The sequence below is a fragment of the Paraburkholderia sediminicola genome (genome assembly GCF_902859805.1).
GTDB classification, from domain to species: Bacteria; Pseudomonadota; Gammaproteobacteria; order Burkholderiales; family Burkholderiaceae; genus Paraburkholderia; species Paraburkholderia sediminicola.
The window spans coordinates 1-114606 of sequence record NZ_CADIKC010000008.1 but is presented as its reverse complement, the minus strand read 5'-3'; the positions used below and the strand labels follow the sequence as shown (position 1 = coordinate 114606).

The 114606-nt window shown below is 62.4% G+C and carries 105 protein-coding genes and 2 pseudogenes (1 of these 107 only partly in view); 60 read left to right on the top strand and 47 right to left on the bottom strand.

Annotated features, from left to right (window positions below; genetic code table 11):
- The 3 genes from R8871_RS25750 to R8871_RS25740 all read right to left on the bottom strand — a co-directional run.
- On the bottom strand, positions 1-434 hold the 5' end (the start) of the coding sequence (locus R8871_RS25750) for a tetratricopeptide repeat protein (protein WP_175052988.1). It extends 757 nt beyond the left edge of the window; only the first 434 of its 1191 coding nucleotides appear in the window; the start codon lies at positions 432-434; the stop codon falls past the left edge of the window.
- Between the two features lie 85 nt (positions 435-519).
- Complete coding sequence (locus tag R8871_RS25745) at positions 520-1200, bottom strand: PspA/IM30 family protein (RefSeq protein WP_097392886.1); 681 nt, start codon at positions 1198-1200, stop codon at positions 520-522.
- A gap of 480 nt (positions 1201-1680) precedes the next feature.
- A complete protein-coding gene (locus tag R8871_RS25740) occupies positions 1681-2295 on the bottom strand; it encodes a hypothetical protein (RefSeq protein WP_175052987.1) in 615 nt (204 codons plus the stop codon).
- Between the two features lie 445 nt (positions 2296-2740).
- Between R8871_RS25740 and R8871_RS25735 the strand changes: the two genes are divergently transcribed.
- On the top strand, positions 2741-5242 hold the full coding sequence (locus R8871_RS25735) for a penicillin-binding protein 1A (RefSeq protein ID WP_175052986.1): 2502 nt from the start codon (positions 2741-2743) through the stop codon (positions 5240-5242).
- Between the two features lie 415 nt (positions 5243-5657).
- Complete coding sequence (locus R8871_RS25730) at positions 5658-6536, top strand: lipid A biosynthesis lauroyl acyltransferase (protein WP_175052985.1); 879 nt, start codon at positions 5658-5660, stop codon at positions 6534-6536.
- Between the two features lie 761 nt (positions 6537-7297).
- Here R8871_RS25730 and R8871_RS25725 read toward each other — a convergent pair.
- Genes R8871_RS25725 through R8871_RS25715 form a run of 3 tightly spaced genes read right to left on the bottom strand, consistent with a single transcriptional unit; the run spans position 7298 to position 13153 of the window.
- Positions 7298-8821 carry an efflux transporter outer membrane subunit gene (locus R8871_RS25725; RefSeq protein ID WP_175052984.1) on the bottom strand — a complete coding sequence of 508 codons (1524 nt, stop codon included), beginning with the start codon at positions 8819-8821 and terminating at the stop codon, positions 7298-7300.
- A 4-nt stretch (positions 8822-8825) separates the two neighbouring features.
- Entirely contained in the window at positions 8826-11948 is a 3123-nt protein-coding gene (locus R8871_RS25720; RefSeq protein ID WP_175052983.1) for an efflux RND transporter permease subunit, read from the bottom strand.
- A complete protein-coding gene (locus tag R8871_RS25715) occupies positions 11945-13153 on the bottom strand; it encodes an efflux RND transporter periplasmic adaptor subunit (RefSeq protein WP_175052982.1) in 1209 nt (402 codons plus the stop codon). Before R8871_RS25715 ends, R8871_RS25720 begins: the two co-directional genes overlap by 4 nt.
- 219 nt (positions 13154-13372) lie before the next feature.
- Between R8871_RS25715 and R8871_RS25710 the strand changes: the two genes are divergently transcribed.
- Positions 13373-13990, top strand: coding sequence for a TetR/AcrR family transcriptional regulator (locus tag R8871_RS25710; RefSeq protein WP_175052981.1), 618 nt, complete (start codon positions 13373-13375; stop codon positions 13988-13990).
- 53 nt (positions 13991-14043) lie between these two features.
- Here the strand turns inward: R8871_RS25710 and R8871_RS25705 are convergent, their stop codons facing one another.
- Positions 14044-14256, bottom strand: a complete 213-nt coding sequence (locus R8871_RS25705; RefSeq protein WP_175052980.1) for a hypothetical protein — start codon at positions 14254-14256, stop codon at positions 14044-14046.
- A 256-nt stretch (positions 14257-14512) separates the two neighbouring features.
- Between R8871_RS25705 and R8871_RS25700 the strand changes: the two genes are divergently transcribed.
- The gene (locus R8871_RS25700) at positions 14513-15562 is read left to right on the top strand and encodes a LysR family transcriptional regulator (RefSeq protein WP_175052979.1); all 1050 of its coding nucleotides are present in this window, start codon (positions 14513-14515) and stop codon (positions 15560-15562) included.
- Between the two features lie 16 nt (positions 15563-15578).
- Here the strand turns inward: R8871_RS25700 and R8871_RS25695 are convergent, their stop codons facing one another.
- The 8 genes from R8871_RS25695 to R8871_RS25660 all read right to left on the bottom strand — a co-directional run bounded on the left by R8871_RS25695 (position 15579) and on the right by R8871_RS25660 (position 23109).
- Entirely contained in the window at positions 15579-15968 is a 390-nt protein-coding gene (locus tag R8871_RS25695; protein ID WP_175052978.1) for a cupin domain-containing protein, read from the bottom strand.
- 125 nt (positions 15969-16093) lie between these two features.
- Positions 16094-16975, bottom strand: coding sequence for an AraC family transcriptional regulator (locus R8871_RS25690; protein WP_175052977.1), 882 nt, complete (start codon positions 16973-16975; stop codon positions 16094-16096).
- Complete coding sequence (locus R8871_RS25685; RefSeq protein WP_175052976.1) at positions 16972-17202, bottom strand: DUF2795 domain-containing protein; 231 nt, start codon at positions 17200-17202, stop codon at positions 16972-16974. The genes R8871_RS25690 and R8871_RS25685 overlap by 4 nt, the downstream gene beginning before the upstream one ends.
- 22 nt (positions 17203-17224) lie before the next feature.
- Positions 17225-17479, bottom strand: coding sequence for a hypothetical protein (locus tag R8871_RS25680; RefSeq protein WP_054039558.1), 255 nt, complete (start codon positions 17477-17479; stop codon positions 17225-17227).
- A 339-nt stretch (positions 17480-17818) separates the two neighbouring features.
- Positions 17819-19156, bottom strand: coding sequence for a C45 family autoproteolytic acyltransferase/hydolase (locus tag R8871_RS25675; RefSeq protein ID WP_175052975.1), 1338 nt, complete (start codon positions 19154-19156; stop codon positions 17819-17821).
- A gap of 132 nt (positions 19157-19288) precedes the next feature.
- The gene (locus R8871_RS25670) at positions 19289-21022 is read right to left on the bottom strand and encodes a ClcB-like voltage-gated chloride channel protein (protein ID WP_175053222.1); all 1734 of its coding nucleotides are present in this window, start codon (positions 21020-21022) and stop codon (positions 19289-19291) included.
- Between the two features lie 112 nt (positions 21023-21134).
- The gene (locus tag R8871_RS25665) at positions 21135-21872 is read right to left on the bottom strand and encodes a glutathione S-transferase (RefSeq protein WP_175052974.1); all 738 of its coding nucleotides are present in this window, start codon (positions 21870-21872) and stop codon (positions 21135-21137) included.
- Between the two features lie 145 nt (positions 21873-22017).
- Entirely contained in the window at positions 22018-23109 is a 1092-nt protein-coding gene (locus R8871_RS25660; RefSeq protein ID WP_175052973.1) for a YeiH family protein, read from the bottom strand.
- A 120-nt stretch (positions 23110-23229) separates the two neighbouring features.
- On the opposite strand from R8871_RS25660, the gene R8871_RS25655 reads away from it, so the two are divergent.
- The 8 genes from R8871_RS25655 (at position 23230) to R8871_RS25620 (ending at position 31327) form a co-directional block, all read left to right on the top strand.
- Positions 23230-24234 (top strand): LysR family transcriptional regulator, encoded by a 1005-nt coding sequence (locus R8871_RS25655; RefSeq protein ID WP_175052972.1) that lies wholly within the window; start codon positions 23230-23232, stop codon positions 24232-24234.
- A gap of 149 nt (positions 24235-24383) precedes the next feature.
- On the top strand, positions 24384-25157 hold the full coding sequence (locus R8871_RS25650) for a sugar phosphate isomerase/epimerase family protein (RefSeq protein ID WP_175052971.1): 774 nt from the start codon (positions 24384-24386) through the stop codon (positions 25155-25157).
- Between the two features lie 196 nt (positions 25158-25353).
- On the top strand, positions 25354-26337 hold the full coding sequence (locus R8871_RS25645; RefSeq protein ID WP_175052970.1) for a sugar kinase: 984 nt from the start codon (positions 25354-25356) through the stop codon (positions 26335-26337).
- 244 nt (positions 26338-26581) lie between these two features.
- Entirely contained in the window at positions 26582-27877 is a 1296-nt protein-coding gene (locus tag R8871_RS25640) for an MFS transporter (RefSeq protein WP_175052969.1), read from the top strand.
- A 4-nt stretch (positions 27878-27881) separates the two neighbouring features.
- Positions 27882-28847 carry a 2-hydroxyacid dehydrogenase gene (locus R8871_RS25635; RefSeq protein WP_175052968.1) on the top strand — a complete coding sequence of 322 codons (966 nt, stop codon included), beginning with the start codon at positions 27882-27884 and terminating at the stop codon, positions 28845-28847.
- On the top strand, positions 28844-29977 hold the full coding sequence (locus tag R8871_RS25630; RefSeq protein WP_175052967.1) for a LacI family DNA-binding transcriptional regulator: 1134 nt from the start codon (positions 28844-28846) through the stop codon (positions 29975-29977). Before R8871_RS25635 ends, R8871_RS25630 begins: the two co-directional genes overlap by 4 nt.
- A 71-nt stretch (positions 29978-30048) precedes the next feature.
- Positions 30049-30858 carry a YhfC family intramembrane metalloprotease gene (locus R8871_RS25625; protein ID WP_175052966.1) on the top strand — a complete coding sequence of 270 codons (810 nt, stop codon included), beginning with the start codon at positions 30049-30051 and terminating at the stop codon, positions 30856-30858.
- A gap of 100 nt (positions 30859-30958) precedes the next feature.
- On the top strand, positions 30959-31327 hold the full coding sequence (locus R8871_RS25620; protein WP_097392865.1) for a DUF3022 domain-containing protein: 369 nt from the start codon (positions 30959-30961) through the stop codon (positions 31325-31327).
- Between the two features lie 136 nt (positions 31328-31463).
- Here R8871_RS25620 and R8871_RS25615 read toward each other — a convergent pair whose 3' ends face one another.
- Both R8871_RS25615 and R8871_RS25610 read right to left on the bottom strand, forming a co-directional pair.
- Complete coding sequence (locus tag R8871_RS25615; protein ID WP_175052965.1) at positions 31464-31901, bottom strand: PGDYG domain-containing protein; 438 nt, start codon at positions 31899-31901, stop codon at positions 31464-31466.
- Positions 31902-32098: 197 nt separating this feature from the next.
- A pseudogene (locus R8871_RS25610) lies at positions 32099-32615 on the bottom strand (Spy/CpxP family protein refolding chaperone).
- Between the two features lie 187 nt (positions 32616-32802).
- Between R8871_RS25610 and R8871_RS25605 the strand changes: the two are divergent.
- The 3 genes from R8871_RS25605 to R8871_RS25595 all read left to right on the top strand — a co-directional run bounded on the left by R8871_RS25605 (position 32803) and on the right by R8871_RS25595 (position 35636).
- Positions 32803-33687: a LysR substrate-binding domain-containing protein gene (locus tag R8871_RS25605; protein WP_175052964.1), complete on the top strand. Its 885-nt coding sequence runs from the start codon at positions 32803-32805 to the stop codon at positions 33685-33687.
- A gap of 150 nt (positions 33688-33837) precedes the next feature.
- Positions 33838-34296 carry an Lrp/AsnC family transcriptional regulator gene (locus R8871_RS25600; protein WP_054039581.1) on the top strand — a complete coding sequence of 153 codons (459 nt, stop codon included), beginning with the start codon at positions 33838-33840 and terminating at the stop codon, positions 34294-34296.
- 242 nt (positions 34297-34538) lie between these two features.
- Entirely contained in the window at positions 34539-35636 is a 1098-nt protein-coding gene (locus tag R8871_RS25595) for a saccharopine dehydrogenase family protein (RefSeq protein WP_175052963.1), read from the top strand.
- 156 nt (positions 35637-35792) lie between these two features.
- Here R8871_RS25595 and R8871_RS25590 read toward each other — a convergent pair whose 3' ends face one another.
- A complete protein-coding gene (locus R8871_RS25590; protein WP_175052962.1) occupies positions 35793-36413 on the bottom strand; it encodes an AAA family ATPase in 621 nt (206 codons plus the stop codon).
- A complete protein-coding gene (gene cydX, locus R8871_RS25585) occupies positions 36410-36559 on the bottom strand; it encodes a cytochrome bd-I oxidase subunit CydX (RefSeq protein WP_175052961.1) in 150 nt (49 codons plus the stop codon). The genes R8871_RS25590 and cydX overlap by 4 nt, the downstream gene beginning before the upstream one ends.
- Before the next feature lie 287 nt (positions 36560-36846).
- On the opposite strand from cydX, the gene R8871_RS25580 reads away from it, so the two are divergent.
- From R8871_RS25580 to R8871_RS25535, 10 genes are all read left to right on the top strand, one after another.
- Positions 36847-37287, top strand: a complete 441-nt coding sequence (locus R8871_RS25580) for a hypothetical protein (RefSeq protein WP_175052960.1) — start codon at positions 36847-36849, stop codon at positions 37285-37287.
- A gap of 205 nt (positions 37288-37492) precedes the next feature.
- The gene (gene corA / locus R8871_RS25575; protein ID WP_175052959.1) at positions 37493-38470 is read left to right on the top strand and encodes a magnesium/cobalt transporter CorA; all 978 of its coding nucleotides are present in this window, start codon (positions 37493-37495) and stop codon (positions 38468-38470) included.
- 346 nt (positions 38471-38816) lie between these two features.
- On the top strand, positions 38817-39779 hold the full coding sequence (locus tag R8871_RS25570) for a sugar ABC transporter substrate-binding protein (RefSeq protein WP_175052958.1): 963 nt from the start codon (positions 38817-38819) through the stop codon (positions 39777-39779).
- 443 nt (positions 39780-40222) lie between these two features.
- On the top strand, positions 40223-41263 hold the full coding sequence (locus R8871_RS25565) for a LacI family DNA-binding transcriptional regulator (RefSeq protein WP_175052957.1): 1041 nt from the start codon (positions 40223-40225) through the stop codon (positions 41261-41263).
- A 497-nt stretch (positions 41264-41760) separates the two neighbouring features.
- The gene (locus R8871_RS25560; RefSeq protein WP_175052956.1) at positions 41761-43533 is read left to right on the top strand and encodes a methyl-accepting chemotaxis protein; all 1773 of its coding nucleotides are present in this window, start codon (positions 41761-41763) and stop codon (positions 43531-43533) included.
- 328 nt (positions 43534-43861) lie between these two features.
- Positions 43862-44623, top strand: coding sequence for a hydratase (locus R8871_RS25555; RefSeq protein ID WP_175052955.1), 762 nt, complete (start codon positions 43862-43864; stop codon positions 44621-44623).
- Between the two features lie 844 nt (positions 44624-45467).
- A complete protein-coding gene (locus tag R8871_RS25550; RefSeq protein ID WP_054039598.1) occupies positions 45468-47390 on the top strand; it encodes a PrkA family serine protein kinase in 1923 nt (640 codons plus the stop codon).
- Positions 47391-47527: 137 nt separating this feature from the next.
- The gene (locus R8871_RS25545; protein ID WP_054039600.1) at positions 47528-48799 is read left to right on the top strand and encodes a YeaH/YhbH family protein; all 1272 of its coding nucleotides are present in this window, start codon (positions 47528-47530) and stop codon (positions 48797-48799) included.
- Positions 48796-50514: a SpoVR family protein gene (locus R8871_RS25540; RefSeq protein WP_175052954.1), complete on the top strand. Its 1719-nt coding sequence runs from the start codon at positions 48796-48798 to the stop codon at positions 50512-50514. Before R8871_RS25545 ends, R8871_RS25540 begins: the two co-directional genes overlap by 4 nt.
- 316 nt (positions 50515-50830) lie before the next feature.
- The gene (locus tag R8871_RS25535; RefSeq protein ID WP_175052953.1) at positions 50831-52144 is read left to right on the top strand and encodes an MFS family transporter; all 1314 of its coding nucleotides are present in this window, start codon (positions 50831-50833) and stop codon (positions 52142-52144) included.
- Between the two features lie 136 nt (positions 52145-52280).
- Here R8871_RS25535 and R8871_RS25530 read toward each other — a convergent pair whose 3' ends face one another.
- Positions 52281-52502, bottom strand: a complete 222-nt coding sequence (locus R8871_RS25530) for a hypothetical protein (RefSeq protein WP_054039606.1) — start codon at positions 52500-52502, stop codon at positions 52281-52283.
- Positions 52503-52803: 301 nt separating this feature from the next.
- Here R8871_RS25530 and R8871_RS25525 point away from each other — a divergent pair, with 301 nt between their 5' ends.
- The 3 genes from R8871_RS25525 to R8871_RS25515 all read left to right on the top strand — a co-directional run bounded on the left by R8871_RS25525 (position 52804) and on the right by R8871_RS25515 (position 55189).
- Positions 52804-53625: an ABC transporter substrate-binding protein gene (locus R8871_RS25525; protein ID WP_175052952.1), complete on the top strand. Its 822-nt coding sequence runs from the start codon at positions 52804-52806 to the stop codon at positions 53623-53625.
- A gap of 110 nt (positions 53626-53735) precedes the next feature.
- Complete coding sequence (locus R8871_RS25520) at positions 53736-54461, top strand: amino acid ABC transporter permease (protein ID WP_175053221.1); 726 nt, start codon at positions 53736-53738, stop codon at positions 54459-54461.
- Between the two features lie 2 nt (positions 54462-54463).
- On the top strand, positions 54464-55189 hold the full coding sequence (locus R8871_RS25515) for an amino acid ABC transporter permease (RefSeq protein WP_175052951.1): 726 nt from the start codon (positions 54464-54466) through the stop codon (positions 55187-55189).
- 37 nt (positions 55190-55226) lie between these two features.
- Here R8871_RS25515 and R8871_RS25510 read toward each other — a convergent pair whose 3' ends face one another.
- Both R8871_RS25510 and R8871_RS25505 read right to left on the bottom strand, forming a co-directional pair.
- A complete protein-coding gene (locus R8871_RS25510) occupies positions 55227-56315 on the bottom strand; it encodes a glycosyltransferase family 2 protein (RefSeq protein ID WP_175052950.1) in 1089 nt (362 codons plus the stop codon).
- A 223-nt stretch (positions 56316-56538) separates the two neighbouring features.
- Positions 56539-56718 (bottom strand): hypothetical protein, encoded by a 180-nt coding sequence (locus tag R8871_RS25505; RefSeq protein WP_093644937.1) that lies wholly within the window; start codon positions 56716-56718, stop codon positions 56539-56541.
- A 148-nt stretch (positions 56719-56866) separates the two neighbouring features.
- Here R8871_RS25505 and R8871_RS25500 point away from each other — a divergent pair, with 148 nt between their 5' ends.
- Positions 56867-57118 carry a DUF1488 family protein gene (locus tag R8871_RS25500; RefSeq protein WP_175052949.1) on the top strand — a complete coding sequence of 84 codons (252 nt, stop codon included), beginning with the start codon at positions 56867-56869 and terminating at the stop codon, positions 57116-57118.
- Positions 57119-57235: 117 nt separating this feature from the next.
- Positions 57236-57478, top strand: coding sequence for a hypothetical protein (locus tag R8871_RS25495; RefSeq protein WP_175052948.1), 243 nt, complete (start codon positions 57236-57238; stop codon positions 57476-57478).
- Between the two features lie 90 nt (positions 57479-57568).
- Here the strand turns inward: R8871_RS25495 and R8871_RS25490 are convergent, their stop codons facing one another.
- Entirely contained in the window at positions 57569-58498 is a 930-nt protein-coding gene (locus tag R8871_RS25490) for a LysR family transcriptional regulator (protein ID WP_175052947.1), read from the bottom strand.
- A gap of 251 nt (positions 58499-58749) precedes the next feature.
- Here R8871_RS25490 and R8871_RS25485 point away from each other — a divergent pair, with 251 nt between their 5' ends.
- Positions 58750-59523 carry an SDR family NAD(P)-dependent oxidoreductase gene (locus R8871_RS25485; protein WP_175052946.1) on the top strand — a complete coding sequence of 258 codons (774 nt, stop codon included), beginning with the start codon at positions 58750-58752 and terminating at the stop codon, positions 59521-59523.
- Between the two features lie 99 nt (positions 59524-59622).
- Here the strand turns inward: R8871_RS25485 and R8871_RS25480 are convergent, their stop codons facing one another.
- Positions 59623-61077: a DHA2 family efflux MFS transporter permease subunit gene (locus tag R8871_RS25480; RefSeq protein ID WP_407673210.1), complete on the bottom strand. Its 1455-nt coding sequence runs from the start codon at positions 61075-61077 to the stop codon at positions 59623-59625.
- Between the two features lie 93 nt (positions 61078-61170).
- Here R8871_RS25480 and R8871_RS25475 point away from each other — a divergent pair, with 93 nt between their 5' ends.
- Complete coding sequence (locus tag R8871_RS25475; RefSeq protein ID WP_175052944.1) at positions 61171-62031, top strand: LysR family transcriptional regulator; 861 nt, start codon at positions 61171-61173, stop codon at positions 62029-62031.
- A 44-nt stretch (positions 62032-62075) separates the two neighbouring features.
- Here R8871_RS25475 and R8871_RS25470 read toward each other — a convergent pair whose 3' ends face one another.
- Positions 62076-63173 (bottom strand): adenosine deaminase family protein, encoded by a 1098-nt coding sequence (locus tag R8871_RS25470; RefSeq protein WP_175052943.1) that lies wholly within the window; start codon positions 63171-63173, stop codon positions 62076-62078.
- A 111-nt stretch (positions 63174-63284) separates the two neighbouring features.
- Positions 63285-64631 carry an NCS2 family permease gene (locus R8871_RS25465; RefSeq protein WP_175052942.1) on the bottom strand — a complete coding sequence of 449 codons (1347 nt, stop codon included), beginning with the start codon at positions 64629-64631 and terminating at the stop codon, positions 63285-63287.
- Positions 64632-64714: 83 nt separating this feature from the next.
- Between R8871_RS25465 and R8871_RS25460 the strand changes: the two genes are divergently transcribed.
- Complete coding sequence (locus R8871_RS25460) at positions 64715-65641, top strand: LysR family transcriptional regulator (protein ID WP_175052941.1); 927 nt, start codon at positions 64715-64717, stop codon at positions 65639-65641.
- A 62-nt stretch (positions 65642-65703) separates the two neighbouring features.
- On the opposite strand, the gene R8871_RS25455 is transcribed toward R8871_RS25460, so the two are convergent.
- Positions 65704-66822 carry a nucleoside hydrolase gene (locus tag R8871_RS25455; protein ID WP_246287713.1) on the bottom strand — a complete coding sequence of 373 codons (1119 nt, stop codon included), beginning with the start codon at positions 66820-66822 and terminating at the stop codon, positions 65704-65706.
- A 2-nt stretch (positions 66823-66824) separates the two neighbouring features.
- Complete coding sequence (locus R8871_RS25450; RefSeq protein WP_175052940.1) at positions 66825-67934, bottom strand: porin; 1110 nt, start codon at positions 67932-67934, stop codon at positions 66825-66827.
- A 260-nt stretch (positions 67935-68194) separates the two neighbouring features.
- Here R8871_RS25450 and R8871_RS25445 point away from each other — a divergent pair, with 260 nt between their 5' ends.
- The 9 genes from R8871_RS25445 (at position 68195) to R8871_RS25405 (ending at position 79201) form a co-directional block, all read left to right on the top strand.
- Positions 68195-69244, top strand: a complete 1050-nt coding sequence (locus tag R8871_RS25445; protein ID WP_175052939.1) for an NAD(P)/FAD-dependent oxidoreductase — start codon at positions 68195-68197, stop codon at positions 69242-69244.
- A gap of 194 nt (positions 69245-69438) precedes the next feature.
- Positions 69439-69876: a MarR family winged helix-turn-helix transcriptional regulator gene (locus R8871_RS25440; protein ID WP_175052938.1), complete on the top strand. Its 438-nt coding sequence runs from the start codon at positions 69439-69441 to the stop codon at positions 69874-69876.
- Between the two features lie 72 nt (positions 69877-69948).
- Positions 69949-71490, top strand: coding sequence for an efflux transporter outer membrane subunit (locus tag R8871_RS25435; RefSeq protein ID WP_175052937.1), 1542 nt, complete (start codon positions 69949-69951; stop codon positions 71488-71490).
- Between the two features lie 42 nt (positions 71491-71532).
- A complete protein-coding gene (locus R8871_RS25430; RefSeq protein ID WP_175052936.1) occupies positions 71533-72774 on the top strand; it encodes an HlyD family efflux transporter periplasmic adaptor subunit in 1242 nt (413 codons plus the stop codon).
- A 79-nt stretch (positions 72775-72853) separates the two neighbouring features.
- Positions 72854-74416, top strand: coding sequence for a DHA2 family efflux MFS transporter permease subunit (locus R8871_RS25425; protein WP_175052935.1), 1563 nt, complete (start codon positions 72854-72856; stop codon positions 74414-74416).
- A gap of 179 nt (positions 74417-74595) precedes the next feature.
- Positions 74596-76569: a PAS domain-containing hybrid sensor histidine kinase/response regulator gene (locus R8871_RS25420; protein ID WP_175052934.1), complete on the top strand. Its 1974-nt coding sequence runs from the start codon at positions 74596-74598 to the stop codon at positions 76567-76569.
- 170 nt (positions 76570-76739) lie between these two features.
- Positions 76740-77915, top strand: a complete 1176-nt coding sequence (locus R8871_RS25415; protein WP_175052933.1) for an acyl-CoA dehydrogenase — start codon at positions 76740-76742, stop codon at positions 77913-77915.
- Between the two features lie 24 nt (positions 77916-77939).
- Positions 77940-78545 carry a class I SAM-dependent methyltransferase gene (locus tag R8871_RS25410; RefSeq protein WP_175052932.1) on the top strand — a complete coding sequence of 202 codons (606 nt, stop codon included), beginning with the start codon at positions 77940-77942 and terminating at the stop codon, positions 78543-78545.
- Positions 78542-79201 (top strand): glycosyltransferase, encoded by a 660-nt coding sequence (locus tag R8871_RS25405; RefSeq protein WP_175052931.1) that lies wholly within the window; start codon positions 78542-78544, stop codon positions 79199-79201. The genes R8871_RS25410 and R8871_RS25405 overlap by 4 nt, the downstream gene beginning before the upstream one ends.
- 9 nt (positions 79202-79210) lie before the next feature.
- Here the strand turns inward: R8871_RS25405 and R8871_RS25400 are convergent, their stop codons facing one another.
- Positions 79211-80608 carry an MFS transporter gene (locus R8871_RS25400; protein ID WP_175052930.1) on the bottom strand — a complete coding sequence of 466 codons (1398 nt, stop codon included), beginning with the start codon at positions 80606-80608 and terminating at the stop codon, positions 79211-79213.
- 234 nt (positions 80609-80842) lie between these two features.
- Between R8871_RS25400 and R8871_RS25395 the strand changes: the two genes are divergently transcribed.
- Positions 80843-80989, top strand: coding sequence for a hypothetical protein (locus R8871_RS25395; protein ID WP_175052929.1), 147 nt, complete (start codon positions 80843-80845; stop codon positions 80987-80989).
- A 96-nt stretch (positions 80990-81085) separates the two neighbouring features.
- Here R8871_RS25395 and R8871_RS25390 read toward each other — a convergent pair whose 3' ends face one another.
- From R8871_RS25390 to R8871_RS25385, 3 genes are all read right to left on the bottom strand, one after another.
- Positions 81086-81571, bottom strand: a complete 486-nt coding sequence (locus R8871_RS25390) for a PaaI family thioesterase (protein WP_175053219.1) — start codon at positions 81569-81571, stop codon at positions 81086-81088.
- A 224-nt stretch (positions 81572-81795) separates the two neighbouring features.
- Positions 81796-81930: a hypothetical protein gene (locus tag R8871_RS38760; protein WP_267915510.1), complete on the bottom strand. Its 135-nt coding sequence runs from the start codon at positions 81928-81930 to the stop codon at positions 81796-81798.
- Between the two features lie 123 nt (positions 81931-82053).
- Positions 82054-82206 carry a hypothetical protein gene (locus R8871_RS25385; RefSeq protein WP_175052928.1) on the bottom strand — a complete coding sequence of 51 codons (153 nt, stop codon included), beginning with the start codon at positions 82204-82206 and terminating at the stop codon, positions 82054-82056.
- 250 nt (positions 82207-82456) lie between these two features.
- Here R8871_RS25385 and mprF point away from each other — a divergent pair, with 250 nt between their 5' ends.
- From mprF to ilvA, 3 genes are all read left to right on the top strand, one after another.
- A complete protein-coding gene (mprF, locus tag R8871_RS25380) occupies positions 82457-85009 on the top strand; it encodes a bifunctional lysylphosphatidylglycerol flippase/synthetase MprF (RefSeq protein WP_246287751.1) in 2553 nt (850 codons plus the stop codon).
- The gene (locus R8871_RS25375) at positions 85006-86271 is read left to right on the top strand and encodes a virulence factor family protein (RefSeq protein WP_175052926.1); all 1266 of its coding nucleotides are present in this window, start codon (positions 85006-85008) and stop codon (positions 86269-86271) included. Before mprF ends, R8871_RS25375 begins: the two co-directional genes overlap by 4 nt.
- Positions 86272-86567: 296 nt before the next feature.
- Positions 86568-88139 carry a threonine ammonia-lyase, biosynthetic gene (ilvA, locus tag R8871_RS25370; RefSeq protein ID WP_175052925.1) on the top strand — a complete coding sequence of 524 codons (1572 nt, stop codon included), beginning with the start codon at positions 86568-86570 and terminating at the stop codon, positions 88137-88139.
- 65 nt (positions 88140-88204) lie between these two features.
- Here ilvA and R8871_RS25365 read toward each other — a convergent pair whose 3' ends face one another.
- The gene (locus R8871_RS25365) at positions 88205-88519 is read right to left on the bottom strand and encodes a hypothetical protein (protein WP_175052924.1); all 315 of its coding nucleotides are present in this window, start codon (positions 88517-88519) and stop codon (positions 88205-88207) included.
- A 342-nt stretch (positions 88520-88861) separates the two neighbouring features.
- Here R8871_RS25365 and R8871_RS25360 point away from each other — a divergent pair, with 342 nt between their 5' ends.
- From R8871_RS25360 to R8871_RS25350, 3 genes are all read left to right on the top strand, one after another.
- A complete protein-coding gene (locus R8871_RS25360; RefSeq protein ID WP_246287708.1) occupies positions 88862-89422 on the top strand; it encodes a TetR/AcrR family transcriptional regulator in 561 nt (186 codons plus the stop codon).
- Between the two features lie 175 nt (positions 89423-89597).
- A complete protein-coding gene (locus tag R8871_RS25355; protein WP_175052922.1) occupies positions 89598-90770 on the top strand; it encodes a 4-hydroxybenzoate 3-monooxygenase in 1173 nt (390 codons plus the stop codon).
- A 267-nt stretch (positions 90771-91037) separates the two neighbouring features.
- Positions 91038-91286, top strand: a complete 249-nt coding sequence (locus R8871_RS25350) for a hypothetical protein (protein WP_175052921.1) — start codon at positions 91038-91040, stop codon at positions 91284-91286.
- A 175-nt stretch (positions 91287-91461) separates the two neighbouring features.
- Here the strand turns inward: R8871_RS25350 and R8871_RS25345 are convergent, their stop codons facing one another.
- From R8871_RS25345 to R8871_RS38755, 3 genes are all read right to left on the bottom strand, one after another.
- A complete protein-coding gene (locus tag R8871_RS25345) occupies positions 91462-91710 on the bottom strand; it encodes a hypothetical protein (protein ID WP_175053218.1) in 249 nt (82 codons plus the stop codon).
- A gap of 75 nt (positions 91711-91785) precedes the next feature.
- A complete protein-coding gene (locus R8871_RS25340; RefSeq protein WP_175052920.1) occupies positions 91786-92178 on the bottom strand; it encodes a hypothetical protein in 393 nt (130 codons plus the stop codon).
- 60 nt (positions 92179-92238) lie between these two features.
- On the bottom strand, positions 92239-92364 hold the full coding sequence (locus tag R8871_RS38755; RefSeq protein ID WP_281370252.1) for a hypothetical protein: 126 nt from the start codon (positions 92362-92364) through the stop codon (positions 92239-92241).
- A gap of 541 nt (positions 92365-92905) precedes the next feature.
- Between R8871_RS38755 and R8871_RS25335 the strand changes: the two genes are divergently transcribed.
- From R8871_RS25335 to R8871_RS25325, 3 genes are all read left to right on the top strand, one after another.
- On the top strand, positions 92906-93460 hold the full coding sequence (locus R8871_RS25335; RefSeq protein WP_246287706.1) for a cytochrome b: 555 nt from the start codon (positions 92906-92908) through the stop codon (positions 93458-93460).
- A 270-nt stretch (positions 93461-93730) separates the two neighbouring features.
- On the top strand, positions 93731-94585 hold the full coding sequence (locus tag R8871_RS25330) for a Crp/Fnr family transcriptional regulator (protein ID WP_175052919.1): 855 nt from the start codon (positions 93731-93733) through the stop codon (positions 94583-94585).
- Positions 94586-94756: 171 nt separating this feature from the next.
- Complete coding sequence (locus R8871_RS25325) at positions 94757-95689, top strand: TauD/TfdA dioxygenase family protein (protein ID WP_175052918.1); 933 nt, start codon at positions 94757-94759, stop codon at positions 95687-95689.
- 67 nt (positions 95690-95756) lie between these two features.
- On the opposite strand, the gene kdgR is transcribed toward R8871_RS25325, so the two are convergent.
- From kdgR to kduI, 3 genes are all read right to left on the bottom strand, one after another.
- Positions 95757-96638: a DNA-binding transcriptional regulator KdgR gene (kdgR, locus tag R8871_RS25320; protein ID WP_175052917.1), complete on the bottom strand. Its 882-nt coding sequence runs from the start codon at positions 96636-96638 to the stop codon at positions 95757-95759.
- 122 nt (positions 96639-96760) lie between these two features.
- The gene (gene kduD / locus R8871_RS25315; RefSeq protein ID WP_175052916.1) at positions 96761-97516 is read right to left on the bottom strand and encodes a 2-dehydro-3-deoxy-D-gluconate 5-dehydrogenase KduD; all 756 of its coding nucleotides are present in this window, start codon (positions 97514-97516) and stop codon (positions 96761-96763) included.
- Positions 97517-97577: 61 nt separating this feature from the next.
- Complete coding sequence (gene kduI / locus R8871_RS25310; RefSeq protein WP_175052915.1) at positions 97578-98414, bottom strand: 5-dehydro-4-deoxy-D-glucuronate isomerase; 837 nt, start codon at positions 98412-98414, stop codon at positions 97578-97580.
- Between the two features lie 303 nt (positions 98415-98717).
- Between kduI and kdgT the strand changes: the two genes are divergently transcribed.
- The gene (gene kdgT, locus R8871_RS25305) at positions 98718-99740 is read left to right on the top strand and encodes a 2-keto-3-deoxygluconate transporter (RefSeq protein WP_093642943.1); all 1023 of its coding nucleotides are present in this window, start codon (positions 98718-98720) and stop codon (positions 99738-99740) included.
- A gap of 76 nt (positions 99741-99816) precedes the next feature.
- On the opposite strand, the gene R8871_RS25300 is transcribed toward kdgT, so the two are convergent.
- Positions 99817-100392 carry a GNAT family N-acetyltransferase gene (locus R8871_RS25300; RefSeq protein ID WP_175052914.1) on the bottom strand — a complete coding sequence of 192 codons (576 nt, stop codon included), beginning with the start codon at positions 100390-100392 and terminating at the stop codon, positions 99817-99819.
- A gap of 162 nt (positions 100393-100554) precedes the next feature.
- Entirely contained in the window at positions 100555-102000 is a 1446-nt protein-coding gene (locus R8871_RS25295) for an NAD-dependent succinate-semialdehyde dehydrogenase (RefSeq protein WP_175052913.1), read from the bottom strand.
- Between the two features lie 344 nt (positions 102001-102344).
- Here R8871_RS25295 and R8871_RS25290 point away from each other — a divergent pair, with 344 nt between their 5' ends.
- Positions 102345-102548 carry a cold-shock protein gene (locus R8871_RS25290; RefSeq protein WP_007181784.1) on the top strand — a complete coding sequence of 68 codons (204 nt, stop codon included), beginning with the start codon at positions 102345-102347 and terminating at the stop codon, positions 102546-102548.
- A 100-nt stretch (positions 102549-102648) separates the two neighbouring features.
- Here R8871_RS25290 and R8871_RS25285 read toward each other — a convergent pair whose 3' ends face one another.
- The 3 genes from R8871_RS25285 to R8871_RS25275 are packed head-to-tail and all read right to left on the bottom strand — an operon-like array spanning position 102649 to position 105426.
- Positions 102649-103374: an ABC transporter ATP-binding protein gene (locus R8871_RS25285; protein WP_246287703.1), complete on the bottom strand. Its 726-nt coding sequence runs from the start codon at positions 103372-103374 to the stop codon at positions 102649-102651.
- A gap of 47 nt (positions 103375-103421) precedes the next feature.
- A complete protein-coding gene (locus tag R8871_RS25280) occupies positions 103422-104321 on the bottom strand; it encodes an ABC transporter permease (RefSeq protein ID WP_175052911.1) in 900 nt (299 codons plus the stop codon).
- A gap of 43 nt (positions 104322-104364) precedes the next feature.
- Entirely contained in the window at positions 104365-105426 is a 1062-nt protein-coding gene (locus R8871_RS25275) for an aliphatic sulfonate ABC transporter substrate-binding protein (protein ID WP_175052910.1), read from the bottom strand.
- A gap of 264 nt (positions 105427-105690) precedes the next feature.
- Between R8871_RS25275 and hpnJ the strand changes: the two genes are divergently transcribed.
- The 3 genes from hpnJ to R8871_RS25260 all read left to right on the top strand — a co-directional run bounded on the left by hpnJ (position 105691) and on the right by R8871_RS25260 (position 109396).
- The gene (gene hpnJ, locus R8871_RS25270) at positions 105691-107112 is read left to right on the top strand and encodes a hopanoid biosynthesis associated radical SAM protein HpnJ (RefSeq protein ID WP_054043552.1); all 1422 of its coding nucleotides are present in this window, start codon (positions 105691-105693) and stop codon (positions 107110-107112) included.
- Positions 107109-108293 (top strand): bacteriohopanetetrol glucosamine biosynthesis glycosyltransferase HpnI, encoded by a 1185-nt coding sequence (gene hpnI / locus R8871_RS25265; protein ID WP_175052909.1) that lies wholly within the window; start codon positions 107109-107111, stop codon positions 108291-108293. The genes hpnJ and hpnI (R8871_RS25265) overlap by 4 nt, the downstream gene beginning before the upstream one ends.
- 77 nt (positions 108294-108370) lie before the next feature.
- Positions 108371-109396, top strand: coding sequence for a flippase-like domain-containing protein (locus tag R8871_RS25260; RefSeq protein ID WP_175053216.1), 1026 nt, complete (start codon positions 108371-108373; stop codon positions 109394-109396).
- 10 nt (positions 109397-109406) lie between these two features.
- Here the strand turns inward: R8871_RS25260 and R8871_RS25255 are convergent, their stop codons facing one another.
- Together R8871_RS25255 and R8871_RS25250 are read right to left on the bottom strand one after the other, a co-directional pair.
- Positions 109407-110813: an ATP-binding protein gene (locus R8871_RS25255; RefSeq protein WP_175052908.1), complete on the bottom strand. Its 1407-nt coding sequence runs from the start codon at positions 110811-110813 to the stop codon at positions 109407-109409.
- Positions 110810-111469, bottom strand: coding sequence for a response regulator (locus R8871_RS25250; protein ID WP_175052907.1), 660 nt, complete (start codon positions 111467-111469; stop codon positions 110810-110812). Before R8871_RS25250 ends, R8871_RS25255 begins: the two co-directional genes overlap by 4 nt.
- 352 nt (positions 111470-111821) lie before the next feature.
- Between R8871_RS25250 and R8871_RS25245 the strand changes: the two genes are divergently transcribed.
- From R8871_RS25245 to hpnK, 3 genes are read left to right on the top strand one after another with little or no spacing between them, the layout of a single operon-like run.
- Entirely contained in the window at positions 111822-112163 is a 342-nt protein-coding gene (locus R8871_RS25245; protein WP_175052906.1) for a hypothetical protein, read from the top strand.
- Positions 112164-112175: 12 nt separating this feature from the next.
- Positions 112176-113453, top strand: a complete 1278-nt coding sequence (hpnI, locus tag R8871_RS25240; RefSeq protein WP_175052905.1) for a bacteriohopanetetrol glucosamine biosynthesis glycosyltransferase HpnI — start codon at positions 112176-112178, stop codon at positions 113451-113453.
- Positions 113443-114267: a hopanoid biosynthesis-associated protein HpnK gene (gene hpnK / locus R8871_RS25235; RefSeq protein ID WP_175052904.1), complete on the top strand. Its 825-nt coding sequence runs from the start codon at positions 113443-113445 to the stop codon at positions 114265-114267. The genes hpnI (R8871_RS25240) and hpnK overlap by 11 nt, the downstream gene beginning before the upstream one ends.
- 143 nt (positions 114268-114410) lie before the next feature.
- Here hpnK and R8871_RS25230 read toward each other — a convergent pair.
- A pseudogene (locus R8871_RS25230) lies at positions 114411-114606 on the bottom strand (IS30 family transposase); the annotation flags it as partial.

Sequence of the window (114606 nt, the reverse complement as noted above, 5' to 3'; positions counted from 1 at the left end):
TGCGGCGCTTGCGGCACGATTGCCGACTGCTGCTGCACGGCCGGCGAATTCTGCTGCACGAACGGGTTGGCTGCGCGGCTCGTGGTGTTGCCGCCGGCGCCACCGGCACGTTCAGCGTCCTTGCGGATGCGCGCTTCGGTTTGCGCGAAACGGGTCGGGTCGGTGAAGCGGATTTGCGGGTCGAGCGTCTTGGCCTGTTGCACCTGGGCGAGTGCGTCGGCATAACGGCCTTCGCGATCGAGCACCTGGCTGTACAGATAGCGCGCGCGCGCATTGTTCGGATGCGCCTGCAGCACTTCGCTCAAACCGGCATCGGCCTGCTGCCAGTTGCCTTGTGACATGGCGGATTCGATCTGCTGGACCGTCGGCACGGCGAACGCCGCGGCCGATACGAACAGCAGTGAGGCGAATGCGCTTGCGAGAAATTTTTTCATTTACGGACCGGGTGCGATGCACCCGTCTCCTTCAGTCGATTCCGGCTGCGCTATTGATGGCAGCCGGTATGCACTGCTGACGCAATTACTGAGCCGGCGTGTTGATCTGCTTCTTCAATGCTTCGAGACGATCTTCGACTGACGGGCCGCGGTTCAGATCCGCGAGCTTGTCATCGAGCGCCTTGCCGGTTTTCACGTCGGCCGAATTCAGGCGCGCGTCGGAACGAGCATTCGACAACGCGACCTTGTCTTCCAGTTTCTGGAAATCCTCGGACAGATTCTTGCCGCCGATACCACCCAACGCAGTAGCGGCAACGTCTTTGGCCTGAGCGATCTGCTGCTTGGCTTGCAGAATGTTCGAGCGCGCGTTCAGGTCGTTACGGCGGCCACGCATGTCGTCGATCTGACTTTTCAACTGGGCAACCGACGGCTCCAGCGTGGTCAGTTCTCTCGCCAGCGCATCGCGTTCAGCTTCGGCCGTGGCTTGTGCGCCGAGGGCTTCGCGTGCGAGCGCTTCGTCGCCCGATTGCAGCGCGCGCTTCGCGCCGTCTTCATACTTCTTCGCCTTGTCGGCGGCGACATCGCGCTTGCTTTGCTGCGTGGCGACTTGTGCCTGAATCTCGATCAGCGAGTTCTCGGCTTTAGCGATGCTCTCGTCGAGTTCTCGCACGATCTGGCGCGAATCGCGCGACGGGTCCTGCACGGAATCGGCTGCGTCGTTCAGGAGACCTTTAAGCGTGCGCGAAATGCTGTCAAAAAGCGACATGAAAACCTCCAAAGAATGAAATCGGCGCTGAATAATTCCCACGCGCTTTAACTGCTTTCAAATGCTACTTTACGCCGCTGCGCGAGAAGCTGCGCAACGTTCGGACCGGAGTTCGGGGCACACTCGCCAATTGCAATAGCGGCGCCGCAAATTTACGTTTTGAAAACAAATGGCCAACAGCCTCACTGGTTAAAACGCGCGTTGGCTTATTCAGCCGTTCGCGGATATTACACCACGCATTCTCTTAAAACCGCCTTAAAGGGCACGATGACATAATCGCCAACTTGTGCGCAGCGGACATCTGTGCGACAGGCATCCGCGCGGCGTGCATCGGCACCCGGAGTGTCCGCGCAGCGGGTGTCGCGGATGTGAACAGGCGTGATGCGCGGACGGCGTGCCTGCGCATCAACAGCGCATCGATGCGTGGCGGGTCGGGGCGCGTCAGGGCGTGTCGGGGCGCTCGACGGCGCCCCCTCCGATTCAGGCGAAGCGGCCGCCTTCCGTGCTCGGGTCGCTTTGCGGATCGTCTTCGTCGCGCTTGGGGTCGAGACGAGGGCGTTTGAGCACGTTGCGCAAAGGCGTGTCGACGTCGCCCGGTTTCTGCGCCGAGCCGGCAATGGACGCCGCTTCGGCCGCGGCGACGCGTGCCACGGCTTCGGCTGCCGCGGCGGCTTCCAGTTCCTCGGCAGTGGCGGTCAGGGCGGCCAATACGCCGGCCGGCAGCAACGGTGCCGGGCCCGCGCCTGCGGCTGTGCCCAACAATTCATCCGCGTTCGATGTCGCCGCGCTTTCCGCCGGCGCAGCGGATTCGTTGTCAGCGTGAGTCTGCAATGCCTCGGGGAGCGCTGCCCGTGCGTGGCGCGTGCCGCGCGCGACGCGCTGCAGCGCCGCGTCGAGCGCGTCCGGCGCGCGCGGCGCACGCAGCCGGTCGACGATGCTGGCCGCTTTCACCTGTTCGCTGGTCGCGCCGAAGCTCAACACCGCGCGCCGCATCAGTTCGCTGACGCTAATGCCCAGGTTCTCGGCGGTGGCGGCAATCGCGCGTTTCTGTGCGGTCGTGACGAATACGACGATGCGTTCGCTGGGCTTGTTCATGGTCGGCTCGCATACTTGTTGGCATTGGCGAATCAAGGCGTGAATCTGGCGTACGCCGTCGCGCGTATCGGTAACGACTCCCGCGCCGAGTCCATCATATGACGAGTTGCACCGATGCGGAACGGGCGCGACATGAAAATCCCGTGACATCAACGGGTTGTAGCGTTTGCGGCGAGCTTGTCCACAGGCCTTTCAACAATTTCTGTTGATAACCCTGGCAAGTGACGCGGGGGGCGCTTGCGCGACTCCCGTGATCTACCTGTATAACGAAGCACGAAGGGAATTCTTACAAAAAAACTGTCTTGGACGGCGCTTGATTTCTTTAAAATGCGCTGTTACGTTGCGCCGGACGATGTCACAGGCGTGCCGTGCGGTCGCCCGGGGGCATAGGGCCGCGCGGTGTTTTGCGCCTCACGCGTTCAGTTACGCGCCCACTATTTCAGTCATGCCAATCATCAAACGACCGCACTCTTCAAATTCTCCGGCTGGTGACGACCGCGACGCCTACCACCGCACTCCAGGACGCAACGCTGCTTCGCGCGACGCTGAGCCTGGCCGCCGTTCGATCGGCGCGAGCATCACCATCTGGTTTGTCAGCCTGCTGGCGACCATCGCCGTGGTGGGTGCGCTGATCGTCGGTTACGCGCTCGTGGTGATGGGGCCGCAACTGCCGTCGCTCGATGCACTGACCGACTATCGCCCGAAAGTGCCGCTGCGGGTGTACACCGCGGATCACGTGCTGATCGGCGAGTTCGGCGAAGAGCGGCGCAGCATCGTGCGCTTCCAGGACATTCCCGACCAGATGAAGAAGGCGGTGCTCGCGATCGAAGACTATCGCTTCTACGAGCACGGCGGCGTCGACTTCGTCGGCATTCTGCGTGCGGGCATTTCCGACATCACGCATGGCGGCGCCTCGCAGGGCGCGAGCACGATCACGATGCAGGTGGCGCGCAACTTCTTCCTCTCGAGCGAGAAGACCTACACGCGCAAGATTTACGAAATGATGCTGGCGTACAAGATCGAGCGCGCGCTGACCAAGGATCAGATCCTCGAGGTCTACATGAACCAGATTTATCTGGGCGAGCGCTCGTACGGATTTGCCGCGGCCGCGCGCGTGTACTTCGGCAAGGATCTGAAAGACATCACGCTGGCTGAAGCCGCGATGCTGGCCGGCTTGCCGAAGGCGCCTTCCGCGTATAACCCGGTGGTCAATCCGAAGCGCGCGAAGATTCGTCAGGAATACATCCTGAAGCGCATGCTCGAGCTGAAATACATCAGCCAGGATCAGTACGACCAGGCCGTCAAGGAAGAGATTCACACCAAGAACCCGGGCAACGAATACAGCGTGCATGCTGAGTACATTGCCGAAATGGTTCGCCAGATGATGTACGCGCAGTACAAGGACGAAACCTATACGCGCGGCCTGAACGTCACCACCACAATCGATTCCGCCGACCAGGACGCCGCCTATCGCGCGGTGCGCAAGGGCGTGATGGACTACGAACGGCGCCACGGCTATCGCGGACCGGAAGGCTTCGTGCAATTGCCCGCACCGGGCGACGACCGCGATCAGACGATTGACGACGCACTCACCGATCACCCCGACAACGGCGAAATCATCGCCGCCGTGGTGACGGATGCGAATCCGAAGCAGGTGAAGGCGCAACTGGTCGACGGCACCGAAGTGACGATCAGCGGCGACGGTCTGCGCTTCGCAGCCGGCGCGCTCTCCGCACGCGCGGCGGCCGCCACGAAGATCAAGCCGGGTTCGATCGTGCGCCTCGTCGCCGACGACAAGGGCAACTGGCAGATCACGCAGCTTCCGCAAGTGGAAGGCGCGCTGGTTTCGCTGACGCCGCAGGACGGCGCGATTCGCGCACTGGTGGGCGGTTTCGACTTCAACAAGAACAAGTTCAACCACGTCACGCAGGCGTGGCGTCAGCCGGGCTCGAGCTTCAAGCCGTTCATCTATTCGGCCGCGCTCGACAAGGGTCTCGGACCGGCCACGATCATTAACGACGCGCCGCTGTACTTCCCGCCGAGCACGCCGGGCGGTGACGCGTGGGAGCCGAAAGACGACGACCAGCCGGACGGTCCGATGCCGATGCGCCTCGCGCTGCAGAAATCGAAGAACCTGGTGTCGATCCGTATCCTGTCGTTCATCGGTACCAAGTACGCGCAAGATTTTGTCACGCAGCGTTTTGGTTTCGACGCAGACAAGACCCCGCCGTATCTGCCGATGGCGCTCGGTGCCGGCCTCGTCACGCCGTTGCAATCGGCGGGCGCTTACTCGGTGTTCGCGAACGGCGGCTACCGGATCAATCCGTATCTGATCAATGAGGTGACGGATGCACGCGGCGAGCCGCTCTCGAAGGCGCAGCCATTGACCGCCGGCCAGGATGCACCGCGTACGCTCGAGCCGCGTAATGCATACATCATGAACAGCCTGCTGCATTCGGTGGCCACGGCCGGCACGGGTGCGGGCACCAACGCGCTGCATCGTTCGGACCTGCAGGGCAAGACGGGTACGACCAACGACGCCAAGGACGGCTGGTTTGCCGGTTATCAGCAATCGCTGGTGGCGGTGGCATGGATGGGTTACGACCAGCCGAAGAGTCTCGGCAGCCGCGAGTTCGGTGCACAGCTCGCGTTGCCGATCTGGGTCGAGTACATGCAGCGTGCGCTGCGTGGTGTACCGCAAAGCGAGCCGGCGCAGCCGGACGGCGTGACCGCGGTCGACGGCGAACTGTTCTATACGGATATGACGCCGGGCAATGGTTTCGTCGCCAGCATTGGTCTGGATTCGGCGAATCCGACCGCCGGTGCCAGCGACGCGGTGGGTGGCGTGGGGCCGGCGGGTATGACACCGCCGGCAGTGCCGCCGCCGAGCGTCTCGTCGAATGAGAAGAAGCAGATCATGGATCTGTTCGAGACGAACAAGCCTTGATGTCCGTGAGTCCCCGAAGGGAATTTCTTCGGGGTTCGCTTAGAGGCTGGGTGAGTGTGTGCGGCCTGTCCGGGGCCGCACGCGCAAGTTTCTGAAAGGAAGGCGAAACCGCGCGCTGACGCGGATTTCTGTCGCGCTATGCAGGTCCCGCCGGGCAGATTTTGTGGCCGCCTTCTGCAGTGTGTTTTAATCACGCCTGCGGTGCTTTTTTATTGGGTCCCATACGGGCGCTCGATTCCTACGCGGTTTCGGCCTCCAACACTGCTGCGCCTCGCCGCGAGCGAGGTGCACGTCTTCGAAAGTCCCGCCGCGCAAGACCCGTTTGACGCGCGCGCATGCCACTTCGTCCGAGGGTAACCGTCAGGTTGCTACGGCCGGCGTGTTTGTTACACAGCATCCACCGGGTCGTTGCCTCGTGAAAAGTCGAATACTCATCTGTCTGATGACAGGTCTGCTGCGCGCATTTGCGTTCCTGCCATATGGCGTTGTGGCGCGCATCGGCACCGGCATCGGTGCATTGCTGTACCGGATTCCCAGCGCGCGCCGGCGCGTCGTGCATACCAATCTGAAACTGTGCTTTCCCGATATGAGCGACGACGCGCGCGAGCGTCTCGCGCGTGCGCATTTCTGTCATGTGATCCGCAGCTATGTCGAGCGCGGTCCCCAATGGTTCGGCAATGCGCAGGCGTTGGCGCGCCTTGTGGAGGTGGAGAGCGCGATCGATCTGACCGACATGGAGGGGCAGCCGACGATTTTTGTCGGCTTCCATTTTGTCGGTATCGAGGCGGGCTGCATGATGTATTCGACGCGGCATCCGGTTGCGTCTTTGTATACGCCGATGTCGAATTTGTTGCTTGACGCGATGGCCAAGCGGCAGCGTGGGCGCTTTGGTACGGAGATGATTCCGCGCAGCGATAGTGTGCGGCGGGCTTTGCGTGTGCTGCGGGATGGCAAGCCTGTCATGCTGGCTGCTGATATGGATTTTGGGTTGCGGGATTCGGTGTTTGTGCCGTTTTTTGGTGTGCCTGCTTGTACGCTCACTTCCGTTTCGCGGATGGCTAAGGCTGGGAATGCTCGGGTTGTGCCGTTTGTGACTGAGGTTTTGCCCGATTATCGCGGCTATAAGTTGACTATCTTCGAAGCGTTAAAGGATTTTCCTTCGGAAGATGTTGCTGTTGATGCTCGGCGGATTACGGAGTTTCTTGAGACGCAGGTGCGTCGGATTCCTGATCAGTATTATTGGGTGCATAAGAGGTTTAAGAATCGGCCTGTTGGGGAGGCTGGGGTTTATTGATTTTTTTTTGCCTTTGCGGCGCTTTTGGGCCGTGTTCTGGGTTTTGTGCCTTTCCTTGTTTTGTTAGTGGTCTATTAGTGTTGCCCCTGTGCGGGGCGGCACCTACTTTTCTTTGCTTGCCGCAAAGAAAAGTAGGCAAAAGAAAGCGGCTCAAACCGCTAATGCTAAGTGGGCACCGCGGTTTGCTGCGGGTAGTGGTGCGACTGGAATCTGGGTTCGTGCACCGGCATGCGCTTGTGACAAGGGCGTCATTCTTCCGGCGGCGCTGCGCGCGCCCAAGCGTGATTCTTAAAGCCGCTCGCTGTTTGGGTTGCGCTTCAAAGATCTACTTTTGATTTCGTTGCGCGTTCAAGCACTTACGACGGATGTCCAGGTGTTATCAACATGCCTTTCAACAAAATCTGTGGATAAGGCGTCTCTCCTCAATTCGGTCGCCGTCGCGCGGCGCGTAGTCGATCACCCTCTGCATCAGCCTGCACCCCTGGCAACAATCCGATCCGCATCAAGTACTTATGCGCGTAGCCCCGTAGTTATCAACAGCCCTGTCAACATAAACTGGGGATAACGTTGTGACATGATGAGGCATCCCAATGGCTGCGGCCAGAATCAGGAGGCACATTCAGCACCCCCTGGTTCATTGCGCACCGTGACCAAAAATCGCCGCGCGTTCAACGTGTTAGCCGGCTTGTCAGATAGTTTTCAACAGCCTCTTCAACATAAACTGGGGATAAGTCCGCAGCCATAACTACGGAATCCCAGGTTTAGTTCGATGCGCCCTGGTTTGCCGTGGAAGCCCCCGGCACCGCTGAGGCAGACGCAGACGTAGTCTGCCCCGGTTCCAATGGCGGATTGCCCATTGCCTGGAAGAGGGCCGCTGTGTCCGTTAGGCGTGCGCTCGTGTAGCGGATCTCGTCGAGCTGCGCGTTGCGGAACTGCTGCTCGCTCGAGCGTGTGGAGGCAATCGGCAATGCGCCGAGGCGGTAGCGGCCCGACGTTTCGTCGAAAATTCCCTGCGCCGAGCGCGCTGCGATGTTCGCGGCGTCGAGCGCTTGTGCGTCGTGCTGGAGTGCTGCAAGCGTGTCGGCGACGTTCTGGAAGGCGGTCAGCACGGTCTGCTTGTATTGCGAAACTGTGGCGTCATAGGTGTCGACGGCTGCGCGGCGCTGTGCGAACAGGGCGCCGCCGTGAAACAGCGGTTGTGACAAGGATGCGCCAATGCTCCAGATCGCCCCCGCGCCAGATAGCGCCACCGGCCAGCTAAAGCCGCCTTGTCCCATCGACGCACTCAGCGAGAGACTCGGGAACATCTGTGCCGTCGCCACGCCGACGTCGGCCGCCGCGGCTTTCAAGGCGGCGTCTGCGGCCTGGATGTCGGGGCGGGTGCGCAGCAGCTCGGATGGCACCACGACGGGGACCTGTTCAGGAACGTGCAGTTGCGCAAGATCGAGGTCGTCCGGGGCCGCGTCTGGCGTGCGGCCGAGCAGCACGGCCAAAGCGTGACGCGTCGTCAGCCATTGCTGTTTCAAGCCCGGCAAACTCGCCGACAGGCTCGCCGCGCTTTGTTGCGCGCTCAACTGATCGGCATGGGAGACCGCGCCCAGTACGTAGCGCCGTTGCGTGTCGCGCGCCTGATCGTTGGCAATCGTCACGAGACGCTCGGTCGTGTCGATCTGCGCACGCAAAGCCGCGCTCGTGATCGCCGCCGTCACGATGTTGGCGGCCAGCGCCCGGCGCGCGGCATCGAACTGATACGCCTGCACATTCACGCGAGCTGCAAGCGCGGCGTCGGCGAGACGCGAAGCGCCGAACAGGTCGAACGTGTAGTGCGCCTGCAATTGGCCTACGAAGATGTTGTACAGGAACGTATTCGGACCCGCCTCGGGAATCGCCAGCGCACGATTGCGGGTGGCCTGGCCGCCCAGGTCGATGGTCGGCAGCATCGAACTGCCGATCTGCGCGCGCAATTGCTCGCGCGCGGCGGCGAGACTCTTGTCCGTTGCGGCGAGCGTCGGACTGTTGCGCAAGCCTTCATCGACCAGCGCGTTCAACGGCGCCGATTGATACAGCTTCCACCATTCGGGCACGGGTTTCGCGCCGGCCACGAACTGCTGGGTAATGCCTTGTGCAGGCACGGTTTGCGCCGGTTGCGCTTCGGCGCCGTAGTGCGCCGGTTGCGGCATGGCGGGCGGCTCGCCGTTCGGGCCGAACGAACAGGCGGCCAGCGTCAGCGTAGCGCCAGCCAGAAGCGTGAGGCGCAGGTGTCGAGGGAATGCAAAGGTAGCCATGATCTCAGTTCCCCGAATGCGTCGTGCCGGACGGCGCGGGTGGCTCGCGCTCGTCGGTGCGTACTCTGAACGACATGGCGTACAGGGCCGGCAGATAAAACAGCGTGAGGATGGTCGCGCTCGTAATGCCGCCCATCAGCGCGGTCGCCATCGGGCCGAAGAAGTTCGAACGCAACAGCGGAATCAGCGCGAGAACGGCGGCGGCAGCGGTCAGCGTAATCGGCCGGAAGCGCCGCACCGTTGCGCCGACGATCGCGTCGAAGCGCTTGTGTCCTGCGGCAATGTCCTGTTCGATCTGATCGACCAGAATCACCGAGTTGCGCATGATGATGCCGAACATCGCGATCACACCGAGCATCGCGACAAAGCCGAACGGCTGGCCGAACAGCAGCAGCGTCAACACCACACCGATCAGGCCGAGCGGCGCGGTCAGCACCACCATCAACACGCGCGCGAAACTCTGCAACTGGACCATCAGGAGCACCAGTACGGCGATGATCATGATCGGCATCTGCGCGTTGATCGACGTCTGCCCCTTGCCGCTTTCCTCGACCGATCCGCCGATCTCGATCCGGTAGCCGACCGGCAGCGTGCTGCGAATCTGGCTGAGGGCTTTGTCGACGGCATGCGTGACGTCGATCCCTTGCGCGCCAGGCGCGACGTCGGACTGCACGGTGATGGTGGGTTGCCGGTCGCGCTCCCAGATCACACCGTATTCGAGGTCGTTGCGCAGATGCCCGAGCGTGCCGAGCGGCACCGGGCCGTTCGGCGTCGGCATTGCCAGCGTGACGAGCTTCGCGGGGTCGACGCGTTCCGCCTTGGGCGCGCGCAGATCGACGCTGATCAGTTTGTCTCGCTCGCGATACTGCGTAACGGTGTAGCCGGAGAGCGTCATCGCGAGGAAGCTCGAGATGTCTTCGGAGGTCACACCAAGTTCGCGCGCCTTCTTCTGATCGACTTCGAAGCGCACCGAGCGCTCGGCGGGCTCGTCCCAGTCGAACTGGACGTTGCGGGTGCCGCCGTCGGCGCGCATGGTCGCGGCGACGCGCTCCGCGATCGAGCGCACGGTGGCGATATCGTCGCCGCTCACGCGGAACTGCACGGGGTAGCCGACCGGCGGACCATTCTCGAGGCGCGACAGGCGGGTGCGGATCGCCGGAAAGTTGTTGCGCAATTCCGGTTCGAGCCACTGCGCAAGCTTCTCGCGATCTTTCACGGATTTCGCGGTGATCACGAACTGCGCGAAATTCGGTTGCGGCAATTGCTGATCGAGTGGCAGATAGAAACGCGGCGCGCCAGTGCCGACGAAATTCACCGTGTGATCGATTTCCGGACGGCCCACCAACGCTTTTTCGAGGCGCTCTGCTTGCCGCAACGTCGCGTCGAACGACGCGCCTTCGGGCAAGCGCACGTCCACCAGCAACTCGGGACGGTCGGAGCTCGGGAAGAACTGTTGCGGCACCAGCGTGAAGCCCGCCATGGCCAGAACGAACAGTACGACGGTGATCGCCAGCACGACGAAACGCCGCTCGATGCACCAGCTGATCCAGCCGCGCAGGCGCTTGTAAAACCGCGTGTCGTAGATGTCGTGTTCGTGATCTTCCGCTTCGTGTGCCTGGCGTTTGCGCTCCGGCAGCATGTGATAGCCGAGCAGTGGAATCAGCACCACCGCCGCGAGCCACGATGCAATTAGCGCGATGGCCGATACTTCGAAAATCGAACGCGTGTATTCACCGGTACTCGACTTGGCGAGAGCAATCGGCAGGAAGCCGGAGACGGTCACGAGCGTCCCGGTCAGCATCGGGAAAGCGGTGCTCGTATATGCATAGGCGGCCGCGCGGGTGCGGCTCCAGCCTTGCTCCAGCTTCACCGACATCATTTCGACGGCGATGATCGCATCGTCGACCAGTAGCCCCAAAGCGAGCACCAGCGTGCCCAGCGACACCTTGTGCAGGCCGATATCGAACAGATACATGCACAGCGCCGTGACGGCGAGCACGACAGGTATCGAGATCACGACCACCATGCCGGTGCGCACGCCCAGCGACAGCAGGCTGACCACCAGCACGATCGCAATGGCCTCGGCGACGGCTTCGAGAAAATCGTCGACCGAATGCGCCACCGCGTTCGGCATGCTCGACACTTCGACCAGATGCAAACCGGCGGGCAGGGAAGCCCGCAGTGTGACCATCTGCTGATCGAGCGCCTTGCCCAGACGAATCACATCGCCGCCCGGTTGCATCGTGACGCCGATGCCGAGCACTTCCTTGCCGCCGGCGCGCATCTGCGTGGCGACCGGATCGTCGTAGCCGCGCTTGATGGTGGCGATGTCGCCGAGACGGAACGAGCGATTATTGATGCGAATCAGCGTGTCCGCGAGCGCATTGACGTCCTTGAACTGGCCGGTGGGGCGCACGAACACGCGGTCGTCGGTGGTGGTCAGCGTGCCTGCCGGCGAGACGCTGTTCTGCGAATTGATCGCCTGGCCGAGCTGCTGTGGTGAGATGCCAAGGCGCGTGAGTTGCGTGTTGGCGATCTCGATGTAGATGTGCTGGTCTGGATCGCCGAAGTAATCGACCTTGCCGACGCCCGGCACACGCAGCAGCACCGTGCGCAGCTGGTCCGCGTAATCGTGCAGTTGTGCGGCGGAAAAACCGTCGCCTTCGAGCGTCCAGATGTTGGTGTAGACGTCGCCGAATTCGTCATTGAAGAACGGGCCTTGAATGCCTGGTGGCAGGGTCGCGGCGATATCGCCGACTTTCTTGCGCACCTGATACCAGGTTTCGGGCACGTCCTTGACCGGCGCCGAGTCTTTCATCGAGAAGAACATCTGCGATTCGCCGGGGCGCGAGTAGCTGCGCACGAAATCGATGGCAGGCGTTTCCTGCAATTTGCGGCCGATGCGGTCGGTGACCTGTTCCTGCACCTGGCGCGCGGTCGCGCCGGGCCAGAAGGTGCGGATCACCATCACGCGAAACGTGAAGGGCGGATCTTCGGATTGGGCGAGGCGAGTGTAGGCGAGAACACCGAATGCGGTAGCGAGCGCTATCAGGAAGACGACCAGCGCCTGATGGCGCAGCGCCCATGCGGACAGGTTGAAGCGTCCTTCTTCATGCGTGGTGCTCATGAAGCGAAGTCCTCGGGATGCAGCGGCGGGATCACGTGGACTTTTTCGCCTGCGGTCACGGTATGCACGCCTTGCAGTACGACGCGCTCACCGTCCTTGAGGCCCTGGCCGATCACGACCGTGCGCTCGTTGTAGCGCGTGACCGTCACGCGACGCAGTTCCAGCGTATCGACGCCCGGCGCGTTGTCCGCAGCACGCACGACCCAGACGGCCGGTTGCGTGCCGTCGTGGAACAGGGCGGTGGCGGGCACGGTGAAGGAGCCGTTCTCGCTCGCTGCGGTGTTGGCAGCTGAGGTGGCAGCGGAGTTAGCCGATGAGTCCGAGGTCGATGGCGCGGCGAGCGCGATGTCGGCGGTCATGCCAAGGCGTACGTCCGGGCCGGGATTGTCGAGCGTGAGCTTGGCGCGGTAAGTGCGGCTTTGCGGATCGGCGGCGGGCGACAGTTCGCGCACGCGCGCCTTGAAGCTGCGGCCCGGCAGCGCAGCCAGCGTGACCTGCGCGGTCTGCCCGACCGAAAGCGCGGCGAGCGCGCTTTCCGGCACGTCGCAGACGACGTCGATATCGCCGCTCCATGCGAGGTTATAGACGGCTTGTCCGGCAGACACGTTCTGGCCGGTGTCGGCCTGCTCGGCCGTAATCACGCCGGCGTGATCGGCGCTGAGCGTGGTGTACTGCAACTGGTCTTTCGACAGCGCCGCCTGCTGCGCGGCCTGGTCGCGCTGCGCGGCGGCTGAGGCGTACGCGTTGGTAGTCTGTTCGAGCTGAGCGGGTGCAATCAGATTTTCCTTTGCCTGCGCCTGGTCGCGATCGAGTTGCTGCTTCGCATACACGAGACTGTGCTGCGCGGCTTCGAGTTGAGCCTGCGCGCTGGCGGCATTCTTTTGCGCATCCGCAGGATCGAGCCGGGCGACGATCTGCCCGTTCTTCACGACATCGCCCAGGCGCACGCGCCGCTCGATGATTTTGCCGCCGACGCGAAACGACAGCGGCGTGGAATAGCGCGCCTGCACTTCGCCGGGCAACGACGCCGCGGCCGCCGCACTGCCGTCCCCATGTACAGCGACGGCGACCACCGGACGCGGCGCGGGCGCAGCCGCTTCTTTCTTCGAGCACGCGGCGAGCGTGACGATACCGGCGAGCGCGAGGGCAAATGCTGCGCGGCGCAAGCGCGCGGAATGCGCATACCGATGGGACTGCTGGCGCATCGCAGACGATGCGGGAGGACCGGGACGCTTCACAATTACCCCAACTGGAGACAGCGAACGAACACGGCAAGCCGCAGCGGCTCGCCAGCGAAGACACGAGGGCCAAAACATGCAATTGGCATACGCGTCTGACTTCGAATGGATGGTCGCATTCTAATACACACCTGTATTTGAATGTTGATGTGAATTCGAATTCTTTTCGGTGCTAGACTTGCGCCCATGAAACGGCAACGACTGACACGCGAGCAGAGCAAAGACCAGACGCGCCAGCGTCTGCTCGACGCTGCGCAAGCGATTTTTATGAAGAAAGGCTTTGTCGCGGCGAGTGTCGAAGACATCGCCGGGGCGGCGGGTTATACGCGCGGCGCGTTCTATTCGAACTTCCGCAGCAAGAACGAGTTGTTCCTCGAACTACTGCGGAGCGACCACGAGATCATGCAGATGGGGTTGCATGCGATTTTCGAGAACGCCACGTCGCGCGAGGAAATGGAAGAGCGCGTGCTGCGCTACTACAGCAATCTGCATCGCGAGAACAAATGCTTCCTGCTGTGGGTGGAGGCGAAGCTGCTGGCCGTGCGCGACGGCCGCTTCCGCATACGCTTCAACGCATTCATGCACGAAAAGCTCGAACAGTTGAGCGCGTACATCCGCGAGTTTTCGACTCGGGTCGGCACGCCGCTACCATTGCCGGCGGAGACGTTGGCGATGGGCTTGATGGGGTTGTGCGACGGCGTGCAGTTCTTCTACACGGTCGACCCGCAGAATGTGTCGTCGGAGATGGCCGAAACGGTGCTGGCGGGATTTTTCGCGCGCGTGGTGTTCGGGCGCGATCCGTAATACGAATACCCGCCGAATACCCGCGTATTACGGGTATTACGCGTGCCGGCAGATCAGCTGGCAGGCAACTGCGCGCAGGCGTCTGCCACCGGCGTGGCGCAGACGAACGAATACTGCCCGCTGTAGCGCAGGACTTCTTCACCGACGTGCAGGGCAACCTTGAGTTCCGGGCACCGCTCGTAGGCGATGAAGGCCGAACAGGCCGCGGCGGACCAGCAAACCAGTGAAAATGCGATTTTTTCGAAAAGCTGAAAACGATGTGGCATAGCGATTAATTTCCTTTCGGGCGCTATGTTACCAGCATCTAAGGGTTTATACCTACCAAATATCCGCAATAAGCCTCGCAATAGTGTCGCTATCGCCTCCGGAACCTGACCGGATTGTCATGTTCAGGTCAGGGTTGGGACATGATCGGGTCGATACAATCGAATCGTTGGGCAAATCCGCGCGCGCCTTGTCGCGCGGGTCGACACAGGCGGCAGTGTTGCGCCGGCCCGGCTTTACCGAGGCAGGAGTCGTCCCATGAATCAATTGCAGTCGATGCGTGTATTCGTCAAGGTGGCCGACCTTGGCAGTTTCGTCCGCGCGGCGGGCGCGCTGGATCTTTCCACTGCAGTCGTTACGCGCCACGTCGCGGATCTGGAAGCGCGCCTTGGTACCCGGCTGCTCAATCGCACGACGCGGCGTCTCTCGCTGACCGAATCCGGCACCACCTATCTGGAGCGCGTGCGCCATATTCTCGACGACCTGGAAGGCGTCGAGCAGATGGTGGTGGCGCGCAATCACGAACCGGTTGGCACGCTGCGCATCGTCGCGCCGGTGGTGTTCGGGCTGCATAGCCTCGCGCCGGTGGTGCAGTCTTACGCCGAGCGTTATCCGGAAGTCATGCCTGATGTCACGCTGGCGGATCGCCACGTCGATCTGGTGGAAGAGGGGTTCGACGTCGGCATTATGGTCGCGCGGCAGATGCGCAGCGCGAGCATTGTCACGCGGCGATTGACCACCGGCTATATGACGGTTTGCGCAACGCCTGCTTATCTCGAGCAGCACGGTACGCCGGTCCGTCCCGAGGATCTGCTGAAGCACCCGTGTCTGAGCCGGCCCGCGGAGCAGGGCGGCGACGAAAAGGTGTTTACCGGACCGCAGGGTGAAGTCCGTGTGAGACCCACCAACGCGATTGCGGCGAACAACACGGAGATGCTGAGGCAGTTCGCTTTGCTGGGCATGGGCGTGGCCATTTTGCCGAGCTACCTGATCGGCCGCGACCTGGCGTCCGGGCGACTTGTGCCGTTGCTCGGCGATTACCGTCTGCCGCAAATCGAAATCACGATTGCGTATCCAAGCCGCCTTCATTTGCCGGCGAAAGTGCGGACCTTTATCGATCATCTCGTCGCGCATTTTCAGCGGACCGACGAGCACGCGCGCGATCCCCGTGCCAGGATGCCGCGGCGTGCTGTGGCCGGCTCGCCGGTTTATGCCGACGATCTGCCGGTGTCCGCCTTGCCGGGCGAAGCGACACGGCCGACGCTCCCGGTTTCACGCGCGCGGATCGTGGTGTCGTCGTCGCTTTGAGGCGTGTGCGGAACGTCTAGATCCACACGTCGTTCGCGGCGGTGCGTTCGTTGCTTTCTTCGCCGGTATTCTTCACGCCGCGCGGTTCGATCAGCAGCAGCTTGACCTCGCGCTCGGCATACGGTTTATGCTCCGTGCCTTTGGGCACCACGAACATTTCTCCTGCGGAGAGCAGCACGGAGCCGTCGCGCATGTCGATGCGCAACTGTCCGTCGAGCACGATAAATGTTTCGTCCGTGTCGGCATGTTCGTGCCAGACAAAGTCGCCTTCGATGCGCACCAGCTTGAACTGGTAGTCGTTCATCTCCGCGACCACGCGCGGTTGCCACTGGTCGTTGATGAGTTGCAGTTTTTCAGCGAAGTTGATGGCGCGGTGAGGCTGTTGAATCGCTTGCTGGTCAGACATCGAAATACTCCTCTTGAGCGGTAGGTGTCAGGCAGGAGCGTAGGGCGCGAGGCGCTTTCGGGTCTTGTACGTTTGTGCGCGCGGCCGCTGGGCGCAGGGCAGTGGGATATCCGTTGAGCTGCCGTTTAGCGCGCGCCGTGCGTCGAGGGCCCCAGCATCTTGAGCCAATGCGCAGGCGCCACGCCCCACGCGCGCTTGAAGTGCCGCGTCATATGGCTCTGATCGGTAAAGCCGGCCGCTGCCGACGCGTCGGCGAGCGACACGCCCTGAATCGCGAGTCGACGCACGAGATCGAGCCGGCGCATGGTCAGATAGCGATGCGGACTCGTGCCGAACAGCGCACGAAAATCCCGCGACAAGCTCCAGCGGTCGCGGCTGGCGGCTGCCGCCAGCTCGTCAAGCGTCACCGCGCTATCGAGCGAACCGAGCGAACCGAGCATGTACTCGCGCGCCCGTTCGGCCGCGACGTAATCCACCGGACGGCGCGTCGCCGCACCGCCTGCCACGGCGTCGAGCGCGACAGCCAGCTCGTAGAGCGCGTCGTCCTGTTCAAGCGAATCGATCGCGCAATCCATCGTGCGCAGCAGGCTCTCGGTCGCCGCAAACAGACGCGGATCGTTCGAGATTCCGCCTTCAATGAACGGCAGCGGCTTGCCGCCGAGCGCTTGCTGGAACAGCGCCGGGTCGACATAGATCATCCGGTAGTGAAAGCCGTCACGAGTGCCGGCCTGGCCGTCGTGCGGCTCGTCGGGATGTAGCACCATCGTGCCGCCCGGCAAGCTGTTACGCGTGCTGCCGCGATAGCGGAAGCTCTGCACGCCGCCGAGCGTGCGGCCGATTGCATAGGTATCGTGCCGGTGCATCGCATAGCCGGCATGCTGGAAGAAGGCTTCGATCCGCTCGACGCCGCTCGTGCCGCCCGAATGCGGCGAGCGATGGATCCAGTCGGCAGCGGGCTTCGGATCGGATGAAAGCGAACTCAGCGTCAAGACCTGCTTTCCGCTCATGCCCCCAGACCCGGCCCGTAGTTGCCGCCGACGAGGCGCGTGACCGACTCCACGTCGGCATAGTCCTGCTCCGGCAAACCGTCGAGCATCGACACGACTTCGTTGCTCGCGCCGGCTTCGCGCGCGGCGTCGACTAGCGCGTCCTTGTAGGTCGGGAAACTGACTTCGCGCAGAACGTCGGCGATCTGCAGATCAATCGATTCGCCGGGAATAGCCGATGCGGTCATGCGCGCTCCAAGGGTGCTGTTTTCAGGTCTGCAGATGCTCGTTCTGGCCTGTGAAGCTTCGCTCCAGATGCCGCGACTTGGGCAGCGCAATGTGTTGCCATTGTTGCGGACGATTGTCGTCGGTGGCAGCGACGTCCGGCGCCGCGGGAGCGACCGGTGCGGCGTTGGCGCGTTCGGCAAGGCTATTGGCGGCTGTGCTGTCAGGCGCGGTATGAACCGGCGCGGCAAAACACGAGGCTGACAGCGTCACCATGGTCAACAGTGTCGAGGTTTTCATCGCCCGACCTCCTAAGCTCATGCGGCGCTGGCAGTTGAGCAAGTGTTGTGCCGTCCCCGCGTCGTAAGGACGGCGCAATCTACACGCGGCGTTGATACAGGCGGGCGGCGTGCATCTACCATCTTAGATGGCAAACGGCTGCGACGCGCGCGCAAAAGAGACAAAACCTAATTGTAGATTTCACATCATGGCAGGAAAAAGGCAGCGAAGTCGCGAACGGTCGTGCTGCGTTTATGCTGCGGTGCGGTAGCGGCCGATGTCCGGGTCCGCGCGCGAACCTCAATCGGCCTGGTAACAGCGTGGGCCAACAACGGTTCAGCGAGCGCCAGGAGCAATCATCTAGCGCAGCACGTCGAACTGTGTCCACGGCCACGACGGCCTGTCGCGCATATAGCCGTTGAGCCAGTTCCATTGCGGGTGGCGCTTCATGAACGCCTGGGCGTCGAACGGCCGGCCGCACGGGTGGCCCCAGCGCGCGGCGAACGCCATGTTGCGCGCCATCTCGCTGTCGACCACCTTGCCGTCGTTGGCGCCCCACGGATTGAACGGCCCTTGATCGGAACCGCCGAAGCGCGCGTCGTCCAGTTCCAGATGCCCGCAGATGGTGCGCGAGCAGGGGTTGTCGTTGCGGTCGAGATAGACGTCGTGATGGTCGGCGATCATCTCTTTCGCGAGTTCGACGTCGATCTTGCCGTGATGCATTTCTTCGAGCTGCATGAAGCGCAAGCGGCGCGCGCCGTTCTTGCGCACGTCCGTATAGTCTTCGCCTTCGCCGATGCATTCCTGGTTGCGGATCTTCAGATCGGTCGCGGTGTTGTAACCGCTATAGAAGCCGTCTTTCGTACTCTCGAAACCGGAATAGTGCAGCCCCAGTTCGTAGCGCGCGATCTCGCCGGTCTTGGTGTCGCCGAGCAGCCAGCTGTTCGCATAGCCGCCGTTATTGGCGACCGCGAACATCTCGCACCATTCGCCGATGTTGTTGGCGTACTGAGACGCGCGCCGCGAGCGATAGAACTCCGGCGCACCCGCTGCGTTGTAGCCGACAAAGTTGGAGATGGTGGTTTCGGTCACCATCAGGCCGGCCTCGGTGACCCAGAAATCGGTGAGGCTGGAGATGCAGCCTGGCAAGCCCTGCATCAGGATGCGGTTGCCGCGATCGGGCACGATGTCGAACACGACGTTGAACGCGTCGCCCGCGGCGTAGCGGTCCCATGAGTTGTGCGCCATCACGATACGGCCGTCGCGGGTGGCGTTGCCGGTGGCGATGAACGCGCTGCAGTGATGGCCGCGGCGTCCGCGCCACGGTTTCATGCCGAGCTGCGGTTTCTGGGCCGCCGCGTGGCTCGGCCACCAGCTTTGCAGCAGATCCATGTAGCCGTTCCAGGCCAGCACTTCGGCGAACGGCAGTTTCGCGCCATCCGCGATGCCCTGGATTTCGTCGGCGAATTCAGTGTCGAGTTTGTTGGCGAACTGGGACACGGCGGCGTCGACGAAGGCATCGAAGTCTTCGCCGGTATCCCATTTCGCGAGGTAGCGGGCGGTGTGGATCGCGTTTCGGATTTCAGTGGCGAGCAACTGGCCGTGCTGCTCGCCGCGATCGTACGGCTCGCCTTCGATATGCAGAAAAATCCAGCCGGCCTGATCACGGCGCACGGCATCGAGGGACGGTTCGCTCATCTTCGCTCCGATCGAAGGGCGGGCGTCTCAGCGCGCCCGTCTTGGCGTAACGCGCGCTGCTCGCAAGCGCGGCAGCGGTTTCCTCATTGTAGAGAATCTGCCGCGCTTTGCACGATGAGGGTGCGTCAGGCCTCAGCGCGTCGGATTCATGCGGAAGTACGCATCGAGCAGCGAAGTCTTGTACACCACCCCCGCGAGCTTCGGATCTGCGGTGCTTTCGACCACCGGCAACCGCTCCCCCTGGAACGCCATGAAGTGCTGCAACGCAACGCCGAGCGGCATATCCGGCGTGAGCACGTCGAAATGCGGCTGCAGATAATCCGCGGCGGTTTTTGCGGAGGTGTCGCGCTTGTCGAGCAGATCGGAGGTGATGTCCTTGAGCGCGACCACACCGAGAAACGCGCCGGACTCGTTGGCAACGTACAGATACTTCACCGGATATTCGAGGAACACGCGCGTCATGTCCTGCACGGTCGCGTTCGGCGGCACGACGGTTTCGGCGGGGCGGATCAGCTCGCGCATCTGCGTCGCGCGCAGACGGGTGCGTTCCTGTTCCTCCTGATTGCGGCGCAGCGTGATTTCGTACATCGAGGTCTTGCCGATCGCGCGCGACACGAAATACGCGACCACGCATGACAGCATCAGCGGCAGCACCACCTGATAGCTGAGCGTCATTTCGAAGATCATCAGGATCGCCATCAACGGCGCCTGCGTGGCGCCGGCGAGAAACGCGCCCATGCCGACCATCGCATAGGCGAACGGCGCCGACGTGCCGTGCGGCCACAACGCGTGCATGCCCAGACCGAACAGCGAGCCGACCACCGCGCCGACGAAGAGCGTCGGTGTGAATACCCCGCCGATCGCGCCTGAACCGACAGTCGCCGACGTCGCTACGATCTTGAACACCAGTACGAGGACGAGCGCGCTCCACGTCCACGGCGAATGCAGAATGGAATTGACGACGCTGTAGCCGTTGCCCCACACCTCGGGCGTCCAGACCGACAGAATCCCGACGATCAGACCACCCAACGCCAGCCGGATGGGCAACGGCACCGGCAGCTTGCGAAAGTTTGCTTTCGAGAAGTCCATCAGCCGCAGAAATTGCGGCGCGGCCGCGCCGCACAGCAGCCCGAGCGCAACGAACAACAGGACTTCGGCGCCCGCCACCGGCGGAAACACCGGCATTTCGTAAGGCGGCTTGTAGCTGGTGAACTCGCGCATCGTGATGTTGGCGACCACGGCAGAGACCACCACAGGACCGAAGCTCTCCATCACGATCGAGCCGAGCACGATCTCGGTGACGAAAAACGCGCCGGCAATCGGCGCACTGTACGCGGAGGTAATCCCGGCTGCCGCGCCACAGGCGACCAGCAGGCGCAGACGCGGCGGATCGAAATGCACCCAGCGGCCGATCAGCGACGCGGCCAGCGCCGCCAGTTGCACCATCGGACCTTCGCGGCCGATCGAGCCGCCGCTCGAGATCGTGAACAGCGACGACACGCTGCGCCAGAAGCTCAGCTTGACGGGTACCACGCCGTCGCCGATCGCGACCGCTTCCATGTAGTCGATGTGATTGCACTTGTCGACGTGACGCTGCGCGACCAGCAGAAAGAAGCCGGCGATCAGGCCGCCCGCGGCGGGCAGCCACACGCGCACCGTCCACGGCAAGCTGCGCGCCATTTCGACAAAACTGCCGGACTTGCCGACTGCCGCCAGTTGCAGCAACGCGATGCCTTCGCGAAAGGCAATCGTCGCGAACGCGCCCGCGACGCCGACCACCACCGACCAGACTAGCATCGTATGGGCGTCGGAGAGACGGAACAGGGTTTGGGCGCGGGTGCGCAGCTTCAGCAGGAATGAAAGCACGTCGGCAGGAGAGGGCGTGATGGGTGGATGGAATGCGCGTACGGTAACAGCATCGCGCCCGCTGGCGGAAGCGGGTGCGATGCGCAAGGGGCGCGAAGGAGTGCGGCGTGGATCAAGTCGCCGCCTCGTCGAGTTCCGGGTAGTGCCGGAAGATGCAGGCTTCGTTATGCGCAATGCGCCGGTCGGACTGGAGATAGGCGGCGATGTTCGGCCGCTCGATCACCGCGTCATGCAAGGCCGCGAGGCGCGGATAGTGTTCGCCGAACCGCTTGAGCGCGCGCGGAAACGCGTAGAGCAGACCGTCGATCAGCTGGAACATCGACAGGTCGACGTACGTGAGCGCGTCGCCCACCATGAACGTGTCGCCGGCCGGGTTCTGCTTCAGCACGCGCTCGAAGTACTTCATGAACTTCGGAATGCGGTGGTCGATGAAGTCGTGCGCGCGCACCCTGGCGGCGTCTTTCTGGTCTTCGTAATACAAGGCGCTGGCGAGCGGATGATGCGTGTCGTGCGCTTCGGTCACCATGTCGGCGATCGTCAGTTGCAGTCCGTTGGCGACATAGCGCAGGCTTTCGGCCGATGGCGCGAGATTGAGCTTCGGGCCGAGGTAGAACAGGATGTTGGCGGTCTGCGCGATCACCAGATCTCCGTCCTTCAGAAACGGCGGGGCGAACGGCGGATAGGGTTCGTCGCGGCTCTTCATGATCGACATCATCGCATTCGTGCCGAGGCCCTCGGACGGTTCGCCGCGCGCCACTTCCACGTAGTCCGCGCCGGCTTCTTCCAGAGCCAGCCGCACGAATTCGCCGCGACCCTGCAGGCCGTCCCAATAGTAAAGTTCCAGGCTCATCGATCAGTCCTCATTCCAGTTGCATGAACGGGTTTGCGTGAACGGACAACGTCAGCAACCAGTATGCCGCGCATGAGTGACGGATGGTTCTCCTGAACGCACAAAACCCCGCACGCGGCGGGGTTGGCGGGGAGGCGAAGGCGGCTTAGCCGAACAGGTGCTGGACGGTCCACGTGATACCCAGTCCGCCGGCAATCAGCCACACATACAGGATGAAGCCGGTGGTCAATGCGCGGGGGCCGGCCTGACGGATCTGCGCAATGCGGGTTTCGATACCGAGCGCGGTCATGGCCATGGTGAGCGCGAAGGTGTCGAGCATGTTCAGCGTGCTGGTCGTGCTTTCCGGCAGAACGTGCAGCGAGTTGATCACGACGAAGGCGAGGAAGCCGAGCGCGAACCAGGGAATCGCCAGCTTGCGCGGGGCGTGTTGCTTGCCGTCTTCGGCCGTTGCGTTGGCGGCGGCGCTGCGCGCCGAGCGGTTCACCCACATGCCGACGACCAGCAGCACCGGCACCAGCAGCATCACACGGGTCATCTTGACGATGGTCGCGATGTGGGTCGCTTCCGGGCTCACGTTACTGGCCGCGCCAACCACCTGCGCCACTTCGTGAATCGTGCCGCCGAAGAACAGGCCCGCGCCAACCGTGTCGAGATGCAGCCAGCCCGCCTTGAACAGCACCGGGTAAAGGAACATCGAGAGGGTGCCGAACAGCACCACACTGCCTACCGCCATCGCGCTCTTATGCGGCTTGGATTGCAGCGTCGACTCGAACGCGAGCACCGCAGCCGCGCCGCAGATAGCGCTGCCCGCAGCCGTCAGCAGGGCTGTGTCGCGGTCGAGCTTCATGATTTTCATCCCGGCCCACGTGCCGATCACCAGCGTGCTCACGACGATCAGCACTGATTCAGCGAGACCGGGCAAGCCGACCTGGGCGATTTCCTGCAGGCTGACACGCAGTCCAAAAAACGCCACGGCGATGCGCAGAAGTTTGCGCGCCGAGAAGTTGACGCCGGCCGCCCAGCTTTCGGGCATGCCGTCACGCAGCGCGTTGCCGTAAATGGCGCCGGCCACGATACCGACGATCAGCGGGCTCAGGCCGAGGCCGGCGATGGCCGGGATCGAAGCGATGCGGGTCACGGCCGCGGCGAACAGTGCAACGAACAGAATGCCGTTGAGTTGGCCGCGGGTGGATGACCCGGCGGGTGCGGCGGAAGCAGTGAGATGAGCGGTGGACATGGCGTAGTGCCTTTCTATGACTGTCTTGATTTGATAGGTCAAATCCTAAATTAGATATATCGATATGAAAAATCGTGATTTAGAATGTGAAGTATCAGTTCAACGGATACTTAGCCTGCCATGACCCCGGATCAACTTATAACGTTTGCCGCTGTCGCCGAGCATCGCAACATTAGCCGGGCGGCTGTGGCGCTGCATCTGTCGCAGCCGGCCGTATCCGGACAATTGCGCCAGTTGCAGGACGAATTCGGCGAGCCGCTCTATCTGCGCGACGGGCGCGGCGTGCGCCTGACGCCCGCCGGCGAGCAACTTGCCAGCTATGCGACCCGGCTGCGCGATACGTGGCGGCAGGCGCATGCGTATCGCGACGCGCTGCGCGGGCTCGAGCAAGGCACCTTGCGCATTGGCGCAAGCACCACGCCGGCGAGTTATCTGCTGCCGTACCTGATCGCCGATTTTCATCGCCACTATCCCGACGTGACGCTGCATACCGCCGATGGCAACACCACGGAGATCGTCGGCGCGCTAGGCTCGGTGGATATCGCGATGATCGAAGGTCCGGTCGGCTCGGATCTGCCGCCGGATACCGCGGTGCACGCGTGGCGCGAGGACGAGATCGTCGCGATCATGCCGCGCACGCATCCGCTGGCGGTGGCGCTGGCGCAGACGGGTGGCGGGCAGAGGGCTGCCGAAGCAGATGAGGAGAACGGGGGCGGCGTGTCAGGAGCGCTAGAAGGTGGAGCGGCACGCGCGGTAAGAGCCGTTGCGGATATCAACGGCGGGCGGGCGGAGCTGGCGGCGTTCGGTCCACATTCGCTGGTGCTGCGCGAAGCCGGCTCGGGCGTGCGGCAGATCGTCGAGCGGGCCTTTGCCCGGGCGGGCGTGCCGATGCGCGTGGCGCTGGAGATTGCCGGGGTCGAAGGCGTCAAGGAGGCCGTGCGGGCGGGCATGGGCATCGGTTTCGTCTCGGCGATGTCGATGCGGCATGAGGATGGCGCGCTGTGTCTGTTCTCGTTGAGTCCCGAGCCGCTGACGCGGCGACTGTCGATTCTGGTGCCGCATGCGAGCGCGCCGTCGCGCGTGGTCGAACAGTTCCTCGCGCTGTGCCTTGCGGATGGACCCTGATCGAGCTTTCCTGGGGATTTCCACTATGGTGCATAACACCTCGCCCGGCGCACTATTCGGGCATCGCAAGCGCCTCGGCGCTTTTTTTCGAAGTGTGTTTGGAACCGGTTCCAAATGCCGGCCGTGAGACAGATTCAAGTAGATTCGACATGACTGACGCAGTGGATGTGGTGATCGTCGCAAGCGCATTCGGGATGGACGCGGTTCGCACGCACGGCCATCTGAAGTGGGCCGATGCGAGCAAACGAGCCGGCGCCACGGGCTTCGAAGTGCGTCGCGAACTCTTCGCCGACGAGACCGACGCTGCGCCGCAAGCGTTACGCGCGCTCGGCAAGGAAATTGCGGCCCTCGGGCTGTGGTCGGTCTACTCGACACCCGCGTCGCTGTACATGCCGGATGGCGGGCTCGATGCCGACGCACTGCGTGTCTCGATCGAAGAAGCGATCGCGCTGGGCGCGCGCTTCGTCAAGCTGCAACTCGGCGGGTTCGGCGCCGAAGCTAAGGCCGCCGTGATTGCTGATTACATGCGCTGCGCGGACGTGCGGCTCGTCGTCGAAAACGGTCAACTGGCTGAAGGCGGTTCGCTTGGGCAATTCACCGGACTGTTCGAGGCGCTGGAGCGTGAGGGCCACGCTGGTCTGCTCGGCATGACCTTCGATATCGGCAACTGGGCCTGGCGCGATGTCGCGCCGCTCGATGCCGCCGGGCCGCTGGCTGCCTATGTCGAATACATCCACTGCAAAACGACGGTGGGCGAGGGCGCGCGACGTTTTCCCGCCGCGCCGGCTGCCGGCGACACGCAGTTCGCGGCGGTGCTCGACAAGCTGCCGCGCCACGTGCCACGCGGCATTGAATTTCCGTTCGATGCGAACCGTATCGATGCGGACGCGGCGCACTACGTCGCATGGCTGGCCGCCGCGTAAGCGGCGCGTAGGACCTGAGAGAGCGGCACCCAAAAAATGCCCGGCAAGAAGCGCGTGTGGAGAAGTGCACGCGCTACAGGCTGAAGCATGCAGGGAAGCGCAAGCAAAGCGGAGCACGCATCGCGCACGCAACTAGCGGGCAGCAAACACGAACAGGCAGCAAACAGGAACACGCGGGAACACGCAGGAGCGAAGCATGAGCAACACAAACACAGCACTCGATGTCATCACCTACGGCGAAGCGATGGCCATGTTCGTGGCCGCCGAAACCGGGGCACTTGCAGGTGTCGGGCAATTCACCAAGCGCGTCGCGGGCGCCGATCTGAATGTGGCGATCGGTCTGTCGCGATTGGGGTTCAAGGTGGGCTGGATGAGCCGCGTCGGCAACGATTCGTTCGGCCAGTACGTGCGCGACACGCTGACAAAAGAAGGCATCGACCAGCGCTGCGTGACGACCGACGAGCGCTACCCGACCGGTTTCCAGCTGAAGTCGAAGAATGACGACGGCAGCGACCCGGCCATCGAGTACTTCCGCAAAGGGTCGGCGGCGAGCCATCTGTCGCTGGCTGACTACGTGGCCGATTACGTGCTGCCCGCGCGCCACTTGCATCTGACGGGCGTGGCGCCGGCCATCTCAGCCAGCTCGTGCGAACTCGCATTCCATCTGGCGCGTGAAATGCGTGCCGCAGGCAAGACGATCTCGTTCGACCCGAATCTGCGCCCGACGCTGTGGCCCTCGCGCGCCGCGATGGTCGAAGGCTTGAATGCGCTCGCCGCACTGGCTGACTGGGTGCTGCCCGGCATCGGCGAAGGCGAGATTCTGACGGGTTACACGCAGCCAGACGACATCGCAAAGTTTTATCTGGATCGAGGCGCGCGTGGCGTGATCATCAAGCTCGGCGCAGAAGGCGCGTACTTCCGCACCGCCGACGATGCCGCCGTGATCGCCGGTCAGCCGGTCGCGAAGGTAGTGGACACGGTGGGTGCGGGAGATGGTTTCGCCGTCGGCGTGGTCAGCGCGTTGCTCGAAGGCAAGACACTGCCGCAAGCGGTCGCGCGCGGCAACCGCATCGGCGCCCTGGCGATTCAGGTGATCGGCGATTCGGAAGGCCTGCCGAGCCGTGCCGAACTCGACGCGCTCGAACGCGCCGATGTGCCGCACATCGCCACCGCGGCTTGAGTGTGGATGAGCCGGCGCCGAGCCGCATTCGGCGCACTCAATCACATTCGGTATTCGCTGGCTCGATAACAGCAAGAGCGCCCGAACAGCGCCCCATGACCATCCATCATTGCTTCGGGAAGCCGTTAGCAACTTTCTTGCATGGGATCGGAGTAAGCGTCAAAGCGCCAACTCTGGTCGACCGCAACTGCATGGGACCGGAGTAAGAGCTTTGCACTAACTCCGGTCGACAAAGGAGACTTCCATGACCTCATCGCTTGCGATTCGCCGTTGGTGGACGATCATGCCGATCGTATTCATCACGTACAGCCTCGCTTATCTCGATCGCGCGAACTTCGGTTTCGCATCGGCCGCCGGCATCAACCAGGATCTCGGCATCAGTAAGGGCTTGTCGTCGCTGATCGGCGCGTTGTTCTTCCTCGGTTATTTCTTCTTCCAGATTCCCGGCGCGATTTACGCGGAACGCCGCAGCGTGAAAAAGCTCGTGTTCTGGAGCCTGATTCTGTGGGGCGGTTGCGCGGCGCTGACCGGCATGGTCAGCAATATTCCCTCGCTGATCGTGATCCGCTTCGTGCTCGGCGTGGTCGAGGCCGCAGTGATGCCGGCAATGCTGATTTTCATCAGCAACTGGTTCACGAAGAGCGAGCGTTCGCGGGCCAACACCTTCCTGATTCTCGGCAATCCGGTGACGGTGCTGTGGATGTCGGTGGTCTCCGGCTATCTGGTGCATTCGTTCGGCTGGCGTCACATGTTCATCGCCGAAGGCGCACCCGCGATTCTCTGGGCCGTGTGCTGGTGGTTCATCGTGCAGGACAAGCCGCAGCAGGTGTCGTGGCTCACGCAGCAACAGAAGGACGACCTCGCCGAAACCTTGCGCGCCGAACAGGCTGCAATCAAACCGATGCGCAATTACAGCGAAGCGTTCCGTACGCCCGCCGTGATCAAGCTGTGCGCGCAATATTTCTGCTGGAGCATCGGCGTGTATGGTTTCGTGCTGTGGCTGCCGTCGATCCTGAAGAACGGTTCGACGCTCGGCATGGTCGAAACCGGCTGGCTCTCGGCGCTGCCGTATCTGGCCGCAACGATCGCCATGCTTGCGGCTTCGTGGGCATCGGATAAACTCAACCGCCGCAAAGTGTTCGTGTGGCCGTTCCTGCTGGTCGGCGCGATCGCGTTCGCGGCGTCGTATGCGCTTGGCTCCACGCACTTCTGGTTGTCGTACGCGTTGCTGGTGATCGCCGGCGGCGCAATGTATGCGCCGTATGGGCCGTTCTTCGCGATCGTGCCGGAGCTGCTGCCGAAGAACGTCGCGGGCGGCGCCATGGCGCTGATCAATAGCATGGGCGCGCTCGGCTCGTTCGTCGGTTCGTACGTGGTCGGCTATCTGAACGGCGCGACCGGAACGCCTGCGGCATCCTATGCGTTCATGAGCGTGGCCCTGATCGCCGCGGTGATCCTGACGTTGATCGTCAAGCCGCAGACACAAGCGCAGCCGCAAACCAAGGGCGCCACGCTCGCTACACCGTTGCAAGGAAAATAAGCTGATGAAGAAGATCGTCGCCTGGAAGTCGCTGCCCGAGGACGTGCTCGCGTATCTGCAGCAGCATGCGGAAGTCGTGCAGGTCGATCCGGCACAGCATGACACGTTCGTCGCCGCCTTGAAGGACGCGGACGGCGGCATTGGTTCGAGCGTGAAAATCACGCCGGCGATGCTCGAAGGCGCAAGCCGGCTGAAGGCGTTGTCGACCATCTCGGTGGGCTTCGACCAGTTCGATGTTGCCGACCTCACGCGCCGCGGCATCGTGCTCGCGCACACGCCGGACGTGCTGACCGAATCCACGGCGGATACGGTGTTCTCGCTGATTCTCGCGTCGGCGCGGCGCGTGGTCGAGCTCGCGGACTGGGTGAAGGCGGGCGAGTGGAAGCAAAGCATCGGACCCACGCATTTCGGTGTCGACGTGCAGGGCAAGACGCTTGGGATCGTCGGACTGGGGCGAATCGGCGGCGCGGTTGCGCGGCGCGCGGCGCTGGGCTTCAACATGAAGGTGCTCTACACGAATCGCAGCGCGAACGCGCAGGCGGAACAGGCTTACGGCGCGCGCCGCGTCGAGTTGGCGGAGTTGCTCGCCACCGCCGACTTCGTCTGCCTGCAAGTGCCGCTCACGCCTGAGACGAAGCACATGATCGGCGCGGCCGAATTCAAGTCCATGAAGAAGAGCGCGATTCTGATCAACGCATCGCGCGGCGCCACGGTCGATGAAAAGGCGCTGATCGAAGCGCTGCAGAACGGCACGATTCACGGCGCGGGTCTGGACGTGTTCGAGACCGAACCGCTGCCGGCCGATTCGCCGCTGCTGAAATTGGCGAACGTGGTCGCGCTGCCGCACATCGGTTCGGCGACGCACGAGACCCGCCATGCGATGGCGCTTAACGCGGCGGAAAACCTCGTCGCCGCGCTCGACGGGACGCTCGCGACCAATATCGTCAACCGCGAAGTGTTGAAGAAATGAGCACGACGCCGCTTGCCGCCCCGCGCCGCGCGACGATTACCGACGTCGCGCGCGAAGCCGGCACGGGCAAGACCAGCATTTCGCGCTACCTGAACGGCGAGATGAGCGTGCTGTCACCGGAATTGCGTGCGCGCATCGAGGCGGCCATCGAGCGTCTCAACTATCAGCCGAACCAGATGGCGCGCGGCCTCAAGCGTGGTCGCAATCGCCTGATCGGCATGCTGCTCGCCGATCTGACGAACCCGTATTCCGTCGAAGTGCTGCAAGGCGTGGAAGCCGCTTGCCATGCGCTCGGGCTGATGCCGCTGATCTGCCACGCAGCCAACGAAGTCGAAATGGAGCGGCGCTATCTGCAACTGCTGACCACGTATCGCGTGGAAGGCGTGATCGTGAACGCACTCGGCGTGCGCGAGGAAACCCTGCGGCCGGTGGGCGGCGGCGGGATTCCGGCGGTGCTGGTCGACCGTTCGGTGGATGGCCTCGTCGCCGACATGGTCGGGTTGGACAACCGGGCGGCTGCCGAGCTCGGCACGCGGCATCTGCTCGACAACGGTTTCGACGATATCTGGTTTGTCGTGCAACCCTTCGAGCAAGTCAGTTCGCGGCAACTGCGCGAGGCGGCGTTTCGCGAGGTGATGAGCGGCGCGGGTGGGACTAGTAGCGACGCACGCGGGCATACGCTGGTGCTCAATCTTGCGGAGCCGGTAGCCGTCGAGCGCGCCCTTGCCGAATTGGACCGCGCAATCGACGCGGCCGACGGCCCTGGCGACGCCGTGGCCAGCGTGACGGGTAACGCGACAGGTAACGCGACAAGCAGCGTCACAGTTCGCACCGGCGGCAAAGGCGGCCGCATCGCCTTGTTCGCGGCCAACGCGCCCGTCGCACTGTGTCTCGCGCTGCATCTGAAAGCGCGCTATGGCGCGGATTGGCAGGCGCGTGTCGCGCTGCTGTCGATCGACGATCCCGAATGGGCCGAATTGACCGGTATCACCGCGATTCGCCAGCCGACCTACGAGATCGGCTATCGCGCGGTCGAGTTCCTCCATGAGCGCATCGAAGGGGTTCAGACCACTGCGCGCGACTGCCTCCTGCCAGGCGAATTGATCGTCCGCGCCTCAACTTTGCGCTGACTTCGCGCTGATCTGCGATCATTCGGGCTGCGGCGTGCAGCGGGTGCACGCCGGTCTTCGCAAGGAAACTCATGGTTGTTGCACCGCTTACCCTCTCGAGCCTCGCCGTCGCGACGCTGTTCATCGCCGCTCTACCGTTCCTGATCTACCGCCGTACGCGCCGGCCGCTCGCGCTGAACCCCCGCGATGCGATCACCGGCATCGCCGTGTTCGCGCTGTTCGCGATGGTGATCGAGCGCGCGCTGAACGACTACGTGTTGCATCGGAACGAAGCGACCGCCACCTTTCTGTCCAATCCGCTGGCCTTCGTGGTGTATGGCGCGCTGGCGGCGGGTGTCTGCGAGGAAGTGGGGCGGTTCATCGGCATGCGGCTGCTGCTCAAGCGGGCGGCGGCGAAGTCCGCGTCTGCTGCAAGCACGGGCGACGGCACGGCGCTGACCTATGGCCTCGGCCATGGCGGCGCTGAAGCGTGGCTGGTCGGCGTGCTGGTGCAGATTCAATGGATCCTGTTCGCCATCTTCGAAAACCGCGGCGAACTGGATGGCTATCTGAGCAATCTGCCGACCGATTCGGTGATGCGCATCCACCTGATCCTCGCCAGCCTGACGCCGCAGACGGCCGGTATTTTCGCGCTCGAACGGGTGGCCGCGCTGGTGTTCCAGATCGGCCTGTCAGTGTTGATGTGGCGTGGGCTGCGCGCGGGCTGGCGTGGAATCCTGCCGCTCGCGATTGTGTTGCATGCGCTGGTCGACGTGCCGGCTGCGTTGTTCCAGGCGCAGCTCGTGCCGCTCGCTGCCGTGGACGGTGTATATGCGGTGGGAGCGGTGATCGTCGCGGGCCTGTTGTTCAGAGCGTTCCGTCGCCCGGCGCTTGCCGCGTGAGCCGCGTGTGAATCGCCTGTTACACCAGCCACCCGTGATTCAGTAACTTTTGGCGTACCCTTGCGGTACGCCGTTCAGGCTCATCCTTTCGGCACACTTCATGGAAGAAGCTTACCAATACGACTGCGCGAATCCGGAGTTCGAGGAATTGGCGCGCGTCATCAGCGATCTGTTTCCCGAGCAGACGCAGTTCATCCAGCGCGCGGGAGAAGACGGCACGCCGACGTTGGCGATTCACTGGGTTGCCATGCGTTTCGGTGCGACCGCGCGCCGTATCGTGATGACCGTGGTGATCGCGCCGACGGCGTTGGCGCGTTATCGTGCGTTGCCGGCGCGGCTGCGAGGCCGGAGTTTCGCGGTGCTGCGGGCATATGTCGAAGCGAGTATCGGCTCGCTTGAAGAACAGTACGCGAACGGCGAGGCGGTGCCGCGCGACGTGACGGTGGATCTCGGCGACGAGTTTGCCTGAAGCGATTGACTCGAGATCTCCGGGCCATGGGGACATTGGGTTGAAGGCGGCTCCGAGTGCCGCTGGGCTTGCCGCGACCGGCCGGCCATGACTCACCGGCAGTGGGCCAGCCGGCTGTGACTCAGCCGGTTGTGACTCAATCCGCGAGCCGGTAAACCTTCGCGAAGCGGGTAGCCTGCACCACGCCGTAGTCGCCGGGGGCGTATTGCATGATCCAGTCGCCGGCTGCGCCGTGCAGCACGTCGCCGCCACGCGCCGAGCGGGCCAATGAAAACGCTTCATTCATCTGCTTGGCCAGCACGACGGCGGGACGGTTACGGTATGCGCCCGGTTCGCCGTGAGCGAGGGCGGTGTCTTCCGGCAGGTATTTGGCATCGAAACGTTCACGCGAGACGACCCAGCGGTCGCCGGTCGAGCCGGTGATCAGCGCGTCACCGCGGGCATAGCGGTTCGGGCCTTCCAGGCTCATCAGTTCGCCTTCGGCAGCCGCGAATTCAACGCGCACGGTTTCGTTTTTGACGACGCGTTGGGCGTCGGCATCTTGACTCAGATCGAGATTTTTGAGTTCGGTCATGAAGCGAGTGGGTGTGGAAATATGGGCAGCCTGGCCGGGACTTTGCGTCCCGACGCTGCATACTCGCAATCATGCCAGATGCATTTGAAGATCGGTTTCTTTTGCCATTGGCCGCGGAGGCGGCGAAGGCGACGAAAAGAACCGCGCGCGCAGCGCAGAAACCCGCGCCGCGCGCCCTCAACCGCGTAACTAATCTCTTACGGCTTCAGCGTCGCATCACTCGGCAGCAGCCGGCGCCTTCTTGGCACCGCCCTTGCCTTGGTGACGATGGCCGCCTTCAGGGCCGCCCTGATGGAACGTCACGTCGGCCAGTTTCTTCTGCTCAGGCGAGAAGCTGCTGTACAGCGGATCGAATGCATCGACCAGTTTCTTCATGCCGTCCGCATGCGCTTGCGCGATCGTGGCGTATTGCTTCATGTCGTCGATCGCCGACAGATTCGTGTTGGCCTTGCGCTGCTGGAACAACTGTCCCATCGTCTCGCCATTGCTGCGCATGACATCGGCGAACGCGTTCCATTGCGATTCCTGCGCCGACGTGATCTTCAACTGCGTGTGCAGGTAGGCGATACGGTCTTCGACATTGCGCTCGTGGCCTGCTTTGGCGGCCGGTGCCGAAGCCGGGGCGCCCATCGGTGCCGAGGCCGGTGCGGAAGTTTGTGCGAATGCGCCGCTCATGGCGACTGCGGTGGCCAGCATTACGAGTGCTTTTTTCATCGAAACTCCTGATGTCTGTTCGAATTATGACAAGGCGAGCATGGCGAGCGGCCCAACGCGCGTTCGCATAGCGACGCAAGGCGACCGGCTGCCCACTTCGCCGTCGCCGCTATTAGTATCACGATATCCCTACAATGCGGCTGCAGTGCGACAAACGCTTACAACCGAAACGAACAGGAAATAGCGGGTGGACAAATTCGTCAGCATGGAAATCTTCGTTGCGGTGGTCGAGGCGGGCAGTCTCACGGCGGCCGCCGAACGCTTTGACATTTCGTCGGCGATGGTCGGCAAGCACATCCGCTCCCTTGAAACGCGGCTCGCGACGCGGCTTCTGACGCGCACCACACGCCGTCAGAGCCTGACAGAAATCGGCCGGCAATATTACGAGCAGTGTCGGCGCATTCTGGCCGACGTCAAGGCGGCGGAGTCACTCGCCGAAGCCATGGCGGCCGCGCCGCGCGGGGTGCTGAAAGTGACGGTGCCGCTGACCTACGGCGTCGAAGTCTTTGCCCCGGCGATGACCGATTACCTGAGCGCCTGGCCGGATGTGAGCCTCGAACTGGATCTGTCGAATCGCGTGATCGACCTCGTCGAAGAGGGCTTCGATGCGTCGGTGCGCATCGGCCGTTTGCCTGATTCCAGTTTCGTCGCGCGGCCATTGAAGCCGTACCGGATGCGCGCATGCGCCTCGCCGGCCTATCTGGCGCGTGCCGGCATACCGCGCACGCCGGCCGATCTTGTGCAGCACGAATGCCTTGGCTTTCTGCATTGGGGCCGCGAGGGGTTGTGGCGGCTGGGCGGCGAGGACGCGGACGAAAACCAGCTGCGCGCCGGACGGTTCCGGGCGAACAACGGCCAGGCGCTCAAGGTTGCTGCGTTGCGCGGCTTCGGGCTGGTGTTGCAGCCGGAGGCGCTGCTTGCGAGGGAGATCGCCAGCGGCGAGCTGGTGTCGGTGCTGGAGGACTATCTGCCCGAGGGCGCGCCCGTCCATCTGCTTTACTCGCGCGATCGCCGCGCCACGCCGAAGCTCACCAGCTTCATTGATTTCGTGATCGAGCGATTCGGGGCGTGATCCTGACGCTTGCCGGACCTGGTTTCCCGTTTCGCGTTCGTTGTTATCCGCTCATCGTAGCGTCGCCGATGGTTCAGGGTCCTCTGCCTGCCGCCCGATGCCCAGGACGCGCGATAATCCTTCACTACCGACCAACTTCCTTCTCCTTCGATGAGACCTCCGCGCCTCGACCAACTCGACGATCTCGACCGCAACCTCGTTGCGCTGCTGCAAGCCAACGCCCGTGAGAGCGTCGCCAATCTCGCGCGTCAGCTGGATGTGGCGCGCACCACCGTGATCGCCCGCATTGCCAGGCTCGAGCGCAGCAACGTGATTGGCGGCTATAGCGTGCGGCTCGGCCAGGACGTGCTCGACTCCAGCATTCAGGCGTACGTCGGCATCATCATCGCGCCGAAGTACGGGCCGGCCGTGCAGAAACGTCTCGGCAAGATGCCCGAGGTGCAACTGCTATGCGCGGTGAGCGGCGAGTTCGACTATGTCGCGTGGCTGCGTGCCGATTCTCCCGACCGCCTCAACGATCTGCTCGACGAGATCGGCGGCCTTGAAGGGGTGGAGCGAACCACCACGTCGATCATTCTTGCGCGCAAGATCGACCGCGGCATGGTGTGACTGGTGTGACTGGTGTGCTTCCACGGCCAGATTTTTACGCCGTTTTGACAACTTTTCGACATATCGACTGATTGCATCGTCAAAACGTCGAAGTTCATGGTCATAGCGCAGCACTTTGCGCGTATGAACTGTTTTTGCTTCTCCCTAAACTGTGTCTCAAGGGTTCAGCCCGCCGGGCGCAGCGCCTTAGCGCAGCGCACTTCCCAAGCTGGAGACAGCAGATAAAAATCAGGAGAAGCGACATGAAAGTAGCCATCGTTGGCGCAGGTTTGATCGGTCACACCATCGCCCATATGTTGCGCGAAACCGGCGACTACGACGTCGTCGCATTCGACCGCGATCAGCACGCGCTCGATAAGCTCGCCGCCCAGGGCATTCCGACCCGCCGTGTCGATTCAGCCGATGCCGCCGCGCTGCGCGCCGCCATCCAAGGCTTCGATGCGCTCATCAACGCGCTGCCGTATTACCTCGCGGTGAGTGTAGCCACGGCCGCCAAGGGCGCGGGCGTCCACTACTTCGATCTGACCGAAGACGTGCGCGCCACCAGCGCGATTCGTGCAATCGCCGACGACGCCGATCACGCCTTCATGCCGCAATGCGGTCTCGCACCGGGCTTCATCGGCATCGCCGCGCATGAACTGGCGAACCGCTTCAGCGAAATCCGCGACGTGAAAATGCGCGTCGGCGCGCTGCCGGAGTTCCCGACCAACGCGCTGAAATACAACCTGACGTGGAGCGTCGACGGTCTGATCAACGAGTACTGCCAGCCGTGCGAAGCGATCCGCGACAGCCGCACGCAGTGGGTGCAGCCGTTGGAAGGCCTCGAACACTTCTCGCTCGACGGTACCGAATACGAAGCCTTCAATACGTCCGGCGGACTGGGTACGCTATGCGAAACGCTGGCGGGCCGCGTCGAATCGCTCGACTACAAGTCGGTGCGCTATCCGGGCCACCGCAACCTGATGCAGTTCCTGCTGGAAGACCTCCGTCTTTCGAGCGACCGCGATACGCTGAAGACGATCATGCGCCGTTCGGTGCCCGCGACCGCGCAAGACGTCGTGCTGGTGTTCATCACCGTGAGCGGTATGCGTGACGGTCAGCTGGTGCAGGAAGTATTCACCCGCAAGATCTTTGCGAAGACGGTATGCGGCGTGCCGATGAGCGCCATTCAGATCACCACGGCCGGCGCGATGTGCGCGGTGCTCGATCTGTTCCGTGAGCAGAAGCTGCCGCAAAGCGGTTTCGTGCGTCAGGAGCAGGTGTCGCTGCGCGACTTCCTCGCGAATCGCTTTGGCCAGTTGTACGAAGGGCAGTCGCTGGATGCAATGGCAACGGTGTAAGCCGCGACTGTCGCGTTGAGGTTGCAGATGAGGCTCAATACCGAGGGCCGTGCGACGACGCGGTAGTGATTACCGCGAGCAACGAAGCAGGCCTCGCAGAAGGCCGCTTGAAGAACGCCCCGCCATGCGGGGCGTTTTTCGTTTGAAACGCCGGTCTTACACAGGCAGCGGCGGCAGCATCGCAGGCGCCACAGGCGGTTCGCCTACGACGCGTGCGAGCAGCGCTTCATAGTCCGCGCGGGTTGGCGCGGTGTTGTCGAACATCAACAGGTCTTTGCAAATATCGCCGCTCGGCACGAAGCGGCGCTGCCGATACTCGTCCCAATGCGCGAGTTTGTAGGCATCGTTCGGATTGCCGCGCGCGACGATGCGCTGATGCGCCATCTCTTCCGACGTGTAGACCCATACGACCCGCAGCGTCACATCCGCGCCGATACCGAGCCAGGCGCGATCGAAGAGACGGCGCTCGCGCACTTCGCGCGAAAGCGGCCCGACCACCAGCGCGCTGACACCGAGTTCGAGATTGTCGCGCGCGGTATCGAGCAGGCCGCGATACTCGGGATCGCGCAGGTGTTGCAGAAAAAGCGGGCTGTCGCGGTCGTTCGGATCGCCGGTCAGCATGGCCATGGCGGCCGCGCTGTAGCCGCCGAACAGCGTATCTTTGTCGAGCAGGCAGAAGGGCGTCGCGCTGGCCTGCATCAGCGGGCCGATCAGCTTCTTCGCTAGGGTGGTTTTGCCGGTGCCGGCGTGACCGCAGAAGAAAACCAGGTGGGTCACGAAGACGTGTCCTCGGGTACGGCGGCAGGGGCGCCGGCGTGCTGCGGGTCACGCGCAAATTTGCCGCTGGCCTCCAGCCACATCACATTGATGATGCCGAAGCCCAGTGCCACGCCGATGCCGAGAATCCAGGTGAAATACCACATCGCGGTCTCCTTGATCGTATGTCCGGCGAGGCAGCCGGTGAGGCAATACGCATAGCCGGTACAGAGAAGCAGATATGCGCGCAGACAAAGGTAGCACGCAGCGGATCCGAGGGTAAATCCGCAGCGCGCGGCGCCCACAGCGCAGCACTTTACAGCGATCATGAAGAAGAACGCAGCAGCGTGCAAGAGGGCGCAAAGACGGTTGGCCGTTCGGCCAGGATCGCACAATGCGCCTATAACAAAAGCAACACCACCAACGACACCACCAGCAACACGGGAGACCCAGCATGCCGATGCGCCCGCACTTCCACTGCAAAGCCGTGCTGCTTGCGCTGGCTATCGCGACACTCGCCGGTTGTGCCTCGACACCTGCCGAGCCCGTCCCGTTCAAGGAGGTGCCGCAGGCGCGCATCGTTCAGCCCGGCTATACAGAGCCGGGAGGCGGACTGGTTGCCGTGGACGTACGGCGCGAACGTTCCCGCGACGTTATCGTCCGGTTCCGCGACGCGCTGGTATATATCGACGGCGAGCAGGTTACCGATCTGATGAACGGCGAACATGTGGTCTTCTATTTGAGCCCGGGCGTGCATCGCATCGGCGTCTCCACGCAGTTCGATCCGGTCGTGGAGATGCGTTTCACGGTCACGGCCGATACACGCTATACGAACCGCGCGTCGGTCACCTTCGGCGACGATCACAGCATCGCTTTGCGCAGGGTTGCGCAATAGCGCAGGGCCGGTCCTGACAGCGCTGGACTGCGGTGAGTCGCGTCGAAATGTGGCCACCGCACGCAAGCTTTAACAATTGGATACATGACAGTCACGCAGAGCCCGTAACATGGCGGGCATCGTGTATCCGTTCATGCAGACCCGGTATGGGACCCACGCACAGTGCGAAGCCGGCCGGGCTGTTCCGTTTTCAAGGTAATCCAACATGCTGATCAATTGCGCCGCCTATCAGGACGGCCGGAAACTGGCTGACATCGATATCGACAGCATCAGCGACTACGTGGCGAGGCCCGAGTGCTTCGTCTGGGTCGCGCTGAAAGACCCCGAACCGGAAGAGCTGGCCGTGATGCAGAACGAGTTCGGCCTGCACGAACTCGCGATCGAAGATGCGCAAAACGGCCATCAGCGTCCGAAAATCGAGGAGTACGGCGAGTCGCTATTCGCCGTCATCCACACCGTGGAAATGGACGAAAAGGGCGAACTGCTGATCGGCGAGGTCGACGTATTCGTGGGGCACAACTATGTCCTGTCGGTGCGCCGCGGCACGCGCACCGGATTCCAGAACGTTCGCGCCCGTTGCGAGCGCGAGCCGGAATTGCTTAAGGAGGGCTCGGCGTTCGTGCTGTACGCGCTGATGGACGACATCGTCGATCGTTATTTTCCGATCCTCGAGACGATGAACAACGAGATCGAAGCACTCGAGGACCGCATTTTCGAGCGCAACAATTCGGTGGCATCGCGGGCAATCATTGAGGATCTGTATTCGCTGAAACGCCGGCTCGTGATCCTGCAGCATCACATCGCGCCGCTTCAGGAGGCGGTCGGCAAATTGACGGGCGGCCGGATTCCGAGCGTCTGCGGAGGCATGCAAGCCTATTTCCGCGACGTCTACGACCATCTCGATCGGATCGTCAGGATCATCGATGGCCGGCGCGAACTGGTCGTGACCGCGGTGCAGGTCAATCTGGGGATGATCTCGCTTGTCGAAAACGAGGTGACCAAGCGGCTCGGCTCGTTCGCCGCATTGTTCGCGGTGCCGACCATGATCGCCGGCATCTACGGGATGAACTTCGAGACTATCCCCGAATTGCACTACAAGTTTGGCTATCCAGCCTGTCTTGCCGTGATGGTGGTGGTGGATCTGATTCTGTATTGGCGCTTTCGCAAATCCGGCTGGCTTTGACACGCCGCTAGCCCATCCCCCACCTGGTTCCCCGCTTGCACCGTGCGCAATAAAAGTCCAGGATAGGCGGCCCGCCGGCGGCTAAGCTTGCAGCCGGCGGTAAATCTGCCACGCACAGACCGAGCGAGGAATCGTTGCCAGAACACAGCTTGCCGGCGCGCCTGTTCACCGCACGCGCCGAAGCCATCGAGCGCATCGCATCGGCGCATTTTCTGCGGACCGATGCGCCGCAACACTGCGAATCGTTGACATTCCGGGAATGGCACGCTGAGAATAGGCCTCGCAAACGTTTGCGCATTACTAAAAATACGGCTCAACGCGAGCCCAACAAACCCTGGAGATAGGCATGAGCCATCGCATTCGCCGCCGCATGCTGGCGGCCGCTGTTCTCGTCACCGCCACCACCGCTTTTCCGTTTTCCTCCGCTTACGCGCAAACCACGCCTGGCCATAAGCCGAAGGTCGCGCTGGTGATGAAGTCGCTCGCCAACGAGTTCTTCCTGACCATGGAAACCGGCGCGAAGGATTACCAGAAACACAATGCCTCGCAGTTCGACCTGATCACCAACGGCATCAAGGACGAGACCGATACCGCGAACCAGATTCGCATCGTCGAACAGATGATCGTCTCGAAGGTGGACGCGATCGTGCTGGCACCGGCTGATTCGAAGGCGCTGGTGCCGGTCGTCAAAAAAGCCGTCGACGCGGGCATCATCGTCGTGAATATCGACAACCGGCTCGACCCGGACGTGCTCAAGTCGAAGGACCTGAACGTGCCGTTCGTTGGTCCGGATAACCGCAAGGGCGCGCAGAAGGTCGGCGACTATCTGGCCAAAAAGCTGAAGGCGGGCGACGAAGTCGGCATTATCGAAGGCGTGTCGACCACTACCAACGCGCAACAACGCACTGCGGGCTTCAAGGACGCCATGCAGGCCGTCGGCGCGAAAATCGTGTCGGTGCAGTCGGGCGAATGGGAAATCGACAAGGGCAACGCGGTGGCGTCGGCCATGCTCAATGAGTATCCGAACCTGAAGGCGCTCCTCGCCGGCAACGACAACATGGCGATCGGCGCGGTCTCGGCCGTACGCGCGGCCGGCAAGCAGGGCAAGGTGCTGGTGGTCGGCTACGACAACATCAACGCGATCAAGCCGATGCTCAAAGACGGTCGCGTGCTCGCTACCGCCGACCAGTACGCCGCCAAGCAGGCCGTGTTCGGTATCGACACCGCGTTGAAAGCGATCAGCGAGCACAAGAAGCAGTCGCAGTTGTCCGGCGTGGTGGAAACGCCGTGCGACCTCGTGACCCGGTAAGCGGCGGTCCTTAGGTGCCGAACGCACTGCAAGAAGCACCGCAGGAAGCATCACGAGAAGCACCGCAAAACGCCGAATCACGCGGGTTCGCGCTCACGCCGCTGCATGCTGAATGCATGACAAAAGCCGTGCGAATCCGCGTCAATTCAATAAACGCTCAAGAAACCTCCTGCGCCGCCGTTAAATCCAGAGGTAAGCGACAAGGCTGCCGGCACGCGGCCCGGCTCTTCGAATTACCTGGGGCCGGCCAGTGAGCTACTGGCGATGATCGTGCTGTTCTCGCTGCCGGGTTCGCCTTTCTGGCGTGCGAGGCGTTCAGCGCGATCGCCGGCCAGCAGGATAAAAGCAAGTGTTCATGGGTGTGGTCTGTCTTCGAGGAAGACGTCCGGTGGGTCGCCAGATGGCGTGGCCGGCGGGAACAACAGGCAGGAGAGCAACAGGTTATGGCGACGATCAAGGATGTAGCGGCCGTGGCAGGCGTGTCGTTCACGACGGTATCGCACGTGGTGAACAACTCACGGCCGGTGTCGGCCGACGTGCGCGCGAAGGTCGAACACGCGATCCGTCAGCTTCACTATGTGCCGTCGGCGGTGGCTCGCTCGCTCAAGGCGCGGGCGACGGCGACGATCGGTCTGGTGGTGCCGAACAGTACGAACCCGTATTTCGCGGAGATGGCGCGTGGTATCGAGGATGGTTGCTCGCGCAACGGTTACTGCCTGTTCTTCTGCAATTCCGACGACGATCCGGCCAAGCAGCGTAACTATCTGCGCGTCCTGCAGGAAAAGCGCATCGACGGACTGATCGTCGCCTCTGCGGGCGACGACGCGGTGCTGGCGCAGACGCTTGCCGACGCCCGCGAACCGCTGGTCGTCGTGGATCGCAATATCGAGGGCGTGAACGCGGATCTGGTGCAGATCGACCACGAGAAGGGCGGCTATCTTGCGACGCGTCATCTGCTCGAACTGGGGCACGTGCGGATCGGCTGCATCACCGGGCCTGTCAAGACGGCGGTGAGCGCCATGCGGGTACACGGCTTCATCCGCGCCATGACGGAGCGCGGTATCGAGATTCCGTCAGGGGCGATTGTCGAAAGCGATTTTTCGGGAATGGGCGGTCATCGCGCGGCGGGGCAGTTGTTCGATACCGTGAAGCCGTCGGCGATTTTTGCCGGCAACGACATGATGGGCATTGGCGCGCTGCGCGCCGCGGCGGAGCGCAATATCAGCGTGCCGCGCGATTGCTCGATCATTGGTTTCGACGATATCGAACTGGGACGGTTCACCTATCCGGCGCTCTCGACGGTCGGGCAGTCGGTCCGCGCGCTCGGCGATATGGCCGCGCAGACGCTGATTGAACGCATTGCCGGGACGTCGTCGGGCAGTCCGCGCGCGCTGGGTCGCCGGCGCGTCGTGTCGCCGCGCCTGATCGTGCGGGAATCGACCGCGACATGGGCCGGCGCGGCGAGGCGCGATCTGGCGGCCTGATTTCGATCATTGTGTCGCCGGACGTGAGCTGGAAGGGTTCGCGTCCAGTCTTCCATGCTGCGTTGCGCAGCCTGCGGAATCGTGCGTGAGAGTTGGGCGCCGATTCAATGAGCGCCGACCGAGGCGTAAGCACCTTCCGCCCGTTTTCGAACGCGCCATTGCGCTCCCCAGATCCCAGGTCGAACGTCCTGTTTTGAATCCCGCCTGAATCCGTCTCGCCTATCCGCGCTCAGTCTTTCGAGCCGCCTGAATTCAAATTCCCGAGTATCAAAAGCGTTGCGTGACCTCCGCATAAGTGCGGCCTGTCAGCGCTTTGTAATTTCTTCCAATTGTTTACAACGTCTTTCTTCATACCATATAAATCCTTCAAGTATGCAGATCAGGTGCCGTAAACACGAGTATTAGAGCGCGGCCTCAAATCAGCGCCAAGTACGCAGAGCCACACGCTACCCCGCGCTGCGCACGCAGCCTCTTATTTGTTAAGTACAGGAACGAGCATGTTGAACAAAGGCATCACGATCAAGGCGCGCATTGGCCTCACGATGGCCTTCCTCGCCGCGCTGCTGGTCGCCATTGGCGTTTTCGGTCTGTTCGGCATGAGCCGTTCGAACGACGCTTACCAGGATACGTTTACCAACGCAATGCCCAGCGCGGTCGATATCGGCAACGCGGAGCTGTTTGCGGCCCGCGAGCGGCTGGCGCTCGATCGGGCTGCGTTCATGATGGGCACGCCGGAGGTGGCGTCGACGATCGAACGTGCACGTGCAATGCGCGTGTCGTCCGACATGTGGTGGAAAAAATATATGGACCTGCCGCGTGACGCCGCGGAAGAGCGTCTCGCGCAGGACGTTATCGCCAAACGCGATGCCCTGCATCAGCAGCTGGACGCGTTTGCGGCAATCATTGCGGCGAACGACCAGAGCAAGCTTGTCGACGGCGCCAAGCGTTTGCAGGCGACATACAACGATCTGTCCACCGCGGACGACGCGCTGCGCAAGTTCCAGTTCGACTCGGCCAAGCAAGGTTACGACTCCGTGCAAAGCAGTTTTGAAGTGTTCCGCATGGTGAGCATGGGCGCACTGCTGGTCGGCGTGCTCGCCGCCGTGCTGTCCTACCTGACGCTCAGCCGCGCAATTGCCCGTCCGCTCGACGCCGCCCTCGGTCATTTCGATGCGATCTCCGCGGGCGATCTGCGCCGCCCGGTCGTAGTCACCTCGCGCGACGAAATGGGGCAGTTGCTCGAAGGCATCGCCAAAATGCAGCGCAGCCTCACCGAAACGGTGCGTACGGTGCGCAGCGGCAGCGAATCGATTGCGACGGCCACGCGTGAAATCGCAGCCGGCAATATCGACCTGTCCTCGCGAACGGAAGAGCAGGCGTCGGCGTTGCAGGAAACCGCGTCGAGCATGGAAGAGCTGACCGGCACGGTCAAGCAGAACGCGGACAACGCCCGCCAGGCGAGTTCGCTGGCGGCCAACGCGTCCGAGATTGCCAACAAGGGCAGCGCAGTGGTCGGCCAGGTGGTCGGCACGATGGGCGACATCAATCAAAGCTCGGCGAAGATCGCCGACATCATCTCGATCATCGAAGGAATTGCGTTCCAGACCAACATCCTGGCCCTGAATGCGGCCGTGGAAGCGGCGCGGGCCGGTGAAGAAGGGCGCGGATTCGCGGTGGTGGCAGGCGAAGTGCGCAGCCTCGCGCAGCGTTCGTCGGCGGCGGCCAAGGAAATCAAGGAACTGATCGACACCTCGGTTGAGCGCGTGCAGTCCGGCTCGGCGCTGGTTGACGAAGCCGGCCGCACCATGACCGAGATCATCGGTGCGGTGCAGCGCGTCACCGACATCATGGGCGAGATCGCGGCGGCTTCGGAAGAGCAAAGCAGCGGCATCGACCAGGTGGCGCGTGCCGTCACGCAGATGGACGAGGTGACGCAGCAGAACGCCGCGCTGGTCGAAGAAGCCGCTGCGGCAGCGTCTTCGCTTGAAGATCAGGCCGGCAAGCTGCGTTCGGCGGTCGCGGTGTTCCAGCTCGAAGAAAGCGGCTTCAAGGCGCCGGTGAGCGCGGCGCCGAAGCGCATGGCCGCGCCGGTGCGCGCGACGGCGGCACGTAAAGTGTCACATGCGGTGTCCCATGCAGCGTCCCAATCCACCCCGGTAGCCAGGACGCCTGCCGCGCCGTCAGCGGCACCGGCTGCCGCCGCGCCGGCGAAGGCGCCGGCCCGGGCGGTAGCGAGCGCCGGAAGCGATCAGGATTGGGAAACCTTCTGAGCGTTGCAACATTCGTTCCCGATGATGCATCAGACGGAACGGCGCTTGTGCGGATAGGCCGCATGACGACAAAGACCGCGATTGCGCATGCAACCGCGGTCTTTTTTCATGGTCTGCGGACTAAGTAACGTTCACATGCGTTGTCTACACCCTGGCAGGCGTCGTGATCCGGTACATTGACGGGCGCGACTGCCGCTTGTAGCTGCAGCTTGTAACTGCAGCCTCGCCGCCCAGGCAGTCAACGCGCGGACCGTGAGCCCGCTTTTCCCAACTGCTGCAACCCAGCGCGGCAACCCAACGCTCAACGCGCCAGCCATAAAGGACCGACATGACGCAATACGACCTCGCGCACCGCCTCGTCGAAGCCCGCCGGCAGCATCGCCTGATCGATGCGCCCCCACTCGACAGCCTGCCGCCTGACGCAGCAACCGCGTACGCGATCCAGCAGGCCGTCATCGCGGGCCTCGGCGACTCGACGGGCGCGTGGAAGATCGGCGCCAAAGCGCCGGGCGGGGCCGCCGCGGGCGCGCCGATTCCGGCTTCGCTGGTGCTGCCGTCGCCCGCGCGGGCGGCCCATGCCGGCTTTTTCCGGGTGCTCGTGGAGCTGGAGGTGGCCTTTCGTTTCGCGGAGGCGATCGAACCGCGCGGCCGGGCTTATGCGCGCGACGAGGTGCTGTCGAAGGTTGGCGTCGTGCTGCCGACCATCGAGATCGTCGATAGCCGCTTTGCCGAGTGGCCCAATGTCGCGCCGCTCGCGCAACTGGCCGACGCACAGAACAACGGCGCCCTGATCACCGGTCATCCGGTTGCCTATGCGGGTCTTGCGCGCGGTTTCGACTTCGTATCGCCCGAACTCGAGCTGAGTTTCGACGGCAACTCGCTGGTGCCCGAAGCCACGGGTAATCCGGCCGGCGACCCGCGTGAACTGCTGGTGTGGTTCGTCAACCATTGCGCCGCCATGGGCATCACCATCGAGCCGGAATGGACGATCACTACCGGTTCGTACGTTGGTGCGCACAATGTGGACAAACCGGGCATCGTGCGCGGCCACATTGACGGTCTAGGGGACGTGGAGATTGAGCTGACCTGAGCGAGTCACCGCGAACTTGTAACGGCGCGCTAGTAATCGTCCTTGAAACCGTCGTTGTTACCGTCGATTACCAGGCATCAAGCGTCACGCAAACGGCTGCCCACGGGCGGCCGTTTTACATTTGCCGCCGCATCTGCGCTGCGCGCTTAGCCGTATACACCTATGAAGTGGCCCGATGCGCTGCCGTGATCCAGTTATACAAGCGGCTAACCATGTCGCCGACGCGGTTAATGCGCGAGGCCGCCATGAGCAGCACGCACGCGGCAACACACCGCACTTCATGCGAAATCGTGCGGAACAATACCGCCGTCGCGTTGACGAACCGCTTGACGATGCGTCGGTGAACAGCGTCTCAGGTGAGCATGGCGAACGAACATGTAACACAGCGCATGTTGCTGTAGACCAAACAGTGATGCCGCGCGTTGATGAAAAAAGGTCCCGGGCATAGAAAACGCATGACGTCCGTGCTCGATGCAAGAAAGTGTGCGCATGCAGACACGCCGTCCGGTAGAGCAGTGGGATCGTTCGATGAACGAGACGATTCGTGTAACCGGGCATGGCAAGCCGTACTGGTCAGTGCTGGACAGTGTGGCGAGTAGAGGGCGCAGGAGAGGCAGCAACGTGAGCCGTCAATCGCTGCACATTCGCTGTGATGTGAGCGGAAGATTGTAGGTGAGCGAATCTGTGTTTCCAAGTGAGGAATGTTGGGAGGCGGGTACGGCGCGATTTTCGCAACGTAGTTCGTGAAAAAAAATTTAAAAGGGTTTAGGATGAATTCGAGCGATGTCGTTTCCGAATAGCGCGCCGCGCACGACATCGGTCTAGACTTCGGCGAGGAGGTAGCATGGATATCTACAGCAGTTTCGCGACCCGCTTCGAGAAAACGCGAGAAGATGAACTCTCGCTCGAGGAGTATCTCGCGCTCTGCAAAGACAATCCCGCCGCGTACGCTACGGCTGGCGAACGCATGTTGACGGCAATCGGTGAACCAGAACAGATCGACACTCGCAACGATCCGCGCATGTCGCGTATCTTCGCGAACAAGGTCATCAAGGTATACCCCGCATTCCGTGAGTTCTACGGAATGGAAGAGGTGATCGAGCAGGTGGTCGCCTACTTCCGGCACTCGGCCCAGGGGCTTGAAGAAAAGAAGCAGATTCTGTATCTGCTGGGACCGGTCGGCGGCGGTAAATCGTCGATCGCGGAACGTCTGAAGCAACTCATGGAACGCGTGCCGTTCTACTCGATCAAGGGCTCGCCCGTGAACGAGTCGCCTCTCGGTCTGTTCGATTACGACGAGGACGGTCCGATCCTCGAAGAGCAATACGGTATTCCACGCCGCTACCTGAAAAACATTCTGAGTCCGTGGGCGGTGAAGCGCCTGCACGAATACAACGGCGACATCCGCAAATTCCGCGTGGTGCGCCGCTACCCATCGATTCTTCGTCAGATCGGTATCGCCAAGACCGAACCTGGTGACGAAAACAATCAGGATATTTCGTCGCTGGTCGGTAAGGTCGACATCCGCAAGCTCGAACAGTACGCACAAGACGACGCGGACGCATACAGCTACTCCGGTGGCTTATGCCTCGCGAACCAGGGCTTGCTCGAGTTCGTCGAAATGTTCAAGGCGCCGATCAAGGTCTTGCACCCGCTGCTTACCGCAACTCAGGAAGGCAACTTCAAGGGCACGGAAGGTTTCGGTGCGATCCCGTTCGACGGCGTGATTCTCGCCCACTCGAACGAGTCGGAATGGAAGGCGTTCCGCAACAACCGCAACAACGAAGCACTGCTCGACCGGATCTTCGTCGTGAAGGTGCCGTACTGCCTGCGCTACGGCGAAGAGGTCAAGATCTACGAGAAGCTGCTGCGCAATTCGTCGCTGGCCAGTGCGATATGCGCGCCGGGTACGTTGAAGATGATGGCGCAGATGTCGGTGCTTACGCGCTTGCAGGAGCCGGAAAATTCCAGTCTGTTCTCGAAGATGCAGGTGTATGACGGCGAGAATCTCAAGGACACCGATCCGAAGGCCAAGTCATATCAGGAGTACCGTGATTTCGCGGGCGTGGATGAAGGGATGACCGGCGTGTCGACCCGTTTCGCGTTCAAGATCCTGTCACGCGTATTCAACTTCGATTCGACGGAAGTCGCGGCGAACCCGGTGCATTTGATGTACGTGCTCGAACAGCAGATCGAGCGCGAGCAGTTCCCACCGGAAACCGAGCAGAAGTATCTGTCGTTCATCAAGGATGTGCTGGCGTCGCGCTATGCCGAGTTCATCGGCAAGGAGATTCAGACTGCGTATCTGGAGTCGTATTCCGAGTATGGTCAGAATATTTTCGATCGCTATGTAACGTACGCGGACTTCTGGATTCAGGATCAGGAGTTCCGCGACCACGACACCGGCGAGAGTTTCGACCGCGCGGCGCTGAACGCCGAACTGGAGAAGATCGAGAAACCCGCGGGCATCAGCAACCCGAAGGACTTCCGCAACGAGATCGTCAACTTCGTGCTGCGTGCGCGGGCTGCGAATGCGGGGAAGAATCCCGCATGGATCAGCTACGAGAAGCTGCGCGTCGTGATCGAAAAGAAGATGTTCTCGAACACGGAAGAGCTGCTGCCGGTGATCTCGTTCAACGCCAAGGGTTCGGCGGAAGAGCAACGCAAGCACGAAGACTTCGTCAACCGCATGGTGACGAAGGGCTATACGCCGAAGCAGGTGCGCTTGCTGTGTGATTGGTATCTGCGCGTGCGCAAGTCGTCATGATACGCACTGCGTGCCGCCCGCGCGGTCCGACCGCGCGGGCACCTTGCGAGGCGCAAGTTGCATGGACATAGCGTTGCGTTTGCAGACATGCCTAATGCAACGTGCGTCTCGCGCAGCGGAAATACTGGAGACCGGGCGTGCTTCATCAAATCATCGACCGCAGGTTAGCTGGTAAGAACAAGAGCATTGCAAACCGCGAGCGCTTTTTGCGTCGCGTTAAAAACTACATTCGTCGCGCCGTCTCGGAAGCGGTTCGCGATCGCAGCATCAAGGATATTCAGAACACCCAGAGCATCACCATCCCGCGCAAGGACATCGCGGAACCGTCGTTCCGGCATGGTCCCGGCGGCAAGCGGGAAATGGTGCATCCGGGCAATTCCGACTACATCCGCGGCGACAAGATCCAGCGCCCGCAAGGAGGCGGTGGCGGAGGCGGGGGCAATCAGGCCAGCAACGAGGGCGAGGGTCAGGACGACTTCGTGTTCGAGCTGAGCCGCGAAGAATTCATGCAGTATTTCTTCGACGACCTCGAACTCCCGCGTCTCGTCAAAACCCATCTGATGGCCGTGCCCACGTGGAAAAGCATCCGCGCCGGCTGGGCGGCCGAAGGCACGCCAAACAATATCGACGTAGTCCGTTCGCTGCGTAGCGCGCTCGGCCGCCGGATTGCGCTTGGTGCGCCGCTCGTCAATCAGTTGCACGAGATGGAACGGCAACTCGAAGTGATGAAGGCCGATCCGGACGACCGTCGCGACGAGATCAAACTGCTCGAAGAGGAAATCCACCATTTGCGCGGGCGCATCTGGCGCATTCCGTTTATCGATCCGTTCGATCTGCGCTACGTGAACCGGGTGAAGCAGCCTACGCCGTCGAGCCAGGCAGTGATGTTCTGTCTGATGGATGTGTCCGGTTCCATGGACGAGCAGCGCAAGGATCTCGCCAAGCGCTTTTTCATCCTGCTGTATCTGTTCCTCAAGCGTAACTACGAAAAGATCGAAGTGGTGTTCATTCGCCACCACACCCGCGCCGAAGAGGTCGATGAAGACACGTTCTTCCATTCGACGGAAAGCGGCGGCACGGTGGTGTCGAGCGCGCTGGAGCTGATGCAGAAGGTGATGGACGAGCGCTATTCGCCGACTGAATGGAATATTTACGGCGCTCAGGCTTCTGACGGCGACAATTGGACCGACGATTCGCCCAAGTGCCGCAAGATACTTTCGGATGACATCCTGGAGAAGGTGCGCTATTTTGCGTATATCCAGGTTACGCCGGAAGAGCAGAACCTGTGGCTCGAATATGCACAGTTGGCGCTGAGCCAGCCGCACATGGCGATGAAGAAGGTCGAGACCGCGGCTGACATTTATCCGGTGTTTCGGGAGTTGTTTGAAAAGCAGGTGGCGTCTTCATGACGGCAAAGCACCTGCCAGACGATGCGCGCGGCGATCAGCCGGCGCGCGGGAAAGGCGTGCCGCAGCAGCAACAGTCGGGGCATGCCGAGGCGAAGGCGGACGATACGGGAGCCGCCGCAGCCGGAGCAGTCGACGCCGCTGCAGCACGGGGACACACCGGAACGCCCACTGAGGGGCAAAGGGAAGTCCGTATGAACGTAGCCGATAGACGGCCTCTGCCGTGCCCGTCCGACTGGACCTTCGAATTGATCGAAGAGTACGACTCGCATATTGCCCGTGTTGCAGAGCAATATGAACTCGACGTGTATCCAATCCAGCTCGAACTCATCAGCGCCGAACAGATGATGGACGCCTACGCGTCCGTCGGCATGCCGGTGAACTACCGTCACTGGTCGTTCGGCAAACACTTTCTCTCTACCGAAAAAAGCTACCGTCGCGGGCAGATGGGGCTGGCGTACGAGATCGTCATCAATTCAAACCCTTGCATCGCGTACCTGATGGAAGAGAACACGATGACGATGCAGGCGCTCGTCATCGCGCACGCGGCCTACGGCCACAACTCTTTCTTCAAGGGCAACTATCTGTTCAGGCTGTGGACGGATGCGCACGCGATCATCGACTACCTCGTCTACGCGAAGAATTACATCGCGGAGTGCGAGGAGCGCTTCGGGCTCGACCGGGTGGAGGAACTGCTCGACTCGTGCCATGCGCTGATGAACTACGGCGTGGACCGTTACAAACGTCCGCAGAAACTTTCGCTGGAAAAGGAGTTTGCGGCGCGCCGCGAACGTGAGGCTTATCTGCAGTCGCAAGTCAACGAACTGTGGCGTACCTTGCCGACCCGGCATACGCCGTTGCCGGAGGAGATCGAGGAGCGTTATCCGCCGGAGCCGCAGGAAAATCTGCTGTATTTCGCGGAGAAGAACGCGCCGCTGCTCGAACCGTGGGAGCGGGAAGTGATCCGCATCGTGCGCAAGGTCGGCCAGTATTTCTATCCGCAGCGGCAAACCCAGGTCATGAACGAAGGCTGGGCGACGTTCTGGCACTACACCTTACTCAATACGATGTACGCCCAGGGCAAGCTGGAAGACGGCTTCATGATGGAGTTTCTCCATTCGCACAGCAATGTGGTCTACCAGCCGCCGGTTACGAAACCGTACTACAGCGGCATCAACCCGTATGCGCTCGGTTTTTCGATGATGAGCGACATCCGCCGGATCTGCGAATCGCCAACGGAGGAGGACCGCAAGTGGTTCCCCGAGTTGGCGGGCAGTCCGTGGCTGCAGGCGATGCACTACGCGATGCGCAACTTCAAGGACGAGAGTTTCGTCGCGCAGTATCTGTCGCCGCATCTGATCCGCGAGATGCGCCTGTTCTCGGTGCTCGACGACGACATGCGCGATGCGCTCGAAGTGTCCGCGATTCACGACGACAGCGGGTATCAGTACGTGCGTCAGGCGTTGTCGCGGCAGTACGACATGCACCATCGGGAGCCGAATATTCAGGTGTGGGCGGTCAACACGCGTGGCGACCGGAGCCTGACGCTGCGGCATTTCATGAGCGACAACCGGCATCTGTCCGGCGACAGCGATGAAGTGCTCAAGCACATGGCGCGCTTGTGGCAGTTCGACGTCTACCTGGAAAGCGTCGATGAGAATGGCACGGTGAGGAAGCGGTATGAGTGTAAGTATGTGCCGCCGATCATAAGGGTTTGAGGCGGTAAGCCCGCGATGTAGAAGTCGGATCCGATCTGCCAGAAGCCCTCGTATGTCCTCGACCTACGGGGGCTTTTGCTATGGGACGCGCCGCGGACAGTGTCCATGTTTTCGGCAAGTTATGACAAATTACTGAAAAATGCGCCCACCTTCCGCTTCGGCGCACGTCGCCGCTAACAAACCCCCATCTCTCCCTTGCAATTCTGTAAAATTCGCGCACGCGCGCTATAGGTTCCACCGCGGCACCTCGATGCGCGTGTTGTGAAGGCGGCGCCACGACCGCTACCTCCGTTTAAAGACAAGGAAAGACAACAGCATGACCGACCTGACCGACCAAACCGTGGCCACGACGTACGACGCACACGACACCCGGCGCCGCATCTTCGCGATCGTTGGCGCTTCATCGGGCAATCTAGTCGAGTGGTTCGACTTCTACGTGTACTCGTTCTGCGCGCTGTATTTCGCGCCGGCCTTCTTCCCGAGCGGCAACACCACCACGCAGTTGCTCAACACGGCCGGCGTCTTCGCCGCGGGCTTCCTGATGCGTCCGATCGGCGGCTGGTTCTTCGGCCGGCTTGCGGACAAGCACGGTCGCAAGACCGCGATGATGGTGTCGGTGTTCATGATGTGCGGCGGCTCGCTCGTGATCGCCGTGTTGCCCACGTATGCGCAGATCGGCGCGTTGGCGCCGGCGTTGCTGCTGGTCGCGCGCCTGTTCCAGGGCCTGTCGGTGGGCGGTGAGTACGGCACCAGCGCCACCTATATGAGTGAAGTCGCGCTCAAGGGCCGCCGCGGGTTCTTCGCGTCGTTCCAGTACGTCACGCTGATCGGCGGCCAGTTGTGCGCGCTGCTGGTGCTGGTGATCCTGCAACAAACCCTCTCCACCGAAGAACTGAAAGCGTGGGGCTGGCGCGTGCCGTTCGTGATCGGTGCGCTGGCGGCGCTGGTTGCGCTGTATCTGCGTAAATCGCTCGAAGAAACAACCACGGCTGAGACGCGTCAACGCAAGGAAGCCGGCACGCTGCGCGGCTTGTGGCAGCACAAGGGCGCATTTGCGACGGTGCTCGGCTTTACGGCCGGCGGTTCGCTGATTTTCTATACGTTCACGACGTACATGCAGAAGTACCTGGTCAACACGGCCGGTATGCATGCCAAAACGGCTAGCAACGTGATGACCGCGGCGCTGTTCGTCTACATGATCATGCAGCCGGCGTTCGGGGCGTTGTCGGATCGCATCGGCCGCCGCCGTTCGATGCTGTTCTTCGGCTTCTTTGCGACCATCGGCACGGTGCCGCTGCTGCATGCGTTGAAAGACGTGACGAGCCCGTATGCGGCCTTCGGCCTAGTCGTCGTGGCGCTGGCGATCGTCAGCTTCTACACGTCGATCAGCGGCCTGATCAAGGCTGAAATGTTCCCGCCGGAAGTGCGCGCGCTGGGCGTTGGTCTGTCGTATGCGGTGGCCAATGCGATCTTCGGCGGCTCGGCGGAATACGTCGCGCTGTGGCTGAAATCGGTGGGCAGCGAGACGACGTTCTACTGGTATGTGACCGCGCTGTGCGCGATCGCCGGCCTCGTGTCGCTGCGCATGCGCGATCCTTCGAAAGAAGGTTATCTGCGCCACGAGCCTTGAGCTTGAGTTCGAGCGACAGGCTCGAACAGCGCGCATGAGCGCTCTTTAAGCTCTTTAAGAACGGCGGCCCGGGGCAACCCGGCCGCCGTTTTTTATCCCGCCGGGAAACACAGCGAGCACGACGCGAAGCGCACGCTCACGCCACCACGATCTCCGTCCCCAGCGCATGAAGCAGGTCGCGCAGCGACTCGGCTTGCGCCATCTTCGCATCGCTGCGCAGATGAATCTGCACGGCGCGCCCCGCGATCCCATCGACGGGATGCGCCAGCCATAACTCCACGGCAAGCCCCAATCCTTCCGGCTGATTGACGACGACCGGCTCGATCACACGCGGCTTGAAACAGGCACTGTCGGACATGGCGATTAACCTCCGGGCTGATGACGGTTCGAGGTCCATCCTAATCAGCCGCACGTGCAAGCCCAAGCGAGAAATACACGTTTGCTAATGAGTGGATGCTTAGCAGAAAACGCGCTTATTACAGGAGCATTTCTTGGTTCGGACCGCGTTGCGGCGCTGCTAATGTGACGCCCATGCGTGGCAATCGGTTGCACCCCGCGGTTGCGACAGATTGACGACGATATCGCCACCACGCATCCGTTTCTGAAACATCGCAAGCATGTTGAACAAGCATCACGTACAAACCAAGAGATCCATAAAAATGAAATCGAAAATACTCGCTGCCTGGTTAATGACGCTGACGGGACTCTCGCTGACGGCGCCGGGGCTCGCTTATGCCGATCGTCTCGACGACATCAAAAAGGCCGGCGTACTGCGCGTCGCGACCTTCGACAGCAATCCGCCGTTCGGTTACGTCGATGCAACCAGCAACCAGATTGTCGGTCTCGACGTCGACTACGCGAAGGCGCTCGCCGACAAGCTCGGCGTGAAACTCGAACTGCAACCCACCAATCCGGCCAACCGCATTCCGTTCCTGACGTCGAAGAAAGTGGATCTGGTGCTCGCCAACTTCACGATCACCGACGAGCGCGCCAAACAGGTCGATTTCAGCATTCCGTATTTCTCGTCGGGCCAACAATTCCTGGCGAAGAAAGGCGTGCTGAAGTCGACGGATCAGATCAACAGCCTGCGAGTGGGCGCGGACAAGGGCACCACCAACGAGATCACGCTGCGCGAGAAATTCCCGCAAGCCACGATCGTCGCGTACGACGACACGCCGTTCGCGTTCGCGGCCTTGCGCGCGGGCAACGTGCAGGCGATCACGCAGGATGGTCCGAAGCTGGTCGGCCTGCTTGCGAACGTGCCGGACAAGCAGAACTACGAGATTCCGGCGTTCACGATTTCGAACGACTACATGGGTGTCGGGATCCCGAAGGGCGAGACGCGCCTGGTCTGCTTCGTGAACGACACGCTGAAGGGACTGGAAGCCGACGGCTCGGCCGCGAAGATCTACAACCGCTGGTTCGGTCCGCAAACGAAGACGCCGCTCGCACGCATCTTCAAGATCGGCGACAAGACCTGATCGCCGTGTCGCTGTAGCACCCAGGCACCCGGTAATGAACGGGCACGTTGGCAACATGCCCGTCGGCGTTTTCGAAAGAAGCAGGTTTCAGGAAGCAGGCAGGTTCAAAGATGCAGGCGTGGCTCGCTCCAAAGTATCTGATGTGGCTGTGGCAAGGCTTCGGTGTCACCGTCGGTCTTGCGTTGACAGTGGCGCTCGCAGCCACCGTGTGCGGCTTCGTGCTGGCGGTCGCGCGTCATGCGCGGTATGGCTGGCTGCGTCGCGCAACGGCCGCGTATGTGCTGGTGTTTCGCAACACGCCGTTGCTGGTGCAACTGTTTTTCTGGTACTTCGGCGCGGCCACGCTGATGCCTGACGTGTTGATGCAATGGCTGAACACGCCGCATGGCGTGCACCTCTGCGCGTACGCGTTGCGCTGGCCGTCGTTCGAGTTTGTCGCCGGGTGGCTCGGGCTTACGTGCTATACGGCGGCTTTCATCGCCGAGGAGTTCCAGGCGGGTTTGCGCGGCGTGCCGGATGGTCAGCATGCCGCAGCAGCGGCGCTTGGCCTCACGCCGTTGCAGGCGTTCCGCTACGTCGTTTTGCCGCAAGCCGTGCGCATTTCGCTGCCGCCGCTTTTCGGCCAATACATGAACCTCGTCAAAAATTCATCGCTGACCATGGCGATCGGTCTGGCCGAACTGTCGTATGCGTCGCGTCAGGTCGAGACGGAGAGCTTCAAGACTTTCGAGGCGTTCGGCGTGGCCACGGTGTTGTATATCTTCGCCATCGCATTGATCGAAGCCGTCTCGCATACGGTAGCGCATGCGCGTGAGCGTTCATTCGCGAGGCGCTGAACATGACCTGGACACTATTCGCCCATAACCTGCCGTATCTGCTGATCGGTGCATTTCCGCAAGGACCGCTCGGCGGAGCAGCGCTCACGCTGGTGCTGGCCTTGTGTTCCGCGCTTGCGTCGGCCGTGCTCGGCGTCGCGGGTGGAATTGCGCTGGCGTTGGCGGGGCGCATTGCCCGCGTGCCCTTGCTGCTCGTGATCGGTTTCTTCCGCGCGATTCCGGTGTTGATGCTGATTTTCTGGACGTATTTTCTGCTGCCGATGCTCTTCCATGTCGATGTACCCGGACTCGCAACAGTCGTCTGTGCGCTCTCGCTGATCGGCGGTGCGTACCTCGCGCACTCGGTGCACGCGGGCATTCGTGCGGTCGGCGATGGTCAGTGGCAAGCCGGGCTCTCGCTCGGTCTCACACGGATGCAAACACTGCGCTATGTGTCGCTGCCGCAGGCGATGCGCATCATGGCGCCGTCGTTCGTGAATCAATGGGTGTCGCTGGTGAAGGACACCTCGCTCGCGTATATCGTCGGCGTCGGCGAGTTGTCGTTCGTCGCGACGCAGGTCAGCAACCGGCTGATGGTGTATCCGGCGCAGATCTTTTTGTTCGTCGGCTTCATCTATCTGGTGTTGTGCACGGCGCTTGACCGCATCGCCACTTATGCGTTGACGCGGCGCAAGCGCATCGTGCGGCCACGCGTACCGGCCGCTACCCAGGCATTGTCTGGCGACTGACCGGCTGGCCTGCTGGTCGCTTCCCGCTGCGGCCGCGTCAGATCATTTCGGATCGATCGGTCACGAGGTCCGTGACGAGCTCCGTTACAGCGGCGGCCGGCTCCGCAATGACAGCCGGCGCTGCCGCGACCATCGCGGCCGCCGCTGCGCGCTGCCGCACGCTCACTACCGCACGTGAGAGGATGAGCAGGTGGTAATAGAGCCGCGTGCTGAAACCATAGTTGTAGGCGAAGAGATGCGTGAACGCGATCTTCAACCCGGGCATGACCTGGCGATTCTTCGCATGGACCGAGACGACGATCGGCGCGAGACGGCGCAAGGCCAGCTTGCGTGACGGTTCCAGCTGCGCCGGGAGTTTCAGCGCCTTGACGAACGCATACGCACTGACGGTCGCGGCAATCGCGGTGCCGCGCGTGCTATGCGAGATCGACGTCGCGGTTTTCCGATACACCGATACGTACTCGTGCAGATAGAACACCTCGCGCGCCGCGAGGCAGAGTTCGGTGCCGAACACGAAATCGCAGCACATGCCGTACTGGTCGCTATAGCCGATCCGTTTGACGAGATCCGCGTTCGCCATCCAGCCGTTATTCGGGAACATCTGGATCAGCCCGGTTCTGCCTGGCAAAGCTTGCAGGCCTTCAGCGTCGCGAGTGCGTCGAAACGCAGCGTTCAGGCGTGCACTGCCTTCAAAGTCGATCGCGCCGGTGTGATCGGCCTCGTATTGATCGGCGAAGGCCACTTCGAGCTGCGGGTGAAGCTTCCATAGCGACACGAGTTTTTCGACACCGTCGGTGGTGAGCAGGTCGTCGTCGTGAATCAGCAGGATCTTGTCGCCGCGTGCCCGCGCGAACAGGCTCGCGACGTTGTGCGCCTGGCCGAGTGCCGGCTGGTTCTTCACATAGCGGATGCGCACCTCGTTTGCGTAGCGTTGCGCGATCAACTGCTGGGTGCGTTCGTCCTTTGAATCGTCGCCGATCACAATCTCCAGATTGCCGTACGTCTGTGCGAGGCACGAATCGATACACTCGACGATCAACTCAGGCCGATTGCAGGTGGGCAGGCAAATGGAAACCTTGGGAGAGGGACGGGAAGGGCTGGGCGTAGGAGTGGAGAAGGTGAACACGGGCGTCTCCGTTCTTATCTGTTAAGGGGCGGCAGCCGGTTCGCTTTGCGCACACATTGCTGCATGCAGCAAAATAGTCCATTGCAGGGAAAAAATAATCCGTAATAAATCGGAAGAAATGTCCGCGTCGTGAAAGCGGTTCGAAGGGGAAAATTTGTGCGGCTTTGACGCCAAAAACGCAGCAAAGCCGCTTGGGTTAGGCGTTGGGCTAGCGGTTAATTATTCAACTCACTGACGGTTCGCCTTCGCCGGGTTTTTTTCCGGGACGGTCCGCCGGCGACTGATCGCGCCCTTCGTCGTGGCGTTCGGGCAGCTTGCTCTTTTCGTTGTCGCTGTGGGTGGCGGGCTGCGGATGTTCGATGTCGGCAGGCTTTGCGCCCTTGTGTTCTTTGGTTTCGCTCATTGCATGCTCCTGGTGTGAGAACGGGTGTGAGAACACCTGCAGAACAGCAAGGCATGGACCCGATCAACACCCACACTTACAAACAACACCTTGACCGCGCCCCATATTCAGCGCACCGTGAAGAAGGAAAACACCACGGGAGCGTGAAATGGCCCTCAACTTCCCGAACCCCAGCCGCAGCTATGACGCCTTCCGTCATTGTGTCAATTTCTGGGGCTATGACAATGCGCGCGAAATCGCCTTCACTGTCAACGATTCGGTCATTTCGAATCTGAGCCCGAGCGCAGGCTCCGACGAGCCGGCAGTGCTGGCAGCCTTCGACCGTCATCGCGAGCAAATTCTCACGCTCGCTCGCGGTCTGTATGTCGGCGGTCCGCAAAACCGCTACACGATTTCTTGATATAGCGAGCGCGGCGCGGTAGGTCCAACCGGACCTGCCGTGCGCCGCCTTGTTCCACAGCCAAAGCAACGCGGCACCCACCGGCGCCTCGCCTTGCTTTGTCGCGGGAGTTCCAGCATGGATGATGACCAGGTCAATCTAGAAGAAATTGCCGACAGCAAACGGCGGCGCGAAGCAGAACGCCTCGGTGAAAGCGAAAAAACGGCCGCACCCGCGGCAAACGAGCCGCAGCAGGCAGAGGGCATTGAGACCGCACCGAAGCAATGGGTCAAGCACGTGACGAAGTGGCTCGGTGCAAAACGTACGCTGATGGAAACGCGTCGACCCTTGATGCTTAAAAAGAAAACCATCGCTCTGTAGGCATTCGGCATTCGGAACGAAAATAACCGGCGTCAAGCCGGTTTTTTTATTTGTGCCGTGTGTTGAGCGTCACACTCGCCCAACCGCCATTCAGGCAGCCGTTTCGCGTGTCGGGCCGCCAGTCAGCGAAACGATGAAGTCGAAGAAGGCCCGCACCTTGGCCGGCGGATGATGCCGCGAAGGATAGAGCGCATATAGCGGATAAACCTCGTCGCTCCAGTCGGGAAACAGTTCGACCAGTTTGCCATTGGCGAGCAACGACTCGGCGCCGAACGCGAGAATCTGCGCGACACCCTGGCCGGCGGCGCACACGCTATGCAAGGTGCCGACGTCGTTCACGGTCAGACGGCCTTCCGGCGTAATCGTCGTCTTCTTGCGTCCGCGGTGAAACTCCCAACTGAACGGGTAACCCGTTAGCGGATCACGAAACTTGATGCATGCATGCTTGCCGGTTTCGAGTTCGGCCGGGCTTGCCGGATGGCCATGTTTCTTCAGATACGACGGTGCGGCGACGGTCAGAACCCGCGTATCGAGCAGCTTGCGTGCAATGAGCGACGAAACCGGTGGGTCACCGAAACGGATCGCAAGATCGAACCCGTCGGCAACCATATCGCCTAACTGGTCACGCGTGATCAGCTCGAGCTGCAGATCGGCATGCTTATCGACGAAACTGCCGAGCCTCGGTCCGAGCACAAGACGCGAAAAGAACGGGTCCATGTTCACGCGCAGACGTCCACGAACCGCCGTGGCGCCCTGGGCCGCTGAGGCTGCCGCTTCTTCGAGTCCGCCGAGTAGCGGCACGATCTGTTCGTAGAAGCGCCGGCCTTCGTCGGTCAGCGTGACCGAGCGGGTGGTGCGGTCGAATAGGCGGATGCCGAGGCGTGCTTCAAGCCGTGCAACCGAACGGCTGACGCCGGATTGCGACATGTCGAGTGCCTCGCCCGCCGCTGCAAAACTGCCGCAGTCGACAATCGCCGTCAGCACGCCCATGCCGTTCAGCATGCGCTCGTCAAATGGCATGTGATATTCCTTTGTTATGCATTAATGCATGACATGCTATCGCGAAACACTGTTTGAATTCATACCGCGACGCCAGGAAACGCCACCTGTGCGGGCCGATCAATGACGCCGAATCATGAGTGGAATGACAGCCACGCTATCGCGTCAGGCACGCGTTAGGCGCTAATCTGCACGGGTTCGCCTGCTGCACGATGGAACGCGGTTCTCACCATGCGTCAGGCATATATAACTGATCAACGGAGAGCGCCATCATGTCGCGAGTTTTTATCACCGGTTCCGCCGACGGCCTCGGCCAGATGGCCGCGCGTCTGCTCGTCGGCGCCGGTCATCAAGTGGTTTTGCATGCACGCAATGCGGCGCGTGCGGAAGAAGCGTTGAAGGCCGTACCGAAAGCGGAAACTGCTTTAGCAGGCGATCTGTCGAGCATTGCAGAGGCAGTCGCGTTAGCGGAGCAGGTCAACACACTCGGCCGCTTCGACGCAGTGATCCACAACGCGGCGGTCGGTTACCAGGAGCCCCGCCGGATTGCCACCGTCGACGGACTGCCGCATGTCTTCGCGGTCAACACGCTGGCCCCCTACATCCTGACCGCGCTGATCAGGAAGCCGCAGCGGCTCGTGTATCTTAGCTCGGGCTTACATCGCAGCGGTGACGCAAGCCTCGACGATCTTGCATGGGACCGGCGACCGTGGCAGGGCACGGCCGCCTATTCCGACTCGAAGCTGCATGACGCGCTGCTGGCGTTTGCGATGGCGCGCCGCTGGCCGGCGGTATTGTCAAACGCACTGGAGCCCGGTTGGGTGGCGACAAAAATGGGTGGAGCAGGCGCACCGGACGATCTGCAAGCTGCGCCGAAAACCCAGGTGTGGCTTGCTGTCAGCGATGAACCGTCGGCCACCGTGAGTGGTGGGTACTTCTATCATAAGAAGCCGCGCGAGACGCATCCGGCGGTTCGCGACGTCGCGGTGCAAGAGCGTTTGATCGCAGCCTGTGAGGGATTTTCCGGTATCCGTTTGCCGGACTGAGCGTAGCGGCGGCAGTGCGCTGAGTCTTCCGGGTCACGTGCGACTCAGCGTAGCCACGGTTAGGGTCAGGCGCGCAAGCGGACCCGCCGCGCCCGATACTCAGCGCCCCGCACCCTGGGTCGCCTGACCACGCACGTCGCGCGTGACGGGCGCTTCGTCGAGATGGCGAAACACCCATGCGGACACCAGCGTGATGACGCCCACGCACACGAAGCTCAGGCGGAACCCGAGCGCCGCCGATCCCCATTGCGCCGAGAACAGATTCACCAGTCCGCCGCCGATCGAGACACCCAGGCCGATCGCCAGCATCTGCACCATCGAAAAGAGACTGTTGCCGCTGCCGGCGTCTTCGTGCGAGAGGCCTTTGAGCGTGACGCTGTTCATCGCCGCGAATTGCATGGAGTTGGCGCCGCCGAACACCGCCAGAATCACGATCTCGACGATGAGCGGCGTACCCCGCGTAATCAATGCGAACGCAACGATCGCCGACCCGACGATTATCGTGTTGACGAGCAGGAACGTGTCATAGCCATAGCGACGCACGAGCGGCGCAATCCAGCGCTTGGTGAGGGTGCCGGCAAGTGCGGCAGGCAGCATCATCAGGCCGGAATGCAGCGGTGTGTAGCCGAGTTGCAATTGCAACAGCAACGGCACGAGAAACGGTACGGCGCTCGAGCCGATGCGGCACACCAGGTTGCCGATAAGACCGACGCTGAAATTCGGTTCGCTGAAGAGCGAGAGTTTGAATAGCGGATTGTTGCGGCGCTTTGCGTGCGGAATGTAGGCGAGCGCGCTGACAATCGCGAGTGCGAAGAGACCCGCCGACCATGCCGCGCGATGCGTCGCGACGGGCGCCTCGACGGCCAGCGAAAACGCGATCATGCACAGCGACAGCAGCCCGCAACCAACGAAGTCGAAGGGTGGCGCCTTGGCTTCGCCATGGGCAGGCAAATACCGCTGTACCGCATAGAGACCCAATGCGCCGATCGGCACATTGATCAGAAAGATCCAGTGCCACGTGATGGCCTCAACAAACCAGCCGCCGAGCGTCGGGCCGGCAATCGGGCCCAATTGGCCGGCAATCGAAATGAACGCGAGCGCCGATACGTATTGCTCGCTCGAGACGCTGCGCAGAACGGCGAGCCGTCCGATCGGCAGCAGCATCGAGCCGCCCAGGCCTTGCAGGACCCGCGCCATCACCAGTTGGCCGAGCGTATGCGCGCTCGCACAGCAGATCGACCCGAGCACGAATATCAGAATCGCCACGAAATAGACCCGCCGCGTGCCGAAGCGGTCGGCGAGCCAGCCCGACGCAGGGGTGAGCATCGCCATGGTCAGCGTGTAGGCCACCACGATCGGCTGCATCGCGAGGGGCGCGACGTGCAGGCTGTTCGCAATCGACGGCAGCGCGGTGTTGACGATCGTGGTGTCGAGCGACTGCATGAAAAAGCCGGCGGCGACGATCCAGAGCAGTGCGGTCTGGGCGGAATCCTTGTTCATGTTCAATTGAGCTACGGGGCGGCGGGCCGGGCTCGGAGCGATCGTTGGGGGGATTGCGTCATGATATTGACATCCTCGTCAATCGGGAACCCCACTAGAGTTGTTGACTGTTATCGACTTTGCCGATGACCAGGACCACAATGACGCATGCTCAATCCCATCTGGCTCAAGACCTTCGCGACAGTCGCGGCCTGCCATAGCTTTACCGAGGCGGGGCGGCAACTCGACCTCACGCAGTCGAGCGTCAGCGAACACATCCGCCGGCTCGAACAGAGCGTCGGGCGGCGCCTGTTCGTGCGCGACACCCATTCGCTCGCAATGACCCCGGACGGCGAGGCCATGCTCGCGCACGCCAGCGTCATCCTGCAAGCGCTCGCGCGGGCCGAATCGCAGTTTCGCGCGCCGCGTCTGAAAGGGCGCGTGCGGCTCGGCTCATCGGACGATGTCGCGCTCGGGCCGTTGCCCACGGTGCTGGCGGCGTTTCGCGACGCGCATCCCGATGTCGAGTTGGAAATCACGATCGGTATGACGGGCAAGCTCTATGAATTGCTGGACGCCGGTTCGATCGATCTGCTGGTCGGCAAGCGGCGTCTGGGCGACCGGCGCGGCGTGCCGCTGTTCACGGGGCGGCTGGAGTGGCTGGCGCGCGCCGGCACGCTGGTCGATCTTAGCCAGCCGTTGCCGCTGATTCTGGTCGCCGAGCCGAGCGTGACCCGGGCGGTGGTGCTCGACGCGCTCGCCGAAGCCGGTTTCAGCTGGCAGCTGGTATGTACGAGCAGCAGTCATTCGGGCTGCATTGCGGCTGCGCGCGGCGGGCTCGGTATCACGGTTCGTCCGCAGTATCTGGCCGCGCGAGGCCTGACGCCGCCGCTCAACGCGGCCAGTCTGCCAACGCTGCCTTCGGTGGAATTTATCGCGCTGGCCGCCAAACGGCTGAGCCGTCCGGCGGGCACGTTATTGCAATTGCTGCACGACAGCGATTTGCGCGGTTCGTGGATTGGTGAGTGAAACCGTGCGGGAGTGGCTAACCTGACTTGAAGCACCGTCCGCACTCAAGCGGGCAAGGCCGCCGCCAACGCGTCGAACTCCGCACCCCACGCCGCGCGCCAGGCGTGGCGCGTCGCTTCGTCGATCCATGCGCCGTCGATGCCGTTCAGCATGAACTGCCGTAACTCGGCAATGCTGAAGCCGAAGTGGCTATACATCAATTGCCATGCTTCGCTTGGCGTCACTTTGTGCAGCGTCGGGTCGTCGGTGTTCGGGTGAATTTTCATGCCTAAACCCGGCATACGCCGCATGGGATGCTGTTCGGCCCAGACTTCCGGGGCGAGGGTGCGCAAATAGTAGGAGTTAGTCGGCACTACGGTGAACACGATGCCGCGTTCCCCGTATTGGGCCGCCAACTGCGGGTTATCGACGATCGTATAGCCGTGATCGATCCGATCGCAATGCAGCAGGTCTACGGCCGTCTCGACGTTGCGCCACGGCATGCCGAATTCGCCTGCATGCGCGGTGGTTTTGAAGCCGGCGTTGCGCGCATTGCGGTACGCCTTCCAGAACAACTCAGGCGGCCGGTCGTTCTCGCGGTAATCGATGCCGAGGCCCGCCACTTCGTCCGCGCGATGCGCGCACATCCAGTCGACCAGCGCGACTGCTTCGTCGGGATCGGCTTCGCGGTCGATGCTTGGAATCAGCCGCGCGCTGATGCCGAAATCGCGCGCGGCGTCGCGAATCGCGGTGACGATGGCCGCTTGCGCATCCGCGTAGGGAATCTTCGATACGTGCACGGTGCCGGTAGGATTCCAGAAGAATTCGCTATGGCGTACCTGGTGTGCGGCGGCGTCGGCGAGATATTCGTAGGTGATGCGATGCAGGTCGTCGGCGTGCGTGAGCAGATGCTCGTCGAGCGCGCGCAGCACACGTAGCACGCCAACGGGCTTTTCGCCGCGCGTATAAAACGCGTCGATTTCTTCGCGGTCGATCGGCGCGTTGCTCTTTTCAGCGAGCGCGATAAAGGTCTCATGACGCACCGCGCCCAGCAGGTGGCAATGCAACTCGACCTTCGGCAGGGCCGTGAAGAAGGCGCGATGGGCATCGGTGAGCGTAATGCCAAGGCGCGATGCGGGCACGTTGCCCAATGTCTCTTTCATGTCGGTATGGTTTTCGGTAGTGCGTAAAACTCGACGCTGATTCAGTTTAGTGCGAATGCAGGATAACAACGTGCGGCAAAGTCAGGTAAGCAGAGTGCCAAGGTGCAAATCTCAATGCGGCTTCACCACGGTATAGAAGTAATAGCTGAGTGGCACGGCCAGCACATAGAGGCCCCACGGTACTTCACGGAAACGTCCGGCGAGCAGCTTGACAAGCACATAGCAGAGCAGACCGCCCGCGATACCAGTGCCGAAACTGTTCGACATCAGCGTGAGCAGCACCATTGAGAGAACGGGCAGCGAGTCGCTGAAGTCGTCGAAATGCGTGTGGCGAATCGTGCTGAACATCGACAGTCCGATCAGGATCAACGCGGGCGCGGTAGCTTCTTTCGGAATGGCCAGCGCGACCGGCACGAACAACAGCATGAGTGCGAACATCGCAGCGGCCGCAAGCGAAGAAAGGCCGGTACGTCCACCCGCTTCAACACCTGCCGCGGATTCCACCAGCGCCGTGAGCGCCGGAATGCCGAACACCGGGCCAAGCGTCGCCGCAATCGAATCGACGAGAAACGGGCGGTTGATATTGGGCAGATTTGCGTTTTCGTCGAGCAGATCCGCTTTGGCGCCGACCGCGAGCGTGGTGCCGAGCGTCGAGAAAAACTCCGCCGCGAAGAACACGAACAGATACGGAATGGCGGCCACGCTCAAGGCGCTTGCGATGTCGAGCTTGAATGCGATCGGCGCAATGCTATGCGGCCACGAGAGAAACGACGCGGGCATATGCGTGACGCCGAGCGGCACACCGGCGGCGGCCGCGATCAGGATCGCCCACAAGATCGCACCGGGCACGCGGCGGCCTTGCAGCACGACAGCCGCGCCGAGTCCGATCAAGGCGACCAGGGTGCCGGGCCGCGAGAAATCGCCGAGCGCGAGTGCATTGGTCTTCGCATTGGCGAGCACCATCCCGGCATTACGGAAACCGAGCACCGCGATGAACAATCCGATCGAAGCGCCAAGCCCGAGCTTGATTTGCGCCGGAATCAACCGGACCACGAGACTGCGCGCGCCCACCAGTGTCAGGATCAGAAACAGCACGCCGGATACGAACGCGATGCCCAAGCCCGTTTGCCACGCGACATGCTCGCCTGCGAGCGTAATGCCGAGAATCACCGAGCCGCCGATGCCGGGCCCCACCAGAAACGGCAGATTCGCGTACAGCGCCATGAGCACCGTGCTCAGCACGAACACCAGAATCGTTGCGGTCGTCGCCGCGCCGCGATCCATGCCGCCCGCCGACAGCAGCGACGGAATCACCACCAGCAGATAGGCGGCCGCCAGAAACGACGTGATGCCGGCGATCGTTTCGATACGCACGCTGGTCTTGCGCTCGGCGAGCGCGAAGCGCCGTTCGAGCCAGCCGCCGCGCGCCGTGGGTGCCGGGTTGTTTGCTGCCGGCATTGAAGATTCGTTATTGACCAATTGATTCATCCTGTAACCATGCCATTTATACTGCTGCGCATTGCGTCGATGCATTGCTCTCCATGACCGACCGTTCGTCTCTCTTGCCCGCGCTCACGCTGCGGCAAATCCAGTACTTCGTGACGCTTGCGCATGCGCGCAGTTTCACGCAGGCCGCGCAGTCGCTCGCCTTGACGCAGCCTGCGCTGACTGCGGCGATCCGGCAGATCGAGTTCCTGCTCGGCGGACCGTTGTTCGCGCGCTCCGCGCATCGGTTGACGCTCACGCATGCCGGCGCGAGCGTGTTGCCGCTTGCCGAGCGTCTGCTCAATCAGGCGCGCGGCACCTTCGACGATATGGCGAGCACCTTTGCCGAACGCGTGCAGACGGTGCGCATCGGACTGATTCCGTCGGCTGCGGCGCGCCTGTTGCCCGCGCTCGCCTTGTTGCGCGCAAAGCAGGCGTCGCTGCGTTTTACGCTGAACGATATGCCGAACACCGCCTTGATCGATGCCGTGCGGCAGGGGGCAGTCGATTTCGGCGTCGGTGTGCACGAGCCCGATGCGGCCACGGCGGACAACGACGGCGAAGCCGCGTTGCGCTACCAGGACCTGTTCGAGGATCAGATCGTGGTGGTGGTGCGGCGCGACGATCCGCTCGCGCAGAAAAAGACCCTTGCGTGGGCGAAGCTCGTGGGCCGCGATCTCGCGGTGTTCGTGCGTGGCAGTGTCAGCGACGCGTTGCAGCGCACCGGCGGGGCCGAAGGTCTGCAATTGACGGTCGCCTACCGCGTCGAATACACCGAGCCGTTGTACGAGCTCGTGCGCAACCGTCTGGCGATTGCGGTACTGCCCAGTCTCTACACCATGCATCTGCACGACACGGAACTGGTCGCGTTGCGTCTCGACAAGCCGCGCGTCACCCGTTCTATCGCACTGATCTCGCTCGACGGCGACGATCGAGGCCCGCACGTGCGGGCTTGCCGCGAATGGCTCGCCGCGCATATCTGACGCAACGCAGGCGGTATCCATGACCGTTGTCGAGCCTTTCACAGGTTCAAGCGTTCTCCGGATCACGGCAGCGTGGCGAGCCGTGCGCGCAAGGCGGCGTAAAAACCGTCCGCGTCGACTTCGGTGATCCAGGTCGCGTTCGGCTTGCGGCCGCTATGTCCGCTCCAGTCCACCACGGTTTCACCAAGCGTCCATTCGCCGACTGTCTCGATCATCACGTTGACCTCGCGTCCCTTGAAGAGGGACGGCTCGATCAGGTAGCCGGTCGCGCAAGGGTCGTACATCGGTGCTTCTTCAACGCCCCGGCGTCCCTTCTGATACGCGACTTCCGCGGCCATGATATCGGCGGCCATGGTGCCGCAGCGATTGCCGAGCGCGCGAATCGGTGCGATCCGTGCCGGCGTGATCGGTGCTTTCACGGCGACGTCGCGCGGCAGCACGACGATCGGCACACCGCTCGCAAACACAACTTGCGCGGCCTGCGGGTCGACGTAGATGTTGAACTCGGCCGCGGGCGTGATGTTGCCGCGCTCGAAGAAAGCGCCGCCCATCAGCACGATTTCGCGGATGCCGTTGCGAATCTCCGGCGCTTCGGTGAACGCGGTGGCGAGGTTGGTCAACGGCCCGAGCGCGCACAACGTCACGCTATGCGGCGGCGCCGCGCGCAAGGCGTCGATCAGGAAGGCGACCGCGTGCTGCGGCGCGAGAGGCGCGAGCGGTTCATGCAGCGGCACGCCTTCGAGACCGGTCTTGCCGTGCACGTTGGCGGCCGTGATCAGTTCACGCGTGAGCGGACGCGGACAGCCCGCATACACCGGCAGCGATTGTGTACGCTCGGCCCAGTCACGCACGATGCGCGCGTTGCGTTCGGTGAGGTTGAGCGGCACGTTGCCCGCGACCGTCGTGATCGCGCGCACGTCGAGCCGCTCGCTTGCGCCGAGGGCGAACAGGATCGCGATCGCGTCGTCCTGACCGGGATCGCAATCGATGATCACGCTGCGGCGCGCGCCGCTTTGCAAAGCGGTGGCGCTTGAAGAGGACGTGCCGCTGGCCGCGTCAGCTGCTGCGGCACCACCGGCAGCAGCGGCCAGCATCGGCCACGCCGATGCACCCGCAGCCAGTCCCATGGCCGTGCGCAAAAATGCGCGTCGGTCCTGCGTTGGATCGAAGGCGTTCATCATCGTCAGAACACGTGGCGCATGCCGACCGTCGTGATCATCTGACGGATGCCGGTGGATTGCGCATAGGCGAAAATCTGCGCGTGTTGCGCGTCGCCAGCAGCTTGCTGCGCGATCACCGTCAGCGCGACGTCGGTGCGTTTCGACAGGAAATAGTCGGCTTGCAGATTGACCTGATGCCATTTGGGGCTCGTGTTGATCACATCGTATTTGCCGTCAGTGAAGGCATACGCTGCGCCGAGAACGAGCGCGGGCGTCACGTGGTAATTCAGGTTCAGGTTGTAGTTCTGCAAACGCAGATGCGAACCGTCGAGATAATCGTAGCGGACATCGGTGAAGAGCGCTGCAAATTGCGCAGGGCCGACCGTGTAGAAGCCGCCCGTGCCGAAGATGCGCTGCTTGCTCGCATAGGCAGCCGGATGCAACGCGCTCTTCGCAAAGATCAGCAGCGACGACGCGTAGTCGTTCGAAATCGCGCCGTCCGGATTGGTCGCGCTAAACGGGTTGTTGTACTGCGCGTAGACCACGCTCCACTTCAGCGGTCCGTTTTCGTAACCGGCGCCGAAGCTGTACGCATTGTTATTGGCGAAACCGGTGGCGTTGCTGAAGCCGTATTCGGCCGTGGCCTTCAGGCCGCGATAGTCGGGCGTCACGTACTTCACCGCATTCTGCACGCGGATGTCGTTATAACCGTTGTCGTTGTCGCCGATGTTCACGCCGTTGCTCGCGATGATCACCGGGCCGACATAGTCGTGCACCGTGTCGTACTGCCGGCCGAAGGTCAACGTACCGTACGTCTTGCTGGCGAGCCCGACGAACGCCTGCCGGCCGAACTCGCGGCCGTTTTGCGACGCGGTGCCGGTCATCACGTTGAAGCCATTTTCCAGCTGGAAGATGGCAGTCGTGCCGCCGCCCAGATCTTCGACGCCCTTCAAACCCCAGCGCGGGTTCTGGTTGGTGCCCGACAGTGCCTGCCACGCGTTCTTGCCGCCCTGATTCGTCGCATAGCCGACGCCCGCGGAAATCAGGCCATACAGCGTCACGCTGCTTTGCGCATGGGCGGCGCTGGAGAGCGCGCCGGCGATCGCGAGAGGGGCGAACTTGAGTAGTTTCATCGTGGTCCAGTAGCGGGAAAAGAGGGCGCCGAGCGGAGGGCGCATTCGAACTGGGCTCGACTATACGAAGCCGTCGGCTATAAAAATAATGTTGTTTTTTTATAGTTCTATAAATTTAATCTATTCAATGGGGTCTCTGGTGGCCGCTCGCGGAGCGAGGCCTGCTGAACCGAAGCGCCCTTATCGCCTGTAATGGCATCGTTGCCGGGCCTCGGGCGATTCTGTATGGTGGATCATCGATCTACCCGATGAGACTCCGAATGACGTCCGCAACAGACCCGCTTCTGCAACCGATCCGTACCGATGTCCTGATTGTCGGAGCCGGCCCTGTGGGCCTTTTTGCCGCTTTTGAAGCCGGTGTAATCGGTCTGTCGTGCCAGATCGTCGATGGGCTCGACAAGGTGGGCGGGCAGTGCATCGAGCTCTATCCGGACAAGCCGATCTACGACATTCCCGCGATTCCCTCGTGTACCGCGCGCGAACTGGTCGAGCGCCTGATGGCGCAATGCAAGCCGTTCGATGTGCCCATCCGTCTCGAGCAACGGGTCGAGTCGGTCGAGCAGCGCGACGACGGGCGCTGGACCGTGCGCACCGACCGCGGCCTCGTATTCGACGTAGCCGCGATTCTGCTTGCCGCCGGCAACGGTGCGTTCGTGCCGCAAAGGCTGGCGCTTGCCGAGGCCGTGCCGCTGGAGTCGCGTCACGTGCACTACAGCGTGCAACGTCTCGCCGATTTCGCCGACAAGAACGTGGTGGTGGCCGGCGGCGGCGATTCTGCGCTCGATTGGGCGCTGGCGCTGCGCAAGGTCGCGCGGCGCGTGACCCTGGTGCATCGTCGCAACGGCTTCAGTGCGGCGGATTCGAGTGTCGAGTCGATGCGGCGCGCGGTTGAGGCAGGGGAGATGGACTTCATCGTCGGCGCGATTTCGGGGCTCAACGTCGAAGGCGATACGTTGAAGTCGATCGCGCTACGGCATATCGAAGGCGAAACGCAACTCGACACTGAGCACCTCGTCGTGCTGTACGGGCTGGTTGCCGATCTCGGGCCAATTGCGCAGTGGAATCTGTCGATTCACGGCGGCCGCGTCGACGTGGATACGTCCAACTACGAAAGCTCGCGGCCCGGCATCTTCGCGGTCGGCGACATCGCCAACTATCCGAACAAGCAGAAGCTGATTCTGTCCGGGTTTCACGAGGCGTCGCTGGCGCTGCGCAGGGCGTACACGTACGCCTATCCGGAGAAGAAGCGAGTGCACGTCCATTCCAGTTACGACGCGAAGCTGGCGGAAAAGGTCGGCGCGGCAGGCTGACCGGGGCGACAGCCGTTCAGTCAGTGCGGGAGGCCGTGCTCCGCGGTTCTCCCCGCGAACGTCGGCCACGCGCCGAATATTCGTCCGATCATATTTGCCATCCCCTTGCATTGAGAAATCTGACTTCTGCGAATTTAAATTTGACAGTATCTGACATTGCAGATATATTGATTCCAACCAACCAGGAGCTGCGCATGGATCACTACACGCCGGAGAGTTTCGGTCTGACAAACAGCGTGGGGTTCTCCATCAACAAGGCGCGCAACGTGTTGATTACGGAAATGGACGCCGCGCTCAAAGATCTGGATATCACCAGCCAACAAATGGGCATTCTGCTGTCGTTGCGTCAGGACATTGCGACCACGCCGTTCGAGTTGTCCAAACATCTTGGTATCGATACGGGTTTGATGACACGCATGCTCGACAAGCTCGAGACCAAAGGTCTGCTGGAGCGCTCGCGCAGTATCGAGGACCGGCGCGTCGTCAATCTGAAGTTGACGAAGGCAGGGGAGGACGTCGCCGCGCAACTTCCGCGGATTGCGCCGGCGGTCCTCAACGGGCGGTTGAGGAAGTTCACCAAAGCCGAATTCGAGGAATTGCGCCGCCTGCTGAACAAGTTTCTTGAAGACTAGCAAGCGACGAGGCAAACAGCGCTGCGAACGATCGCAGCCATTTTTTTACCTTAATATCTGACAGGTCAGCAAATGATATTGCAGCTAAATAGGCAGGCAGCCAGGTCACGCATCGCGAAGGCGGGCGTGACGGCAATCTTCGCGGCCGTGCTGTCGGCTTGCGCGAACTACGCTGGCATCTCGAGCGACAAACAGATGGCACAGCCACAGACCTACGCGACGCAACAAAGCCTCCCCGCGGATCATGGCCATTGGCCCGCTGCCGATTGGGCGGACCAGTTTGGCGACGCGCAACTGAAGGCCTTGCTCATGGAAGCGCTGAAGGGCAATCCGTCGATCGAACAGGCGCGGGCACGCGTTGCCGCGGCCGCTGCGTATAGCGACACCGCGAAGGCCAGCACAATGCCGCAAGTCGGCGCCACGTATTCGTTCACGCGCCAGCAGTATTCGGGCACGGCGCTCGTGCCGCCGCCGTATGGCGGCTCATGGCAATCGGAGAATCAGGGCCTGCTATCCGCCTCCTATGATCTCGACTTGTGGGGCAAGAATCGCGAAGCGCTCAAAGCCTCGCTGTCTCAACTGCAGGCGAGCCAGGCGGATGCCGAAGTCGTGAGGTTGTCGCTGACGTCCGCAACGGCACGGGCCTATAACCAGCTCGCCCGCCTGTACGCGTTACGCGACATCGCGCAGCAGGAGATCACGCAACGCGAGCAGATCGACCGCATCACCGCCGGGCGCATTGCAACAGGCCTCGATACTCAGGTCGAGCGCAAGACGGCGCAAGCGAACCTCGCTACGAGTCGCGCGACGTTGGCGTCGCTCGACGGCAGCATCCTCACCACCCGCTATCAATTGGCCGCATTGCTTGGCGCCGGCCCGGACCGTGGCCTCGCGATTGCGCGCCCAACGCTCGGAATCGGCGACGAAGTCGGTTTGCCGGACAACCTGCCTGCCGACCTGGTGAGCCGTCGCCCGGATCTGGTCGCCGCCAGATGGCGCGTCGACGCGCTCACGCATGACGTGAAGGAAGCCAAGGCCGAGTTCTATCCCGACATCAACCTGAGCGCCGCGATCGGGCTCGATGCATTCGGCTTCGGCCGTTTTCTGACCGCAGCGAGCCGCACGGCGTCGGCCGGTCCCGCGATTCATCTGCCGATCTTCGACGGCGGTCAGTTGCGCGCGCAACTGAAGGGCCGGTATGCCGACTTCGACTACGCCGTCGCGACGTATAACCAGACGCTCGTCACCGCGCTGTCCGAAGTCGCGACGCAACTCGCGCAGATCCGTTCGACCGACGAGCAACTCGGCGATGCGCAAGCTGCCCAGGAAGCCGCCCGTGGCGCCGATCAGCTGGCGCTCACGCAGTACAGGGCCGGTCTCGCGAATCAGCTGACGGTACTGAATGCCGACACCACTGCGCTTGCCGCCGATCAGCAGGTCGCCAATCTGAAGATGAACCGCCGCGATCAGCAGATTGCGCTGGCTGCCGCATTGGGCGGCGGCTACAGCGACAGCGCTGATTCGAGCGCACGGGGCAGCGTGGCCGCATCGGCAACCTCGGCAGTCTCAGCAACTTCGGCAGTACAAACCAACCCTGTCGTCGCCATCCGCTAAGACGCCATCGCGACGCTTTCACTTTCTGTCAGGACCCACAAAATGAGCGATACGATCACCACCAACCGCGAGACGGCGGACGCGGACCAACCCCAGCAAGTGCGGGCGCCTGCGAAGCGCAAGCTGCTGCTCGCCTTGCTCGCCGCCACAGTAGTGTTGGCCGGCGCGGGTTATGGCGCCTACTACATCACGAACGGCCAGTATCACCAGTCGACCGACGATGCCTACGTCAACGGCAATCTCGTGCAGCTAACGCCGCAAGTAAGCGGCACCGTGGTGGCGGTGAACGCCGACGACACGCAGATCGTCAAGCAGGGCGCACCGGTCGTGACGCTCGATAACGCCGACGCGAAAGTCGCGCTGTCGAATGCCGAAGCGACACTCGGCCAGACCGTGAGACAGGTCGCCGGCCTGTACGTGAACAATGATTTCTACGCTGCAACCGTCGCGCAACGTCAGTCCGATCTCGCTCGCGCCGAAGACGACCTCAAGCGCCGCCTGGCCGTTGCCGAAACGGGCGCGGTATCCGGCGAGGACATCGCCCATGCACGCGACGCCGTCAGCGCCGCACAAGCCGCGCTCGACGCCGCTCGCCAGCAGGCCGCAGCCAATCACGCGCTGACCGACCGCACGTCGGTCGAACTGCATCCGAACGTGCAGGCCGCCGCCTCGAAAGTGCGCGACGCGTACCTGAGTTACGCGCGCAACACCTTGCCCGCGCCGGTGACGGGCTATGTGGCGCGCCGCTCAGTGCAGGTCGGTCAGCGCGTGGCGCCGGGCACGCCGCTGATGGCGATCGTGCCGCTCGACGGCGTGTGGGTCGATGCGAACTTCAAGGAAGGCCAGCTGAAGCACATGCGCATTGGTCAACCGGTCACGTTGACGGCCGACGTATACGGCTCGAGCGTCAAGTATCACGGCCACGTGGTGGGGTTCTCGGCGGGTACGGGCGCAGCATTTGCCGTGTTGCCTGCGCAGAACGCGACCGGCAACTGGATCAAGGTCGTCCAGCGTCTCCCGGCGCGAATCCAGCTCGACCAGAACGAACTGAACGCTCATCCGCTGCGGATCGGCCTGTCGATGCAAGTCGATGTCGAAACGCGCGACGAGTCGGGCACTCAACTGGGCGCGGCAATCAACACCACTTATCGCACGGACGTGTTCGCCCAGTACGGTGCCGACGCCGACGCCGAAATCGCCAGGATCATCGCGCAGAACATGCCGTCGGCACGTGCTGTAGCAGCAAACGCGACGCCAAAGAACGCAGCACGGGTAGCAGGTTGAACGGGGGATCTCCCGACGCCCGTTTTTTTAACCAATTAGCTGACAAGTCAGACATTAGACTTCTTCGACAGGTGACGAAATGAATGGATCGCCCAACGCCGCAGCGCTCCCGCCTCTGACCGGCGGCAAGCTTGTGCTGGCGACGCTTGCCGTGGCCCTGGCCACGTTTATGAACGTGCTTGATTCGTCGATCGCGAACGTCGCGATTCCGACCATTGCGGGCAATCTTGGTGTATCGGTGGACGAGGGGACGTGGGTGATTACGCTGTTCGCCGCCGCCAACGCGATTGCGATTCCGTTGACGGGCTGGCTCACGCAGCGCGTCGGGCAGATCAAGCTGTTCGTGTGGGCCATTCTGCTGTTCGTACTCTCGTCATGGGCATGCGGCATTGCGCCGACGCTGCCGGTACTGCTCGCGGCGCGGATCGTGCAGGGCGCGGTGGCGGGGCCTTTGATTCCACTGTCGCAAGCGATTCTGCTCGGCTCGTATCCGCGGGAAAAGAGCTCGCATGCTTTGGCGTTGTGGGCCATGACAGCGACGGTGGGCCCCATCGCCGGCCCGGCGCTCGGCGGCTGGATTACCGATAGCTACTCGTGGTCATGGATCTTCTACATCAATATCCCGGTAGGCATCTTTGCAGCAGGCGTGACGTGGGCAATCTACCGCACACGCGAAACCCCGACGAAGCGCTTGCCGATCGACAAGATAGGGCTGCTCTCGCTGATCGCATGGGTGGGCTCGCTGCAGATCATGCTCGACAAGGGCAAGGATCTCGACTGGTTCAATTCGCCTGTGATTGTCGCGCTGACCGTATTTGCGGCGGTCAGCTTTGTGTTCTTTCTGATCTGGGAGTTGACCGAGAAGAATCCGATCATCGACCTGCGATTGTTCGGAGGGCGTAATTTTCTGGGCGGCACGATTGCGATTTCAGTGGCGTACGCGGTGTTCTTCTCCAACCTGGTCCTGTTGCCGCAGTGGATGCAGGAGTATCTGAGCTACCGGTCGGTGGATGCCGGTCTGGCTACCGCGCCGCTTGGCATCTTTGCCGTGATTCTCGCGCCGGTGATGGCGAAGATCATGCCGAAGTCGGATGCGCGAGTGTTGGCGACGCTGGCGTTTCTCGGGTTCGCCAGCGTGTTTTTTATGCGCTCGCATTACACGACGGGCGTGGATACGTGGACCCTGGTCTTGCCGACTCTGCTGCAAGGGATTCCGACCGCGTTGTTCTTTGTGCCGCTGACGGCGATCATTCTTTCCGGCCTCACGCCCGACAAGATTCCGGCCGCTGCGGGATTGTCGAACTTCGCACGGGTGTTTGCGGGAGCAGCGGGAACGTCGCTTGCTACTACAGGTTGGAATGACCGTACGATCCTGCATCATGCGCAGCTGGCCGAGCAAACGAGTGTGAACAATCCGACCTTCACTTCTGCTCTGGACGCCGCGCAAGCGGCGCTGGGCGGAAGCGCCTCACAGGCGATGGCGTTCTTCGAACAGTCGATGAACGCGCAGGCTGCGATGCTCGGGCTGAACGATATTTTCTGGCTTTCCGCCGTGATTTTCGTGGTGATCATTCCGCTGATCTGGGTGACGAAGCCGGACAAGGCAAGTGCGGCCGCGGCGGCTGGCGCCGGGGGGCATTGAGGGCAGGTGTTTCTGCGGTGTGGCCGTCGTCCGATTCAGCCCGCTGACTTTGATTCACAAGGTTGGTCAACGCGGTTGTGCGATCGTTGGGCGACGGTTGGGCAGCGGGTGGGCAATAAGCGAAACATGGAAGTGAGCCGGTGTATGCTGACTGAACATACCAATAGACGCTTTTCACCATGAACAAGACTGACGTCCACCCCGCAGGCGACAATGGCGAGACCGCTGACGAGCCTCCCGTGCTCCGTGCGGATACGCCCGGCGAGGTCGATTACTGGGCGCTGGTCCAGTCGATCGAAGACTACGCGATCTTCCTGCTGGACCCGACCGGACGTATCGTCAGCTGGAATGCCGGCGCGCAAAAACTGAAGGGCTACGCGGCGCACGAAATCATCGGCGAGCATTTCTCGCGTTTCTACCCCGCTGAAGCTGTGGCACGCGGCTGGCCGGCTTACGAGTTGCAGCAAGCCGCGTTGACCGGGCGTTTCGAGGACGAAGGCTGGCGGGTTCGCAAAGACGGCACGACCTTCTGGTGCAATGTCGTCATCACGGCGGTGCGCAACGAGTCGGGTGTGCTGACCGGCTTTGCCAAGATTACCCGCGATCTGACCACCCAGCGCGCGTTTGTGGAAGCGTTGCGGCAGAGCGAAGAGCGCTTCCGTCTGCTGGTCGACAACGTGAAAGATTACGCGATTTTCATGCTCGATCCGGACGGCTTTGTGATGAGCTGGAACGCAGGCGCCGCCCGCATCAAGGGCTATACGCGCGAAGAAATCGTCGGCCAGCATTTCTCGAACTTCTACACACGCGAAGAAGCCGCGGCCGGCAAGCCCGCGCGCGAACTGGCGATCGCGAGACAGCTCGGCAAGGTCGAAGACGAGGGCTGGCGTGTGCGCAAGGACGGCACCACCTTCTGGGCCAACGTCAACATCACCGCTGTGTATGACGAATCGAACCGGTTGCGTGGTTTCGCCAAAGTCACGCGCGATCTGACCGAGCGCCGCGAGCGCGAAGAGCTGGCGCGCTCCAGCGAGCGCATGCGCAAGTTTCTCGCGACCCTCGCCCACGAGTTGCGCAATCCGCTTGCACCGGTACGCAACGCAATCGGCGTGATGCAACTCGAAACGGGGGTGAGTCCGACGCTCGCGCGCTCGCGCGATCTGATCGACCGCCAGGTTACGCACCTCACGCGTCTCGTCGACGATCTGCTCGACGTCGGCCGCATCATGTCGGACAAGGTCGAGTTGCGCCTCGCGCGCGTCGATCTGGCCGAAGTGGTGGCGCGTGCGATCGAAGCGGCACGGCCGTTTACCGATTCGCGGGAGCAAAGTGTGGCTACGCACATGCCGGCCGAATCGCTAATCGTTCACGGTGACACGACACGGCTCGTGCAGGTGCTGCAAAACCTGCTGCATAACGCGTCGAAGTTTTCGCCGCCTGGCAGCCGCATCGAGATATTCGGACGCGTCGACCATCAGATGGCTGTGCTGGAAGTGCGCGATCACGGCCGCGGCATTCCAGCACGTTCGCTTGACGCGATCTTTGAGTTGTTCGCGCAGGAAAAGGAAGGGCAAAGCCTCGGCGAAGGTGGCCTCGGTATCGGCCTCACATTGTGCAAATCGCTGGTCGAATTGCATGGAGGAAGCATCATTGCGAGCAGCGAGGGGCTGGGGTTCGGCAGCTCGTTCACGCTCAGTTTGCCGTTTGCCGCGGCGCTCCCCGCAGAGCAGGCTGATCAAGCCTGCGGTGCGGAAAACGCGGTGTCCGCGCTGCGTATTCTGCTGGTGGACGACAATCGCGATTCCGCCGACAGCCTCGCCATGCTGCTCGAACTCAAAGGCCACGAAGTCCGCATTGCCTACGACGGCCCGCAGGCGATCGCCGTTGCGCCGCGCCTCGTACCCCACCTTGCCTTGATCGACCTTGCGATGCCAAAAATGGATGGCTACGCGACGCTCGAGGCGTTGCGCGCGATGCCCGGGCTGTCCAACACCGTGTTCGCCGCCATGACCGGCTTCGGTCACGCAAGCGATCGCGAACGGACCCAATCGGCGGGATTTCACGCCCATCTGGTCAAGCCGGTGGAACTCGCGCTATTCGAAGCGGTGCTGGAGCAGGCGGAAACGCGGCGCCGGGCGCGCGGTCCCGGCTAGCCGTCAACGCGCGCTTCCTTCATACGAGTGCGCGGCGCGCTATAACCCCTGAAATATTGCGGCGTGCTGCGGGTGCCAGACACCTGCGGCACGCCGCTTGCTGTCGGTCTGCACGCGCTGCGGCTAGCAAAAGTCCGTGCGCACAGATCGAACAGATTCAGGGAGACGCGATGCTCGATACCCGTGATCGTGCGGCCGGCGTGAGTGCGCGACCGCCGGAAAACAACAGCAGAACCCGCACTCGCGATCCCGATGCGTCACTGGCCGGAAAGGGCGCTATGCGTTCTGCCGAGCCGCTCGAAAATTTTCTGCATGACGCGCAATTCGACGCGAGTGACCCCGCCGCGCTGGGCGATGTTTTACGCGCACTGATCCGGCGAGGCTACGATCGTTTGCCCTTCGCACCATTGCCTGGGCACGGGCAGACTCTGGAGCGCTGGCGTACCCTGGCCGCGGTTGCGGCGTGCGATCTCGGTCTGGTCAAACTGTTCGAAGGGCATACCGATGCGCTGGCGATTCTCGCCGAGCTGCACGGGCCCACGCCGCTTCCGGGTAGCCGCTGGGGGGTATGGGCCGCAGAGCCGCCTGACGCGCGCGTGCGGGCCAGCAAACGCGCGACTCGTACCGAAACAGACGATGTCGGGCAACTGTCTCTGAGCGGCACAAAAGCCTGGTGTTCGGGCGCGGACGTAGTCAGTCACGCACTTGTCACCGCGTGGCTCGACGACGAACCGGTGCTGGCGGCCGTCGCGATGGATCACGCGTCGATTTCGATCGACACATCGAAGTGGCAGGCGATCGGCATGCAGGCAACCGCGAGCGCTGACGTCATCTTCGACCAGACACCCGCCACATGCGTGGGCGCAGCTCATGCATACGTGCGCCGGCCGGGCTTCTGGCACGGCGGCGCCGGCATTGCCGCGTGCTGGTACGGCGCCGCCACGCAGATCGGCCGGACCTTGCGCGAAGCGTCCACGCAACGTGCCGACGCACATCGGCTCGCCCACCTCGGCGCGGTCGACATCGCTTTGGCCGCTGCCGCCGCGGTGCTGCGCGAAACCGCTGCTCATATCGACGCGAACCCACAAGCCGACTCGCAGCGTGAAGTCATGCGCGCACGGCTCGTGGTTGAAGAAGCGGCGACGGCCGTGATGTGCCACGCCACGCGCACGCTCGGCGCCGGTCCGTTGTGCCGCGATGCGCGCTTCGCCCGCGCGCTGGCGGACCTGCCTGTGTTCCTGAGGCAAAGCCATGCCGAACGCGATCTTGCCGCGCTCGGTGAGTTGACCGCCAAGGCAACGTTCGATTCCAACATTGCCGCCGGAGGTGCGCCGTGGACGCTCTGACGCGATACATGGAGGGCCGTTGACATGAGCTCAACAGCAGCGTACTTCAACGAACTCTACAAAGGCAGCGACGACCCGTGGAAATTGCGCCAGGGCTGGTACGAGCGCCGCAAGCGCTCGCTCACGTTAGCGCTATTGCCGCGCCCACGTTATCGCAACGCGTTCGAGCCGGGCTGTGCGAACGGGGAACTGACAGCCGAACTCGCGACCCGTTGTGATGCGCTGCTCGCCGCCGATCTGCACGAAACTGCGGTGCGTCTTGCACGCGAACGTGTTGCCGGTATGCGGCAGGTTCGAGTCGAACAGTGCACCGTGCCGCACGAATGGCCGACCGCAACGGCACCGTTCGACCTGATCGTCATCAGCGAATTTGCCTATTACCTTGATGCCGCTGACCTTGAAATGCTGGCCGCGCGCATCGCTGCATCACTCACACCGGACGGCACGCTGCTCGCCTGCCATTGGCGCCGTCCGTTTATCGAGGCGCTGGAGAATGCCGATACCGCGCACGCCTTGTTCGATGCGCGCTGCGGTCTATCGCGTCTCGCACATCACGACGAAGCCGATCTGCTGATCGACGTCTGGTCGCGCGATGCGCGTTCGGTCGCGCAGCGCGAGGGGCTTCTATGATCGGCGTGATCGTTCCGGCGCATAACGAAGAGGCGTTGCTGGCGCCTTGTCTCGCCGCGTTGATCGAAGCAGCGCGACACGCCGATCTGGCCGACGAGGTCGTGCGGCTCGTCGTCGTGCTCGACACCTGCAGCGATTTTTCCGAGGCGATCGTGCGTGCTTACGGCGTCGAGACGTTAACGCTGACTGCGCGCAATGTCGGTATCGCGCGCGCGACGGGTGCCGACTACCTGCTGGCGGATGGCGCTCGCTGGCTTGCCTTCACCGATGCCGACAGCCGCGTATCGCCAGGCTGGTTGGTCGCCCAGTTGTCGCTGGACACGGACGCGGTGTGCGGCTCGATTGCCGTCGACGACTGGACCGCTCATCCGCACAGCGTGCGCGAATATTTTCGCAAGACCTATGTGGACGCGGACGGTCACCGCCATGTGCATGGCGCGAATCTCGGCGTCTCTGCCGAGGCGTATCGACGAGCCGGCGGTTTTCCACCGCTCACGTGCCGCGAAGATGTCGCGCTGGTCGACCGGTTGATCGAGACGGGCGCCAGCATCGCATGGAGCGCTGCACCGCGCGTGATCACGAGTGCGCGCACGGTAACGCGCGCACGCGACGGTTTCGGCGATACGCTCCTCGCGTGGGCGATTGGGACGGGATAAGCGCGGGCGTTAGCCGCGACCGCCGCGCGAAATATCCTCACCCGCGCGATGCGGCATGCGCAGCGTGACCGGAATCGAAGCGAAGGAGCACAGGCCCACCACCAGAAACGCGGGCCAGAAATCCGACCACATGATGCCCGGATGTCCGTGCAGCACGCGCGAAATCTGCAGCACAATACCGCCCACCGTTACGCCCAGGCCGAGCGACATCTGTTGCACGACGCTGCCGAGACTCGTGGCGCGCCCCACGTCGCGGCTGGCGATTTCCGCGTAAGTCAGCGAGTTGAGACTCGTGAATTGCAGCGCAGGGAAGAAGCCGCCGAGCAGCACCACGAACCAGATGATCCAGGTCGGCGTGCCGGGGAAAAACAGGCCGCACGCGGCGATCGCAATCCCTGACAGCGCCGCGTTGACCACCAGCACCGAACGGAAGCCGAAGCGATGCAGCACGCGCGAGGCGAACGTGCGCATGAACATGCCGCCGAACGCGGACGCGCAGGTGATCAGGCCGGACTCGAACGCGCTCATGCCGTGTCCTTCCTGCAGCATCAGCGGCAGCAGAAAGGGCAGCGCGCCGAGGCCGATTCGAAACAGCGAGCCGCCGAGCACGCTCGCCTGGAAAGTCGGCACCTTGAAGAAGCGCAGATCGAGCAATGGCATTTTGACGCGCTGGGCGTACGCGACGTAGACCACCAGCAGAGCGGCGCCGCTCGCGCACATGCCGAACGCGTCCCGATTCGACATGAGTTCGCCGCCGACCAGCGACAGTCCGAGCAGAAGCAGCACCGCGCCGGCCGCCGACAGAAAAAAGCCGATCCAGTCGAGCGGTCCCGGATCCGGTTCACGCGTGTTGGCGATATACCGGTTGGTCAGATAGATGCCGAGAATGCCGATCGGCACATTGATGAAGAAGATCAGGCGCCAGTGCAGATAGGTCGTGATGAAGCCGCCGAGCAGCGGTCCGGCCGCCGGTCCGAGCAGCGCCGGGACGCTCAGATAGTTCATCGCGCGGATAAAGTCGGACTTGTGCACCACACGGAAGATGATGATCCGTCCGACCGGCACCATCATCGCGCCGCCGACGCCTTGCACGAAGCGGGCGAGGGTGAAGGTGGCCAGCGAGTTCGACGCAGCGCACAGGAGCGAGCCGGTCACGAAGATGCCGATCGCGGTGCGGAAAATCGTCCGCGCACCGAAACGGTCCGCAAGCCAGCCGCACACCGGGATAAACACGCCGAGACCGAGCACGTAGCTCGTTACCGCGATTTTCAGCGTGACCGGATCGCGCCCGAAGTCGCGAGCCATGACTGGCAACGCGGTGACGATCACATTCGCATCGACGCTTTCCATGAACATCGCGCATGCGACGATAAGGGGCGCAATCAGGGCTTTCTGAACGACGGTCATGGGGGCGGGCGATCTGCGGCGGAAGGTCGCAGGCAAAGGCGACATTATTGCACCTGTACGGTGCGGATGGTTAATAGTGGAGCGCCTGATTCCGCCCCTTTTCGAGATTGCGAGGATCGCGGATGTGCCCGCCGCACAACATGTCGGCGAGATTATTGATATTTGTTGCGGTGCGGCACGAGAGGACTATAATCGGGTTATTGCCTAGGTATAAACCCTATACAGGAGTCCACCATGAACACCGCTTCCAACGCCGCTGTCCGCACTGCACCCGCCGCTAACACCTTCTTCGGCAAGCTCCGCTCGCTGGCATTGCATGCGCTGAACCTGCATCTGCAAAACTGCGCTGTGATCGCTGAAGCGCATCGCCGCCCGCAGTAAGCATCGCAGCGCCAGTGCCAGCACGGGCGCTTGCATAGCCGGGCTGCCGCCAGGTCACTGGCCGTGGCAAGCAACCGGCAGTTCTGACCGTATGTTTTAGCGGCTCGGGATTTCGAATACCAGACAGGTCGTCGTGGCATGCGCGTAGAGCGTGCCGTCGGGGCCGACAAGGCGAGCTTCCGCCGTGGCCAGTTGCCGTCCGCAATGAATCACTTTGCCTTCGGCGCGCACGCGTTGCACGCGCGGTGCCACGGCTTTCACGTAATTCACGCTGAGCTCGGCGGTGGTGTAGCCGCGGCCCGGCGCCATCATCGTATGCACCGAGCAGCCTAGCGCGGAATCGAGCAAGGTGGCGATCCAGCCGCCGTGCACGGTGCCCAGTGGATTCAGATGCCGCTCGAGCGGGGTGCCCTGAAATACCGCTTGCCCGGCACTGACTTCGACGATCGTAAAGTCGAGCGTGCGCGCAATCGCGGCGTAGGGCAGCTCTGCGTTCATCATCGCCTGCATGACTTCCAGGCCGGTCTTGCCCGCCACCTGTTCGGGGCTTGCGACGCCGGGGCCCGGGCCCGCGTTAAGCATCGCCAATACTTCCTGCTCGCGTGCGAGCCAGCGTTCCAGCTGTTGTTCGTTCGTCAATCCGTGTCTCCAGTCCTGAGGGAAGCGTGCTTCGTAATCGATGCATCGTCATCGATTAGAGCATCAAACCGCTTCAGGGCGCTGGAGGGCTACCTCTGGATTGCCGGCACGCGGCAGAGCCCGTGCCGTTCACCATCGGACCCGGATTGCAGCTGCGTGCCCCTGCGTTACTTCCTGATACGCGATGCAACCACGCGCTGCACTTTGGTCGCTCGCGCGGACAGCGCGCTCATCAGAAGCGCAATCGATACCAACCCGACCAGATACACACCGGCCATCACCCAATCCTGATCTGCCATCATCGTTCTCCTTCAATTGCCAACATTCATTGCCAACATTCCCGCCGCGAAAACCCAACATTGCGCCGTGCTATTGATCTCGATTACGGCACGCGCAGCGAAAATCTTGATGGAACGAATCAGCCTTTAAAACGGTGCACGATCGAGCGATATCGACCCCATGTCGAATCTTTGTCTCGCGATCTTCAATAAGCGTTTAAAATCCAGCCCCTTGTCGAGCGCGGTGGTCCTCATCAGCACGCCAAGCCAATCGGCAATATCGACCGTTTTATCGGCCATATTGCGCAGCCAAGCGCTCCGTCACGCCGCGAAGCGCGTTCAGTTTCAACGACCGGCCCTGGTTAAAACCCGACGAATTCACTGACATTGGCTGACACTGTCAACCTTTTCAACACTTTGCCGTTATCCATTTGTAATCGCCGAAGTAAGGCGACGCCGTGACAGACGACCCGTCGCCACGACAGCTCTACGAAGGTCCGCATTGACCATGTTCCACCGATATAACTACAAATTCGACCAGCCAGGCGCGATGTTCGACCGTATATCGAAGACGCTTGGCAAGCGGAGCATCCTCTCGCCCTTGCTCGCACTCGTTATTTGCGGGCTGTTGCTGCTCGTCTTGCAACATCTTTCACAAGCGGTCGACTATCGCTCGATCATGCGCCAGCTGCGTCATCTGACGGCCGGCGAGTGGGCCGCGGCGCTCGGCGCGACCACGCTCAGCTATATCGCGCTGGTCGGCCGCGATGCAGTCGGCTTGCGTTATCTGGGCGCGGTGGTGCCGCGCGCGGCGCTGTGGATCGGCGCGACCGCGGGCTCCGCGCTGGGCAATGCGACCGGCTTCGGCGCGTTGACGGGCGGCGCCGTGCGCGTGCGCGTCTACGGGGTGTCGAACGTCACGGCCGCACAGATCGGCCGCATGACCGTGTTCACGAGCGTGTCGCTGGCGCTCGCGCTGGTGCTGATGACGGCGCTCGGCATGGTGTGCCTCGCCGCCCCGCTCGCGACGATGCTGCATCTGCCGCCGCTCACGCTGCGCTGGAGCGGCGCGGCGCTGCTGGTCGTGCTCGGACTCGGGGCCGCGGCCTGCCGCCGCGACACGCGCCCGATTCGCACGCGCTGGCAGTGGCTGTCGTTCGATATCCCGGCGCGTCGCGATCTGCTTGCGCAAGTGGCGCTTGCCGTACTCGACGTGGTGGCCGCGGGCCTCGCGCTGTGGGCGCTGCTGCCGCATGCGGACGTCAGCTTCGTGACTTTCATCACCGTCTATGCCGCCGCAATGCTGCTCGGCATGATCGGCCACACGCCCGGCGGTGTCGGCGTGTTCGAAGCCGCGATGGTGTTCACGCTGAACGGCAGCGTGCAAACGCATCAGATGGTTGCGGCGCTGCTCGCTTATCGCGCGATTTACTTCGGTGTGCCGCTGATCGTCTCGGCCGCTTTGCTCGCCGGTTTCGAAGGCCGTGCGCTGAAAAGCCGTCTGCCGCTGCGGCATGCGGCAGGTGCGTACAAACTCGCGCCGCTGTTCCTGAGCCTTGTGACTTTTGTCGTGGGCGGCATGCTGGTGATTTCCAGCGCGACCCCCGCGTTCTGGCAGCGCATCCGGATTCTGCGCGACGTGCTGCCGCTGTGGGTGCTCGAAAGCTCGCAAATGCTGTGCAGCGTGCTCGGCGTGTTGCTGTTGTTCGTCGCGCGGGGTTTGCTACGGCGTCTGGACGCCGCGTGGTGGATGACCTTGCTGCTGGCGGTGCTGAGCCTCGCGCTTTCGCTCACCAAAGGTCTCGCCTTCGTGGAAGCGAGCGTGCTTGGCATGCTGATCGCGTTGCTGTTGTCCACGCGCCGCCGTTTCAACCGTCATTCGTCGCTGTTTGCGGAGCGCTTTACGGCGGGCTGGCTGGTGTCGGTGGCGATGGTGCTCGCGCTTGCCGTATGGGTGATGCTGTTTGCGTTCCGCGACGTGCCGTACACGCGCGACCTGTGGTGGCAATTCGCTTTCGACGAACGGGCGCCGCGCGCGCTACGCGCGACCCTGGCCGCGAGCCTGTTTGCCGCCACGTTCTCGTTCTGGCAGTTGCTGCGCCCCGCGGCGGGCCGCTTCGTCATGCCCGCGCCGCAGGATCTGCAGGACGCGGCGCGCATTGTGCGCGCCCAGGAGCGCAGCGACGCCGGCCTCGCGCTGATGGGCGACAAGAGCTTCCTCTTTTCCGAATCGCGCGAAGCCTTCCTGATGTACGCAAAAAATGGCCGCACGTGGGCCGCGCTTCACGATCCGGTTGGGCCGCGCGAGGAGTGGGCTGGCCTGATCAGCAAGTTCGTCGCGCTCGCACATGCGCACGGCGGCCGCGCCGCGTTTTATCAGGTACGCGCCAATGCCTTGCCGCTCTATCTCGACGCCGGCCTCACGCTGATGAAGCTCGGCGAAGAAGCCCACGTGGTGCTCGACGATTTCGACCTGAAGGGCTCGCATCGCGCGCATCTGCGCTACGCGCTCAAGCGCGGCGAACGTGACGGCTTTGCCGTCGAAGTGATCGATCAGGCCGATGTGCCTGCGTCGCTCGAAACGCTGCGCGAGATTTCAGACGGCTGGCTCGATAGCCGCGACGCGCGCGAAAAGAGCTTTTCGGTCGCCGCGTTTACCGACGAATATCTCGCCGCGCAATCCGTGATGCTGGTGCGCCAGAACGGCGAGCCGGCGGCTTTCGTGACCTTCATGACGACGGATATGAACACGGAAGCGACGGTCGGCGTGATGCGGCACGTGGAAAGCGCGTCGCCGTATGCGATGGAATATCTGTTCACCCAACTGGCGCTGCATCTGAAGCAGGCGGGGTTCCGCTCGCTCAGTCTCGGCATCGCGCCGCTCTCCGGCATGCAGCCGACACCGCTCGCGTCGCGCTGGCATCGGCTGGCGGGAATCGTGTGGCGCTTCGGCGGCCGCTTCTATAACTTCCGCGGACTGCGTGCTTTCAAGAGCAAGTTCCAGCCGCATTGGGAGCCGCGCTATCTCGCGGCGTCAGGTTCGATGGGGGTGTTCTTCACGCTCGCTGACCTGTCATTGCTGGCAGGAGGCCGGCGTTCATGACATTGCATCCGTTTTTCAGGCTCGCCGCAGCGGCGAGCCTTGTTGTTTGCAGCGCGACTGCCTTTGCCGCAACCACCACCGTGTCCGGCGGCCGTTATGGCGACGTGACGGTGACGCAGCCGGCCGGCCCCATGCGCGGGTTCGTGGTGCTTTACTCCGCAGCTAGCGGCTGGAGTGCGGCCGACCAGCAAACCGCCGATGCGCTGGCCAAGGCCGGGGCGTTGACTGTCGGCGTGGATACTGCGCGCTATGCGGCCAATCTGAGCGCGAAAAAGGAAGCCTGCCATCAACTGGTGGGCGACGCCGAAGCTTTGAGCCATCAACTCGAACGACAATCGCAATCGAGCCGCTATTTCGCGCCGATCGTCGCGGGTACGGGGCAGGGCGCGACGCTGGCGATGCATGTGCTCGAACAGGCGCCGTCGAATACGGTTGCCGGGGCGGTCTCGGTGGATGCAGAGCGCACGCTGGATTCGCGCTTCCAGCCGTGCCCGCCGGACCCGACGATCATCCGCGACAAGGTGCCGGGCTTCGTCGAAAAGGCGACCCCTGGCAACGGCGATCGCACGCGGCTGGTTGCGATGGTCACGCCGCATTTGCAGACAGCGTCGACGAACGATGACGACGTGTCCGATCTGCCGCTGATCGAATTGCCCGCTGCGCATCCGAACGGCCTCATGGCGATCGTGATTTCCGGCGATGGCGGCTGGCGCGATCTCGACAAGACCATCTCGCTCGCCCTGCAGAAAGACGGCGTTTCGGTGATCGGTATCGACAGCCTGCGTTATTTCTGGAGCGAAAAGACCCCGGCGCAGACAAGCCGAGATCTCGCGCGCGTAATGCAAACCTACGGCGCGCGCTGGCATGCGGAGCATATTGCACTCGTCGGTTATTCGTTCGGCGCCGACGTGATGCCGTTCGCCTATAACCGCCTGCCCGAAGCACTGCGCGCGAAAGTGTCGCTGATTGCGCTGCTCGGTTTCGCGCCCGACGCCGATTTCCAGATCCGTGTTGGCGGCTGGCTCGGTATGCCGGCGAGCGATAAAGCCTTGAAGGTACAGCCGGAATTCGCACGCGTACCGCCCACGATCGTGCAGTGCTTCTACGGTGAAGACGAGAAGGACACGTTGTGTCCTACGCTCGCCAACACCGGCGTCGAGGTGATTCGTACCTCGGGCGACCATCACTTCGGTCGCGACTACAACGCGCTGGAGCGACGCATTCTGGACGCCTTCCGCAAGCAAAGCGGCGTGCGTGATTAAGGGATGTTGCGCGACGTGGCCGCCTTCATGCGGCTCTGCGGCGCTGAGGCGACGCTGCCCGATGTAGCGAGCAGGGATTGACAAAGCCCGTCAAGTCAACGAAGATCGAACGCATGAACTGCCTCGACATCCGTATTGCGCTGATTATTAGCACCATTCATCGAATGGTGGGTTAGCGCGCGTCTGATACGCAGTGACAAAAACCCGCCCCACGAGGCGGGTTTTTTTATGTCCGCTTTCTGCCTGCCTCCTGGTGATCTCTTTGATGATTTGTCCTTGCCGCACAGGAGCTTGCCTTGCCGTTACACGAACTCAATCAGGTTACCGAAGCCGCTGATAGCGTAGCCTTGCGCCACGACTACCTGAAAAAAACCCTGACCGCGCGCGTCTACGACGTGGCCCGCGAGACCGAACTCGAACGCGCGCCGAATCTGTCGGCACGGCTGCGGAATCCGGTTTATCTGAAGCGGGAAGACAACCAGCCGGTGTTCTCGTTCAAGGTGCGCGGCGCGTACAACAAGATGGCGCATATTCCGGCGGACGCGCTGGAGCGTGGCGTGATTACCGCGTCGGCGGGCAATCATGCGCAGGGCGTGGCGTTGTCGGCGGCCCGCATGGGCGTGAAGGCGATCATCGTGGTGCCGGTGACGACCCCGCAGGTAAAGGTCGATGCGGTACGCGCACATGGCGGCGCGACTGTCGAAGTCGTGCAGTTCGGCGAGTCCTATAGCGATGCGTACGGACATGCAGTGAAACTGCAGGAAGAACGCGGCCTGACGTTTGTCCATCCGTTCGACGATCCGTACGTGATCGCCGGCCAGGGCACGGTCGCAATGGAGATTCTCAGCCAGCATCAGGGCCCGATTCACGCGATCTTCGTGCCGATCGGCGGCGGGGGTTTGGCGGCAGGCGTGGCCGCGTACGTGAAATCGGTGCGCCCGGAGATCAAGGTGATCGGCGTACAGACCGATGACTCGTGCGCGATGGCCGCGTCGCTGAAAGCAGGCGAACGGGTCACATTGAACGAAGTCGGCCTGTTCTCGGACGGCACGGCAGTCAAGCTGGTCGGCGAGGAAACCTTCCGCCTGTGCAGCGAATATCTCGACGACGTGCTGCTCGTGAACACCGATGCGCTGTGCGCCGCGATCAAGGACGTGTTCCAGGACACCCGCAGCGTGCTGGAACCGGCCGGCGCACTGGCCGTGGCCGGCGCCAAACAGTATGCCGAGCGCGAAGGCATCGAGGACCAGACGCTGATTGCGATTACGTCCGGCGCGAACATGAACTTCGACCGCATGCGTTTCGTGGCGGAGCGTGCCGAGGTGGGTGAAGCACGCGAAGCGGTTTTCGCCGTGACGATTCCGGAAGAGCGCGGCAGTTTCCGCCGGTTCTGCGAACTGGTGGGCACGCGCAGCGTCACCGAGTTCAACTACCGCATTGCGGACGCGAATTCAGCCCATATCTTCGTCGGCGTGCAGATCCGCAATCGCAGCGAATCGGCACAGATCGCGGGCGCCTTTGAAGCGCATAGTTTTGCCACCGTCGATCTGACTTTCGATGAACTGTCGAAGCAGCACATCCGCTATATGGTCGGCGGACGCTCGCCTTTGGCGCATGACGAACGTCTGTTCCGTTTCGAGTTTCCGGAGCGTCCGGGTGCGCTGATGAAGTTTTTGTCGTCGATGGCGCCGAACTGGAATATCAGCCTGTTCCACTATCGCAACCAGGGCGCGGACTACAGTTCGATTCTGGTCGGCATTCAGGTACCGGAGAGCGAGAACAGCGAGTTCGATCACTTTCTCACGACACTCGGCTATCCGTACTGGGAAGAGACGCAGAATCCCGTGTACCGCCTGTTCCTCGCGTAACAGCGTGAACAGCAGCGTGGCAGGAGACGGCGCCTGGCAAAAAACAACAGGCGCCGCTGCTCCGCTTACGAGCGCGCGTGCTTACCCTGCCAGACTTTGCCGAAATGCACGGACATATACACGCCTAACACCAGCGCGCCTGCGAACACCGCGAGGCAGTTTGCATTCACACCGATCGTGACAGGCTGCCGCGTGAGCAGATAGAGGCCGGCCAGCAGATTGAAATATCCCCACAGCACATTGACCAACGGCGACGAATCGCCGACACCCCGCGGTTTCGCGAAAGGTGTCGGAAACGGCTCGCCGCGCAGGCCGCTAGCGAGGTGCGGGACGCTATTGCACAGAAACGCGCCGGAGAAAAACAGGGCGAGATAGCTCATGGAATGGTTTGTCTGGTTAGCGAAAATGTGATCGGGTGGCAAGGGTTGTGTCGCAGTTATGCGAGGATATCCTCGCAAAAGATAGTAGAGGATGCCCTCGCATATGTCAAACTCGACCAGGCCGGACTGCGGACTGCAAACAACGACGGGCGCGTGGTGCTGCGCCAGTAGCCTTGGCCGCCTCCAGCCGCGGGGTTAACATGCACGCTGGAATCGACATCACGATGCGAAGCCAGGCTCGCAAGAAAACAGCAGTTAAAACTCTCTGATATGGCAACGACACTTTCCAGCAGCGCGCAGGAGCCGAAACGACAACGGGGGCATCTTCGGGTCGCAGCAATCATGGAAGCGGGCGTAGCGGTGTTTACCGAGAAGGGCTACGACGCAGCCACCATGACCGAGATCGCCGCGCGCTCGAACACCGCGATTGGCTCGCTGTACCGGTTTTTCCCGTCCAAAGAATCGTTGGCGGATGCGCTGCTTTCGCGCTATGTCGAGGACACGACGAGCAGCTTTGCCGCGCTCGCCGATCAGGCGTCGGCAATGACGCCAGGTCAGCTCGCCGATGCCTTCGTCGATTTCATGCTGTCGCTGCAATCGCAACGCAGTCTGGCTGTTGCGCTTGTCGATGCGCGCGGTGGCAGCGACGAGCGGCGCGCGCGTTTTCGCGAAACGATGCGCGGCAGCATCGCCACGATTTTGCGTAACGCGATTCCGCATCTGACGAAGGCGCAGTCCGAGACGAAGGCGGTGGTGCTTCTGCATGTGCTCAAAGCAGTCGCCGGGGCGAACGACGAGAAGCCCGCCGTGCGCCGGAGGTTGCTTGCCGAGATCAGGAAATTGGCCAGGGTTTACCTCGAGGCCGCGCACAGCGACGTCGACGATCGGCTATCGGTCGAGTAAGCGCAAGCGCCGTCTGGGCAACGGGATGGCGCATTGAGCTGTGTCCGGTTCGCTCGAAGGCGCGCCTTCTTTATCTCAAAACTAAATACTGCATATCCTCCATATCGCGTTGCGCGATACAGCGCATGATCGTCAAACTGCGTGCATATCAAACGCCGCATTCAGGAGACAACTCATGCGCACCCAAGTTGGCATCATCGGTGCCGGGCCTGCAGGCCTGCTTCTTTCCCATCTTCTTCACTTGCGCGGCATCGACTCGGTCGTGCTCGAATCGCGCACTCGCGAACAGATCGAATCCACTATCCGCGCCGGCGTCCTCGAACAGGGCACGATGGACCTGCTCACCGAGGCAGGTGTCGGCGCGCGCATGAAGGCCGAAGGGGCGCTGCACCACGGCTTTGAACTGGCTTTCGAAGGCAAGCGGCGCCGTATCGATCTGACCGGACTCACCGGCCATTCGATCACGGTCTACGCGCAGCACGAAGTCATCAAGGATCTGGTCGCCGCGCGCCTCGCTGCGGACGGGGCCTTGCGTTTCGGCGTGACGGAGACGTCGCTGCACGGTATCGATACCAATCAGCCGTCGATCCGCTATCGCCACGAAGGTGAAGCGTGCGAATTGCAATGCGACTTCGTGATCGGCTGCGACGGCTCGCAAGGTGTGTCGCGTGCATCGATTCCGCAGGCACTGCGCAAAGATTTCGAGCGCGTCTATCCGTTCGGCTGGTTCGGCATTCTGTGCGAAGGGCCGCCGTCGTCGGAAGAATTGATCTACGCGCGGCACGATCGCGGTTTTGCGCTGGTCAGCACGCGCTCGGCGAACGTGCAGCGCATGTATTTCCAGTGTGATCCCAAGGATTCCGTCGACAACTGGTCCGACGATCGCATCTGGGCCGAGCTGCACGCGCGCGTCGATTCACACGACGGCCAGCACATCGTGGACGGCAAGATCTTCCAGAAGAATATTGTCGGCATGCGCAGTTTCGTGTCGGCGACGATGCAGCATGGCCGGCTCTTTCTCGCCGGCGACGCCGCGCATATCGTGCCGCCCACCGGCGCGAAGGGCATGAACCTCGCCGTTGCCGACGTGCGTGTGTTGACCCAGGCGCTGAACGCGTTCTACGTCGAAAATCGCACCGATCTGCTCGACGGTTACAGTGCAACCGCGCTCAAGCGTATCTGGCGCGCAGAGCATTTCTCGTACTGGATGACGAGCATGATGCACCGCATTGAAGGCGCATCGCCGTTCGAACAGCAGTTGCAGGTGGCCGAACTCGAATACGTGACCACGTCGCGTGCGGCCGCTACCGCGATGGCGGAGAACTATGTGGGCATCGCCGCCGTATAAGCGTGACGGCGATCTGCGCGCGCAACTTTGTGTCGTCAGCGTTTATAGAATGCGCGCGGGAAATTTTCGCTGAGGCGACGCCCGGCGGAACACGCGCATTCCGGCAAACCCTTGACGGGCGGGCTTTCGCGATTGTCGTCTCAAAAGCAACACTGAATTCAGGAATGGAGGATTTATCCGCGCCTGATGGACCCCTAGACTGCCTCCACCGACTGCACGATATGTGACATCTGCAGCGCGTAAAAGACATTCTCTAGAGGTGGTTTCATGAAATCGCTCATCAAAGCTGTTGCTATTGCCGTTGTTCTTGGCGCCCCGATCGCTTCGTTTGCGCAATCGAATCAGCCGGCCCCGCAAGACGCGCAGGGCGCGCAAGCGCAAGTTTCCACGCAGCAGGGCACAACTCAAGCCGATACCAGCGGTTATGGTTCGGCCAGTCGTGGGACGTGGCAAGCAGGTCATGGCAATGACATGTCGGTAAGCTCCTATTCGCCGCCGATCTATAACGCGCGTTAAGAGCTCAACGACAGAGCTCAACGATAGGGCACAACAGAACACGCGGATCATTGCTGCGCAGTTCGGCTTGTCGAATATCTGCGGGTTGGAAGCAAGATGGAAACAAGAGGCCGGTCATCGGGACAAGTCCGATGACCGGCCTTTTTTCGTGTCCGGCACGTGCGGTCACACGCGGTTACGGCGTGCGCAACAAGGTCATCTCGTTGCGCAGCAGGGCGTGAAGGTCGTCGTCGGTGGGCCGCGTACCCCAGTGCCCCGCTCCGGCTACCGATGCAATCGCAATCCACGAATGAGGGGGAAACCATTCGCGGAGCACGGCGCCGTCCTGACGCAAACACAATTGGCCGGTTTGTTCGCTGTATTCGGCGGAGATAAGCGTTCCGTCGATTTGTGCGCTTACACGCCGTGGATCATTGCGTAGCAAATCGTCGCTCCTAAAAAAGGTGTGGCGCGAATGCCTGCGCAGGCCGGTGTCAGTGACGCTGCTCCGGCCCATGCATTAGTGGTCGCCCCGGCCGTGGTCGTCGCCATGGCCGTGCCAATCGCCATGGTCGCCGTCGTGGCCGTGCCAGTCGCCGTGCGGTCCATCGCGATAGCCGCGCGCGTCATGCCACTCGCGCTCGTGATGGCGTTCTTCCCACTCGCGTCGTTCCCAGTAGCGGTGACCGTCGTAATAGCGCTCGCCGTACCAGCCCGGACTCACTACCACCACCGGCGGAGCGGGTGCGTAGACAGGCGGAGGCGGCTCATAGACTGGAGCAGGCGCATAGGCCACGCCCGGAATGCCGATGTTCACGCCGACGTCGACGTGCGCCAACGCGACAGAAGATGCACCGATCCCCAGACCTGCAACGATCGCCATGGACAGCCAGCGGTTTCGTGAATTGCTCATGTTTTATTCTCGGGTTTTACGATTGAGAGTGGAGTGCGCCGCGCGGGCAGCGCTTAGTACTTAGTAATGGTCGTGATCGTGGTAGTGGTCATGGTCGTGATAGCCGCCCTCTGGTACGACGATGCAACCGCCCAATACACTCCCGAGGGTGACAGCCAACAGCACCAGCGCGAAAATTCGTTTCATGACGTTGCCTTCCCTTTTGCGTTTGATCGAACTCTACTGAGCGTCTGGATTACCGGTGTGTTCGTGTGTAACAGGACGTGTCGATTCATTCGCGTGCCGGCCACGCGTGTGACACGGTGTGGGGACGCGTTGCAGCGCTGCGATTAGTCGTTCTGCTAGCGGGAAATTGATGGGCAACCCGTTGAGCGCGCTATGAAAACCGTCGGGCCTTCACGCATCCGCGATGCTCGGGCAGGTTGAAACACATGCATATGAACAACTGACGCGGGCAGAGCGTAGCAACGCCGCACGCGTATGCCTGACGGATACATTCAGTTGCAGACTAGGGATGGAGTTGACGCGATGTGTTGTGATTTACACTTTTTATGTGGTCGCTGACGCGTTGCGGCCTCATACGCGTGAAGAAAATCGTCATACACGGCATCAGCTTTTCTTAAGGTTTGATCCGTAGCATCCTGCTTAAGTACGCCCACAACGTGTGTATCCTCGGCGCAAATAAGCTTTCTCCATCCAACGGCTTCACTGCCAATAACACATTCTCATGACCATGCGAACGGACCCGGCTAGTTTCTCGCGCTATGCATCAGGCTATGACGGTGTAGCCAGGTTTCTTCACTGGCTGGTGGTTTTATTGATCGCCGCGCAGTTCGTGATCGGTTGGACGATGCCGGATATTCATAAAGGCACGCGGCCCGATGGTTTGATCGCGTGGCATCTCGGCGTGGGTGCAACGCTGATTACCGCCGTGGTGGTGAGAATCGTCTGGCGTCTCACGCACACGCCAGCGCCTGCATCGCTGTCACCTTTCTTCCGTGTCGTTTCGCACATCACACACGGTCTTCTTTATCTCGCGCTGGTGGCTGTGCCTCTGCTGGGATGGGCCAACGCGTCTTCGCGTGGATGGTCCGTCAAGCTGCTCGGTGTGCTGCCGTATCCCAGCATCTCGGCAGTAGGCTCGCCAGTGGGACATGAAATGGGCGACATTCATGGCTATCTGGCCTGGGTGTTGTTCGCGCTAATTGCACTGCATATCGTGGCGGCGCTGTTTCATCGTTTCGTGCTCAAGGATCAGACATTGCAGCGGATGCTGCCGTGATTCGTTAGTGTGCGTCAGCGGCGTGTTGTTCGCGTGTTGTTCGTATTTGAGCCGCGTTCTGTCCGCGGCTAGCTGGACCCCCCGATATCCCTCCCGATGCCTGGATCGTGGCTATTCCGACGTCATTGCATCGGCGCGCGATCGCACTCCCGAGTGCGTGATAAGCACATAAAAAACAAGTCTTTTACGCGCGCCGCTAACACTGGTTAGATCAGTGGACCGACTGTCTGTCAGTCATTCAGGTCCAACCGCATCTCTTGCCGGTCAGCCATGAGCACAATTACCGAAGCATTCAACCAGGATTCCGTGGGGCGGCCATCCGTCGTGCGCTCCGCAAGGCCGCCTTCTGCAGCGCTTTCCGTACGCCCGCCGCCTGCGTGGCCCGCACCGTTGTTCTCATCGCGGCGTGACGGCCGCTCGCTCGACGTAAGCGTTCGTGCCGCAATTCACGCGGCTTTCACCGCGAACGCGTGCCTGAAAAGTTGGCCCGCGCACGCAATCGACGCGTTATGCGACGCCGGCCAATTGCGCACCTGGACCAACGGCGAGTTGATCTTCGCGCGCGATGAAGCGTGCGACGACATCCAGGTCGTCCTCTCCGGCGCGATCGAAATGAGCTGGACCAACTCGGCCGGCGTGCGCGCGGTTGCGGTGTACATGTGGCCGAACGAAGTCATCAACTTCATTCCGGTGATGGACCGGCGCGGCTCGATGCACGACCAGCGCGCGCACGGCTCGACGACACTGTTCCACATTCCCGGCAGCGCACTATTCGAACTGTTCGCTCGCGAGCCCGCGTTGTTGCGCAACGTGCTCGATCTGATCTGCCTGCGAAGCCGGGCGCTGCATAGCCGGATGGGCAAGACGGCGTTGGCCGGATTCCGCGCGCGCCTCGCGGATCAGTTACTTGGGCTTGCCGAATGGCACGGCAAGAAAACGGAGCGGGGCGTGGAGTTGACGATCAAGCTCTCGCAGGAGGACCTCGCCGCGTTATTGGCTGCTTCCCGGCAAAGCATCAATAAGGAACTGCGTTGGCTGGTGCAGCAGGGCATCGTGGACGTGCGCTATAGCCGGATCACCGTGATCGATATGGACGCGTTGCGGGAAGTAAGCGACGTCGCGTGAGAAAACTGATAACGATATAAAAAGCGCTTCTATCAAGTGTCCAAAGCGCGATAGATTCGCGGCGCTCACCCTGCCGATAATGGTTTATCGATTCAGCAGGCCGAACCACTCAAGTGTTGATTCAACCGGTGCGCTGACCTGTCTCGTCCTTAAACCCAGGAGTTGCATCGCATGTCGAATCTCAGTCTCGCGACGTCCAACGCGTTGGACATTCATCCCGTCACCGGCCGCATTGGCGCGGAAATTCGTGGCGTGCGCCTGTCGGGACAGCTTGAATCGACAACGGTCGAAGCGATTCGCGCTGCGCTGGTACGTCACAAGGTGATCTTTTTCCGCGGCCAGGCGCATCTGGAGGATGCCGATCAGGAAGCCTTCGCCAGGCTGCTTGGCGAACCGGTCTCGCATCCCACGGTGCCGGTGGTGGATGGCACCGATTATCTGCTCGAACTCGATTCACATCGCGGCGGTCGCGCAAATTCGTGGCATACGGACGTGACTTTCGTCGATGCATATCCGCAAGCGTCGATCCTGCGCGGCGTGACGATTCCGGATGTGGGCGGCGATACCGTCTGGGCTAACACGGCCACCGCTTACGACGATCTGCCGCCGCCGCTCAAAGCGCTCGCCGAGCAATTGTGGGCCGTGCACAGCAATGAATACGACTACGCGAACTACGGCAACGTCGGCGAGCGCGGACGTGACGCCGAAGCGCTCAAACGCTATCGCGAGGTGTTCCTCTCGACACGCTATGAGACCGAGCATCCGGTCGTGCGCGTGCATCCGGAATCCGGCGAAAAGACGCTGATTCTCGGGCATTTCGTGAAGAGTTTTGTCGGCCTCACGCCGAGCGCATCGGCGCATGTGCTGGAACTGCTGCAGGCCTACGTGACGCGTCTCGAGAACATCGTGCGCTGGCGCTGGCAGACAGGTGACGTCGCGATCTGGGACAACCGCGCGACCCAGCACTACGCTGTCAACGACTACGGCGATGCTCATCGCGTGGTGCGTCGCGTGACGCTGAAGGGTGACGTGCCGGTGAGCGTCGACGGTCGCCGCAGCTTTACGCGCAGCGTCGAACCGAATCCGGCTGTGAAAGCTGCCTGAACGTTGCGGACCGCTTATGCATGCGCCCCGCAAAATTTCATCGAAATTTTGCGGGGCATCTCCGTTTTCAGCCTAGCCCTTCAACGGCTACACGCTCGGGCGCCGTTGTTTCGCGATAGCCGAGCCGCGTCGAGATCGCGAGTCCCGATTCCTTGAGTAGCGCGACGTAGTGCGATTTCGTGTCGGCGCCGCAACGCATCGTCGGAAACGAAATCGACAGGCCGGCGATCACGCGGCCGAAGCGGTCGAACACCGGCACCGCGAGACACTGCAACCCTTCCTCCTGTTCCTCGTTGTCCTCGCCGTAGCCTTGCTCGCGCACGCGCGGCAGGATGCTCAACACGGCGTCGGCACAGGCGAGCGACTTTTGCGTCGACTTGCGGAATTCCACATGCGAGAGGACCTCGCGCGCTTCGGCTGGGTCCATCCACGCGAGCAGCACTTTGCCGATCGCCGTGCTGTGCAGGGGATTGCGGCGCCCGATTCGCGACTGCATGCGCAGCCCGTAATCGGCGTCGATCTTATGGATGTAGATGATGGCGTCTTCGTCGAACGCGCCGAGGTGGACTGCCTCGCGCGTGACCTGGCCGATGCGGCGCATCTCGACGTCGGCCTCGCGCACGAGGTCGACGCTTTCCAGCGCCTTCGCGCCGAGTTCGAACAGGCGGATCGTCAAGCGGTAGCGCTCGGTTTCGATTTCCTGCGTGACGTAGCCGAGTGCTTTCAGCGTCTGGATCACGCGGTGTACGGTGGTCTTCGACATGCCGAGCCGCTGCGACAATTCGCTGATGCCGATCTGTCCGCTGTCGCCGATCGCGCCAAGAATCGCGAAGACCCTGCCGATCGAGGAGGCCGATTCGCCTCGGTCGTTAGCCATGCCGCCCGCGCTATCCGCTTCCTGCATGTTTGCGTCGTCGTCGTCCTTGCGTTGCTTGCCCATTGCTGCCATGTCCGTCATTCCCTGTTGATGCCAAACCGATCAAAGCCCGCTCACTGCCGGATGCCGATCGCTCTCAGTGCCGAGAGCATACCGCGTCGCGCAAGCCGCGTGACCGCTCTGTTGCCATCACGCTAGCGCGCGAGCCAGCCGCCGTCCACTGCAAGCGTATGGCCGTGCACGTAGTTCGACGCGGACGACGCGAGGAACACGACCGGTCCCGCGAGATCCGCCGGCGCGCCCCAGCGGCCCGCCGGAATACGTCCGACGATTTCATCGTTGCGCTGCGTGTCGCCGCGCAGCGCCGCCGTGTTCGCGGTGGCCATGTAGCCCGGCGCGATCGCGTTCACGTTGATGCCTTGCGCGGCCCACTCGTTCGCGAGCAGCCGCGTGAGACCGAGCACGCCGCTTTTCGACGCCGTATACGACGCCACGCGAATACCGCCCTGAAACGACAGCATCGACGCGACGTTGATGATCTTGCCGCCGCTTTCCTGCTTCACGAACTGTCGCGCCACGGCCTGCGAAAGAAAGAAGACGCTCTTCAGATTGACGTCCATGACGGCGTCCCAGTCGTCTTCGCTGAAGTCGAGCGCGTCCTCGCGGCGGATGATGCCCGCGTTGTTTACGAGCACGTCGACGCGGCCGAACGCTTCGACTGCGGCGCGCACGATATCGTCGACCGGAGCGATCGAGGCGAGGTCGGCGCGCACATCCGCGAAGCGGCGTCCCGTCGCGGCGACTTGCGCGGCCGTATCGCCGGCGTCCGCGCGACTCACGCCGACGATGTCGCAGCCGGCCGTGGCAAGCGCGACCGCCATGCCCGCACCGAGGCCCGTATTGCTGCCCGTGACGATGGCGACCTTACCGGTCAGATCGAAGCTGTTCACTGTGCGTAGGTCCTCGGCGACGTTGGGGTATCTGCTGTCCAGGATGGAAACATGGGTGCCGTCAACGCAGATCGCGCACCGCAATGTGGTCCATGTCGCTGAACACCTGGTTCTCGCCGACCATGCCCCAGATGAACGTGTACGCGCGCGTGCCAACGCCCGAGTGAATCGACCAGCTCGGCGAGATCACGGCCTGCTCGTTATGCACGAGGATGTGCCGCGTTTCGTTCGGTTCGCCCATCATGTGGAAGACGGCCGCGTCGTCGGCCACGTTGAAATAGAAGTACACCTCCATGCGGCGCTCGTGCGTGTGGCACGGCATCGTGTTCCAGAGGTTGCCCGGTTCGAGCTTCGTCATACCCATCGAGAGCTGGCAGGTGGGCAGCACTTCGGGAACGATGAACTTGTAGATGGTGCGGCGATTGCTCGTGGCGGGGTCGCCGAGCGTTTCGGGCGAGGCCTGTGCGAGCGAGATCGTGCGGGTGGGGTGCGACTCGTGCGCGGGCGCGCAGTTCAGGTAGAACCTGGCGGGCCGCGCCGCGTCGTCGCTGCCGAACGCGACGGCCTGTTTGCCTTTGCCGATGTAGATCGCCTCTTCGTTGCGCACCGTATAGCGCGTGCCGTCCACGTCGACCCAGCCATCGCCGCCGATGTTGATCGCACCCAGTTCACGGCGTTCCAGCAGATAGCCGACGCCGATTGCCTTGCCAAGCGAAGTAGGCACCTCGACCGCGCGCGTGGCCGGCCACACGCCGCCCACAATGATGCGATCGATATGGCTGTACGTGAGCCGCAGCGCGTCGCGTTCGAACACGTCTTCGACGAGGAACTGCTTGCGCAGCCCGGCGGTATCCAGCGTCTTCGCGTGCTCGCTATTGATGCTCTGTCTCACTTCCATTGTTCTTGCCTCCGATCGGATGGGGTGTCTTGCCGTGCCGTTTCAGGACGGCGTTCTGTTATCGACTGTAGCGCAGAATTCTAAATATGGAACATCGGTCCGAAAATATTGCACTGCCACATCAAGCGTGGCAAGCCTTCTGAATGACACGCGGGTAAACGATGATCGAGAAGCTTGTCAAAAACGGAACGTTGTTCCTATCGCAGTGCTATATTGCGCCGAATGGGGAGACGCCCGGCACAAGAACGGGACATCAATCGGGTAATCCACCCGGCAACTGGACGCAAAGTCCATGGAGGAGGCATGAAGCTCAAGAAGGCCATCGACCGCATTCCAGGCGGCCTGATGCTGGTGCCGTTGCTGCTCGGCGCCTGTGTCCACACGTTTGCGCCAGGCGGGGGGAAATATCTCGGGTCGTTCACCAATGGCTTGATTACCGGCACCGTGCCGATTCTGGCGGTGTGGTTCTTCTGCATGGGCGCGACGATCGACCTGCGGGCAACCGGCGTCGTGCTGCGCAAGTCGGGCACGTTGCTCGTGACCAAAATGGTGGTGGCGTGGATTGCAACGATCGTTGCTTCGCACTTCATTCCGATCGACGGCGTCAAGGCGGGCCTGTTCGCGGGCCTCTCGGTGCTCGCGATCACGACGTCGATGGATATGACCAACGGCGGTCTCTATGCAGCCGTGATGCAGCAATACGGCAGCAAGGAAGAGGCGGGCGCGTTCGTCCTGATGTCGATCGAATCGGGGCCGCTCGTCAGCATGATCATTCTCGGTGCGACGGGCGTCGCGTTCTTCGAGCCACGGCTGTTCGTCGGCGCGGTGCTGCCGTTCCTGATCGGCTTTGCGTTGGGTAACCTGGACAGCGAGCTGCGCGAGTTCTTTGGCCGCTGCGTGCATCCGCTGATTCCGTTTTTCGGCTTCGCGCTCGGCAACGGTATCGACCTGAATGTGATCGTCACGAGCGGCTTGCCGGGCATCGTGCTGGGCCTCGGCGTGATCGTGGTGACGGGCATTCCGTTGATCCTCGCGGACCGCTGGATCGCGGGCGGGAATGGGGCGGCGGGGTTAGCGGCTTCGTCGACAGCGGGGGCCGCGGTGGCGAATCCGGCGATCATCGGCGAGATGATTCCGCGCTTCAAGCCGCTGGTGCCGGCGGCAACGGCAATGGTCGCGACGGCGTGCCTTGTGACCGCGATTCTGGTGCCGATTCTGACCGCGCTATGGGTGCGCCGGCATCATGCACGCGATGCGTTGCGTGAGGAGTTTGCGGCAGCGACCACGCCGCCGCAGCCGCTCAATGAGCGCGACGTGCACGTTTGAAGGAGTGGGGCGGCTGGTTTGCTTTGCGCCCGAACGCGGCGAAGTGGAGCGAGTCACATGACGTGGAGGCGGGGCTTCACCGCCCCAGCTTCCTCTCCAGCATCGCTTTAACCTCCGCCCACTCCTCATCGATGATGCTAAAGCGCACCGAATTGCGCTTGCGCCCATCCGGCATGATCCGCTCGTGCCGGACAATCCCTTCCTGTTTCGCGCCGATCCGCAGAATCGCCGCTCTTGATTTTTCGTTGAGCTCGTCGGTCGTGAACTGCACGCGTACGCACTGCATCGTTTCGAATGCGTAACTCAGCAGTAGGTACTTTGCCTCGGTGTTCACCGCCGAGCGCTGCACCGATTCGCCCAGCCACGTGTGGCCGATTTCCAGCTTGCGGTTTGCGCGATCGATCTTCCAGAATCGCGTACTGCCGACAATCGCCCCGGTATCGCGCCTCACGATCACAAACGGCATCACGGTGCCGGCCGCGCGCCCGTCGAGCGCGGTTGCGATATAGCTGCCGACGGTTTCAGGACCTGGCACCACGGTCAGCTTCATCGTCCACAATTGCCCGTCCGCGGCGGCATCCAGCAGTGCCTGGGCGTGTTCCTGTAGAAGTGGCCTGAGTTCGACGGCTTGCCCGATCAGTGTGGGTTGCATGACGTGAGAAGTGTGAGGAACGTGAGGGCGAAGTTGCACTAAATAAAAAGTCCGCGAACGAGCGCTCGCGGACCTGGCACAGCAACCAATCAGACATCAATCAGACGGGAGAAATCGGAAGCCTCGCCCTTCATTGAAAGCCTGACGACGGCCTTCGGCGTCTTAAGCCGCGGTCACGGAAACCGCCTTCGTGACCAGATAGGCTTCCATGGCTTCCGGGCCGCCTTCCGAGCCGTAGCCCGAATCCTTCACGCCGCCAAACGGCATTTCCGGCCAGGGCGTGGCAGGCTGGTTGATCCACAGCATGCCGACTTCCATCTGTTGCGACAGCAGATGCACGTTGCGGAACGACTTCGTGAACGCATAACCGGCGAGACCGAACGGCAGACGGTTAGCTTCGGCGATTGCTTCTTCGAGCGTGTCGAAACCGCGGATCGCGGCGATCGGGCCGAACGGCTCGTTGTTGAATACGTCCGAGTCGAGCGACACGTTGGTCAGCACGGTCGGCGCGAAGAAGTTGCCTTCCGAGCCCACGCGTTCACCACCCGTCTCGACCTTCGCGCCGGTCTTGCGCGCGTCGTCGAGCACTTTGCTCATCGCGGTGAGACGGCGCGCATTGGCGAGCGGGCCGATGGTTGTGCCTTCCGCCAGACCGTCGCCGAGCTTGAGGCCTTCAGCATGCTTGACGAGCGCCGCGGCGAATTCTTCGCGGATGCTGTTGTGCACCAGGAAGCGCGTCGGCGAGATGCAGACCTGGCCCGCGTTGCGGAACTTCGCAGCGCCTGCGGCCTTGATGGCCAGCGCCACGTCGGCGTCTTCGGCCACGATGACAGGCGCATGACCGCCCAGCTCCATCGTCGCGCGCTTCATGTGCGAGCCGGCCAACGCTGCCAGTTGCTTGCCGACCGGCGTCGAGCCGGTGAACGTGACCTTGCGGATCACCGGATGCGGAATCAGGTAGCTGGAAATCTCCGCCGGATCGCCGAACACGAGGCCGACTGTACCGGCCGGCACGCCGGCTTCAACGAACGCCTGCAGCAGCGCCGCCGGCGACGCCGGGGTTTCTTCCGGCGCCTTGACGAGGAACGAGCAGCCGCTCGCGAGCGCCGCGCTCAGCTTGCGCACAACCTGATTGACCGGGAAATTCCACGGCGTGAAGGCCGCGACCGGGCCGATCGGCTCCTTGAGCACGGTTTGCTGCACCGCGAGATTGCGCGGCGGCACGACCCGGCCGTAGACGCGGCGGCCTTCGTCGGCGAACCATTCGATGATGTCCGCTGCGGACAGCATTTCGATACGCGCCTCGGCAAACGGTTTGCCCTGTTCCTGCACCATCAGGCGGGCGATGTCGGAAGCACGTTCACGCACGAGCGCCGCGGCCTTGCGCATGGTGGTGGCGCGTTCGTTGGCCGGAATCTTGCGCCAGGCTTCGAAACCGCGTTGTGCGGCGGCCAGCGCGCGATCCAGATCAGGGATGCCGGCATGAGCCACCTTGCCGATGGCCGTACCGGTGGCGGGGTTGATGACGTCGAGGGTTTTGCCGCTGGCTGCGTCGCACCATTCGCCGTTGATCAGAAGACGGGTGTCGGTATAGCTCGAGGTGGCCATGCTGGGTTCCTGTAAGTGGGGAGAACGATAGGTCGTGCGGTCGTGATGCATTGGGCTGACGCTGCGCGGCCAAGGATGGACTGCCGATACCAATCATCTTATCTGATTGCGCGCAATCGCATCGGCGCCGAGCCCGTGGACGGCGGGCGGCACGGGCTTTGCTACCTCGATTGCCGCGGCCTAGAAATGGCTGCATGAGGACTACCTGCGGGCTACCCGAGGGCTACCCAAGGGTTACGCGAGCGACGTCGCGCAAACTGGCGTAAAGTCAAGCAGCAGTGGCATGAACCGGCGCAAGCCGGTGAATGCAACCCAATCAACCAAGGTGCAAACGAGGAATCGACATGCCAACCGGTACAGTGAAGTGGTTCAATGACGCAAAGGGCTTTGGCTTTATCACACCGGACGACGGTGGCGAGGATCTGTTTGCCCATTTCTCGGAAATTCGCAGCGAAGGGTTCAAATCGCTGCAGGAAAACCAGAAGGTCAGCTTCGAAATCAAGCAGGGACCGAAGGGCAAGCAGGCGGCGGATATCAAGCCGGTGTAAGAGCAGTGCCCGGTCCGCGTGCGCAAGTGGGCGGACCGGGAGTGGTTTTTCGCGCTCAGGCGCGATTGGCTCGCGCTTTTCACGCAAAACGCGAGCCGGGTTACGCGTAGGCGTTCCGCGTCTCACCCATCCCATCGAGCAATTCATTTCGCACGCCGGCGAGCGCCCTGTCGCGCCGGTCACGCGGATGCCGTGCGGCAACGTCGATGTCGCGCACCAGTCGTCCGGCGCCACGCTGGCCCGCCGTGTTGAGCAGCAGAACGCGATCGGACAGATACAGCGCCTCATCCAGATCATGCGTGACGATCAGCGCCGCCGTGCCATGCGCGCGCGTCAGAGACAGCAAGAGGTCCTGCAGACGCATGCGGGTCATCGCGTCGACGGCGCTGAACGGCTCGTCGAGCAGCAACAGGTCGGGCTGGGAGAAGAGGCCACGCGCGAGCGCCACGCGTTGCGCCATGCCCCCCGAAAGCTGTTTGGGCAACGCCGCGCCGGTGCCGGCCAAACCAACCTCATCGAGCAGTTGGCCCACACGCGGGTCCGCGCCTCGCCGTGGACCCGCGGAGAACGCGATATTGTCAGCCACGCTCAGCCACGGCAGCAGCCGGGGCTCCTGAAAGATCACGCCGAGTCGCGGTGACGGGCCAAGTTGTGCCAGCCCGTCGAGCAAGATATCTCCCTCGAAGTCGCGATCGAGGCCCGCCAGCACGCGCAGCAGCGTGCTCTTACCGCACCCGCTCGGGCCGACCAGACTGACAATCTCCCCGCGCCCGATACCGAACGTCACGCGTTCGAGTACCGTGCGCGCTTCGTAGCGCTTGCTCACGGCACGAACCTGGAGCAGGGGCGCCTGACTTGAAAGATCTGCCGCGTTCAACGCGCACCTCGCGAGGAAGATGGGTCATTCGCGGTATCGCGCCATGACAGCACGCGCGCTTCGATCGTTTTAAGAATACTGTCGCTGAGCTTGCCGAGCAGTGCGAGCAACAGAATGGCGCCGAACACGAGATCGGGCCGGCCGGTTTCCCGGCCATCGCTCAGCAGATAACCGAGGCCGCGGGTGGCGGCAATCAGTTCGGCGGCGACCATGAACATCCACGCGAGACTCAAGCCCGTGCGCAGTCCGGTGAAGATCTGCGGCAATGACGCGGGTAACAGGATGCGCGTAAATTGCGCCCGTGGACTTAACCGGTTGACTTCGCCGAGTTCGATCAGTTTTCTGTCGACGCCTCGTATGCCGGCCACGACGCTCAATTGCACCGGAAAAAACGCGCCGATGGCAACGAGCGTGATTTTCGGCGCTTCGTCGATGCCCATCCACAGCAGCAGGATCGGCACCCAGGCGAGCGAGGGAATCGCGCGCAGTGCCTGAAACGCAGGGTCGAGAAGGGCGTCGAGGCGGCGGCTCAAACCCATTGCCGCACCGAGCAGAAGAGCGAGTGCGGAGCCGATGCCGAAACCCGCGAGTACGCGCATCGAGCTGGCGCCGATGTGGCGGGCCAGCCGCTCGCCGCCCAGTTGCCACAGCGTTTCAGCAATCGTGCTCGGCGCCGGCACGAGGTGCGCCGGCAATACAGAAGCACGCACCAGCACTTCGATCGCGGCGAGAAAGGCAAGCGGCAGGATCAAGCCGGCAATGCGCCAGCGCCTGAGCGGGTCGCGCGGCCGCGGTGCGACCCGCGGTGCATCGGCGGCTTGCAGCGCGCGATGCACCGAGCGTTCATCCGCTGTGTGCGATCGGTGCTGAAGTCCGAGCGATTCGTCAGTAGCCATGGGAGTCGGTCGGAGGGTTCTCGAGAGCAACGGGCGCGCCGGCTCACTGACCGCTGTTCGCGGCGATAACAGGCTGCGCGGTCTTCGCGTCGATCAAGGCGTCGATGATCTGATTCAGGTCGGTGCCCGGCTTCACCAGTTGCTCCTGCGTGAGAATCGGCGCGGCTGCTTTGAGCGCGGCCAGTTGCTGCGTGCCCGGCTGCGGATGGCTGAAATCGTTGCGGCTCAGTTGCAGTCTGGCGACCGGCAGCGACAACTTCGATTCTTCCGAGATGATCTTCGCGGTTTCGTCCGGATGCGCGGCGATCCACAGGCGCGCTTTCTCGTACACCTTGAGCACCTGCGCGAGCGTCTCGGGATGGTCGCGAATGAAATCCTCGCGGGCGTCGAGCAAGCCCCACGTATTGAAGTCGACGTTGCGATACAGCAGCTTCGCGCCATCGTCGATTTGTGCGGCGGCCATGTGCGGATCGAGGCCGGCCCAGGCGTCCACCTGGCCATTGGCGAGTGCGGTGCGCCCGTCCGGGTGCTGAAGATTGACGATCTCCACGTCGTCGCGCGAGATGCCTGCGGTGTGCAGTGCGCGCAGCGTGAAGAGGAACGGGTCCGTGCCCTTGGTCGCGGCGATCTTCTTGCCCTTCAGGTCCGCGAGGGTTTTGATCGGCGAATCCTTGCGCACCACCAGCGCGGTCCATTCCGGGCGCGAGAAAACGTACACGGCGCGAATCGGATTGCCATTGGCTTTGGCGAGCACGGCGGCCAGACCCGCCGTCGAACCAATGTCGATCGCGCCGCTATTAAGATACTCGAGCGCGCGATTGCTGCCGAGGCTCAGCACCCATTTGACCTCGGTGTGCTGCGGCGCGAGTTCCTGCTCGAGCCAGCCGTTGCGCTTGATGACGAGGCTTTCCGGTGAATAGTAGGCGTAGTCGAGTTTCAGTTCGGCAGGCGGCGCGGCGCGCGCGACACCCGGTGCAAGGAGGGCGAGCGTGGCCGTTGCCGCGATCAGCAACGCGCTCAGGCCGGCTTGCAGACGTTTCGCATGCCGCGGGTGTGAGGAAATCGAAGAAAGCGAAAAGCGCGCCGTGCCCCGCGGGATGTTCATTGACTGGTCCTGTGATGGTCGTTTAGTTGTGACCGGTCAATGTAGTCAATGCGCATGCCGAACTGAACGAATAAAAACTCACAATCAAAGCAGATTGGACGCTATGGCGGACGTGGGCGGGCGGGCCGGGAGTATTTTTCTTAAGGTTTCCTTCAGCTTTGCTCCGTACTATCTGCGCGACCACCCGTATCCCCGCGGGCAATAGTTCCGATAGTTTTCCGATAGAAAACTGAAAGCGCCGATCTAAGGCTTGCTGGAGCATTCATGAAAACCCTCTTCTTGCAAGCGCCGTCGTATGACGGCTTCGATGGTGGCGCGGGTTCGCGCTATCAGGCCAAGCGTGAAGTTCGCTCGTTCTGGTATCCGACGTGGCTCGCACAGCCCGCCGCGCTCGTCCCCGATAGCCGCGTACTCGATGCCCCCGCCGACGGCTTGTCCGTCGAGGCGTCGCTCGACATAGCACAGCAATATGATCTGGTGGTGATTCACACCAGCACACCGTCTTTTCCCACCGACGCACTGTTTGCCGAAGACCTGAAGAAGCGCAAGCCTTCGGTGCTGATCGGCATGGTCGGCGCGAAGGTCGCGGTCGATCCGCACAATTCGCTGACCGCGAGCGAGGCGATCGATTTCGTCTGCCGTGAAGAATTCGACTTCACCTGCCAGGAAGTTGCCGAAGGCAAACCGTTTGCCGGCATCAAAGGTCTGAGCTATCGCGCGGCAGACGGTTCGATCGAGCACAACGAAGCACGCCCGATCCTGGAGAACATGGACGAGCTGCCGTTCGTCGCGCCCGTGTACAAGCGCGATCTGAAGATCGACAACTATTTCATCGGCTATCTGAAGCACCCGTACGTGTCGATTTACACGGGCCGCGGCTGCCGTTCGAAATGCACATTCTGCCTGTGGCCGCAAACGGTGGGCGGGCATCGCTATCGCACGCGTTCGACTGAGAACGTGCTCGAAGAAGTGAAGTGGATTCGCGACAACATGCCTGAAGTCAAGGAGATCATGTTCGACGACGACACCTTCACCGACTTCAAGCCGCGCGTCGAGGAAATCGCCCGCGGTCTCGGCAAACTGGGTGTGACGTGGTCGTGCAATGCGAAGGCGAACGTGCCGTACGCAACGCTGAAGATCATGAAGGAAAACGGCCTGCGCCTGCTCTTGGTCGGCTATGAATCGGGCGACGACCAGATTCTGCTGAACATCAAGAAGGGCCTGCGCACCGACATTGCGCGCCGCTTCAGCGAAGATTGCCGCAAGCTCGGCATCAAGATTCACGGCACGTTTATTCTCGGCCTGCCCGGCGAGACGCAGGACACGATCCAGAAGACCATCAAGTACGCCAAGGAAATCAATCCGCATACGATTCAGGTGTCGCTCGCGGCGCCGTATCCGGGCACGACGCTCTACAACCAGGCGGTCGAGAACGGTTGGCTGGAAGAGAACAAGGTCATCAACCTCGTCAGCAAATCGGGCGTGCAGCTCGCGGCAATCGGCTATCCGCATCTGTCGCGTGACGAGATTTACCACCAGCTCGAAAACTTCTACAAGCGCTTCTATTTCCGTCCGTCGAAGATCTGGGAAATTCTGCGCGAGATGCTCACGAGCTGGGACATGATGAAACGGCGCCTGCGTGAAGGCGTCGAATTCTTCCGCTTCCTGCGCGCCCACGAGGCGTGAGCGCCGTGCATCTGCTCGCCGTCACGCTGGCCTATGCGTGTGCGGCGGGGGCGGTTTTCGGCATCGCCTACACCGTGTTGGCGGGTGCCCTGATCGGCCGGTTCTTCGCGCGAGCGGTGTCCGAGCCGACCAGCTTTCCGCCGGTCACGATCGTCAAGCCGCTGCACGGCAACGAGTGGGCGTTGCTCACCAATCTCTCGAGCTTCTGTCAGCAGGACTATCCAGGTCCTGTGCAATTCCTGTTCGGCGTGCACGATTCGGCTGACCCCGCATTGCAAGCCGTCGACGATCTGCGGCGGCTGCATCCGGAGGCGGACATCACCGTGGTCGCAGACGCACGGCTGTACGGTCCGAACCGCAAGATCAGCAACATCCTCAATATGCTCCCGCAGGCCCGGCACGACGTGCTGGTATTCGCCGACAGCGACGTAAGCGTCGGGCCCGATTATCTGCGCAATGTAGTCGGCGAATTGCAGAAGCCTGGCGTCGGTCTCGTCACCTGCGTGTATCGCGGTGCGCCGGATCCCGGGTTCTGGCCGAGACTGTCGGCCAAGGCGACCAACTATCAGTTCCTGCCCGGCGTGGTGACGGGGCTTGCGCTCGGCCTCGCGCGCCCCTGCTTTGGACAGAGCATCGCGATGCGGCGCGATACGCTGGAAAAAATTGGCGGCTTCACGCCGTTCGTGCAGCACCTGGCCGAGGATCATGCGATCGGCGAGGCCGTGCGCATGATCGGCGAGAAAGTGGTCATTCCACCGTTCACGATCTCGCATGCCTGCGTTGAAAACAGCGCGACGAAACTGATCGCGCATGAACTGCGCTGGAGCCGCACGATCCGCAGCATCGATCCGCTCGGCCATCTCGGTTCGGTGCTGATTTTTCCGCTTGCCTTTGCGTTGCTCGCCACCGCGTTCTCGGGTGGCGCATGGTGGGCGTGGTCGCTGGCGCTGGTCGCCGTCTGCGTCCGGCTCGTCCTGAAACTGGTGTCCGATCGTGCACTGCAGCAGGCGCATCGTGACCTGTGGCTATTGCCGTTATGGGATATCGTATCGTTTTCGATTTTCGTGGCGAGCTTCTGGTCCTCGCGCGTGATCTGGCGCGGTTTCAGTTTCAAGGTGGATGGCGACGGCCTGCTGTCGGTGGCGCAGGACGGAATGACGGATGAACAGCAGGCTGGGTAAGCAATGATGCGCGGGTATTCGGAAGGGCATGGCGAGGACGATGCAGCGTGCCTGAAGCACGCGCAAAGGGTGGCCGCATGATGAAGCATCTCGGCCGCTTTGCCGCGCTTGCCGGCTTGCTGGTGTCGCTGTGGCTGGTCTGGCAGGGCAATCCCGGCGCCGTGCTTGGCGCACTGCGCGCGGCGGGCGCAGGCCTCGTTCTCGCGGCGCTCGCGCACGTGCTGCCGATGATCGCCAATGCCTGCGACTGGCGCTCGCTGATTCGCGGCGCGAACCGGCCCAGTATTGCCAATATGCTGCATCTGGTCTGGGTGCGCGAATCCGTCAATTGCATGTTGCCGGTGGCGCGTATCGGCGGCGAGGTGGTGTCGTTCCGGATGCTCAGGCGCTGGGGCGTGCGGCCCTCCACGGCGGTCGGCAGCATCATCGTCGATATGCAGCTCACGGTGATCAGCCAGTTGCTGTTCACCATGGTCGGCATCGGTTTTCTGTTCGCGCATGCGCACTCCGACACGCTGCGGCTCGCCGGGCAACTGGCGTGGGGCGTAGTGGTGCTCACTCCGCTCCTGGTGCTGTTCGCACTCGTGCAGCATGCCAGCCCGTTCGAGCGCATCACACGTGTGCTCAATCGTATGACAAGCGGCAAGCTCGCCGCGCTCGTCGGCCAATCGGCGCAGATCGACCAGGCCATCAAGCTGATCTGGCGCCGGCGCGGCGTGGTGCTGCGCTACCTGTTCTTCTGGCAACCGCTGCAGTGCTTCCTGACGTCGCTCGAAATCTGGCTCGCGCTGTATTTTCTCGGCGTGCACGTCACGCTGATCGAGGCGGTCGTAATCGAATCGCTGATCCAGGCGATCAGCAGTGCGGCGTTCTTCGTGCCGGGCGGTCTGGGCGTGCAGGAGGGCGGTTTCATTCTGATCGGCGGCGCGCTGGGTCTCGATCCTTCCACCTGTCTTGCGCTCGCCGGTGCGCGGCGCATTCGCGATCTGCTGATCTTCGTGCCCGGACTTATTGCGTGGCAGTTTGCCGAGTCGGGCAATCGCGAACCGAAGCGGGCCGAAACGGCAGGGCGTGCGGTTGTGGGCGAAGCCAGTCAGCGTTAGTGCAACGCCTTCATTCTTCCGCGCCCGCATAAGCAGGAAACGACACTTCCACTGCGAGGCCCTGCTCGCCGACGCCCGCGCCGACGCGCAGGCTCGCACCGAAATGCTCCGCGATCCGCGCGACGATCGAAAGGCCCAGTCCGCTACCGGTGGCCTGGTTGCCGGTGGCGCGGAAAAACCGGTGGGTCAGGCGGTCGAGATCGCTGGGCGCGACGCCGGGGCCGTCGTCGCGCACGGTGATGTGCACCCGGCCGGCGTCATACCGCACGGCGACTTCGATGCTGCCGCCTGCGTGTCCATACTTGATCGCGTTATCGAGCAGATTGTCGAGCAGGATGCCCATCAGTACGGGCTCGGCATTGATCTCGGCGCGCATGTCGCCGGTGAGCGTTACGCGAATGTCCTTTTGCTGCGCGTTGGGCTCGTTGGCGAGCAGCGCGTCTTTCGCCACGGTCGCGGGCCTGAGCGGCGACGTGGCGAGCGTTTCGTGCGCATCCAGGCGCGCGAGCAGCAGCAACTGCTCCGCGAGCCGCGCGCTGCGATCGACGCCTTGCACCACGCGTTGCATCGCCACCCGCTGTAGCGCCGTGTCCGGTTCGGCCAGTGCGACTTGCGCCTGCACCTTGATGGCGGCAAGCGGCGTTTTCAGTTCATGCGCCGCGTCGGCGGTGAACGCGCGCTCGCGTTCGATCGAGTGCCGCAAGCGCGACAGCACCAGATTGATTGCGTCGACGAGCGGGCGCACCTCGGTCGGCGCGCGGCCGATATCGACAGGTTCCAGCCGGTTGATATCGCGCGCGCGAATGGCGCCGGAGAGGACCTTGAGCGGCACCAGGCTCCAGCCGATGCTGAACCATACCAGCAGCGCCAGCACCGGGAGCGCGATCAGCGTAGGGCGGGCGATCCGGCTCGCGACACCGCTCACGAGATCGCTGCGGGTATTGGCCGGTTCGAACACGCGCACCGTGTGGCCGAGCGTAGTATCGCGCAAGGTGAACGTGTGCCATATCTGGCCACCTAGCGTCATGTTTTGCGCGCCGCTTGAGGTCGGCACCGGTAAATCCCATGCGTGCAGCGCGCGCAATTGCGGGCTGCCCGCCAGCACCTCGCCGTTCGCGCTGCGCACCTGAAACAGCGCGTCGCGCGGCAGGGAATCGTCGTCGTCGCTATCGTTCGCGCCGGGTTCACCGCCTTTTTCTTCTTCGCGCACATCGATGCGCGCATTGGCCAGCGTGGTCAGATTGCGCTCGTCGAGCAGCGCGAGGATTTGCGCGAGTTCCGCAAGACGTGCTTCTTCCCATTCGCCGACCTCGCGTGTGGCCTGACGATAGCTCGTGATCAGCGCGATGCCCCAGATCAGCGCGATGCTGGCCAGCACCAGCAGCATCAGACGGCGGCGTATCGATGCCGACATCACGCTTTCTCCACCACGTAGCCGATATTACGCACGGTTCTGATCAGCTTGGCGCCGAGTTTTTTGCGCAGGTTGGACACATGGACCTCGATCGCGTTGCTTTCGATTTCCTCCTGCCATCCATACAAACTCTCTTCGAGGCGCGAGCGCGACTGGGGGATGCCCTGATTGGTCAGCAACTGCATCAGGATGGCCCATTCGCGCGAGGTGAGGGGCACGCGCGTATTGCCGATTTCGACGGTTTGCGCGGTGGGATTGACCGTCAGATCCTGGTAGCGGATGACCTCGACGCTACGCCCCTGCGCGCGGCGCAGCAGGGCCCGGCAACGGGCAATCAGTTCGGTCAGGTCGAACGGTTTGCCGAGGTAGTCGTCAGCGCCCGCTTCGAGGCCGCCGACGCGGTCCACCACTGTGCCCTTGGCGGTCAGCACAAGCACCGGCACGTCCTTGCCGGCGTCGCGCAGCCGTTTCAACAGTTCCATGCCCGACACCCTTGGCAAGCCCAGATCGAGCAGGACCAGCGCATAGGCGGTGGTGTCGAGGGCGAGACTGGCCTTGTGGCCGTCACGGGCCCAATCGACCGTGAAACCGGCTTGACGCAGTCCCGCTTCAATGCCGCAGCCGATCAGGTCGTCGTCTTCTACGAGGAGTACGCGCATGGGGAGAGATTCCATTTGATGTCGATTGCATAGCGGCGACAGTTTTTAAGCAAGCGCCGAGTCACACATCCGAAGTGTAACGATCCTGTTCATTGGACGCTTTATACCTCTTTCTTCCTTAAGGTTTCCTTCAGCTTGAATCGCTACTATCGCCCCTCAGCAGGTTACTGTCGCGTGGCCGACAATCGGCGCGCGAAACTACGTCATGTTGTCAGATCATCGCAACTTAATCGTAAGCACATCGATGGAATGTACGGTTGACGCCTCTGGTGGCGCGTTCTACCGGCGCATGTGCCGGCGAATCGCGTTACTGCATGATGCCGCGCATTCCTTCAGGTCACGAGACCACGCCATGAAGCCAGTCACCACCGACATGCTGCGAGCCCATCTGATGGCGGCTTCGCTCACGGCCATGGGTACCGAAGTGCTCGCCTTGCTGGCACTGCTGGTTCTGCCGGTTTCGCAGCAGGTTTTCAGTTCCACAGAGTTCCAGGCACTTGCGCTCGCGCTGATCGTAAGCGGCGTCATGGTGATGCGCCAATTCGCGCAGGCCGCTTTCAATCTCGCCATTCGGGGCCAGTACGCTACGTCTGCCGGCCGGCCCGTGTTGATTGAAGTGGACTGTCCGCGGCGCTGGTTCGTCGTTCTTCATCTACGCTTTACCGGCAAACCGTTCGTGCTCGCCGGGCACTGACGGCAACAGGCGATGGCGGCGCACGCATTGACTGTATGCCAATGGATCCTGTTATCGGGCTGCGTCTCGGCCTCGCTTTATGCGATGCTGGCCGCGGTGGCGATGCCGTTCTTCGCGGTGCGCCGCGGCGCGCGCGCGAAGGCTGCTAGCGTCCCGGCTGCTGCCCAGGCTTCGGATTCCCTGCCTCCTTTCACGAATGTCGGCGTCAGCGTGCTCAAGCCGCTGTGCGGCGCCGAGCCACGTCTCTACGAAAACCTCAGAACGTTCTGCGACCAGCGCCACGGGCATTTCCAGCTCGTACTCGGGGTCTCGTCGCCGGACGATCCCGCCATCGCCGTGGTGCGCCGTTTGCAGGCCGCCTATCCGATGCACGACATCGAGCTCGCCATCGATACGCGCGTGCACGGCAGCAATCTCAAGGTCAGCAATCTGATCAACATGGCGGAGCGCGCGCGCCATGACGTGATCGTGATCGCGGACAGCGACATTGCCGTCGAAGCCGACTATCTCGATACTGTGGCGGCGCCGCTCGCCGATCCGCGCGTGGGCGTGGTGACCTGTCTCTACGTAGCGCAAGGCGTCGGCGGTTTCTGGCCGCGGGTCGGCGCGCTATTTATCAACGAGTGGTTCGCGCCGTCGGTACGTGTCGCGCATGCAGCCGGGTCGCGCCGCTTCGGTTTCGGTGCGACGCTGGCCTTACGCCGCGCGACGCTCGAGCGCATTGGCGGTTTCGACGCGCTGAAAAACTGCCTCGCGGATGATTACTGGCTGGCCGAACACGTGCGTGCGCTTGGGCTTAGTACGGTGCTTTCACGCGTGATGGTGGCGACGGACGTTATCGAGCCGACTTTTTCCGCCCTGTGGCAGCGTGAGACGCGTTGGCTGCGTACGATCCGCTCGGTGAACCCGCTTGGCTTTGCCTTTCTGTTCATCACATTTCCGACCCCGTGGCTCCTGGCCGGCGCGTGGCTCACCGGCAGTTTCGCAAACGGTGCGTCCGGCGGCGTGCATCTGTGGGCGGCGTTGGTGGGCGGCGTCGCCACGGCGGCCGGTTTTGCCGCGCGCATGCTGATGCATCTGCGTTCCGCGCGTCACGAACGTACGTTCTGGCGCGACTTGCCGCTCGTGCCTTTGCGCGATACCTTGCTGGCATTGCAATGGCTCGCGGGCGCGTTCGGCTCGCATGTGGTTTGGCGCGGCGCACGCGTGCCGGTCGAGGCCTCCGCGTCGACGACGCGCGCGCAGGCATTGGGTGTGATGGATGTCATGGAGACTTCGGATGGCGGCTGAGCCACGCGGCCTGATCGTCACTGCAGACGATTTCGGGCTGCATCCGCGGGTGAATCTGGCGGTCGAGCAGGCGCACCGGCACGGCGTGCTGACGGCCGCTAGCCTGATGATCGGCGCGCCCGCCGCGGCCGATGCGGTGGCGCGTGCCCGCGAACTCCCGGGGCTGCGGGTCGGTCTGCATCTGGTGCTGGCTGACGGCGACGCGGTTACGCCGCGCGCGGGGATTGCCGCATTGCTCGACGAGCATGGCCGCTTTGGCGACAACATGGTGCGCGACGGGGTGCGGTTTTTCTTTTTGCCGCACGTTCGCAAACAGCTGGCGCGAGAGATTCGCGCGCAGTTCGACGCTTTTGCAAGGACGGGGTTGACGCTCGACCACGTCAACACGCACAAGCATTTTCATTTGCATCCGACGGTGCTTGGTTTGATTCTGGAGATTGGCCGCGAGTACGGGATGCGGGCCATGCGCTTGCCGTTCGAGGTTGGCGCGCCGCTGTGGTTGCGGCCGTGGATTTCATGGGTGCGGGCGAGGTTGGATCGGGCTGGGGTCGTGCACAACGATTATGTTGTTGGGATTGCTAATAGTGGGCGGATGGATGAGGGGGCGTGGCTTGCTGCGCTTGCCGATTTGCCGCATGGGGTGGGGGAGATTTATTGTCATCCGGCGTTTGCGGGTGATCGGGTTTTGAGTCATGGGATGAGGGATTATCGGCACGCCGAGGAGTTGCAGGCGCTGTTGTCGCCTCGGGTTGCTGAGGCGATTCGGGGGGTGGGGGTTCGGGTTGGTGGGTTTGGAGATGTGTTGAGCGGGTGATCTTTTTTTGCCTTTTGCGGCGGCATTTTCCTTGTTCTTGGGGCTTTGGCCTTTCCTTGTTTTGTTAGTGGTTTATTAGCGTTCCCCCTGTGCGGGGGGGCACCTACTTTTCTTTGCTTGCCGCAAAGAAAAGTAGGGCGGTTTCAAATACCAAGTGCAACAGCCGGGTCGATAACAATCCCTTGCCTGGCGCAGTTTTCAATGAAGGCTTCTCCGGGCCTGCGCCAACCCAGCGTTTTTCGAGGTCGCCGATTCAGGTTCAGCGCGATCGCATCAAGCTGGCGCTGCGAGAACTTCGACAGGTCTGCTCCTTTGGGCAAAAACTGGCGCAGCAACCCA

Bases quoted from the DNA above. Each gene is read 5' to 3' on its own strand.
- R8871_RS25745 (WP_097392886.1), bottom strand. From the start codon at position 1,200: ATGTCGCTTTTTGACAGCATTTCGCGCACGCTTAAAGGTCTCCTGAAC.
- R8871_RS25740 (WP_175052987.1), bottom strand. From the start codon at position 2,295: ATGAACAAGCCCAGCGAACGCATCGTCGTATTCGTCACGACCGCACAG.
- R8871_RS25735 (WP_175052986.1), top strand. From the start codon at position 2,741: ATGCCAATCATCAAACGACCGCACTCTTCAAATTCTCCGGCTGGTGAC.
- R8871_RS25725 (WP_175052984.1), bottom strand. From the start codon at position 8,821: ATGGCTACCTTTGCATTCCCTCGACACCTGCGCCTCACGCTTCTGGCT.
- R8871_RS25720 (WP_175052983.1), bottom strand. From the start codon at position 11,948: ATGAGCACCACGCATGAAGAAGGACGCTTCAACCTGTCCGCATGGGCG.
- R8871_RS25715 (WP_175052982.1), bottom strand. From the start codon at position 13,153: ATGCGCCAGCAGTCCCATCGGTATGCGCATTCCGCGCGCTTGCGCCGC.
- R8871_RS25710 (WP_175052981.1), top strand. From the start codon at position 13,373: ATGAAACGGCAACGACTGACACGCGAGCAGAGCAAAGACCAGACGCGC.
- R8871_RS25705 (WP_175052980.1), bottom strand. From the start codon at position 14,256: ATGCCACATCGTTTTCAGCTTTTCGAAAAAATCGCATTTTCACTGGTT.
- R8871_RS25700 (WP_175052979.1), top strand. From the start codon at position 14,513: ATGAATCAATTGCAGTCGATGCGTGTATTCGTCAAGGTGGCCGACCTT.
- R8871_RS25695 (WP_175052978.1), bottom strand. From the start codon at position 15,968: ATGTCTGACCAGCAAGCGATTCAACAGCCTCACCGCGCCATCAACTTC.
- R8871_RS25690 (WP_175052977.1), bottom strand. From the start codon at position 16,975: ATGAGCGGAAAGCAGGTCTTGACGCTGAGTTCGCTTTCATCCGATCCG.
- R8871_RS25685 (WP_175052976.1), bottom strand. From the start codon at position 17,202: ATGACCGCATCGGCTATTCCCGGCGAATCGATTGATCTGCAGATCGCC.
- R8871_RS25680 (WP_054039558.1), bottom strand. From the start codon at position 17,479: ATGAAAACCTCGACACTGTTGACCATGGTGACGCTGTCAGCCTCGTGT.
- R8871_RS25675 (WP_175052975.1), bottom strand. From the start codon at position 19,156: ATGAGCGAACCGTCCCTCGATGCCGTGCGCCGTGATCAGGCCGGCTGG.
- R8871_RS25665 (WP_175052974.1), bottom strand. From the start codon at position 21,872: ATGAGCCTGGAACTTTACTATTGGGACGGCCTGCAGGGTCGCGGCGAA.
- R8871_RS25660 (WP_175052973.1), bottom strand. From the start codon at position 23,109: ATGTCCACCGCTCATCTCACTGCTTCCGCCGCACCCGCCGGGTCATCC.
- R8871_RS25655 (WP_175052972.1), top strand. From the start codon at position 23,230: ATGACCCCGGATCAACTTATAACGTTTGCCGCTGTCGCCGAGCATCGC.
- R8871_RS25650 (WP_175052971.1), top strand. From the start codon at position 24,384: ATGACTGACGCAGTGGATGTGGTGATCGTCGCAAGCGCATTCGGGATG.
- R8871_RS25645 (WP_175052970.1), top strand. From the start codon at position 25,354: ATGAGCAACACAAACACAGCACTCGATGTCATCACCTACGGCGAAGCG.
- R8871_RS25640 (WP_175052969.1), top strand. From the start codon at position 26,582: ATGACCTCATCGCTTGCGATTCGCCGTTGGTGGACGATCATGCCGATC.
- R8871_RS25635 (WP_175052968.1), top strand. From the start codon at position 27,882: ATGAAGAAGATCGTCGCCTGGAAGTCGCTGCCCGAGGACGTGCTCGCG.
- R8871_RS25630 (WP_175052967.1), top strand. From the start codon at position 28,844: ATGAGCACGACGCCGCTTGCCGCCCCGCGCCGCGCGACGATTACCGAC.
- R8871_RS25625 (WP_175052966.1), top strand. From the start codon at position 30,049: ATGGTTGTTGCACCGCTTACCCTCTCGAGCCTCGCCGTCGCGACGCTG.
- R8871_RS25620 (WP_097392865.1), top strand. From the start codon at position 30,959: ATGGAAGAAGCTTACCAATACGACTGCGCGAATCCGGAGTTCGAGGAA.
- R8871_RS25615 (WP_175052965.1), bottom strand. From the start codon at position 31,901: ATGACCGAACTCAAAAATCTCGATCTGAGTCAAGATGCCGACGCCCAA.
- R8871_RS25600 (WP_054039581.1), top strand. From the start codon at position 33,838: ATGAGACCTCCGCGCCTCGACCAACTCGACGATCTCGACCGCAACCTC.
- R8871_RS25595 (WP_175052963.1), top strand. From the start codon at position 34,539: ATGAAAGTAGCCATCGTTGGCGCAGGTTTGATCGGTCACACCATCGCC.
- cydX (WP_175052961.1), bottom strand. From the start codon at position 36,559: ATGTGGTATTTCACCTGGATTCTCGGCATCGGCGTGGCACTGGGCTTC.
- R8871_RS25580 (WP_175052960.1), top strand. From the start codon at position 36,847: ATGCCGATGCGCCCGCACTTCCACTGCAAAGCCGTGCTGCTTGCGCTG.
- corA (WP_175052959.1), top strand. From the start codon at position 37,493: ATGCTGATCAATTGCGCCGCCTATCAGGACGGCCGGAAACTGGCTGAC.
- R8871_RS25570 (WP_175052958.1), top strand. From the start codon at position 38,817: ATGAGCCATCGCATTCGCCGCCGCATGCTGGCGGCCGCTGTTCTCGTC.
- R8871_RS25565 (WP_175052957.1), top strand. From the start codon at position 40,223: ATGGCGACGATCAAGGATGTAGCGGCCGTGGCAGGCGTGTCGTTCACG.
- R8871_RS25560 (WP_175052956.1), top strand. From the start codon at position 41,761: ATGTTGAACAAAGGCATCACGATCAAGGCGCGCATTGGCCTCACGATG.
- R8871_RS25555 (WP_175052955.1), top strand. From the start codon at position 43,862: ATGACGCAATACGACCTCGCGCACCGCCTCGTCGAAGCCCGCCGGCAG.
- R8871_RS25550 (WP_054039598.1), top strand. From the start codon at position 45,468: ATGGATATCTACAGCAGTTTCGCGACCCGCTTCGAGAAAACGCGAGAA.
- R8871_RS25540 (WP_175052954.1), top strand. From the start codon at position 48,796: ATGACGGCAAAGCACCTGCCAGACGATGCGCGCGGCGATCAGCCGGCG.
- R8871_RS25535 (WP_175052953.1), top strand. From the start codon at position 50,831: ATGACCGACCTGACCGACCAAACCGTGGCCACGACGTACGACGCACAC.
- R8871_RS25530 (WP_054039606.1), bottom strand. From the start codon at position 52,502: ATGTCCGACAGTGCCTGTTTCAAGCCGCGTGTGATCGAGCCGGTCGTC.
- R8871_RS25525 (WP_175052952.1), top strand. From the start codon at position 52,804: ATGAAATCGAAAATACTCGCTGCCTGGTTAATGACGCTGACGGGACTC.
- R8871_RS25520 (WP_175053221.1), top strand. From the start codon at position 53,736: ATGCAGGCGTGGCTCGCTCCAAAGTATCTGATGTGGCTGTGGCAAGGC.
- R8871_RS25515 (WP_175052951.1), top strand. From the start codon at position 54,464: ATGACCTGGACACTATTCGCCCATAACCTGCCGTATCTGCTGATCGGT.
- R8871_RS25505 (WP_093644937.1), bottom strand. From the start codon at position 56,718: ATGAGCGAAACCAAAGAACACAAGGGCGCAAAGCCTGCCGACATCGAA.
- R8871_RS25500 (WP_175052949.1), top strand. From the start codon at position 56,867: ATGGCCCTCAACTTCCCGAACCCCAGCCGCAGCTATGACGCCTTCCGT.
- R8871_RS25495 (WP_175052948.1), top strand. From the start codon at position 57,236: ATGGATGATGACCAGGTCAATCTAGAAGAAATTGCCGACAGCAAACGG.
- R8871_RS25490 (WP_175052947.1), bottom strand. From the start codon at position 58,498: ATGCCATTTGACGAGCGCATGCTGAACGGCATGGGCGTGCTGACGGCG.
- R8871_RS25485 (WP_175052946.1), top strand. From the start codon at position 58,750: ATGTCGCGAGTTTTTATCACCGGTTCCGCCGACGGCCTCGGCCAGATG.
- R8871_RS25475 (WP_175052944.1), top strand. From the start codon at position 61,171: ATGCTCAATCCCATCTGGCTCAAGACCTTCGCGACAGTCGCGGCCTGC.
- R8871_RS25470 (WP_175052943.1), bottom strand. From the start codon at position 63,173: ATGAAAGAGACATTGGGCAACGTGCCCGCATCGCGCCTTGGCATTACG.
- R8871_RS25465 (WP_175052942.1), bottom strand. From the start codon at position 64,631: ATGCCGGCAGCAAACAACCCGGCACCCACGGCGCGCGGCGGCTGGCTC.
- R8871_RS25460 (WP_175052941.1), top strand. From the start codon at position 64,715: ATGACCGACCGTTCGTCTCTCTTGCCCGCGCTCACGCTGCGGCAAATC.
- R8871_RS25455 (WP_246287713.1), bottom strand. From the start codon at position 66,822: ATGATGAACGCCTTCGATCCAACGCAGGACCGACGCGCATTTTTGCGC.
- R8871_RS25450 (WP_175052940.1), bottom strand. From the start codon at position 67,934: ATGAAACTACTCAAGTTCGCCCCTCTCGCGATCGCCGGCGCGCTCTCC.
- R8871_RS25445 (WP_175052939.1), top strand. From the start codon at position 68,195: ATGACGTCCGCAACAGACCCGCTTCTGCAACCGATCCGTACCGATGTC.
- R8871_RS25440 (WP_175052938.1), top strand. From the start codon at position 69,439: ATGGATCACTACACGCCGGAGAGTTTCGGTCTGACAAACAGCGTGGGG.
- R8871_RS25435 (WP_175052937.1), top strand. From the start codon at position 69,949: ATGATATTGCAGCTAAATAGGCAGGCAGCCAGGTCACGCATCGCGAAG.
- R8871_RS25430 (WP_175052936.1), top strand. From the start codon at position 71,533: ATGAGCGATACGATCACCACCAACCGCGAGACGGCGGACGCGGACCAA.
- R8871_RS25425 (WP_175052935.1), top strand. From the start codon at position 72,854: ATGAATGGATCGCCCAACGCCGCAGCGCTCCCGCCTCTGACCGGCGGC.
- R8871_RS25420 (WP_175052934.1), top strand. From the start codon at position 74,596: ATGAACAAGACTGACGTCCACCCCGCAGGCGACAATGGCGAGACCGCT.
- R8871_RS25415 (WP_175052933.1), top strand. From the start codon at position 76,740: ATGCTCGATACCCGTGATCGTGCGGCCGGCGTGAGTGCGCGACCGCCG.
- R8871_RS25410 (WP_175052932.1), top strand. From the start codon at position 77,940: ATGAGCTCAACAGCAGCGTACTTCAACGAACTCTACAAAGGCAGCGAC.
- R8871_RS25405 (WP_175052931.1), top strand. From the start codon at position 78,542: ATGATCGGCGTGATCGTTCCGGCGCATAACGAAGAGGCGTTGCTGGCG.
- R8871_RS25400 (WP_175052930.1), bottom strand. From the start codon at position 80,608: ATGACCGTCGTTCAGAAAGCCCTGATTGCGCCCCTTATCGTCGCATGC.
- R8871_RS25395 (WP_175052929.1), top strand. From the start codon at position 80,843: ATGAACACCGCTTCCAACGCCGCTGTCCGCACTGCACCCGCCGCTAAC.
- R8871_RS25390 (WP_175053219.1), bottom strand. From the start codon at position 81,571: ATGCTTAACGCGGGCCCGGGCCCCGGCGTCGCAAGCCCCGAACAGGTG.
- R8871_RS38760 (WP_267915510.1), bottom strand. From the start codon at position 81,930: ATGATGGCAGATCAGGATTGGGTGATGGCCGGTGTGTATCTGGTCGGG.
- R8871_RS25385 (WP_175052928.1), bottom strand. From the start codon at position 82,206: ATGGCCGATAAAACGGTCGATATTGCCGATTGGCTTGGCGTGCTGATG.
- mprF (WP_246287751.1), top strand. From the start codon at position 82,457: ATGTTCGACCGTATATCGAAGACGCTTGGCAAGCGGAGCATCCTCTCG.
- R8871_RS25375 (WP_175052926.1), top strand. From the start codon at position 85,006: ATGACATTGCATCCGTTTTTCAGGCTCGCCGCAGCGGCGAGCCTTGTT.
- R8871_RS25365 (WP_175052924.1), bottom strand. From the start codon at position 88,519: ATGAGCTATCTCGCCCTGTTTTTCTCCGGCGCGTTTCTGTGCAATAGC.
- R8871_RS25360 (WP_246287708.1), top strand. From the start codon at position 88,862: ATGGAAGCGGGCGTAGCGGTGTTTACCGAGAAGGGCTACGACGCAGCC.
- R8871_RS25355 (WP_175052922.1), top strand. From the start codon at position 89,598: ATGCGCACCCAAGTTGGCATCATCGGTGCCGGGCCTGCAGGCCTGCTT.
- R8871_RS25350 (WP_175052921.1), top strand. From the start codon at position 91,038: ATGAAATCGCTCATCAAAGCTGTTGCTATTGCCGTTGTTCTTGGCGCC.
- R8871_RS25340 (WP_175052920.1), bottom strand. From the start codon at position 92,178: ATGAGCAATTCACGAAACCGCTGGCTGTCCATGGCGATCGTTGCAGGT.
- R8871_RS38755 (WP_281370252.1), bottom strand. From the start codon at position 92,364: ATGAAACGAATTTTCGCGCTGGTGCTGTTGGCTGTCACCCTCGGGAGT.
- R8871_RS25335 (WP_246287706.1), top strand. From the start codon at position 92,906: ATGACCATGCGAACGGACCCGGCTAGTTTCTCGCGCTATGCATCAGGC.
- R8871_RS25330 (WP_175052919.1), top strand. From the start codon at position 93,731: ATGAGCACAATTACCGAAGCATTCAACCAGGATTCCGTGGGGCGGCCA.
- R8871_RS25325 (WP_175052918.1), top strand. From the start codon at position 94,757: ATGTCGAATCTCAGTCTCGCGACGTCCAACGCGTTGGACATTCATCCC.
- kdgR (WP_175052917.1), bottom strand. From the start codon at position 96,638: ATGGCAGCAATGGGCAAGCAACGCAAGGACGACGACGACGCAAACATG.
- kduI (WP_175052915.1), bottom strand. From the start codon at position 98,414: ATGGAAGTGAGACAGAGCATCAATAGCGAGCACGCGAAGACGCTGGAT.
- kdgT (WP_093642943.1), top strand. From the start codon at position 98,718: ATGAAGCTCAAGAAGGCCATCGACCGCATTCCAGGCGGCCTGATGCTG.
- R8871_RS25300 (WP_175052914.1), bottom strand. From the start codon at position 100,392: ATGCAACCCACACTGATCGGGCAAGCCGTCGAACTCAGGCCACTTCTA.
- R8871_RS25295 (WP_175052913.1), bottom strand. From the start codon at position 102,000: ATGGCCACCTCGAGCTATACCGACACCCGTCTTCTGATCAACGGCGAA.
- R8871_RS25290 (WP_007181784.1), top strand. From the start codon at position 102,345: ATGCCAACCGGTACAGTGAAGTGGTTCAATGACGCAAAGGGCTTTGGC.
- R8871_RS25280 (WP_175052911.1), bottom strand. From the start codon at position 104,321: ATGGCTACTGACGAATCGCTCGGACTTCAGCACCGATCGCACACAGCG.
- R8871_RS25275 (WP_175052910.1), bottom strand. From the start codon at position 105,426: ATGAACATCCCGCGGGGCACGGCGCGCTTTTCGCTTTCTTCGATTTCC.
- hpnJ (WP_054043552.1), top strand. From the start codon at position 105,691: ATGAAAACCCTCTTCTTGCAAGCGCCGTCGTATGACGGCTTCGATGGT.
- R8871_RS25260 (WP_175053216.1), top strand. From the start codon at position 108,371: ATGATGAAGCATCTCGGCCGCTTTGCCGCGCTTGCCGGCTTGCTGGTG.
- R8871_RS25250 (WP_175052907.1), bottom strand. From the start codon at position 111,469: ATGCGCGTACTCCTCGTAGAAGACGACGACCTGATCGGCTGCGGCATT.
- R8871_RS25245 (WP_175052906.1), top strand. From the start codon at position 111,822: ATGAAGCCAGTCACCACCGACATGCTGCGAGCCCATCTGATGGCGGCT.
- hpnI (WP_175052905.1), top strand. From the start codon at position 112,176: ATGGCGGCGCACGCATTGACTGTATGCCAATGGATCCTGTTATCGGGC.
- hpnK (WP_175052904.1), top strand. From the start codon at position 113,443: ATGGCGGCTGAGCCACGCGGCCTGATCGTCACTGCAGACGATTTCGGG.